Source organism: Streptomyces sp. VTCC 41912 (assembly GCF_045799175.1).
GTDB lineage: Bacteria > Actinomycetota > Actinomycetes > Streptomycetales > Streptomycetaceae > Streptomyces > Streptomyces albulus_C.
On the sequence record NZ_JBJMAB010000030.1, the window covers coordinates 1 to 104,179 of the forward strand.

Genomic DNA, 104,179 nt, shown 5'->3' on the forward strand with positions numbered 1-104,179 from the left:
GGGCCGGAGGGGGTGGTGTGCAGGACGTAAAGCGCAGCAGTCCTGCACACCACCCCCGCAGGCCCGTCACCGCACCCCACAAGCCCCGCGCAGCGGCCCCGCCCGCCGCAGGCGCAACGGCGAAACCCCCCACGGCGGGACGGCCGACCACGTGGGAAGAAGCCCCGCGCAGCGGCAACGCGCCGCAGGCGCAACGGCGAGACGACCCACGGCGGGAACGCCGACAACGTGGGAAGCCCCCCGCGCGCCAGCGCGTACCGTGAGGGAATGACCTTGCGGAGCACGACGCGGCGGGTGGTGTCACTGGTGCCGTCGTTGACGGAGGCGGTGGCGGTGAGCGCGCCCGGGGTGTTGGTGGGGGCGACCGACTGGTGCACGCATCCGGCCGGTCTGGACGTCTCGCGGATCGGTGGCACGAAGAATCCGGATATCGCCCGGATCGTGGATCTGGCGCCGGACCTGGTGCTCGCCAACGAGGAGGAGAACCGCCCGCAGGATCTCGACGCGCTGCGGGCGGCCGGGGTGGCCGTCATGGTCACCGAGGTCCGCACCCTGGAGCAGGCGTTCCGGGAGTTGGCCCGGGTGCTGGTGGAGGGTTGCGGGGTGGCCCGGCCCGGTTGGTTGGATGCCGCCGAGGACGTCTGGCGGGCGTTGCCGCCCCGGCCGCCGGGGCGGGCCGCGGTGGTGCCCATCTGGCGGCGGCCCTGGATGGTGCTGGGCCGCGACACCTTCGCCGGGGACGTGTTGGCGCGGCTCGGGGTGCGCAACGTCTACGCCGACCACGCCGACCGGTACCCGCGGATTCCGCTCGACGACCTCAACGCCGTCCCGGCCGACCTGGTCGTGCTGCCCGACGAGCCGTACTGCTTCACCGCGGCGGACGGGCCCGAGGCGTTCCCGCGGTTGCCCGCCGCGCTGGTCAGCGGACGCCATCTCACCTGGTACGGGCCCTCGTTGGTGGCGGCGCCGGAGGTGTTGGCCGCGGCCCTGGGCGCTCGCGGTCCGGGCCGCCGGCCCGGGCCGTGAGCCGCACGCCGGTGCGCCGCTACGCAGCGGCCGGGTGCCGGGCCGGGGCGGCGGGCTGCGGCGGCGGGGCCAGCAGGGTGCCGTTCAGCAGTCCGCGGGCGGTGCGGGTCCCGGCCACCGCGACCGCGGTCACCAGGCACGCGTAGAGGGCCACCGCGAGCCAGCCGAAGGCCGCCAGTGAGGTCTGTCGGGCCAGGCCCGCGGCGCCGGTGACGCATGTCCCGACGGGGAAGGTGAAGCCCCACCACGTCATCGCGAAGCCCATTCCGTGGCGGACCGCGCGCACCACCAGTGCCAGGGCCAGTGCCAGCCACAGCAGTGCGAAGCCCAGTACCGGCACCCCGTAGAGCATCGCGAAGGCGGCCATGGCGTGCGCGGCGGGCGGGGGGACGACGCCGGGGGCGGCGTCGGCGAGGTTGTGCACGGCGGTGGTGGACTGGCCCAGCGGGCCCAGGACGAGGAAGAGGGTGGGGGTGAGGGCGAGCGGTAGCGGCCCGTGGTGGAACAGTCGGCTGACCACCAGCGGCAGGACGAGCACGGTCATCAGCAGCGACATCCCGAACAGTGCGTAGCAGGACAGCAGCATCGCCTCCTGTGCCTGGCCGGGCGGCAGGTGGGGCACCAGCGCGGGGCCCAGTGCCGCGGACACCATGGGGGCGACCAGCGGCAGCAGCCACACCGGTGAGGCGCTGCCCTCGGTGATCCGGTGCCGCACCACCATCAGGTACGGGATGCCGGCCGCCGTGGCCAGGCCGACCAGCGTCCCGGCGCTCCACAGCACGGCGTCGACGGCCACCGCGGCGGGTGTGCCGAGCAGGTCCTTGCCGACCGCGAGGGTGCCGCCGCCGACGGCGAGCAGCGCCATCGCCAGGCATCCGTAGAACGGGGCGACGGTGGGGTCGAGCAGGTGGCGGCGGGCCTGGTCGCGGTGGCGGACCCAGTGCACGGTGCGCGCGGCCAGCAGGGCGAGCAGCATCAGCGCCGACAGCGCCCAGACCACCCGGCAGCCGGTGCGCAGGCCGGGGAAGGACGACGGCAGCGTCGCCCCGGCGTTGGCGACGATCGCGGTGCCCATGACGGCGGCGTACCAGTTCGGGCCGAGGTGGCGCACCGAGGGGCCGGTGTCGGGGGCGTCGTCGCGGAGGGCGACGGGGATCCTGGACGGGGTCTGGGCGAGCGTTGACATGACAGCAGCGTCTCCGCTGCGGGCGGCGCCCACCAGGGACGTCGTGTCTATGAGGGCATAAGCTGGGGTTATGAGTGTGGAGAATGCGGGACCGCGGCCGGAGCCCGCGGAAGAGGGCGCCGGGGTGCCGCTGCACCACCGGGTGCCGGACCTCGGGGCGCTGGAACTGCTGCTGGCCGTCGCGCGGCTGGGCAGCCTGGGCCGGGCCGCCCGGGCACAGGGCATCACCCAGCCCGCCGCGAGCAGCCGGATCCGGTCCATGGAACGGCAGTTGGGGGTGGCGCTGGTCGAGCGGTCGCCGCGCGGGTCCCGGCTGACCGAGGCCGGGGCCCTGGTCACCGACTGGGCGCGCCGGGTGGTGGAGGCGGCGGAGGCGTTCGACGTGGGCACTCAGGCGCTGCGCGGCCAACGCGACTCCCGGTTGCGCGTCGTGGCCAGCATGACCATCGCCGAGTACCTGCTGCCCGGGTGGCTGATCGCGCTGCGCACCCAGCGCCCGGGGACCGCGGTGTCGCTGTCGGCCGGGAACACCCGGGCGGTCGCCGACCGGCTGCTGGCCGGTGAGGCGGACCTCGGGTTCGTGGAGGGGCTGGACGTGCCGGCCGGACTGGACGGCGCGGTGATCGGGCACGACCGGCTGGTCGTGGTGGCCGCCCCGTCCCACCCCTGGACCAGGCGGCGCACCGAACTGACCGCCGCCGAACTCGCCGCGACCCCGCTCATCCTGCGGGAACGCGGTTCGGGCACCCGTCAGGTGCTGGACGCGGCGCTGGCCGGGGCCGGTGGGCTGGCCGCGCCGCTGCTGGAGCTCGCCTCGACCACCGCGGTGAAGTCCGCGGTGGTCAGTGAGGCGGCCCCGTCCGTGCTGAGCGAGCTGGCGGTCCGCGAGGAGTTGACGGCCCGCCGGCTGGTGGAGGTCCCGGTGCGCGGTCTGCGCCTGGGGCGGGAACTGCGCGCGGTGTGGCGGGTCGGCCAGCGCCCGGTGGGGCCGGCCCGCGACCTGCTCGGGCTGACCCGCGGCGCGCCGTGACCGGGCCGGCCCCCGGCGGGCCGACGGCCCCGGCCCGCTGCGGTCAGCCCGCCCCGGCCGGTGCCGCCCGGCCCGTCGCGTCCAGTCGGCGGAAGAGCGCCGAGAGCACCGCGGCGGTGAGCGCGGCGGCCGGCACCCCGCTGCCGAAGAGGGTGTGCGCCCAACCGGGCAGCGGCGCGTACAGCGTCGGGGCCAGCACCGGGAGCAGGCCGGCGAGGAGGGTCAGGGCGACGACGGTGGAGGCGGCGCGGTCGCCGAGGTCGGTGCGGCGCAGCATGTCGATCCCCATGGCGGCGATCACCGCGTAGATCACCAGGGCGGCGCCGCCGACCACCGGCACCGGGAGCGCGGCCAGCAGCCGGGTGACCGGGGCCAGCAGCCCGCCGAGCACCAGCAGCGCCCCGGCCGCCGCGGTCACGAACCGGCTGCGCACGCCGGTGAGTCGGACGATGCCGATGTTCTCCGCGCTGGTCACCATCGTCGGGCCGCCGAACAGCCCGGCGACGAGGGAGGCCACCGCGTCCGCGCGGGCGGTGCGCGGCACGTCGCGGGCCGGTTCCGGGGTCCGGCCCACCGCCTCGCTGTTGAGCACCGTCTGACCGGTCGCCTCGGCGAGCGAGGCGAGGGCGAAGACCAGCAGCGGCAGCGCGGCGAGCAGGTCGAAGTGCGGGACGCCGTAGGGCAGGAGGCGGGGCAGGGCGAGGACCGCGTCCCCGGGGACGGCGCGGAACGGGGTGCCGGCCAGCGCCGCCACCGCGGTGCCCACCGCCATGCCGAGCAGGACCGACAGCTGCCGCCAGACGCCGCGCAGCAGCAGGAAGCCCAGTGCGGTCGCGGCGACCGTGACCAGTGCCACCCCGCTGCCGGCGGCCGCCATCGGGGCCGCCACGGCGACCATGTTGACCCCGATGACCAGCACCGTCGTGCCCATCACCAGCGGCGGGAAGAACCGTACGATCCGTCCGTACAGCGGCAGCACGGCCAGCAGCAGGAGGGCCGCGAGCAGCACCGAGCCGGACGCGGTGGCCGCGCCGTGCTCACGGGCGATCTGCAGGAAGAGGGCGGCGGCCGCGCCGCCGGGGAGCATCACGAACGGCAGCCGGGCGCCGATCCGCAGCACCCCGAACGACTGGAGCAGCGACCCGACGCCGCACAGCACCAGGGTGGCGCTGAGCAGGCCGGCGGTGCGGTCGGGCGACAGGTGCAAGCCGCCGGCCAGCAGGAAGACGGTGGACACCGGGGCGGCGATCATCGCCAGGACGTGCTGGGCGGCGAGCGGCACCAGTCGGGACGGCGGGACCCGCGCGTCCACCGGTGCCGTGGCGGGCGCGGACCCGGGGGCGGTCATCGCTCACACCTGCCGCTTCAGCCAGGGCAGTTCGGCCGCGGCGTAGCGGTACGCGCGGAAGACCGCGTTGTTCTGGGTCGGGAACAGCTCGCCGACCTCGGGTTCGCGGTAGGCGCCGAACTCGGGGACGACGTACTCCCAGCACAGCCGGCCCTCGGTGGTGACCTCGAAGAGCCGGCCGCCGGGGGAGTCGGTGACCAGGGTGTTGCCGTTGGGCAGCCGCTGGGCGCTGCCCATGAAGGGCGCGAAGAACGCCTCGCGGGCCGGGTCGTGGTACTCCCAGACCACCGCGCCGGTCGCCCGGTCCACCTCGATGACACGGGAGTAGGGGACGTCGCAGTCGGGCCGGAAGACGCCGTTGTCGAAGATCAGGAAGTTGCCGTTGGGCAGCTCGGTGGGGTGGTGCTGCTGCGAGACCAGGCCCGGTGCGGTCCGCCAACGGACCTCGCCGGTGGCGCGGTTGACGACGATCACCGCGGAGGAGCTGCGCAGGCTGACCAGCACGTCTCCGTCGGCCAGCGGCAGCACGGAGTTGATCAGCGGCCAGTGTTCGCGGGAGTAGGCGGGGTGCAGGGCGTAGGCGTCCGGGTCGAGGTGGTCCGCGGCGTTCCAGGACCAGAGCAACCGCCCGTCGGCGTCGACCTCGCGCAGGGTGTCCGCGTAGACCGTGCCGGCCGGTTCGGAGCCCGCTACGCCGCCGCGGACCGCCGCGGCCCGGTCGCCGGTCAGCGGCTCCAGTGCGGAGTACAGGATCCGCCCGTCGCCGTAGTGATGGGCGTCGTGGTGCTGGAGCGGATCGGTGAAGGAGCGCAGCACCGTGCCGTCGGGAGCGATCTCCTGCATCAGCCCGCCGCGGTACTTGTGCCACATCGGGAAGAGCGCCTTCTGGTCGGGCAGGGTGGCGTTGTAGGCGAGGTTGCCGTTGGGCAGGATGCGGGCGTGGCGGCCGGGGCGGTGCGGCAGTTGCCACCGGTGGGCGACGTCGCCGTGCAGGTCGACCAGCAGGACCTGGCCGCCGCCGGTGAGCGGGGCGTAGAGCGTGTAGCCGTCGTACGCGGTGGTGGGGTCGAGCGCGATCAGGCCGGTGCCGCGGCGGCGGCGTGTGTTTTGATCGACTGCGGTCAGGCCGGGCTTCATGCCGAGAATCCCCTCGTCAAACTACGTCTTGTCAAACTTTGTTTGATGGGATCAAACAGCGTAGACGCTAGGACCGGTGTGTTGCAGGGCTGTGAACGCCTCAATAAGGAGCTCGACGAGGAGTGCGCGATGGTGCCGGTGAGGAGCGAGGGATGAGCGGGACCGAGGCCGCGACGGCGGTGCCGCGGGTGGGGGCGGCCGTCCGACGGCGGCGCCGGGCACGGGAGTTGACGCTGGCCGACCTCGCCCGCGCCACCGGACTCTCCGCGCCCTTCCTCAGCCAGGTGGAGAACGACCGGGCCCGCCCCAGCATGCGTTCGCTCCAACTGATCGCCGACGCCCTGGAGACCACCGCGGTCCGCCTGCTGGCCGCCGCCGACGGGCCGCGCACGGTCGACGTGGTGCGGGCCGACTCCGCCGCGGTCCCCGAGGACGGCGAGGCCGGCCGGGTGCGCCCGCTGGTCCGCGGCCACCAGCAGCTGCACGCCCTGGAGTTCACCGGCCGGCACGACTGGCAACGCACCTTCCGGCACCCGCACGACGAGGTCATGTACGTGATCGAGGGCGCGGTGGAGGCCGAGGCGGACGGGCAGCGCCACGAACTCGGCCCGGGCGACACCCTCTACTGCGCCGGCGGCGTCGCCCACCGCTGGCGCGCGCTGGCTCCGGACAGCCGGGTGCTGCTGGTGGGGGTGTCGGACGACTTCCGGGGGTGAGGCGCCGGCCGGCCGCCCGGAGGTCAGACGCCGGCCGGAGCGGTGCCACGGGCCGCGGCCACCAGCGCGTCCATCACCCGGGTGTCCTCGCCGGCCTCCGGATGCCACTGCACCGCCAGGGTGAGGGCCGGCGCGCCCGGCAGCTCCACGGCCTCGACGGTGCCGTCCTCCGCGTAGGCCGAGACCACCAGCCCGCTGCCGAGCCGGTCCACCGCCTGGTGGTGGTAGGTCGGCACGGCCACCGGCTCGGGCAGCGTCGCCGCCAGCAGGGTGCCGGGCACGGAGGTGACCTCGTGCCGGCCGAAGACCCCGGGCGGGCCGGCGTGACCGTCCAGATGCTGGACGAGGGTGCCGCCGAGCGCCACGTTCAGCAGTTGGAGCCCGCGGCAGATGCCCAGCAGCGGCACCCGGGCCGCCAACGCCGCCTCGATCAGGGCGAGTTCCCAGGCGTCCCGGTCCAGTGCGGGCGGCCCGGTGCGGGGGTGCGGCTGCGCGCCGTAGCGGGCCGGGGCGATGTCCGCGCCGCCCGCGATCACCAGTCCGTCCAGCCGTGCGACGGTCGCCGCGGCGGTCTCCGGGTCGCCGGGCGGCAGCAGCGCCGCCAGCCCGCCGGCGCGCCGCACCAGACGGGGGTAGCCGGCGGGCACGAGGGCGGCGGGCAGTGCCCAGGCGCCCCATCGGGCTTCTTCCTGGTAGGTGCTGATGCCGATGAGGGGCGGCTGCGGCTGGGACATCGGGCGGTTCCTCCGGTGCGGTGCGGTGGTGCGGTGGGCCGTGGTGCGGGGGTCAGTCGCGGGCGAGTTCGGCCTCGGCGGCGGCCAGCGCCGCGAACTCCTCCTCGGGCGCGGCGGCCACCAGCCGGTGGCGGGAGTAGAAGGCGAAGTAGGCCAGCGCGACCCCGTAGACGCCGAGCGCGATGAAGGCGGCCTCCTCGTCGACGAGGAACGTCGCCACCAGCGCCGAGCACGCCAGGACGAAGGCGACGCCGGAGGTCAGCATGCCGCCCGGGGTCCGGTACGGGCGCTCCAGGCCGGGCTCGCGGCGGCGCAGCACGAGGTGCGAAAGGGCCATCAGCGCGTAGGAGATGGTGGCGCCGAAGACCGCGACGTTGAGCATCCGGGCGCCGTCGCCGGTGGCCGCGGCGAGTGCGAAGCCCAGCGCGCCGGGGACCAGCAACCCCAGGTAGGGCGCCTTGCGGCGGCTGGTCAGGGAGAGGAAGCGGGGCAGGTAGCCGGCCCGGGAGAGCGCGAAGAGCTGCCGGGACCCGGCGAAGATCAGCGAGAAGAACGACGCCACCAGTCCGGCCAGCCCGGCGTAGTTGACGATCCGGCTGATCGTGGTCGGGGTGCCGTGCGGCTGGAGCGCCTGGACCAGCGGGTCGCCGACGGACTGGATCGCGGCCGAACCGCGCGCCCCGGTCGCCGCGGTGAAGGTGACCACGGCGAGGAGCAGCAGCACGCCCATCGCGGCCGCCATCGCCCGGGGCAGCACGCGCGCCGGGTCCTTGGTCTCCTCGGCGGCCAGCGGGACGCCCTCCACCCCCAGGAAGAACCACATCCCGAACGGGAACGCCGCCCAGATGCCCAGCACCCCGAACGGCAGCCACGAACTCGCCCCGAAGGCACCGGACTTCACCGGAATGTCGTTGAGGGTGTCCACGTGGAAGTTGCTGAACGCGGCCACCGCGAAGACCAGCAGCGCGGCGACCGCCACCGCCGTGACCACCAGGCTGAACCGCAGCGCCTCGCCCACGCCCCACAGGTGGATCCCGATGAAGAGCACGAAACAGGCGAGGTAGACGGGCCAGCCGGAGTGCAGGCCGAACAGGCCCAGCGATTCGACGTAGTCGCCGATGAACAGGGAGATCGCGGCCGGTGCCAGGACGTACTCGATGAGGATCGCGGTGCCGGTCAGGAAGCCGCCCCAGGTGCCCAGCGCGCGCCGGGCGAAGCCGTAGCCGCCGCCCGCGGTGGGCAGGATCGAGGCCAGCTCCGCCAGGGCGAAGACCAGGCAGGTGTACATCAGGCCCATCAGGACCGCGGCGATCGCCAGCCCGCCGAAACCGCCCTGCGCCAGCCCGTTGTTCCAGCCGGAGAAGTCGCCGGAGACGACGTAGGCCACCCCCAGGCCGGTCAGCAGCAGGGGGCCGGCGCTGCCGCGGCGCAGCGTCCGCCGCTCCAGGTAGGAGGCGCCCTCGCCCGGGGGCCCGCCGTCCGAGGAGGCGGCGGTCGCTGCGGTCTGCGCACGGGTGCTGTCGGCCATGAGCCGCTCCTGCCTTGCGGGGACAACCGAAGTAAAGGTTTAGCCGCATACCTTTGTCGTCCTGGGGGCTCAGCGCAAGACCCGTGCGGAAAAGACTGGCGGCATGGCCGAGAGGCGCGGGCGGGGCGCTCGCCTAGCGGGCCGGCGCCGCCAGGAAGCCGCGCAGCAGGGCCGCGGTGCCGCAGCAGTGCTCCCGCATCACCTCGCGGGCGCCGTCCGCGTCGCCCTCCAACACCGCCTCCACCAGCGCGGCGTGCTGCGTCTGCGAGTGCTCCAGATTCCGCACCAGCAGCGGGATGCAGTCCAACAGGTCGTTGACGCCGGCCCGGACCGCGGCGTACTGGGCGGCCAGCGACGGCGAGCCGGACAGCTCCGCCAAGGTCAGGTGGAGCAGCGTGTCGCGCCGCCGGTAGTCGGCCAGCGGGGCGTCCTCGGTCGCGGCCAGCGCCGCGCGCAGCTGCTCCGCCTGGTCGTCGGAGAGTCCGTGCGCCGCGCACAGCCCGGCCGCGCCGACCTCCAGCACCTCGCGAAAGCGGAGGATGTCCTCGACGTCGGTCTTGTCGATCCGGCGCCGCAGCTCCGCCTCGCCCGGGTTCTCGGTGCGCACCCGGACGAACGTGCCGCCGTAGCGGCCGCGCCGACTCTCCACCAGACCCTCGTCCTGGAGCACCTTGAGCACCTCGCGCAGGGTGACCCGACTGATCTGGAGCCGCTCCGCCAACTCCCGCTCGGCGGGCAGCCGTTCGCCCTGCGGGACCAGTCCGAGGCGGACGATCTGGAGTATCTGCTCCAGCGCCTCCTCGAAGCCGTTGCCCGCCCGGACCGGCCGCAGCACCGGCGCCAGCCGATCAGCCGCACCGTCCATCGGAACCCCTTCCCAAGCAATGGTTCGTGTGCCTACCTTATGACCTCCGGATGCAGCGACAGGAGGCACCACCGTGGCAGACCGCAGGCCCCCGCTCTCCGTCGAGGAGCTCAGCGTCCTCGTCGACAACGGGGAGATCGACACTGTCGTCCTCGCCTTCACCGACATGCAAGGCAGGCTCCAGGGCAAGCGGTTCGCCGCCCGCTACTTCCTCGACACCGTCCTCGAACACGGCACGGAGGGCTGCAACTACCTCCTCGCGGTCGACGTCGACCTCAACACCGTCGACGGCTACGCGATGTCCTCCTGGGAGCGCGGCTACGGCGACTTCGCCATGCACGGCGACGCGGCGACCCTCCGCCGCACCCCCTGGAACCCCGGCACCGCCCTGATCACCGCCGACCTGGCCTGGCACGACGGCTCACCGGTCGTCGCCTCCCCCCGCCAGATCCTCCGCCACCAGCTCGACCGGCTGGCCGAGCGCGGCTGGCGCGCGTACGCCGGCACCGAGCTGGAGTTCATGGTCTTCAAGGACACCTACGAGGACGCCTGGTCCCGCGGCTACCGGGGGATGACCCCGGCCAACCAGTGGAACGGCGACTACTCCGTCCTCGGCACCGGCCGGGTCGAGCCGGTACTGCGCCGGATCCGCAACGAGATGGGCGCGGCCGGCATGACCGTGGAGTCCGCCAAGGGCGAGTGCAACCTCGGCCAGCACGAGATCGTGTTCGTCTACGACGAGGCGCTCATCACCTGCGACCAGCACAGCATCTACAAGACCGGCGCCAAGGAGATCGCCGCCCAGGAGGGCATGGCGCTCACCTTCATGGCCAAGTACGACGAGCGCGAGGGCAATTCCTGCCACATCCACCTCTCGCTCCAGGACGAGCAGGGCCGCCCGGTGCTGGCCGACGAGACCGGCCCGCACGGCATGTCCCAGACCATGCGGCACTTCCTCGCCGGCCAACTCGCCGCGATGCGCGACTTCACACTGCTCTACGCCCCCAACATCAACTCCTACAAGCGGTTCCGCCCCGGCTCGTTCGCGCCCACCGCCGTCGCCTGGGGCCCGGACAACCGCACCTGCGCCCTGCGGGTGGTCGGCCACGGCCGCTCCCACCGCCTGGAGAACCGCCTGCCCGGCGGCGACGTGAACCCCTACCTCGCGGTCGCCGGCATGGTCGCGGCCGGCCTGTACGGCATAGAGCACGCGCTCGAACTCCCCGACGCCACCACCGGCAACGCCTACAACGGCGACGCCGCGCACGTCCCCACCACCCTGCGCGAGGCCGCCGAGCTGTGGGAGCGCAGCCCGATCGCCCGCGCCGCCTTCGGCGACGAGGTCGTCGACCACTACCGCCACATGGCCCGCGTCGAACAGGACGCCTACGACGCCGCCGTCACGGACTGGGAGCGCTTCCGCTCCTTCGAGCGCATGTAAGGAACGCCCGTGCTGCAAGAGCTGACCATCCTCAACCCGGCGACCGAGGAGGTGGTGGCCACCGTCCCCACCACCTCGCCCGTCGAGGTCGACGCGGCCGTCCGCCGGGCCGCCGCCGCCCAGGCGGCGTGGGCCGAGGTGGCCCCCGGCGACCGGGCCCGGCTGCTGCGCCGGTTCGCCGACGCCGTCGACGCCCAGATCGAGCCGCTGGCCCAACTGGAGCTGCGCGAGGCCGGCCACCCCCTGGGCAACGCCCGCTGGGAGGCCGGCAACGTCCGTGACCTGCTGCACTACGCCGCCGGGGGAGTGGAGCGCCTGACCGGCACCCAGATCCCGGTGGCCGGCGGCCTGAACGTCACCTTCCAGGAACCGCTCGGCGTGGTCGCCGTCATCGCCCCCTGGAACTTCCCGATGCCGATCGCCGCCTGGGGCACCGCCCCCGCCCTCGCGGCCGGCAACGCGGTCCTCCTCAAGCCGGCCGAGACCACCCCGCTGACCGCGCTCCGGCTCGCCGAACTCGCCCTGGAGGCCGGGCTCCCGGAGGGCCTCTTCCAGGTGCTGCCCGGCGAGGGCCCGGTCACCGGCAGCGCGCTGGTCGACCACCCCGGCGTCGCCAAGGTCGTCTTCACCGGCTCCACCGCCACCGGCCGGCGGATCGCCGCCCAGTGCGCCGCGCAGACCAAGCGGCTCACCCTCGAACTCGGCGGCAAGAGCCCCAACATCGTCTTCGCCGACGCCGACGTCGAGGCCGCCGCGGCCGCCGCCCCCGGTTCCTTCCTCGACAACACCGGCCAGGACTGCTGCGCCCGCAGCCGCATCCTGGTCCAGCGCAGCGTCTACGACCGCTTCCTGGAGCTGCTGGAGCCCGCCGTCAAGGCGTTCACGGTCGGCGACCCGGCCGATCCGGCCACCCAGATGGGCCCGCTGATCTCCGCCGCCCAGCGCGACCGCGTACGGTCCTACGTCCCCGAGGACGCACCGGCCGCCATCCGCGGCGCGGCCCCGGCCGGCAAGGGCTTCTGGTACCCGGCGACCGTCCTGGAAGGCCGCCCCGAGGACCGCGCCGCCGTCGAGGAGGTCTTCGGCCCTGTCGCCGTCGTCCTCCCCTTCGAGGACGAGGCGGAGGCCGTCCGGCTCGCCAACGGCACCGAGTACGGCCTCTCCGGCTCGCTGTGGACCCGCGACGTCGGCCGGGCGCTGCGCGTCTCGCGCGCCGTCGCGGCCGGCAACCTCTCCGTCAACTCCCACAGCAGCGTGCGCTACTGGACGCCGTTCGGCGGCTTCAAGCAGTCCGGCATCGGCCGCGAGCTGGGCCCGGACGCGCTGGCCGCGTTCACCGAGACCAAGAACGTCTTCATCGCCACCGAGCCGGCCGGCTCGTGATCCGCACCGCAACCCGCACCGCCACCACCCGCGAGGAGAGCAAGTGACCGACCAGACCGCCGTGTGCCGCCGCCTCGTCGGCCGGACCGCCGTGATCACCGGGGCCGGCAGCGGCATCGGCCTGGCCACCGCCCGCCGCCTGGCCGCCGAGGGCGCCAACGTCGTCTGCGCCGACATCGACGAGACGGCCGGCAAGGCCGCCGCCGAAGAGGTCGGCGGCACCTTCGTCCAGGTCGACGTCACCGACGCCGAACAGGTCGAGGCGCTCTACAAGACCGCCTTCGACACCTACGGCTCGGTGGACGTCGCCTTCAACAACGCCGGCATCTCGCCGCCCGACGACGACTCCATCCTCACCACCGGCCTGGACGCCTGGAAGCGCGTCCAGGAGGTCAACCTCACCTCCGTCTACCTCTGCTGCAAGCACGCCCTGCCCTACATGCAGCGCCAGTTCGAGCAGACCGGGCGCGGCGGCTCCATCATCAACACCGCGTCCTTCGTGGCCGTGATGGGCGCCGCGACCTCGCAGATCAGCTACACCGCCTCCAAGGGCGGCGTGCTGGCCATGTCCCGCGAGCTGGGCGTCCAGTTCGCCCGCGAGGGCATCCGCGTCAACGCGCTCTGCCCGGGGCCGGTCAACACCCCGCTGCTCAAGGAGCTGTTCGCCAAGGACCCCGAGCGCGCCGCGCGCCGCCTGGTGCACGTCCCGGTCGGCCGGTTCGCCGAGCCCGAGGAGATCGCCGCCGCGGTCGCCTTCCTCGCCAGCGACGACTCCTCGTTCGTCAACGCCGCCGAGTTCCTCGTCGACGGCGGCATCGCCGGCGCCTACGTCACCCCCGTGTAGCCGCCCTGTAGTCTCCATGATCAACATCGGGACCGGCGCCTCCGCGTGCCGGTCCCGGCGTGCTTCCCCCCTTGACCACGGAGGACACATGACCGCCCCCACCCGGCGCCTGCTCGCCCTCGGCCTCGCCGGGGCCGCCGCCCTGACCGCCCTCACGGCCACGGTGCCGGCCACCGCCGCCACACCCGGCCCGGCCACCGCCCGCGCGCACTGCCCGCAGCTGTCCAAGGACGTCCCCTGGTACGGCGACAACCGCGCCAAACTCCAGAAGATGATCGACGAGCGCGGCACCTGTTCCGCCCACCCGTCGCCCGACCACCGCCCCGGCCGGATGCGCTCCGCGCAGCCCCTCTCGACCGGGCCCCGCCCGGTCGCCGCCTTCGACTGGGACAACACCGTCGTCAAGAACGACATCTCCGACGCCACGCTGGCCTGGATGGTCCGGCACGACAAGGTGCCCCGGCCCAAGAGCTGGCGGGACACCAGCCCCTGGCTGACCGCCGCCGCCGACCGGGCCCTGACCCGGGCCTGCGGCACCGGCACCCCCGGCCGCCCGCTGCGCACCTCCACCAACACCGCCTGCGCCGACGAGCTCATGGAGATCCGCGGCGAGGCCAAGACCATGAGCGGCGCCCCGGCCTTCGCCGGCGAGTGGAACCACCGCCGCACGGTCCCCGAATACGCCTGGGTCCCCCAGCTGTTCGCCGGCCTGAAGCCCGCCACCCTCACCGCGTACGCCAAGCGGGCCCGCGCCGAGAACCTCGCCGCGCCGATCGGCGCCGTGCAGACCGTCGGCACCCACAAGCTGGCCGGCTACATCCGCTACTACGACCAGCAGAAGGACCTGATCCGCACGCTGAAGGCGGCCGGCTTCGACGTCTACATCGTCTCCGCCTCGTCGGAGACCGTCGCCGAGGCGTGGTCCGGCGGCGTCGGGGTGGACGCCCGGCACACCATCGGCATACGCAACCGCGTCCGCCACGGCCGGCTCACCACCACCATCGCCGGCTGCGGCGGCGTCAAGGACGGCCCCGGCGAGGCGATCCCGTACGTCGACGGCAAGCGCTGCTGGATCAACCAGGAGATCTACGGGATCAGGGGCGCCGAGGCGTGGCGGAAGCAGGACCCCGCGCACCGCATCGCCCTGGGCGGCGGCGACGCCAACACCGACGTCACCTTCGTCGACGACGCCACCGGCGCCCACCTGGCCATCAACCGCAACAAGGACGAGCTGATGTGCCGCGGCTACGACGACGCGGACGGCCGCTGGGTGGTCAACCCGATGTTCATCGACCCGCTGCCCCGCAAGTCCGGCGCCTACCCGTGCGCCACCAAGGGCTACACCAACACCGACGGTTCCCTCGGACCGGTCCGTCGCCCCGACGGCACCGTCGTCGCCGACCAGCAGGACCGCATCCACGGCTGACCCGGCCCGCCGGCCGACCGCGCGAGGGCCGCACCGCCGGCCTGTGACACCGTTACAGGAAGGTGTGGCCCTCGCCCCGGTACGTCGGCACCGTCCCCACCACCCGGTCCCCCTCGACCAGGTGCAGTTCCGCGAACCGCTCGCACAGCTCGCCCGCCTTGGCGTGCCGGAACCACACCTTGTCGCCGACCGCCAGCCCGTCCGCCGCCGCCCCCAGCAGCGGCGTCTGCACCTCGCCCGGCCCCTCCTGCGGGTCGTAGCGCAGCCCGGCCGGCAGGTACGGCTCCGGCAGCCGGTCCGCCCCGGCCACGCCCGACGCCGGATAGCCGCCGCCCAGCGCCGTGACGACACCGGGCCCCGGCCGCCGCACCACCGGCTGCGCGAAGAGCGCCGCCGGCCGGCCCCGGAACGAGCGGAAGTTGTCGAACAACCGCGGCACGTACAGCCCCGAACCGGCCGCTATCTCGGTCACCGCCGCCTCCGCCGCGGTGTGCTGCACGCTCCCGGTCCCGCCGCCGTTGACGAATTCCAGCCGCGGCACCACCGCCCGCACCGCCCGCACCGCCGCCCAGCGCCGCTGCGCCAGTTCCTTGCGGGCCGCCGCCTGCATCAGCCGTATCGTCCGCGAGCGCACCGGCTTCCCGGCGACCTCGTCGCCCACCCCCGCCACGTGCCCCTCGTAGGCCATCAGCCCCACCACCCGGAAGCCGGGGCGCCGGACGACGGTCCGGGCCAGCGCGGCGAGCGCCCGCGGGTCGCGCAGCGGTGACCGCCGCGCGCCGATCCGGACCCGCCCGCCGGCCAGCCGGAAGGAGGTGTCCAGTTCCAGACAGACCCGGATCTCGGCGCCGCTGCCCGGGCCGGCCGGGCGCGCGGCGTCGATCAGGTCCAGGTGCGCCGGGTCGTCGACCATCACGGTCACCGCCGCGGCGAGCCCCGGGTCCGCGGCCAACGCAGCGAAGCCGGCCCGGTCCGCCGACGGGTACGCCAGCAGCACGTCCTCGAACCCCGACCGCGCCAGCCACAGCGACTCGGCCAGCGTGAAGCTCATGATCCCCGCGAAGCCGTCCCGCGCCAGCACCCGCTCCAGCAGCGCCCGGCAGCGCACCGACTTGCTGGCCACCCGGATCGGCTTGCCCATCGAACGGCGCACCAGATCGTCGGCGTTGGCGTCGAAGGCCGCCAGGTCGACGACGGCCAGCGGCGCGTCGAGGTGGGCGGTGGCCCGGTCGACCGGGCTCCGGCCGGCTCCGGCGGAGTCGAGGGCCCGGGGAGCGGCGGTGGCGGCGTACGCGTCGGCGGAGTGCTGCGGCATGGCCCGCAGCCTGCCAGACGCCGCTACCGCTGGGTAGGGGGACGAACCCCACCGGAAGCGACGCCCCGGTGCGCGGGGGTTGGAGCAGTGACCGGGGCAGCCCTTACAGTGGCTCGACACCGCAACCAGCAGGTCAGCGGCGTGTTGTCCGGATACGAACCACCCTGCCCCGATTGCTTGTCGGGTCCGGGGCACACCGTGCGAGGGGGAGCGCTGGTGAGCGCCGACGCCGATTACGCCGATGCTCCGCGCATCCCGCCCATACCCCCGCGCCCGCCGCGCCGCCCCGCCGAGCCGCCCGCCGACGAGGATCCCAAGACCACCGTCCTGCGCCCGGTCCCCGCGAAACCCGCCGATCCCGCCGCGCCCCCGGCCGCCCGGCAGCCGCTCCCCGCCGAGGCCGCCCCGGCCTCCGCACCCCCGGCGGCCCCCGCGCCCCCCACGGCCCCCGCCGCCCCGCCGGCCCCCGCCGCACCACCCCGCCCGTCGGCCCCGCCGACCGCCCCGCCGCGCCCGCGCGCCGAACCGCCCGCCGCGCCGCCGCCGCCCACCGACGCCCCGCGCTCGTTCCGCGACACCGCGGCCTTCCACCTCGCCAACAGCGCGTCCCTGTGGGACGAGCCGGCCGCCCGCACCAGCCCGGCCCCGGCCCAGCCGCCGCCCCCCACCGCCCCGGCCCAGCCGCCGCCCCCCACCGCCCCGGCCCCCGCGCCGACCCCACCCCCACCGACCCCGACGCCGACCCCACCGGCCCCGGCTGCCCCGCCCTGGCCGGCAACTCCCGCCGGCCCCGCGGGAGTCGAGCCCGTCCCGCGCCGCTCGTGGGCCGAACGACTGCCGAGCACCCGGATCGTCGCCGCGGCCGTCAGCCTGGTCCTCGGCATCGGCCTCATGGGCGGTGCGGCAGCCGGCAGTTGGCTCACCGAGTCCCCCGCCAAGGGCACCCCGACGCCCGAGGCCGCCTTCGCCAAGGGCCAGGACGCCTGGCGCAACACCCCCGTCGACACCCTCTTCCCGCGCACCGTCGAGGGCCTGGCCGCCGGCCCGGGCGGCGCCGACCGCACCTGGATCCGGATCGCCGTCGCCCCCGACGCCGACTGCACCGCCGCCGCCGAGGGCCCGCTCGCCAAGGAACTCGCCCCGGCCGGCTGCGCCCGCCTGCTGCGCGCCACCTACGTCGACGCCACCCGCACCGACGTCATCACCGTCGGCGCCCAGACCACCAAGGCGGACCGGTCCGGAATGATGGACCTCAACGCCCGCTTCAGCACCCACAACCTGGCCACCCGCGCGGCCCTGATGCCGCTGCCGCTGGCGGCCCGGGGCACCCCGGCCGAGGGCTTCGGCCCGGCCCAGCGCGCCAGTTGGACGGTGCGGATACTCACCGACATCCCGGTCGTGGTCTACGCCGTCTCCGGCTTCGCCGACGGCCGCGAGGTCACCGACCCGCAGCCCGCCGACGCCGCGGTCCAGCCCGGCACCGCCACCGCCCCCGCCGAGTCCGGACTCGGCCACGACGCCAAGGGCCTGGCGGACAAGGTCACCGCGACCTTCCGCGCGGCGTCCGGCATCCCCGCGTCGCCCACGGAGGAAGCGCCATGATCAAGTCCGCGCTGCGGGCCGCGACCGTCGCCCTGGCCTCCGCCGCCCTGGCCGTCCTGCCCGCACTGCCCGCCCGTGCGGACGCCATCCGCGCCCAGCAGTGGGGCCTGGCGGCGGTGCACGCCCAGGACGCCTGGCGGACCACCAAGGGCGCCGGCACCACCGTCGCCGTCCTCGACACCGGCGTCGACGCCGACCACCCCGACCTCAAGGGCCAGGTGCTGCCCGAGAAGGACCTGATCGGCTTCGGCGCCCGTCCCGGCGACGCCACCTGGGCCCAGCACGGCACCGGCATGGCCAGCGTCATCGCCGGCCACGGCCACGGCGCCGGCCGCTCCGACGGCATCCTCGGCATCGCCCCCGAGGCCAAGATCCTGCCGATCCGGGTGATCCTGGAGGACCGCGACCCGGACCGCCGGCGGGCCCGCGACGAGAAGCCCGGCGCCCTCGCCGACGGCATCCGCTGGGCCGCCGACCACGGCGCCGACGTGATCAACATGTCCCTCGGCGACGACAGCGAGACCGCCCACCCCGACCCCCGCGAGGACGCCGCGATCCAATACGCCCTGGGCAAGGGCATCCCGGTGGTGGCCTCCGCCGGCAACGGCGGCGAGAAGGGCAACCACGTCTCGTACCCCGCCGCCTACCCGGGCGTCATCGCCGTGACCGCCGTCACCCACCTGGACGCCCGCGCCTCCTTCTCCACCAGCCACTGGTACGCGACGGTCTGCGCCCCCGGCAACGACATCCTCATGGCCGACCACGGCACCGACTACGTCTCCGGCCAGGGCACCAGCCCCGCCGCCGCCTTCGTCTCCGGCGCCATCGCCCTGATCCGCTCCGCCCACCGCGACCTCAGCCCCGCCCAGATCCGCACCCTGCTCACCAGCACCGCCCAGCACCGCCCCGACGGCGGCCGCAACGACGACTTCGGCGCCGGCCTCATCGACCCCGCCGCCGCCCTCAAGGCCGCCGCGAACCTCGCCCCCACCCCCCAGAAACCGGCCCCCGCCGCCTTCCCGCACCGCTACTTCGGCCCCGGCCCGGTCGCGGACCCCACCGACGACACCCCCGTCAACTGGCTCCCCTGGACCCTCGCCGCCACCGGCCTGGCCCTCACCACGGCCGCCGTCCTCATCTGGCGGCGGTCCTCCGCGGTGGGTTGACCTCCCCGGTCGCCGGCCGTCCCGCCGGTCCGCCGCGCGGGCCGTTCGGCCGCCGTGCCGGGTGAGGGTGGAGGCATGGGGGCGGGCGTGGTTCGGGGCACCGGGCGTGGATAGTCTCGCGGGGTGCAGAAGAACATCCCCAACCCCGGTTTCGCCGACGACGACGGCTCCGCGGACCCCGCGCTCGCCGCGGCGCTCGCGGCGTACGCGGCGGACCCCGGCACCGAACCCGCCCTCCTGACGGCCCTGGCCGACGCCCGCCTCCTGGTCCCCGTCGTGGCGGTCCTCGGCGAGGTCGAGACCGGCCCCGACGGGCTGCGCCGGGAGAAGACCAGCGACATGGCGGTGCCCACGCTGACCGCCCCCGACGGGCGTCGCGCCCTGCCGGCCTTCACCTCCATGGAGACGCTCCAGCGCTGGCGCCCGGACGCCCGCCCGGTCGCCGTGCCGCTGCGGCAGGCCCTGTTGGCCGCCGCGCACGAGCAGGCCGACACGGTCGTCATCGACCTGGCCGGTCCCGCCACGTACCAGCTGACCGGCGCCGCCCTGCGGGCCCTCGCCGAGGGCCGGACCACCGCCGATCCGCTCGCCGACCCGGCCGTGACCGAGGCGCTGCGGGCCGTCCTCGCCGCCGAGCCCGCGGTCGTCCTGGCGCACCTGACGCCGTCCGCCGAGACCGACGGCACCCTCGCCCTCGGCCTCGCCCCGGGTGCGGCCGCGGCCGAGGCGGCCCAGCGGCTGGCGCAGGCGCTGTCCACGGACGAGACCCTCCGCGGCCGACTGGTCCGCGGCCTGGACCTGGCCCTCCTCCCGCCGGGCGCCGAAGCCTCCGGGGAGCCCCTCTACCAGCGCTGATCCGCCGGATCACGCTCGTGCGCCGCCCGTGCCCAACGGGCGGCTTCGTCCTCCGGGCCGCACAATGCGAGGAGAGCTCAAGATCCACGCGAGGAGAGCCCATGGAGACCACGGAGACCCGCACGGTCGTATCCGAATTCCTCGGCACGCTGCTCCTGGTGTTCTTCGCCGTCGGCGCGGCAGTGCTGGCCGGCGAATACATCGGCACCTTCGGCATCGCCCTGGCCTTCGGATTCGTCATGCTCGCGCTTGCCTACGCCCTCGGCCCGATCTCGGGCTGCCACATCAACCCCGCGGTGACGCTCGGCATGCTGCTGGCCCGGCGCATCACGGTCCGAACGGCCGTCGAGTACTGGATCGCGCAGATCCTCGGCGGCATCGTCGGTGCGGCCCTGCTCTTCCTGGTCGCCAAGCAGGTGCCGGGGCTCCAGACCCACGCCGCGTTCGGCACGAACGGCTGGGGCGACCGCTCGGCGGTGCACATCAACCTCGGCGGCGCGTTCGTCGCCGAGATCGTGATGACGTTCCTGTTCGTCTTCGTGGTGCTCGGCGTCACGCACAAGGTGGCGGTGCTGGGCTTCGGCGGCCTGGCGATCGGTCTGGCCCTGGGCACCGTCCACCTCATCGGCATCCCGCTGGACGGCACCTCGGTGAACCCGGCGCGGAGCCTCGGCCCGGCGATCTTCGCGGGCGGTGCGGCCATCACCCAGGTGTGGCTCTTCATCGTCGCGCCCCTGATCGGCGGGGCACTGGCGGCGGTGGTGCACCAGATCACCCACCCGCCGCAGGAGCCGGTGGTGGTCGCCGACCGGGCCGCCCGCGGCGAGCCGAGCAAGCCGGACGAACCGGCTCCCGGCGGTCGCGTCTGAGGCGCCCGCGGTGGCCTGCGACGGCGACGAGCCCCGGCCGATCCGGCCGGGGCTCGTCGCCGCGTGCGGGTCCGCCCGCCGGGGTCAGCCGTAGACCGGCCCGGTGAACTTCTCACCGGGGCCCTGGCCCGGCTCGTCCGGCACCACGGACGCCTCGCGGAAGGCGAGCTGGAGCGACTTCAGGCCGTCCCGCAGCGGTGCCGCGTGGTACGAGCCGATCTCGGTGGCGCTGGCGGTGACCAGCCCGGCCAGTGCGTGGATGAGCTTGCGGGCCTCGTCGAGGTCCTTGTGGTCCTCGCCGCCCTCGGCGAGCCCGAGGTTGACCGCCGCCGAGCTCATCAGGTGCACCGCGACCGTGGTGATGACCTCGACGGCCGGGACCTCCGAGATGTCCCGGGTCATGGTCTCGAAGTCGGGCCGCGCCGCGCCGGCGGTCTCCGGGGTGGCCGGCTGCTGGGGGGTCTGCTCGCTCATGGGCTGGGGCTTCACTTCCTGCTGGAGGGGGTCGCCCCCAGCCTATGGCCCTCGCCCGGCGGTCCCGCGCCCGGGCGCCGTCGTCCCCCGGGACGGCAGGTGTCCTCTCGTCCGGCGAGCGTCATCCGTCCGCACGAGAGTGCGGCTCCCCTCTTGACTCGTGTATTCTGGTTGCTGCGACCGGCCGGACACATAGGTGACCGGCCCACAAGTGGAGGCTCCGATCTCCCACCCGACCGATCCCAGGTTGGCGGGTCAACGGTCCGGCTGCGCCCCGCGGATGTTTCGCGGCGGTGCTCCTGATCCACGTGGAGCCCCGCCTGTGTCCCGTCGGGGCATTTTTCATGTACCGGCGCGGTTGGTCACACCGAAACAGACGTTACGCGGCAGTCCGCCAGGCCGTCGCGTGGTGCTACCGAGGAGGATCCATCAGCGCCGAGCCCCGCATCAACGACCGGATTCGCGTCCCCGAGGTGCGACTCGTCGGTCCCAGTGGCGAGCAGGTCGGCATTGTGCCGCTTGCCAAGGCCCTGGAGCTTGCGCAGGAGTACGACCTCGACCTGGTCGAGGTGGCGGCGAACGCCCGTCCGCCGGTCTGCAAGCTCATGGACTACGGAAAGTTCAAGTACGAGTCGGCTATGAAGGCCCGTGAGGCGCGCAAGAACCAGGCGCACACGGTCATCAAGGAGATGAAGCTCCGGCCGAAGATCGACCCGCACGACTACGACACCAAAAAGGGTCACGTCGTTCGGTTCCTCAAGCAGGGTGACAAGGTCAAGATCACGATCATGTTCCGTGGTCGCGAGCAGTCCCGCCCCGAGTTGGGCTTCCGACTGCTCCAGCGGCTCGCGGAGGACGTCCAGGACCTCGGCTTCATCGAGTCGAACCCGAAGCAGGACGGCCGGAACATGATCATGGTCCTCGGTCCGCACAAGAAGAAGACCGAGGCGATGGCCGAGGCCCGCGAGGCGCAGGCCGCCCGCAAGGCAGAGCGCCAGGGTGGTGCTCCCGCGGAGGCTGCCGAGGCGCCCGCCGAGGAGCCCGCCGAGGCGTGACCTCTTGGGTGAGTTGCCCCGGATTCACGCCGGGGCACCCGCCCCGGAACAACCGACACATCTGACGCTCCCGCATGCCGGTCCCCGCCGGTGGGAGCGCCACTGACGAGGAGAGAACGGCGCATGCCGAAGAACAAGACGCACAGCGGTGCCAGCAAGCGCTTCAAGGTCACCGGCTCCGGCAAGGTGCTGCGCGAGCGCGCCGGCAAGCGCCACCTGCTCGAGCACAAGTCGTCCCGCGTGACGCGTCGCCTCACCGGCAACGCCGAGATGGCCCCGGGCGACGCCGCGAAGATCAAGAAGCTTCTCGGCAAGTGAGCCGGGGCGCTCCGCCACACGGGCGGGGTGCACCGACCGAACCGGGACCCACGTCGAATCGGGTCGTGTGACGAACCACCACGACCCCGCTACAAGGAGTTAACAAGTGGCACGCGTCAAGCGGGCAGTCAACGCTCACAAGAAGCGCCGGGCGATCCTGGAGCAGGCCAGCGGTTACCGCGGCCAGCGCTCCCGCCTGTACCGCAAGGCCAAGGAGCAGGTGACCCACTCCTTCGTCTACAACTACAACGACCGCAAGAAGCGCAAGGGCGACTTCCGTCAGCTGTGGATCCAGCGCATCAACGCCGCTGCCCGCGCCAACGGCATGACCTACAACCGCTTCATCCAGGGTCTGAAGGCCGCCAACATCGAGGTGGACCGCAAGATCCTCGCCGACCTGGCCGTGACCGACGCCAACGCGTTCGCCGCGCTGGTCGAGGCCGCCCAGAAGGCGCTGCCGAGCGACGTGAACGCTCCGAAGGCCGCCGCCTGAGGCGCAGCCTGACAGCGTGGTGACGTCGTGACGACGTCACGAGTGCGGACCCGCGGGCCCCGGCCTGCGGGTCCGCCGCGTTTCCGGACCCTCCCCCGAACTCCCGGCCCCTCCCCGGGGGAGACCCCCTGCGCCCGTCTCGGGCGCCCGCACCGAACGAAAGAAGCGAGCCGCCGCCGATGGGCACCCCCGAGCTGATCTCCCCGCGTTCCCCGCGCGTCGCCGCCGCCCGGCGACTGGCCCGCCGCCACTTCCGGGGCAAGGAACGCCGGTTCATCGCCGAGGGCCCGCAGGCCGTCCGCGAGGCCGTCGCGCACCGGGTCGGTGGAGCGCCCACCCTCATCGAGCTGTTCGCCACCGTCGAGGCCGCCGAGCGGCACGTCGAGATCGTCGAGGCGGCCCGGGCGGCCGGGGTGCCGGTGCACTTCGCCGACGACAGGACCGTCGCGGACGTCTCGCAGACCGTCACCCCGCAGGGGCTGGTGGGCGTCTGCCGCTTCCTGGACTCGCCGTTCGAGGAGGTCCTCGCCGCCCGCCCGCAACTGGTCGCGGTGCTGGCCAACGTCCGCGACCCCGGCAACGCCGGTACGGTGCTGCGCTGCGCGGACGCCGCGGGCGCCGACGCGGTGGTGCTGACCGACGCCTCCGTGGACCTCTACAACCCCAAGTCGGTGCGGGCGTCGGTGGGTTCGCTCTTCCACCTGCCGGTCGCGGTGGGCGTGCCGGTCGAGCAGGTCGTCACCGGGCTGCAGGGCGTCGGGGTGCGGATCGTCGCCGCCGACGGGGCCGGCGACCGCGATCTGGACGCGGAGTTGGACGCCGGTGCGATGGGCGGGCCGACCGCCTGGGTGTTCGGCAACGAGGCGTGGGGGCTGCCCGAGGAGACCCGGGCGCTGGCGGACGCCGTCGTGCGCGTCCCGATCCACGGCAAGGCCGAGAGCCTCAACCTGGCGACCGCCGCCGCGGTGTGCCTGTACGCCTCCGCGCGCGCCCAGCGCACCACCGGAGGTTGCCGCGCGACGTCACCCGCCGGAGGGGCGTAGCCGCGATCCCGCCGGTCGGGCCGGGCCGAGCTAGTAGTCTTGCCAGCTCCGGCCCGGAAGGGGGTAACACGGCGATGACGGCGAGGACTTCGGCCAGCACTGCCGCCGCTGACGACTGCCCGCCCGAGGCGGCCGGCACGGTCCTCGGCCTGGCCCCCGACGACCTTCCCGACGGCCTCGTCGTCGCCGACGAGCACGGTCGGGTGATCTGCTTCAACGCCGCCGCCGCCCGGATCACCGGCATCGAGCCGCCGGCCGCGCTGGGGCGGCCGGTCGGGGACGCGCTGCCGTTGCAGGACCTGGAGGGCCGGCGCTGGTGGCAGCTGACCGACCCGTACGGGGGGCTCGCCATCCGGCGCGGCCAGCCGGAGCGGAACCTGCTGCTCGGGGGCCGCGAGGTGCTGGTGTCCGCCCGCTACGTCCGCACCCGGCCCACCGGCCCGGTGCGGCGCCTGGTGATCGCGCTGCGCGGCACTGAGGCGCGCCGGCGCACCGAGCTGAGCCACGCCGAGCTGATCGCCACCGTCGCCCACGAGCTGCGGTCGCCGCTCACCTCCGTCAAGGGCTTCACCGCCACCCTCCTCCAGAAGTGGGAACGCTTCACCGACGACCAGAAGCGGCTGATGCTGGAGACGGTGGACGCCGACGCCAACCGCGTCACCCGGTTGATCGCCGAGCTGCTGGACATCTCCCGGATCGACTCCGGGCGGCTGGAGGTCCGCCGCCAACGGGTCGACATGATCGCCGCGGTCCGGCGGCACGTGCAGGCGCAGACCACCGCGGGCCAGCTGCCGGACCGTTTCCTGATCCGGTTGCGGGAACCGCTGCCCGATCTGTGGGCGGATCCGGACAAGGTGGACCAGGTGCTGGGCAACCTCCTGGAAAACGCGGTGCGCCACGGCGAGGGAACCGTCACCATCGAGGTCGGACCGGCGAAGGACACCAGTGGTGGAGAGGGGACGAGCGTCACCGTGAGCGACGAGGGTCCCGGCATTCCCGAGGAGTCGATGAGCCGCGTGTTCACCCGTTTCTGGCGGGGCAGCAAGCGCGGCGGCACCGGGCTGGGCCTCTACATCGTCAAGGGCATCGTCGAGGCCCACGGCGGCACGATCACGGTCGGCCGGGCCCCGGCCGGCGGCGCCCAGTTCCGATTCAGCCTGCCCGTCGCGGCCCCGGCCTTCCTGGCCTGAGGCGCGCGGCGGGCGCCCCGCGACGGCCCGGACAGGGCCGACGGCGGGTCCGGGAGGGCCCGCCCCTTAGACTTGACCTTTGGCACCTTTGGCGCACAGGCATCGCGGACACGCGGGCGCAGAGCCGAGGCGAAGCGAGCCGCGCCAAGCCACACCACCGGAAGCACGGGAAGAGATGTCCGCACCCAATAAGTCGTACGACCCTGTCGAGGTCGAAGCCCTGAAACCGGAAGAGATCGCCCGACGGGTCGATGAGGCGCTGGCCGCCATCGCCGCCGCGGGTGACCTCGACGCGCTCGCCCAGGCGAAGATCGCGCACGCCGGTGGCACGTCGCCGCTCGCCCTCGCCAACCGTGAGATCGGCGCCCTCCCCCCGCACGCCAAGGCGGACGCCGGCAAGCGCGTCGGCCAGGCCCGCGGCCGGGTCAACCAGGCGCTCAAGGTCCGCCAGGAAGAGCTGGAGGCGGAGCGCGACGCGCGCGTCCTGGTCGAGGAGGCGGTGGACGTCACGCTGCCGTACGACCGGGTTCCGGCCGGCGCCCGGCACCCGCTGACCACCTTCATGGAGCGGGTCGCCGACGTCTTCGTGGCCATGGGCTACGAGGTCGCCGAGGGCCCCGAGGTCGAGGCGGAGTGGTTCAACTTCGACGCCCTGAACTTCGTGCCGGACCACCCGGCGCGCCAGATGCAGGACACCTTCTTCGTCCGGGGCAACGGCACCGAGGGCGACGAGTCCGGCGTGGTGCTGCGCACCCACACCTCGCCGGTGCAGGCCCGCACGCTGGTCGACCGCGAGCCGCCGGTGTACGTCGTCTGCCCGGGGCGCGTCTACCGCACCGACGAGCTGGACGCCACGCACTCGCCGGTCTTCCACCAGATCGAGCTGCTCGCCGTCGACGAGGGCCTGACCATGGCGGACCTCAAGGGCACCCTGGACCACATGGTCCAGGCGCTGTTCGGTCCGGACATGAAGACCCGGCTGCGGCCGAACTACTTCCCGTTCACCGAGCCGTCCGCCGAAATGGACATGGTCTGCTACGTCTGCCGCGGCGCGTCCGTGGGCGACCCGGACCGGCCCTGCCGCACCTGCTCCAGCGAGGGCTGGATCGAGCTGGGCGGCTGCGGGATGGTCAACCCCAAGGTGCTGATCGCCTGCGGCGTCGACCCGGAGAAGTACAGCGGCTTCGCCTTCGGGTTCGGAATCGACCGGATGCTGATGTTCCGGCACAACGTGGAAGACATGCGCGACATGTTCGAGGGCGACGTCCGGTTCACCCGGCCGTTCGGGATGGAGATCTGATGCGGGTCCCGCTTTCTTGGCTGCGGGAGTACGTCGACCTGCCGGCGACGACGACCGGCCGCGACCTGCAGGAGAAGCTGATCGGGGTCGGCCTGGAGGTCGAGACCGTCGAGCGGCTCGGCGAGGGCCTCACGGGCCCGCTGGTCGTCGGCCAGGTGCTCACCATCGAGGAGCTGGACGGCTTCAAGAAGCCGATCCGCTTCTGCACGGTGGACGTCGGCCAGGCCAACGGCACCGGTGAGCCGCAGGAGATCGTCTGCGGTGCGCGCAACTTCGCGGTCGGCGACAAGGTCGTCGTGGTGCTGCCCGGCGCCGTGCTGCCCGGCGACTTCAAGATCGCCGCCCGCAAGACGTACGGCAAGAAGTCGCACGGCATGATCTGCTCCGGCGACGAGCTGGGCATGGGCGACGACGGGTCCGGCGGCATCATCGTGCTGCCCCCGGAGACCGAGGTGGGCACCGACGCGATCGAGCTGCTGGAGCTCCGCGACGAGGTGCTGGACATCGCCGTCACCCCGGACCGCGGCTACTGCCTGTCGCTGCGCGGTGTGGCCCGTGAGGCGGCCATCGCCTTCGGGCTGCCGCTGCGCGACCCGGCGCTGCTGGACGTGCCGCCGCCGAACGCCGGCGGCTACCAGGTCCAGGTCGGCGACCCGATCGGCTGCGACCGCTTCACCGCGCGCACGGTGACCGGCCTGGAGCCGGAGGCCCGCAGCCCGCTCTGGCTCCAGCGCCGGCTGCAGAAGGCCGGGATGCGGCCGGTCTCGCTCGCCGTGGACGTCACCAACTACGTGATGTTGGAGCTGGGCCAGCCGCTGCACGCCTACGACCGTTCGACCGTGGACGGCCCGATCGGCGTCCGCCGCGCCACGCCCGGCGAGGAACTGGTCACCCTGGACGGCACCAAGCGGGTGCTGGACGGCGAGGACCTGGTCATCACCGACAACCGCGGCCCGATCGGCCTGGCCGGTGTGATGGGCGGCGCCAACACCGAGATCGCCGCGCCGGTCGTCGACCCGGAGACCGGGCGGCTGAGCGGCACCACCGACGTGGTGATCGAGGCCGCGCACTTCGACGCGATCTCCATCGCCCGCACCGCCCGCCGCCACAAGCTCTCGTCGGAGGCCGCCAAGCGCTTCGAGCGCGGGGTGGACCCGGAGGCGGCGTCCGCGGCCGCGCAGCGGACCGTGGACCTGCTGGTGCTGCTCGCCGGCGGCACCGCCGAGGAGGGCGTCACCGAGGTCGTCTCGCCGCGCGGGCCGCGGACGATCACCATCCCGGCGCACCACCCGGACAAGGTCGCCGGCGTGACGTACGGCCGGGAGACGGTCGTCCGCCGCCTCCAGCAGGTGGGCTGCGACGTCTACGGGCAGGACGAGCTGGTGGTCACCGTGCCGTCCTGGCGCCCCGACCTCAGCGAGCCGAACGACCTGGCCGAGGAAGTCATCCGGCTGGAGGGCTACGAGAACCTCCCGTCCACGCTGCCGCTGCCGCCCGCCGGCCGTGGGCTGACGGAGCGTCAGCGCCTGCACCGCCGGGTCGGCCGGGCACTGGCCGGCGCCGGCTACGTCGAGGCGCTGAACTACCCGTTCACCGGCCAGGCGGTGCTGGACCAGCTCGGCATCGAGCCGGACGACCCGCGGCGGGACGCGGTCACCCTGGTGAACCCGCTGTCCGACGAGGAGCCGGACCTGCGCACCACCCTGATCCCCGGGCTGCTGGGCGCGCTGCGCCGCAACTACGGGCGGGGCAACCACGACGTGGCCCTCTTCGAGACCGGCCCGGTGTTCCGGGCGACCGGTCAGGAGCGTCCGGCGCGCCGCCTGGTGGTGGACCGCCGGCCGACCGACGACGAGATCGCGTCGCTGGACGCCTCGCTGCCGCAGCAGCCGCGCCGGGCCGCCGTGGTCCTGGCCGGCGCCCGCGAGCAGGCCGGCTGGTGGGGCTCCGGCTACCCGGCCGGGTGGGCCGACACCATCGAGGCGGGCCGGCGGGTCGCCCGCGAGGCCGGCGTCGAGCTGATCGTCCGTCAGGACCAGCACGCCCCGTGGCACCCGGGCCGGTGCGCGGCGCTGCTCGCCCTGGTCGACGGCGAGGAGGTGCTCGTCGGCAACGCCGGTGAGCTGCACCCGCGCGTCGTCAAGACGCTGGGCCTGCCGGAGCGCACCAGCGCGATGGAGATCGACCTGGACCGCCTGGAGCGGGCCGCGGCCGGTGCGCTGAAGGCGCCGCGGATCTCCACGTTCCCGGTCGCCACGCAGGACGTCGCGCTGATCGTCGACTCCTCGGTGGCGGCGGCGGACGTCGAGGCCGCCCTCCGCGACGGTGCCGGCGAACTGCTGGAGTCGGTGCGGCTGTTCGACGTCTTCACCGGTGAGCAGGTGGGTGCCGGCAAGAAGTCGCTGGCCTACGCGCTGCGGTTCCGGGCGGACGACCGCACGCTGACCGCCGAGGAGGCCACCACCGCCCGGGACGCGGCGGTCGCCGTCGCGGTCGAGCGGGTGGGCGCGGTCCTGCGCGGCTGACGCCCCGGCCCCGTGCCCCGTACGGGCCCCCGTCCACGCTGGTGGGCGGGGGCCCGTACGCGTGCCGCGGGCAGCCGTCACCTGCGTGTCGCCCGATCGCCCCCGTTCCGGCCCCGTTCGTCCGCGGCCGGTTCACACGGGGTGCGAACTCCCCCTGATTACGCTGGACTTACGGAGTCCGTACGTCCCTGGGGGCGAGGCATGGAGCCCAACACGCTGCTCGACGCGATCCTGGACGAGGCCGGCATCTCCCACGCCGGGCTCGCGGCGCGGGTCAACCACCTCGGGCGGCAGCGCGGGCTGGCGCTGCGCTACGAGCACACCGCGGTCGCGCGGTGGCTCAAGGGGCAGCGGCCGCGCGGGCAGGTCCCGGACCTGATCTGCGAGATCCTCGGCGAGCGGCTGCACCGGCCGGTGGGGCTGGCCGACATCGGGTTCAGCGGGCCGGGCACGCGCCAGGCCCCGGGCACTCCGCTGTCGGGGTTCGTCGAGCGGGCCACCGCGCTGTGGCGGTCCGACGAGCAGCAGCGGCCGCACGTGGTCGCGGCGCCCGCGCTCACCGGGACGTCGGCGATCATCCCCGTGTGGGAGTGGGAGAACCCGCCGGAGGACTTCGACGTCTCGCGCGACGGGGTGGCCCGGGTCGGGATGGCCGACATCGAGATGCTCCGGGCCGCGCGGGCCCACTACGAGCAGATGTACCGGAAGGCGGGTGGTATCGCTACCAGAGCACGCATCGTCGGATTCCTCAACACCGAGGCGGCGCCGCTGCTGCGGGGCAGCTACAGCGATGCGACGGGGCGTCAGCTGCACCGGGCGACCGGTGGACTGGTGGCCGTCGCGGGCATCTGCGCGTACGACTCGGACGCTCTCGGGCTGGCCCAGCGCTACTTCCATCAGGCGCTGCGGCTGGCGAAGGCCAGCGGGGACCGCGGGCTCGGCGCGTACATCATCGCGCTGTTGGTCAACCAGTCCCTCTTCGTACGGGAACACCGCCAGGCCGTCGCCTTCGCGGAGGCGGCCCTGCGCACCGCGGGCGGACAGCTCACCCCGGCGCTCTCGGCCGACCTGCACGCCATGCAGGCCAAGGCGTACGCGCGGCTGGGCGACGGCGCCGGCGCACTGGACTGCATCCGGCGGGCCGAGGCGGCGGCGGAGCGGATCCGCCCCGGGATGGAGCCCGCCGAGACGGGCTACGTGCAACCGGGCCTGGTGAACGTACAAGTGGCGGAGGCGCTGCTCAGCCTCGGGGACCTGCGGGCCGCCCGGGAGCAGGCGGACGCCGCCGTGGACACCCCCGCACACGACCGCGGCCGGGTGCACCGGCTGGCCATGCTCACCCACATCGAGCTGCGCCAAGGGGACGCGGACCGGGCCGTGGCCAACGCCGCGGAGATGACGGAGCAGGCTCGGGGCATGGAGTCGCAGCGCCTGCGGGATCGGCTGCGAGCAGTGCGCGAGCATCTGGCGGAGACCGGGAGCTCCGCGACGGACGAGGCTGCCGATCTCATCGACGAGGTGCTGCGCGTTCCGCTGTGACCGGGCTCGTGTCACCTTGCCGGCCCAACAGCGGAAGGTGGCAGTTACGTGCGTTGGAACAACCTCAGCGAAAAGCCCGTCTACGCGAATCCCTGGTTCCGGGTCAACCTGGCCGACGTGGCGCTGCCCGACGGCCGTCACCTGGATCACTTCCTGATCCGGATGCGGCCGGTCGCGGTGGCCACCACGGTCAACGAGGCCAATGAGGTGCTGCTGCTGTGGCGGCACCGGTTCATCACCGACAGCTGGGGCTGGGAGCTGGCCGCCGGCGTCGTGGAGGACGGGGAGGATCCGGCCGCCGCGGCCGCGCGCGAGATGGAGGAGGAGACCGGGTGGCGCCCCGGGCCGCTCCACCACCTCCTCACGGTGGAGCCGTCCAACGGCCTCACCGACGCGCGGCACCACATCTACTGGTCCGACCGTGCCGAGTACCTCGGCGCCCCGGAGGACGACTTCGAGTCGGACCGGCGCGAGTGGGTCGACCTCAAGCTGGTGCCCGACATGGTGCTCAGGGGGGAGGTGCCGGCCGCCAACATGGCCGCGGCGCTGCTGATGCTGCACCACATCCGACTCGGCTGAGGCCGCTCGGAGTCAGCGTCCGGAGAGCTGCCACACGGTGGCCGCCAGCGCGGCGAGCCCGGTGAGTGCGACGAGCGAGGGCAGTGGCCAGCGGCGGCTCTCCAACCGCGTGACGCGGGCTTGCAGTTCGTCCGCGTCACGCGTGTTCTGCTCGCAGCGCTCGGCCTGCAACCTGAGCTGACCGTCGACGGTCGCGGTGCGCACGTCGAGTAGGCGTCTGAGCTCCGCTAAGTCGGCGGTGATCGGATCGGTGTCCCGGTGGGCGGTCACGTTCCGCTCCTCTTTCCTTCTCCTGGTGGCGGTCGGGGGATTACCGGCACCAGTCAACTGTGCTGCGGAGGAAGGCGGGAGCGTGTGCGGAGGGCGGATGCGGGTCAGCGGTTCACACCCCGTGCGAAGTGACGCACGGTGAGCATTTCGCACGGGGTGCGAAGCGGGCGCACGGAGATGGCGCATTCACACACTGTCATCAACGGCCGGAAGGAGGTTCACTCTTAGGCACGGGGGCCGAAGCCGGCGGTCGGGCGCCCGCCGGCCGGATCCGCCCGCCGAACCATCCCCCGAGCGGCGGGCGGACGGCCCCCGTACCTCCGTCCGCGGAGCGGCAGATCGCGTCGGCCTGGTGCAGGAGGTCGACGGCGGCTCGGGCGTCCCCGTCGTCCGCCGTGGAGCGGGCCAGAGGGCCTGGCGCAATGGCCGAATTCCTATGTCAGGGTCTCCGTCCCGCACCTGATGGGTAGTTACCCTCCGGTCAATGTGCGACCGGCCATCCATTCGTGATCGATCTGCGAGCGAGGCGATCCACTTTTTGATGCAGATGTGATCGATGGTGGGGGTCGGTGGAACAGGGGGGCGGATGGGGCGGGACGGGAACGTGGTCGGCGGGGAGGCGCGGCTCAACGGCCCCGTCATCCAGGCGGGAGAGGTGACCGGCGGCATCCACCTTCATGGCGCCGGGCCACAGTCGACCCTCCCGGTGCCACGCCAACTCCCGCCCCTCACGGCCCACTTCATGGGCCGCTCCGACGACCTGGCGGCCCTGGACGACCTGCGCTCCCGGCACGGCGGACACTCGGCGCCGCTGATAGTGGTCAGCGGTCCTGCCGGCGTCGGGAAGACCGCGTTGGTGACACGGTGGCTGCGCGACACCGACGAGGCGTATCCGGACGGCCATCTTTACGCCGACCTGCGCGGGCACTCCCCCGAGGGGCCCGCCGAGCCCGGTGAGATCCTCGGCCAGTTCTTACGGGCCCTCGGAGTGGGCCCGGTCCCGGCCGGGCTGGCCGAACAAGCCGCGCTCTGGCGCTCGGTCACGGCGAACCTCCGGATCGGCATAGTGATCGACAACGTTCTGTCCGCGGCCCAGGTCCGGCCCCTCCTGCCCGGCGGAAGATCCGGCCTCACCGTCGTGACCAGCAGAAACCGGCTGACCGGACTGGGCGTGGACGGCGCTCGGGTGTACCACCTGGGAGTCTTGGACCCGGCGGCGGCCGAGGAACTCCTGTCGCGTGGAGTGGGTCGGGAACGGGTGCAGAACGAGGCCGCGGCGGCTCGCGAGGTGGTTCTGCTGTGCGCCGGCCTCCCGCTGGCCGTATGCCTGGCCTCCGCGCGTCTCGCAGCGCGGCCCAAGCAGCCGCTGCGCGCCCTGGTGGACGCGCTCGCCGAGGACCGCGATCGCCTGGAGGAGCTGACAGTGGAAGGGGAGAAGGCGGTACGCAGCGGACTGGACGGCTCGTACGCGGTCCTGTCGGAGGACGCCGCGCGGCTGTACCGGCGCTGGGGCCTGCTGCCGGTGCGGGCATTCGAAGTACGCAGCGCGGCGGCGGTCTGCGGGGTGCCCATGCGGGTGGCCGAGCGGTTGATCGACGCGCTGCTCGAAGCCAATCTGATCGAGGAGTCCGGGCCCGACGCCTATCGCTTCCATGATCTGGTGCGGCTCCATGCGCGTGAGCGCGGTCTCCTGGACGAGACGGACGACGGCCGCAGCGAGACCCTGCGCCGGGCGTGCGACTGGTACCTGGCGACCGCCACCGAGGCGCAACGGCTGCTGACGCCCATTCAGCTCACCCTGCGGCGGGACTTCGCCTTCCGCCCCGACGGTCTCCCGCTCCCGTTCGACGACGAGACCGGGGCGCTGGAGTGGTTGGCCGTGCACCGGCTGGACCTGCTGGAAGCCGTCCGCACCGCCACCGGGCAGGGCTGGTACGACACGGGCTGGCAGATCGTCGACGCGATGTGGCCGCTGTTTCTGCGGTTGAGGCACTACGGCCTGTGGATCGAGGCCCACGAACTGGGGCTCGCCGCCGCGGAACGCGCCGGTGACCGGGCAGCGGAGCGCCAGATGCTCAACTCCGGCGCCATCGGCTTCACCAGCGCGCATCGCATCGACGACGCCATCGACTGGTACCGCCGGTCCCTGACCGCCGCGCGCGAGGCCGGCGATGTGCGCGACGAAGGACAGGCGCTGCACGGTCTGGGCACCTGCCATCGCGAGGCGGGCCGCACCGGGCAGGCCGTCTCGTACCTCTCCCAGGCCATCACGGCGTGGGAGGGCTGCGGCTATCGGCGCGGTGCCGCGCTGTCCCGCATCATCGTCGGCGAGATCGCCTTGGCGGGTGACGACATCGACCGCGCCGTCGACTGCTTCTCCCAGGCGCACACCGTGCTGACCGAGGTACGGGACCCGTACGACGCGGCGCGGGCGCTGGCCTTCCTCGGCTACGCGCACACACTGGCCGCAAGCCCGGGGAAGGGCGCCGCAGACCCCGGGGCCGACGGCTACGCGCGCGGCATCGGCGAACTCCGTGAGGCGCTGGCCGTATTCGAGGCGTCGGGAGCGACTCACTGGCGGGCCAGGGCCTTGGAACTGCTCGGCCGGAGCGCCCAGCACCATGGTGAGCGGGATACCGCCCGGGAGTTCTACGAGCGTTCCCGGGCGGCTCATCTGCCGCACAGTCCTGATGAGGCGGCGCGGCTGGCCGGGCGGCTGGGCGAACTGGGCGAACTGGGCGGGTGAAGTCGCTGGGGGCGGACCCTTCCCAGGGACGCTCGAACGGAACCCGTAGGGGGTACGAGCACCCCCTGCGGGTCCACAACGCGGCGGGCGGCGGCGGTCTTCCCGTTGCCCGGCGCCTGATCGACTCGATGGTGCCCGGTATGTGGCGGACCCTCAGACCGCGGACGTGGCGCGCGTCAGGACGACCATCGACGCCAGCCTGCCCCATGGTTGCCCCGCCGCCGCCCAGCCGTACAGGCAAGAGGCGAGCAACGCTCGGTCCGCGGCCGTGGGCGGACTTCCGCACCAGGACGGTGCGGACACCAGGGACGGTCGCACCTGACCTCGGCTGCCCCGGCGTTCCGCCACCGCCCAGCCCCCGTCATCCAGGGGCAGCGTGGCGAGCCGGCAGCCGACCCGGTCGGCGAGAACGTCGGCCACCCAGTGCAGGGCGTGGTCACGTGGCCGGGGGACACTGCCGTGCAGCAGGTCGGCGCACCCGAGCCAGCGTTCCTCGGCGCAGAGGTCGATATCGACCGCGAAGTGGTCGTGCAGGCCGTGCAGTCGGCCCGCGTCGACGCGTTCATCGGCGAGCTCGGCTGCCCCCTCGCCCTGCGCATGGACGACCCACCCGCCGTCCCGCACGGCCTCCACCACATACGCGCCCCCCGGCGTGCCGAGGACCATCCGTAGCGTCGGCGCCCCGGTGCCGGGCAGGGCCCACCGGTCGCCCGCTGCCACGGCCGGCTCGACGCTCACCAGCCGGCCGCCGCGCCGCAGCCATCGGGGCGCATCGGACGTGACCGCCGTCATGCCGGCACCTCCGACTCTCCCGCGTGCCAGGTGTCCCCGTCGTCCCGCGCCACCCAGGTCCGCAGCGGCGACGGAAGCGGCAGGCGCCGGGTGAGGGCGGGAAACGCGGGCTGGCCGAGGCCCAGGACGCGGTACAGCAGTCGCCGCATGTTCCGGCTGAACCGGCCGGGTTCGGAGGTGATGCGCGCAGCAATGGCGGCGTAGTCCTGCCGTCGGTATTCGGCCGCGGCGTAGTCCAGCTGCTCCAGCAGCCCATGGCCGGGCGACAGCGTTGGTGCGGTCAGGGCGAGCGCGGCGGCCGGCGAGGCGGGGTTGATCTCCCGTTCCGGTGACGCCGCCAGCAGGATCGGTGCGTGGGTGACCGTGCCGTAGAGAGTGACCGAGCCGTGGTCCCCGATGATGCCGTCGGCCGCGATCAGGACCGCACGCCAGTCCGCCTCGGGCGGCACCACCGCGATGCCCCGCGTCCGGCACTGCGCCAGCCAGGCGCGTACCTGCCAGGCACCGTGCCCGGACCACACATTGGGGTGGACGAGGATGGCCACCCGTACCGAGTCGTGGTCCAGCTCGGTCAGGAGCCGGGGCAGCAGCGTCTCGAACGAGCCGAAGGACGAATGCGGACCCCAGGTGGAGACCACGCCGATCAGCCGCTCCCGGGCGCCGATGCCGAGCGCCCTGCGGTAGGCGTCGCGCTCCGGCAGGCTGATCGCCATCCGGTCGTGCGCCGGGTCGCCGGCCACGACCGCCACGGGAAGGGCCGCTGGGCAGTGGCGTGCCAGTTCGCCCGCATCGTCCTCGTGGGGCAGTACGACGGCGGCGGGCAGCGCCCTGCCGTCCGGGACGATGTCTCGCCGGGACAGTCCCGCCACCCACTGCTTGCCCGAAGGACCCACCCGCTTGAGGTAGTTGGCGCCATGAGGCAGCGTGATCAGCGGGCCCCGGATCTCCTCCACGCCGCGCGGACCGGCGGCCAGTACGAGATCGAACTCCATCCGCACCGCCTCCTGCCAGGCGAGCTGCACAGTGCCCAGCCGGCGCAGCAACTGCGCCACCCCGTCGCCGAACTCATGCGGTGGCGCGGTGAACATCACCTGCACGCGGAAGTCCGACTCCAGCAGCGAGAACACCTCCTGGAGCCGCTTCCCGTAGGGCACGGTGTGCACGATGACCAGGACGCGTTTGCGGCCGACCAGCGTCAGCCACTCGCGTTCGTACTCCGGTTTCCGGCTCTCCCGTCCCAGCCCGTAGGACGTGGTGATTGCCGACATGACATCCCCCAATGTCTGCTGTCCGCCGCCGTCGTCGTGACGGCCGCCTCCCGTTGCCCCTGCCGATCCGCGGGGGTATGGAGGAGGTGCCCGGGTGGGTGTGCGAAAGGCTTGCCGGGTGGTTGCAGAAAGCTTGCAGCGCGGGAGAAGCCGACAGGTCCTGGAGCGTCTGCGCCGGTCAGGACGCGTTGTTGGCGAAGGTGGCCAGCCAGCGGAGCGGTCCGTCAGCGCTGCCCCGTCACCGGCCCGCATCATTTTTCAGGGGGCAAGGCCGACCGTCACTCCGCCGATGGAAGGGGCGGCGGAGCCACTCGCCCGCCGCACCGCCACTGGCGCTGTTCCGGGTGAACTTCCCCTGGAACAGCGCCACTTGACGGTGACGTCAAACGTCTCAGTACGAGTAGAACCCCGACCCGCTCTTGCGGCCGAGCCGCCCCGCGTCCACCATCCGTTGGAGCAGCGGGGGAGCGGCGTACAGCGGCTCCTTGTACTCCTCGTACATGGAGGCGGCGACCGAGGCGACGGTGTCCAGGCCGATCAGGTCGGAGAGCTTGAGCGGGCCCATCGGGTGGGCGCAGCCCAGTTCCATGCCGTTGTCGATGTCCTCGCGGCTGGCCATGCCGGACTCGAACATCCGGATCGCGGAGAGCAGGTACGGGATGAGCAGGGCGTTGACCACGAAGCCCGAGCGGTCCTGGGCGCGGATGGCGTGCTTGCCGAGGACGTTCTGGACAAGGGCCTCGGCGCGCTTGAGGGTCTCCTCGCCGGTGGTGAGGGCCGGGATCAGCTCGACGAGCTTCTGCACCGGTGCCGGGTTGAAGAAGTGGATGCCGATGACGTGGTCGGGCCGGGAGGTCGCGACCGCCAGCTTCACCAGGGGGATGGACGAGGTGTTGGAGGCCAGGATCGCGTCCGGGCGCACCACCACCTGGTCGAGCACCTGGAAGATCTCGGTCTTGACCTGTTCGTTCTCCACCACGGCCTCGATGACGAGGTCACGGTCGGCGAACTCGCCGAGGTCGGTGGTGAAGCTGAGCCGACCGAGGGTCGCATCCCGCTCGGCCACGGTCATCTTGCCGCGTTCGGCGGCCTTGCCGAGCGAGTTGGTCAGGCGGGTGCGCCCCAGCTCCAATGCCTCGCCGGTGGTCTCCGCGACCTTGACGTCCAGCCCGGCGCGGGCGCACACCTCGGCGATGCCAGCGCCCATCTGGCCGCAGCCGACCACTCCGACGCGTGCAATGTCGGCGAATGAGTCCGTCACCTCGTGCCTTTCGCTGATCTTCAGGACCGGCGGTACGCCGTAAGGGTCCGACGCCCGCCTCGCCCCCGACGTTACTCCGCGAGGTGCTGGGAGGACGGCGTCGGGGCGGGCATTCTGAGGCTGCCACACGGGACATAACGGACAAGATGGGGGCTTTTCATGCGAGGTATCACACGCCGCGGGTTCGGCGCGGCGGCACTGGGTGCCGGCTCGTTGCTGCTGGGCGCGGGTGCCCGGGCGGGCGCCGGCACCCCGGCCGGGCGCGAGCTGCGCGGGATGTGGCTGGCGACGGTGGCCCACCTGGACTGGCCGTCCCGGCCCGGCCCGGACCACGCCGCCCAGCAGCGGGAACTGGCCGCGCTCTTCGACACGGCGGTCGAGCGGCGGTTGAACGCGGTGTTCTTCCAGGTGCGGCCGACGGCCGACGCGCTGTGGCCGTCGCCGTACGAGCCCTGGGCGGAGTGCCTGACCGGCGTCCAGGGCCGCGATCCGGGCTGGGACCCGCTGGAGTTCGCGGTGCGCGAGGCCCACCGGCGCGGCCTGGAGCTGCACGCGTGGTTCAACCCGTACCGGGTCGCCAACCACACCGACCCGGGCCGGCTGTCGCCCGAGCACCCGGCCCGCCGCCACCCGGGCTGGGTCCTGCCCTACGGCGGCAAGCTCTACTACAACCCCGGGCTGCCCGAGGTCCGCCGCTTCGTCCGGGACGCGATGCTCGACGCGGTGCGCCGCTACCCCGTCGACGGGGTGCACTTCGACGACTACTTCTACCCGTACCCCGTCGCCGGCCAGGCGTTCCACGACGACGCGGCCTACGAGGCGTACGGCGCGGATTTCGCCAACCGGGGCGACTGGCGGCGGGACAACATCAACCTGCTGATCCGGGAGATGCGGGAGGGGATCGCGCGCACCGGCCGCCGGGTGCGGTTCGGCGTCAGCCCGTTCGCGGTCTGGCGCAACGCCGCCACCGATCCGCACGGCTCGCGGACCCAGGCCGGGGTGCAGACCTACGACGACCTCTACGCCGACACCCGGCGCTGGGTGCGGGAGGGCTGGCTCGACTACATCGTGCCGCAGGTGTACTGGCCGCTGGGGTTCGCCGCCGCCGACTACGCGGAGCTGGTGCCGTGGTGGGCCCGGACCGTGGCGGGCACCCGGGTGGACCTCTACATCGGCGAGGCGCTGTACAAGGCCGGCCGCACCGCGCAGCCCGAAGCCTGGCGGGATCCGGCCGAACTCTCCCGCCACGTCGCCTTCGCCCGGCGGTACCCGCAGGTCGGCGGGCACGTCTACTTCTCGACCAAGGACGTGGTCAGGGACCCGCTGGGGGCGCTGGCCCGGGTCGTGGAGGACCACTACGGGGGTGCCGCGGCCCGGCCGTGACGGTCCCGCCGCGCGCTCCGCGGCGGTGGCGGGCCGCCACACGGGCGCTCCGCCACCGCCGTGGGGTCGTCAGCGGATGGTGTGGGGTTCCTTGGACCTGGGGTGCTGGACGACGCAGTCCGGGCCGGGCCACATGATCGTCTCGTGGCCGTCCTCGGCGCGGATGCGGTAGGGCGGTTCGCCGTTGGTCCCCAGCACCTCCACGATCTCGACCATGTGGTCGCTGTGACCGACGGTTCTGCCGTGCACCAGCAGCCGGTCGCCCTTGCTCGCGTGCATCTGGGCTCCTCCCGCCTCGGGCGGCCGCCTACCGGGGCGGCCGACGCGCGCGACGGCCGGGCGGTGGGACGGCCAACGGATTGCGGGCCCGGGAACGGCCCGGACGGCACTACTGCCATCGCCGCCAGTTTATGTCCGCGGGCCCGGGGCGCACCCGGGGAGCCGGACCGCCGCGGGCCCGGACCGCCGTCCGGGCCCGCGGCCGTCACGCCCGGGCCCGCTGGGTGACCACGATGCACGCCAGGACCGCCAGCGCCGACACGGGCGCGGCCGGCGGCAGGCGCTCGCCGAGCAGCACCACCGACCAGACCAGGGTCAACAGCGGCTGGGCGAGCTGGAGTTGGCTGGCCCTGGAGACGCCGATGGCGGCCATCCCGCGGTACCAGACCACCATCCCGAGGAAGGTGGAGCCGACCGCCAGCCACAGCACGCCGGCCACCGCGTGGCCGGTCAGGTGCAGCGGCTCGGTCGCCAGCGCCCAGGCGGCGCCCGGCACCGTCACCGGCAGTGCCAGCACCAGCGCCCAGCCGATCACCTGCCACCCCGGCAGATGGCGGGCCAGTCGGCCGCCCTCGGCGTAGCCGGCCGCGCACACCAGCAGCGCCGCGAACAGGAACAGGTCACCGGTGTCCAGGGCGCCGCCACTCTGCTGCACCGCGAAGGCGAGGACGGCCGCCGCGCCGACCAGTGCGGCGCCCCAGAAGGTGCGCGAGGGCCGGGCTCCGGTGCGCACGGCGGAGAACGCCGCGGTGGCCAGCGGCAACAGTCCGATGACCACGGCGGCGTGCGAGGTGGTGGAGGTCTGGAGCGCGAGGGTGGTCAGCAGCGGGAAGCCCAGGACGACGCCGCCCGCCACCACCGCGATCCCGGCCCAGTGGCGGCGCTCGGGCACCCGGACCCGGCAGGCCGCCAGGCAGGCGCCGGCCAGTGCGGCGGCCAGCACGCTGCGCAGCATCACCACCGTCCAGGGGCCCATGCCCTCCAAGGCCCAGGCCGTCGCGGGGAAGGTCAGGGAGAAGGCGGCGACGCCGAGCGCGGCGAGCAGGGCGCCGGAGCCGGACGCGCCGACCGGTCGCGCCGGGCGGGGCGCGGCGGGGGCGGGGGCCGGGGTGGTGACCGCTATCGGCGCGGCGGCGATAGCGCTATCGTTTGCTCTCATGCACGAGCGTAGCAGTGGGGCCGAATTGGCCGCGACCCTGCGAGAAGAGCTGAAGCGCTACTCGTCAGGTGAGAAGTTGCCGTCAAGCCGCGCCCTGATCGAACGGCACCGGGTCAGCCCGGTGACGGTCTCCCGGGCGCTGGCCGAACTGGTCGCCGAAGGACTGGTCGTCACCCGCCCCGGCGCCGGGGCGTTCCGCGCCGAGCCGCGCCCTGCGGCACCGCGTCCGGCGGACACCTCCTGGCAGGAGATCGCACTGAGCGCCGAACCGGCCGGCGACCAGGTGCCGCGCAGCGTCGACGCCACCGGCGTGCTGGCCACCCTCGCCACCCCGGCACCCGGTGTCATCGAGCTCAACGGCGGCTATCTGCACCCCACCCTCCAGCCCGAGCGCGCCCTGGCCGCCGCGCTGGCCCGGGCCGGCCGGCGGCCGGGCGCCTGGAGCCGCCCGCCGGTGGGCGGCGTGTCGGAGCTGCGGGCCTGGTTCGCCCGGGAGATCGGCGGCCCCGGCGGTTCGCTCGCCGCCAGCGACGTCCTGATCACCGCGGGCGGCCAGAGCGCCCTGACCGCCGCCGTGCGCGCCCTCGCCGCGCCCGGCGCCCCGGTCCTCGTCGAGTCGCCGACCTATCCCGGGATGCTGGCCGTCGCCCGCGCCTCCGGGCTGCGCCCGGTCCCGGTCCCGGTGGACGCCGACGGGGTCCGCACCGACCTGCTCGCCGACGCCTTCCGGGCCAGCGGCGCCCGGCTGTTCGTCTGCCAGCCGCTGTTCCAGAACCCCTCCGGCACGGTGCTGGCCGCCGAGCGCCGCCGGGAGGTGCTGCGGGTGGCCCGTGCCGCCGGTGCCTTCGTGGTCGAGGACGACTTCGCCCGGCTGCTGGGCCACGCCGACGCGCCCCCGCTGCCGCCGACCCTGATCGCCGACGACCCCGACGGCACCGTGGTCCACGTCCGCTCGCTGACCAAGGCCACCTCGCCGAGCCTGCGGGTGGGCGCCCTGGCGGCCCGCGGCCCGGTGCTCGACCGGCTGCACGCCATCCAGGTCGTCGACAGCTTCTTCGTCCCCGGACCCCTCCAGGAAGCCGCGCTCGAACTCGTCGGGTCGCCCGCCTGGACCCGCCACCTGCGGCTGATAGCGGGGGAGTTGGCGGTGCGCCGGCAGGCCCTGCGGACCGCGCTGCAACGCGAGCTGCCGGCGCTGGACGCCGCGGGGCCCGAGCGGCGCACGCCCCTCGGCGGCTACCACCTGTGGCTGCGGTTGCCGGCCGGCACCGACGAGGCGGCGCTGACCGGCGCCGCGCTGCGGGCCGGCGTCGCGGTGGCGGCCGGCCGCCCCTACTTCCCGGCCGAGCCGCCGGCCGCCCACCTCCGACTGAGCTTCGCCTCGGCCGCCGGCGCCGGCGAGTTGGCCGAGGGGGCCCGCCGCCTCCGGGTCGCCTGCGACGAACTGGGCGTCCCGGTGGCCTGATCCGGGCGGGCCGGGCCGGCCCGGCAACCCGTTCGACTCGGGCCCGCCCCGTCTGCCAGGCTCCCGGCATGACTGCCCGCGCCCTCGACGGCTACGAGGTCTCCACCGACCCGGACCGGCTCGACTCCGACCTGGTCCACCACTGGCTCGCCACCGACTCCTACTGGGCGCTCGGCCGCACCCGCGCACACCACGACCGCGCCCTCGCCGGCTCGCTCAACTTCGGCCTGTACGAGTCCGGTTCGGGGCGCCAGGCGGCCTACGCCCGGATCGTCACCGACTACGTCACCTTCGCCTGGCTCTGCGACGTCTACGTCTGCCGCGACGACCGCGGCAAGGGGTTGGGCACCGCCCTGGTGGAGGCGGTCGCCGCACACCTGGCCCCGCACGGCCTGGCCCGGATCACCCTCGCCACCAAGGACGCGCACGGCGTCTACGCCAAGGTCGGCTTCCGGCCGCTGACCTCCCCGGACCAGTGGATGACGCTGGGGCTGCTCGATCCGGGCCCGGTCGGCCCCTGACGCCGGGGGCCGGGCTGCGACTGGGCAGCCCGCAGCGCCGCCGACCGCCACCGGGGCGGCCCGGACGCCGGCCCCCTGGCCGCCGACGCGCGTGCCCATGCGCCCCGCCGGACGGCTCAGGCCGGGGCGTGGGGGCCGCGTTCCGGGGGCCCGGCCTCCCGGCGCAGCCAGGCGTTGGCCGCGGCGACCCGGCCGGCCACCCGCAGCTTGGCGTAGGCGTGTTCCAGGTGCTTGTCGACGGTCCGCGGGCTGATCGCGAGCCGGTGTGCGATCTGTTGGTTCGTCAGGCCGTCGGCGAGCAGTCCCAGCACGGCCGATTCGCGGTCGGTGACCAGTTCCCTGGCCGGGGCCGGCGCGGGCGGGGCGAGGCGGCCCAGGACCCGGCTGAGGCGGGTGCGCAGCAGACCGGCCGCGGCCAGGTCGGCGTCGCTGAACTCGCTGCCGTGCCGGTCGCGGCTGACCACCACCGCGACCCGCCGCGGCACGCCGGCGACGTACCCCGCGGGGAACGACATCGCCAGCTGCCGTTCGGCGCCGAACGACCGGTAGACGTCGGCGTAGAAGGGCAGCGCGTGGAACTCGCCGGTGCTCTGCAGGGCCGAGCGCAGCAGGGGGGTGCCGCTGCCGATCCGGGTGTGCCGGACGAAGGAGTCGCACCGCCACCCGCGGTCGAAGGCGTCCAGCACGTCCTGGCTCAGCAGGTCGTCCGGGAGGGTGCGCAGCGGATGGGCCGGGTCCGGCCGGGGCGACCAGATGACGCTGTCGCCGGGCAGCGCGCCGAGCAGCAGCGGGAGCAGCGCCGGAACCAGGGTGTCCTCGTCCACGGCGTCGATCAGGAGGTCCACGACGGAGAGGATGCGCCGCAGGCCGACCTCCGCGGCCGCGCTCATACGTCCAGCGTGCCGAGCCGCCCGACCCCGGTCAAGGCCGTGCGGACGGCTCCCGGGGCGTGCGGGAGCCGTCCGGAGCGGGGCCGCCCGGCCGGCCGGGGGAAGACCGGCCGGGGGCGTCGGGCGCGGTTAGCGCCCGACGGCATAGACGCGGTTGACCGGGCTCTGCGTCGCCAGCCGCCAGTGGTGCAACCCGGCCGCGTCGGCGAGGTCCCGCAGGGCCCCTTCACCCGCGTGGTTCCCCAGTGCCTGCGGACCGTGCTGGGCCAGCGCGGAGGGCAGGCACACGGCCACCGAGGCGGCGGTCAGCACCCGCCCCACCGGGGTGGCGTTCTCCTCGTCGCGCGCGGAGGCGTTCGGCTCGACGATCATGCAGGTGCCGCCCTCGGCCAGGGCGTGCGCGGCGTGCCGCAGCGCGGCCCCCGGGTCGCCGATGTCGTGCAGGCAGTCGAAGTACGTGATCAGGTCGAAGTCCGCGCCGGGGAAGTCGTCGGCGGCCGCCACCTCGAAGGACACCCGGTCGGCCACGCCCTGTTCGGCCGCGACGCCGCGGGCCGCCTCGACCGACGGGCGGTGGAAGTCGTAGCCGGTGAAGCGAGAGTTGGGGAACGCCCGCGCCATCAGGGCCGTCGAGTAGCCGTAGCCGCACCCGACGTCCGCCACCGTGCCGCCGCGCTCCAGCTTCTCCACCACGCCGTCCAGCGCGGCCAACCACTCCGGCACCAGCGCCGCCGTGTAGCCGGGGCGGAAGAACTTCGCGGTGCCTTCGAACAGCGCCGGCCCGTGCTCCTCCCAACCGATGCCCGCACCGGTGCGGAACGCCTCCATCAGGCTGTCCTCGGTGGCGTACACCGACTGGAGCACGGTGAAGAAGCCGGCCGCGTAGCTGGCGAGCGCGGGGTCCGCGAGGACCGCGGCGTGCGCGTCCGGCAGCAGGTAGGTGCCGCGCTCCGGCGCGTACGTCACGTACTCGCCGGCCACCTGGGCCGCCAGCCACTCCCGGACGTACCGCTCGACCAGTCCGGTGCGGGCGGCGAGCTGCGCGGCGGTCAGCGGGCCGGCGCCGGCCATCGCCCGGTACAGCCCGAGCCGGTCGCCGAGGGAGGTGCACAGGCCGGCGACCGCGGCCCCGCCGTCGGCGATGACCCGTTCCAGGAACGCGTCCACCCGGTCCTCCCGGGTGGTTCCGCCGTTCCCGGCGGCGCCCGGTGCGGCCGGGGCGGACACCGCCATGGCCGTCACCTCCTCGCCACACTGCCGCGTGTCTCCACTCCACCAGCCCGCCCGGTCGGTGCGCCATACGTGGTTCCCCGTACGCGCGGCGCCGGGCGGGCGGGGGCGGCCGACACTGAAGAGGAGGAGGTGGTGGGCGATGCGCAAGATGATCGACTGCCGGGACCACCCGAGCGAGACGAGGTGCAGCCTCGTCCTCATCGGCGAGGAGGACGAGGTGCTCCGCGCCGCCACCGCGCACGCGATCTCCGTGCACGGCCACACGGACAGCCCCGAACTGCGCGAACAACTCCGCAAGTCCCTCAAGAACGAGATGCCGCAGCCCGCGTGAGCCGCCCGCCGAGCGGCGGGCCGAGCGGCGGGCCGAGCCCGGCCGCCCCCGGGGACGGCCGGACTTCCGCGTCCGGGGCCGGTACCCGCGTCCGGGGCCGGTACCCGCGTTCGGGCCCGCTGCGGTCGTCGCGCCGCGCCGCCGGGCGCAGGATCGTCCTGGGGCGGCACACCGACCGGCCGCCGCCCCGCGGTGGCGCCCCGCGGCGTCCGGCCACCCGAGGGTGCGCCCGCGCCCGCGGCCACCGGGACGACCGGGAACGCGACGACGGGAGCGGGCCGATGGCGGACGGCGCGGCGCACGACGCGGGGCAGCGGCCCCCGCCGGACCGGTCGGCCACCGGCCTGGACCGCCGGCACTTCCTCGGCGCCGCCACCGGGCTCGCGGCCCTCGCCACCGGCCTGGCCGGCTGCGACTCCCCGGGTGGCGCCCCCGGTGGCCACCGGCCCGCCGACCCGCTCGCCGCCGAGCGCACGCACCCCGGCAATCCGGACTGGCGGCTGACCGCCACCGGCCCCCCGGACGCGATCGAGGGCTATGCGGACCGGGTGAGCGTGGCGCCCGGTGAGGAGTTCGGCCTGCACGTCTCCACCACCGCACCCGGCTTCCGCGTCCGCGCGTACCGGGTCGGCTGGTACGGCGGCGCCCAGGCCCGGCTGGTGTGGCGTTCGGACCGGCTCGCCGGCCGGCGCGGCCCCGCCCCGCGACTGGTCGCCGACACCCGGACCGTGGAGGCCGGTTGGCCGCGCACCGCCACCGTCCGCACCACCGGCTGGCCGCCCGGCGCCTACCTGCTGCGCCTCGACGCCGACCACGGCCACCAGCGCTACGTCCCGCTGGTCGTCCGCTCGACCGGCGCCGCGGGGCGCACCGTCCTGATGCACGCGGTGACGACCTGGCAGGCGTACAACACCTGGGGCGGCCACAGCCTCTACGAGGGCCGGGACGGCGCCTACGCCACCCGCTCCCTCGCGGTCAGCTTCGACCGCCCCTACGGCGCGACCGGCGCCGAGAAGTTCCTGGTCTACGAGCGGGCCCTGGTGGTGCTGGCCGAGCGCCTGGGCCTGCCGCTGGCCTACACCACCTCGGTGGACGTCCACGCCGACCCGGGCGCGCTGCGCGGCGCCACCGCCGTGCTCTCCCTCGGCCACGACGAGTACTGGACGCCGCAGCAGCGCGACCACGTCACCCGGGCCCGCGACGGCGGGACCAACCTCGCCTTCCTCGGCGCCAACGCGTGCTTCCGGCGGGTCCGCCTGGACGCCGGTCCGGCCGGTCCGTTGCGCACCGTGACCTGCTACAAGACCGCCTACCGGGACGATCCCGGGTTCGCCGTCCGCCGCGACCCGCCCACCCACGACTTCCGCGCGCCGCCCGCCGCCGACCCGGAGTCGTCCCTGACCGGCGTCTTCTACGAGGGCTATCCCACGGACGCGCCCTACGTCGTGCACGGCGCCGACCACTGGCTCTTCGAGGGCACCGGTGTCCGGGCCGGCGACGCCTTCCCGCACCTGGTCGGCGTGGAGTACGACCGGGTGACGCCGGCGGCCCCCACGCCCGCCGCCCTCCAGATCGTCGCGCACTCCCCGCTGGTCTGCCGGGGCCGCGCCAGCCACGCCGACTCCGCCTACTACACCGTCCCGGGCGGCGCCGGGGTCTTCGCGACCGGCACCATGCGCTGGGTCGAGGCCCTCATGGCGGGCACCCGGGACAACGGCCGCAACCACGGCCTGGACCGTCGCACCGGAGCCTTCGTCACCCGCACCACGGAGAACCTGCTCCGGGCCTTCGCCGCGGGTCCGGCGGCGCACCACCGCCCGGCGCCGGAACCCAACACCGCCCGGGTGTACGGGAGTTGACCTGCCGTGGGCGGCCGACCGGGCCGCCCCGCACCGGGGTGCCGGGTCATTCCTCCAGGGCCGCCGCCAGGCGTTCGAGGTCGGTGAGGAGTGCGGGCAGGCGCTGCGGCGGGATCGCGTCGACCATCCGCTGCTCGACGGCGTAGACGGCCTCCTGGACCGCGGCCAGGCGCCGGTGGCCCTCCTCCGTGAGGTGGGTGGGGCGGGCACGGCCGTGGTCGGCGGTGGCGGGGCGGGTGATCAGGCCCGCGTCCTGGAGGCCGCGCAGGACGACGTTCCCGGACTGCCGGGTGACGAAGGTCGCGCGGGCGAGGTCGGCGTTGGACAGGCCGGGGCGCAGGGCCAGGAGTTCGAGGGTGGAGTACTGGGGCACGGTGAGCCCGTGTGCGCGCAGGACCTTGTCCATGGCGGCGCGCAGGGCGGCCTGGGCCCGTTTGATCAGGTACCCGACGTGGTGGGTGACGTCGTCCGCGGGGTGCGGCGGCCCGGTGGGCGTCCTCTCGTTCATGTCAGTATTTTGACATGCCGCCCGGGGTTTCCTAACCTCTCTCATGTCAAAGTTTTGACATTCAAAGGGAGGAAGTACCCGTGTCTGTTGCCATCGACGGCCCCGATTTCGTCGCCCTACAGGTCCGTGACGTGGACGCCGCCGCCGCCTTCTGCGAGCAGCACCTGGGCCTGCGCAGGGCCGCGGTCTCGCCGCCGCACGCGGTCGTCTTCGACACCCGGCCGACCCCGTTCGCCGTCCGCGCGCTCCTGCCGGGCGTCGACCTCGCCGACGCCGCACGCCCCGGCCTCGGCGTGGTGCTCTGGTTCCGGACCCCCGACGCCCACCGGCTCCACGACCAACTCGTCGCCGCCGGCGTCACGATCCTCACCCCGATGGCCAGCAGCCCGTTCGGGCCGATGTTCTCCTTCGAGGGCCCGGAGGGCTACACCCTCACCGCGCACGGCGGCTGACCGGGCGTCAGTGGTTCGCCCGGCGCCGCCCGGCGCCGCCCGGCGCCGCCCGGGGCGTGCCGGGTCAGGGTGCGCGGCGCAGGAAGTCGCGGGCGCCGCGCAGCGTGGTGCGCAGGGTGGCCTGCGTCCGCGTGCTGTCCAGGCGGACGTCCAACGCCCCCGGGGCGCCGGTGCCCGCGCGGCGCCCCGGCGTCAGCCTGGCGGCGTCCAGGGCGTCGCGGCCGGCGACCAGGACGCCGAGCTCGTGGCGGCTCACGGCGTCCGCGCCCGCGAGGTGGCACACGCCCGCGCGGGCGGAGCCGGCCAGTTCGAGGAGGGCCCGGGCGAGGTCGGCGACGTGCACCGGGCACCGGACGTCGTCCGTGAACAGCACGCCCTCCCGCCGCCCGGTGGCCAGGTCGCGGATGAACCTCTCGTGCACCGAGTCGCCGTCGCCGATGATCAGCGAGGTGCGGGCGACGGCGGCGGTCGGGGCGAGAAGCCGGATCGCCGTCTCGGCCGCCGCCTTCGCGGCCCCGTACGGGGTGACCGGATCCGGCGCGGCGGATTCGTCGTAGTGGACGTCGGCGCCGGAGAAGACGGCGTCACTGGAGACGTGCACCAGCCGGCCCCCGTACTGGCCGGCGGCCAGCGCGAGGCGGACCGCGCCGTCGGCGGTGGTGGCCCAGTCGGCCTTGCGGTAGGCGGCGTTGACCACGACGTCCGGCCGGGCCGCCCCGAGCAACGGCGCGAACTCCTCGCCGCGCCGCAGGTCCAGGGGCAGCCAGCGGATCCCGGGGACGCCACCGGCGCGGGTGGCGAAGGTCGCCGTCACGGTGTGCCCGGCCGCCGCCGCCTGCCGTGCCAACTCGCGCCCCAGGAAGCCGCTGCCGCCGACGATCAGGATGTCCATGGCCCGCCACGTTAGGCCCGCCGCCGCGCCCCCGTCTGCCGACTAACGCGCCAACTCCCTTGATGGGCAGCGAGGTTACCGGTAGCCCCGTTGGCGGCGGCGCGCCGCACGGGCGACGGCCCGACATGCCCTCGGGCAGGAGTGGCCCGCCGTTTCGTACGGCAGAAACGCTACGTTGCCTTCATGGGAAGGGCAACGAAATCTCCCTGGGGGATCGCGGTCATCGCAGATAGAATCCGCAGAAACGTTGCGGCAGCCTTCGAGGTTCGTGCGGCAGACACCTCCAGGTCGTTGCAATGGGCTGTGGGCGAACGCTCCGCCCGAGACGCCGCAGACCGCGAAGGGGGCCGCCATGCCGGGAGGCAGACTCACCCAGCAGGAACGCCGGCAGATCGCGCGGGGGTTGGCCGACGACCTCGCCTACGCCGAGATCGCCAGGCGCCTGGGGCGCCCGACCTCGACCGTCACGCGCGAGGTGATGCGCAACGGCGGCCCCACCGACTACCGCGCCGACCTGGCCCACCGCGCCACCGAACACCGCGCCCACCGGCGCCGGCAGCCCGCGCCGCGCGCCCCCGGGACGCCCGCGCGGGTCCCCGGGCGGGACGGCGAGGCGGTGCGCGCCTACGAGGAGGCGTTCACCGCCGTCCTCGTGCGGGCGGGCCTGCCCAGGATGGTGTCCCGGGTGCTGGTCTGCCTCTACACCACCGACGCCGGCAGCCTGGCCGCGTCCGAACTGGCCCGGCACCTCCAGGTCAGCCCGGCGTCCATCTCCAAGGCGATCGCGTTCCTCGAAGGGCAGGGCCTGGTCCGCCGGGAGCGCGACGACCGCCGCCGCGAGCGCTACGTCGTCGACGACGACGTCTGGTACCAGGCGATGAGGGCCAACGCCCGTGCCAACGCCCGGCTCGCCGCAGCCGCACGACGCGGCGTCGACGTCCTCGGCCCCGGCACCCCGGCCGCCGCCCGCTTCGAGGGCATCGCCCGCTTCGTCGACGTCGTCGGCGCCGCCATGGCCCGCGCCGCGGAGCAGGCCCGCGACGTCCTCCACGGCGAGCCCGGGGCGGCCTCGGGCGGATCACCCGTAGCGGGCCGCCCCGACCGCACGGGAGGTCCGTTCAGGGGCGGGGTGCCGGGGCGGCCGTGAGCGCCGTGTCGGCGGCGTCGAGGATCGCGCCGAAGACGTGGGCGACGATCGGCTTGGCGAGTCGCCGGGTGAGGGCGGCGCCGACGAGGGGGAGGGGGATCCGGAAGGCGGTGGTCCAGGCGACGAGGGTGCCGCCGGGTACCTCGGTGAAGGTCATCCGGCCGCGTTCGTGGCGCGCCGGCGGGACGCTGCGTTCGACGGCGTAGTCGAAGTCGTACGGCGGGTGGTAGGCGGTGATCCGCTCGCGGAACCAGCCGATCGCCCAGGTGTGCACCCGGACGGCGCCCGTTCCGTAGGGCGCGTCCCGCCCCGGCCGGGCCAACCGCGCCCTGAGGACGAACGGCGAGCGGGTGTAGTTGGTGGTGGTGGCGCACCAGTCGAAGACGTCGGCGATCGGCGCCGCGACGACCCGTTGCACGGTCAAGGTTTCCATGGCCCGTCCCTTCTCGTGGCCGGCGGGCGCGGAGCGGCGGCCGTGTCGAGGCCGCCGGGATCGCCCTGCCGTTCCCCAGGAGGACCCCGTAGGGCCCGCAACTGTGACGCCTCCTGGCGTGACGCGCGTCACCCCGGGTGCCCCGTTGTGACCGAGTCGCCGCGGCCACGCTCCGAGCATTGCATAAAACTGCATTCATCCGTATAGTCATGCCATCGATAAGGAGGGTCCAGGGGCATGACGGTACGAGCAGCAGTCGCCGGTGCGAGCGGATACGCGGGAGGTGAGCTCCTGCGCCTGCTCCTGGGGCATCCGGAGGTCGAGATCGGGGCGGTGACCGGGCACTCCAACGCGGGGCAGCGCCTGGGCGCCCTCCAGCCGCACCTCGGCCCGCTGGCCGACCGGGAGCTGGCGCCGACCACGCCCGAGGCGCTGGCCGGCCACGACGTGGTGTTCCTCGCGCTGCCGCACGGCCAGTCCGCCGCGGTCGCCGAGGGGCTCGGCCCCGACGTCCTCGTCGTGGACTGCGGCGCCGACTTCCGCCTGAAGGACGCCGCCGACTGGACGGCGTTCTACGGGTCGCCGCACGCCGGCACCTGGCCGTACGGCCTCCCCGAACTGCCCGGCGGCCGTGCCGCGCTGGCCGGGACCAAGCGGATCGCGGTCCCCGGTTGCTACCCCACCGCCGTCTCGCTCGCGCTCTTCCCGGCCTACGCGGCCGGCCTCGCCGAGCCGGAGGCCGTGATCGTCGCGGCGTCCGGCACCTCCGGCGCGGGCAAGGCGCTCAAGCCGCACCTCCTCGGCTCCGAGGTGATCGGTTCGATGAGCCCCTACGGCGTCGGCGGCGGGCACCGGCACACCCCGGAGATGATCCAGAACCTCAGCGCGGCGGCCGGCGAGCGGGTCGGGGTGTCCTTCACCCCCACCCTGGCGCCGATGTCCCGCGGCATCCTCGCCACCTGCTCGGCCAAGGCGCGGTCCGGCGTGGACGCCGCCGCGGTCCGCGGCGCGTACGAGAAGGCGCTGGCCGGCGAGCCGTTCGTCCGACTGCTGCCCGAGGGGCAGTGGCCCGCCACCGCCGCCGTACAGGGCTCCAACGCGGTGCAGATCCAGGTGGCCCTCGACGAGGCGGCCGGCCGGATCATCGCGATCAGCGCCATCGACAACCTGACCAAGGGGACCGCCGGAGGCGCGGTCCAGAGCATGAACATCGCCCTCGGCCTCCCCGAGGAACTGGGCCTTTCCACGATTGGAGTCGCGCCGTGAGTGTGACGGCAGCGCAGGGATTCCTCGCGGCGGGCATCGCCGCCGGCATCAAGGAGAACGGGAACCCCGACCTCGCCCTGGTGGTCAACAGCGGACCGCGCCTGGCCGCCGCCGGCGTCTTCACCTCGAACCGCGTCAAGGCCGCCCCGGTCGTCTGGTCCGAGCAGGTCCTCAAGGGCGGCCGGGTCTCCGCGGTGATCCTCAACTCCGGCGGCGCCAACGCCTGCACCGGCCCGCTGGGCTTCCAGGACACCCACGCGACCGCGGAGAAGGTCGCCGAGGTGCTGGACGGGCACAGCGCCGGCGAGGTCGCGGTGGCCTCCACCGGCCTGATCGGCGTGCGGCTGCCCATGGACAAGCTGCTGCCCGGGGTCGAGAAGGCCGCCGCCGAACTCACCGGCCACGGCGGCGAGAAGGCCGCCATCGCGATCAAGACCACCGACAGCGTCCACAAGACCGCCCAGGTGACCCGCGGCGGCACCGCCGGGGCCGAAGGCGGCGGCTGGACCGTCGGCGGGATGGCCAAGGGCGCCGGCATGCTCGCGCCCGGCCTGGCCACCATGCTCGCCGTGCTGACCACCGACGCCGACGTGCCGGCCGAGCAACTGGACGCCGCACTGCGCGCCGCCACCCGCACCACCTTCGACCGGGTCGACTCCGACGGCTGCACCTCCACCAACGACACGGTGCTGCTGCTGGCCTCCGGCGCCTCCGGCATCGTGCCGGAGGCGGACGCCTTCGTCGAGGCGGTCCGCGAGGTCTGCGGCGACCTCGCCCGGCAGCTGATCGGCGACGCCGAGGGCGCCAGCAAGGACATCCGCATCGACGTGGTCAACGCCGCCACCGAGGACGACGCGGTCGAGGTCGGCCGCTCCATCGCCCGCAACAACCTCCTCAAGTGCGCCCTCCACGGCGAGGACCCCAACTGGGGCCGGGTGCTCTCCGCCATCGGCACCACCTCCGCCACCTTCGACCCGGACCGCCTCAACGTCGCCATCAACGACGTCTGGGTCTGCAAGAACGGCTCGGTGGGCGAGGACCGGGAACTGGTCGACATGCGCTACCGCGAGGTGCGGATCACCGCCGACCTGGCCGCCGGCACGGAGTCCGCGGTGATCTGGTCCAACGACCTCACCGCCGACTACGTCCACGAGAACAGCGCGTACTCCTCATGACCGGACCCGCCGCGCACCCGTGCGCACCGGTCGGACACCCCACCCAGCGGAACGAGGCCGCATGACCACCCGCAAGCACAACGCGCTGCCCAAGGCCCGCACGCTCATCGAGGCGCTGCCCTGGCTGACCCGGCACCACGGCAAGACCGTGGTGATCAAGTTCGGCGGCAACGCCATGGTGGACGAGGCGCTCAAGCGCGCCTTCGCCCAGGACGTGGTCTTCCTGCGGCACGCCGGACTGCGCCCGGTCGTCGTCCACGGCGGCGGCCCGCAGATCAGCGCCCAGCTCGAACTCCTCGGACTGGAATCGGAGTTCAAGGGCGGCCTGCGGGTCACCTCGTCCGAGGCGATGAACGTCGTCCGGATGGTGCTGGCCGGCCAGGTCCAGCGCGAGCTGGTCGGCCTGCTCAACGAGCACGGCCCGCTCGCCGTCGGCATGACCGGCGAGGACGCCCGGCTGATGTCCGCCACCAAGCACTACGCGCAGGTCGACGGCGCGCCGGTCGACATCGGCCGGGTCGGCGAGATCACCGCGATCGACTCCGGCGCGGTGCAGGCGCTGCTGGACGACGGCCGGATTCCGGTGATCTCCTCCATCGCCCGCAGCAGCGACGAGGACGACGCCTCTGGGGTCTTCAACGTCAACGCCGACACCGCCGCCTCCGCCCTGGCCGCGGCGCTCGGCGCGGAGACCCTGATGGTGCTCACCGACGTCGAGGGGCTCTACGAGGACTGGCCGCACAGCGACGAGGTGATCTCCCGACTCACCGCGACCCAGCTGGAGAAGCTGCTGCCCGACCTCGCCAGCGGCATGGTCCCGAAGATGCAGGGCTGCCTGTACGCGGTGCGCAACGGGGTGCGCAACGCCCGGGTGATCGACGGGCGGGTCCAGCACTCGATCCTGCTGGAGATCTTCACCGACGAGGGCATCGGCACGATGGTGGTCCCGGACCCCGAACCGCCCACCGCACCGCACGAAGGCATCGCACACCACACCACGCAGGGGGCGGCATGAACACGACGGCGGGGAACCCGACCACCCGGGACGCGGCGGCCGGGCACGGCCCGGTCGGCAACGAGGCCCTGACCCGGCGCTGGCAGGGCGCCATGATGGACAACTTCGGCACCCCCCGGGTCCCGCTCGTACGGGGCGAGGGCGTCACCGTCTGGGACGCGGACGGCACGGCGTACCTCGACTTCCTCGGCGGGATCGCGGTCAACGCGCTCGGCCACGCGCACCCCGCGGTGGTCCGCGCGGTCACCGACCAGATCGCCACCCTCGGCCATGTCTCGAACCTCTTCGTCAGCGAGCCCACCGTGGCCCTCGCCGAGCGGCTGCTGACGCTCGCCGGCCGGCCCGGCCGCGTCTACTTCTCCAACTCCGGCGCCGAGGCCAACGAGGCCGCCTTCAAGATCGGCCGGCTGACCGGCCGCACCCACATGGTGTCCACCGGGGGCGGCTTCCACGGCCGCACCATGGGCGCCCTGGCCCTCACCGGCCAGCCCGGCAAGCAGGACCCGTTCCGTCCGCTCCCCGGCGACGTGGACCACGTCCCGTACGGCGACGTGGCCGCGCTCCGGGCCGCCGTGACCACCGACACCGCCTTCGTCATCCTGGAGCCGGTCCAGGGCGAGAACGGCGTGATCGTCCCGCCGCCCGGCTACCTCGCCGCCGCCCGCGAGATCACCGCCGCGACCGGCACCCTGCTGGTCCTCGACGAGATCCAGACCGGCATCGGCCGCACCGGGCACTGGCTGGAGTCCCTCGCCCAGGGCGTCGAGGCCGACGTCATCACCCTCGCCAAGGGCCTCGGCGGCGGCCTCCCGATCGGCGCCACCCTCGCCTTCGGCCCGGCCGCCGAGCTGCTCACCCCCGGCACGCACGGCTCGACGTTCAGCGGCAACCCGGTGGTCTGCGCCGGCGCCCTCGCGGTGCTGGACACCATCGAGGCGGACGGTCTGCTCGACCACGTCAAGCGGGTCGGCGAGCGGCTGCGCGCCGGGATCGAGGCCCTGGAGCACCCATTGGTCGGCCAGGTCCGCGGCGCCGGGCTGCTCCTCGGTATCGTCTTGACGGGGCCCCTCGCACCACAGGTGCAACAGGCGGCCCAGGACGCGGGACTTCTGATCAACGCGGTCGCGCCGGACGTCATCCGGCTCGCCCCGCCGCTGATCGTCTCCGACGAGCAGGTGGAGACCTTCCTCCAGAAGCTCCCGGGCGTCCTTGAGACGGCCGCGCAATCGGCCAACGGGGAACGATGATCCGGAGACTGACGCAACGATGACCGAGCCGCAGGACACCGAGCCGCAGACCAACGGCCCGGCGGTACCGCAGACCCGCACCGCCCGCCACCGCCGGATCGTGGACATCCTCAACCGACAGCCGGTCCGCTCCCAGAGCCAGCTCGCCAAGCTGCTCGCCGACGACGGGCTCTCCGTCACCCAGGCGACGCTCTCCCGCGACCTCGACGAACTGGGGGCGGTGAAGATCCGCAACACCGGCGGTGAGCTGATCTACGCGGTACCGAGCGAGGGCGGCGACCGCAAGCCGCGGGCACCGCTGGGGGAGTCCGCCAAGGAGGAGCGGATGCGCCGCCTCTCCGGCGAACTCCTCATCTCCGCCGAGGCGTCCGCCAACCTCGTCGTCCTGCGCACCCCGCCGGGCGCCGCCCAGTTCCTCGCCTCCGCCATCGACCAGGCGGAGCTCCACGACATCCTCGGCACCATCGCCGGCGACGACACCCTGCTCCTGATCAGCCGCGACCCGGCGGGCGGCCAACAGCTCGCCGACCACCTGCTGCAACTGGCGGAGGGGGCGCGGTAGGGCCGGACGGGGCCGGTGGCCGCCCGGCCGCCGCCCCGCACGCCGTCGTACGGAAAAACGCCGAGGCCGCCTTCGCATTCCTGCGAAGGCGGCCTCGGCGTTTCTGCACCGTCGGGACGACAGGATTTGAACCTGCGACCCCTTGACCCCCAGTCAAGTGCGCTACCAAGCTGCGCCACGTCCCGGTGCTCGTACCGACCGGGAGTCCCGGTCGGGGCGTGCAGAAAGAAAAATACCCTGTCCCGGCCGATGAATCCAAAGCGGGGTCCGTCCGGAGCGTTCCCGTGGCCCCGGGCGGGGGCGGGGCGGCCGTGCTTCGATGGGAATATGTCCGCAAAAACGCCCAAAGCGAAGAAGGTGCAGGCGGCGCGCGGGGTCGGGGTGCGCCGGGTGTACGACCCGCCGGAGCCGGCGGACGGGGTGCGGGTCCTGGTGGACCGGCTGTGGCCACGGGGGATGGCGAAGGGGGACGAGCGGGTCGCCGACGCCGAGTGGTGCAAGGACGTGGCGCCGTCGTCGGAGCTGCGCAGGTGGTACGGGCACGACGAGGAGCGGTTCGGGGAGTTCGCCGAACGCTACCGGGCCGAGCTGGCCCAGGGGGCGCCGCGGGACGCGCTGGCCCATCTGCGGGAGCTCGCGACGGACGGTCCGCTCGTCCTGCTGACGGCGACGAAAGAGGTGCCGCTCAGCCATGCGGAGGTGCTCCGCGAGGTGCTCGGGGAGCGCTGAAGGCGTCGGGGGTGCCGGTGGAGGAGCTCGCGGGCGTCGTTCCGCGCCGGTCTCGCCTCCGTGGGGCGCCTCTGACCTGGGGCCTCCCCGTTCATTGACGAAACATACGGTGCAGTGCATACTTATGCCTACGAGCGTATGCGCCACCGTAAGGAGAAGCCCGTGACTGAGCGCGTCATACTCGCCTACTCGGGCGGTTTGGACACCTCCGTCTGCATCGGCTGGATCGCCGAGGAGACGGGCGCCGAGGTCGTGGCCGTGGCGGTGGACGTCGGTCAGGGCGGCGAGGACCTCGACGTCATCCGCAAGCGGGCGCTCGCCTGCGGTGCGGTGGAGGCCGAGGTCGCCGACGCCAAGGACGAGTTCGCCGACGAGTACTGCCTCCCGGCGATCAAGGCCAACGCCCTCTACATGGACCGCTACCCGCTGGTCTCCGCGCTGTCGCGGCCGGTCATCGTCAAGCACCTGGTCGCCGCCGCGCGCAAGCACGGGGCGAGCACGGTGGCGCACGGCTGCACCGGCAAGGGCAACGACCAGGTGCGGTTCGAGGCCGGCATCTCCTCCCTCGCCCCCGACCTGCGGTGCATCGCCCCGGTCCGGGACTACGCGATGACCCGGGACAAGGCGATCGCCTTCGCCGAGAAGGCCGGACTGCCCATCGCCACCACCAGGAAGTCGCCGTTCTCCATCGACCAGAACGCCTTCGGCCGCGCCGTGGAGACGGGCTTCCTGGAGGACCTCTGGAACGCGCCGACCGAGGACGTCTACGCGTACACCGAGGACCCGGCCGCCGCCCGCGCGGCCGACGAGGTCGTCATCAGCTTCCGGGAGGGCGCGCCGGTCGCCCTCGACGGCCGGCCGGTCACCGTCCTCCAGGCCATCCAGCAGCTCAACGCCCGCGCCGGCGCGCAGGGCGTGGGCCGGATCGACATGGTCGAGGACCGGCTGGTGGGCATCAAGTCCCGCGAGGTGTACGAGGCGCCGGGCGCGCTCGCGCTGATCACCGCGCACCAGGAGCTGGAGAACGTCACCGTCGAGCGCGAACTGGCCCGCTACAAGCGGCAGGTCGAGCAGCGCTGGGGCGAGCTGGTCTACGACGGCCTGTGGTTCTCGCCGCTCAAGCGGGCCCTGGACGGCTTCGTCGACGAGGCCAACCAGGCCGTCTCCGGCGACGTCCGGATGACCCTGCACGGCGGCCGCGCGGTGGTCACCGGCCGGCGGTCCGCGCAGTCGCTCTACGACTTCAACCTCGCCACCTACGACACCGGCGACACGTTCGACCAGTCGCTCTCCAAGGGCTTCATCGAGCTGTTCGGCATGTCGAGCAAGATCGCAGCCAAGCGGGACCTGGCAGGCTGACCTTTCCCGGGCCCGGCGCACGGGGTGCCCCGTCCGCCGTCCGAGCGCCGAGCGGGCTGATCGCCAGTCCGTCCGGCGCTCGCCGTGAATTCCACCATCCACGAGGAGCACAGCTAGTGAGCAGCAACAACGGCGACGTCCGGCTCTGGGGCGGTCGTTTCGCCGACGGGCCGGCCGAGGCGCTCGCCAAACTCTCCGCCTCCGTCCACTTCGACTGGCGACTGGCCCCTTACGACATCGCCGGCTCCCGTGCGCACGCCCGCGTGCTCCACAAGGCCCAGCTGCTCACCGCCGACGAGCTGACCCGCATGCTCGACGGGCTGGACCGGCTCGAACGCGACGTCGCCGACGGCTCGTTCACCGGCACCATCGCGGACGAGGACGTGCACACGGCCCTGGAGCGGGGGCTGTTGGAGCGGCTCGGCCCGGACCTCGGCGGCAAGCTGCGCGCCGGCCGGTCCCGCAACGACCAGGTCGCCACGCTCTTCCGGATGTACCTGCGCGACCACGCCCGGATCGTCGGCGGGCTGCTGGCCGACCTCCAGGAGGCCCTGATCGGCCTCGCCGAGGCGCACCCGGACGTCGCGATGCCGGGCCGGACCCACCTCCAGCACGCCCAGCCGGTGCTCTTCGCCCACCACGTGCTCGCGCACGTCCAGGCGCTGTCCCGGGACGCGGAGCGGCTGCGGCAGTGGGACGAGCGCACCGCGGTCTCGCCGTACGGGTCGGGCGCGCTGGCCGGCAGCAGCCTGGGCCTCGACCCGGAGGCGGTCGCCGCCGACCTCGGCTTCGAGCGCGGCTCGGTGGGCAACTCCATCGACGGCACGGCCTCGCGGGACTTCGTCGCGGAGTTCGCCTTCATCACCGCGATGATCGGTGTCAACCTGTCCCGGATCGCCGAGGAGGTGATCGTCTGGAACACCAAGGAGTTCTCCTTCGTGACCCTGCACGACGCCTTCTCCACCGGCTCCTCGATCATGCCGCAGAAGAAGAACCCGGACATCGCCGAGCTGGCGCGGGGCAAGTCGGGCCGGCTGATCGGCAACCTGACGGGCCTGTTGGCGACGCTGAAGGCGCTGCCGCTGGCCTACAACCGTGACCTGCAGGAGGACAAGGAGCCGGTCTTCGACTCCTGCGACCAACTGGAGGTGCTGCTCCCGGCGTTCACCGGGATGATGGCCACCTTGACCGTCAACCGGGAGCGGATGGAGGAGCTGGCGCCGGCCGGCTTCTCGCTGGCCACCGACATCGCGGAGTGGCTGGTCAAGCAGGGCGTGCCGTTCCGGGTGGCGCACGAGGTGGCCGGCGAGTGCGTCAAGGAGTGCGAGGCGCAGGGCATCGAGCTCGACCAGCTCACCGACGAGCAGTTCGCCAAGATCTCGCCGCACCTGACGCCCGACGTCCGCGGCGTCCTCAACGTCCCCGGCGCGCTCGCGTCCCGCGACGGCCGCGGCGGCACCGCGCCGTCGGCGGTGGCGGTGCAGCTCGCCGAGGTGCGGGCGGACCTGGTCCAGCAGCAGGAGTGGGCCGCGGCCAAGAAGTGACGAGGGCGCGGCGGGCGCCGCGCGAGCCGACTGATGAGAGGGCGGCCCCCACCCGCGGGTGGGGGCCGCCCTCATCGTCGTGGCCGCCGGTGGCGGGTGGGGGCGGGCTCCGGCGTGAGGGTGGATGAGGCGCCGGATGAGGCGCGGCTTTATTAAATGAGACACTCACGTCTCATTCGGGTACCCTGTGTCTCATGGCTGTGGATCGAGAACGGGTACTCACCGAGGCCGCCGCGCTGCTCGCCCGCCGCGCGACGACGTCGATGGACGAGATCGCCCGCGCCGCGGGCATCAGCCGGGCGACCCTGCACCGGCACTTCGCCGGCCGGGACGCGCTGATCCGGGCCCTGGAGGAGCACGGCATCGAGCGGTTCGCGCAGGCCATGGACGCCGCCCGGCTCGACGACGGGGACGCCGCCGCCGCGCTGCGCCGCCTGGTCCGCGAGGCCGAACCGGTCGCCGGCGTGCTGGCCTTCCTCTTCACCGAGAACGAACTCTTCGAGAGCGGGCCGGTCAACGCCGGCTGGGCCCGCCTCGACGCCCGGCTCGCCGCACTGTTCCGCCGCGGCCAGGAGGAGGGCGACTTCCGGGTCGACCTCAGCACGGCCTGGCTGACCGAGGCGTTCTACGGCCTCCTCGGCGCCGGCGCCTGGGCGGCACACGAGGGCCGCGTCGCGCGGAACGACCTCAACCACTCGATCGCCGAGCTGCTGCTCGGCGGCATCCGACGGAGCATGGAGAAATGAGCGATCCCATAGCCGCAGGGCGGCCCGGTGCGGCCTCGGGACGGGCCGGTGCGGCCCACCTGGACGAGCAGCCCCGGCCGGGCCGCTGGCTCGCGCTCTCGGTCCTGGTCCTGGCGGTCCTGCTGGTCGGCGTCGACGCCACCGTGCTCGGCCTCGCCACCCCCTTCCTCAGCGAGGACCTGCGGCCGTCCGGCACCCAGTTGCTGTGGATCGGCGACGTCTACTCCTTCGTCATCGCCGGTCTGCTGGTCTCCATGGGCAGCCTCGGTGACCGGGTCGGCCGCAAGAAGCTGCTGCTGATCGGCTCGGTGGCGTTCGGCGCGCTGTCGGTGTTCGCCGCCTACGCCACCAGCCCGTCGATGATGATCGTCGCCCGGGCCCTCCAGGGTGTGGCCGGTGCGACGCTGATGCCCTCCACCCTGGCCCTGATCCGCAACCTCTTCCACGACCCGAAGGAACGCAGCCTGGCGATCGGCATCTGGGGCGCGATGGCCTCGGCCGGCACCGCGGTCGGGCCGGTCCTCGGCGGCTTCCTGCTGGGCCACTTCTGGTGGGGCTCGGTCTTCCTGATCAACCTTCCGGTGATGGCGCTGCTGGTCGTCGTCGGCGCCAAGGTGATCCCGGAGTCCCGCAACCCCGCACCGGGCCCGTGGGACGTCCCCAGCGTCCTGCTGTCCCTGGTGGGCATGGTCGGCGTCGTCTACGCCGTCAAGGAAGCGGCGGTGCACGGCCTGCGGTGGGACATCGGGCCGGCCGCGGTCATCGGCCTGCTCGCCCTGCTGCTGTTCGTCCGCCGCCAGCTCACCCTCGACGCGCCGCTGCTGAACATGAAGCTCTTCCAGCACCGGGGCTTCTCCGGCGCGGTCCTGGCTGACCTGCTGACCATCCTCGGCATGTCCGGACTGGTCTTCTTCCTCTCGCAGTTCCTCCAGATGGTGCAGATGCGCTCGCCGCTCAACGCCGGGCTGGTCGAACTCCCGGCCGCGATCGGGGCGGTGGGGGCCGGTCTGGCCGCGGGCTGGGTGGCCCGACGGCTGTCGGTGCGCCTGGTGGTGGCCGGCGGCCTCGCTGTGGTCGGCCTCTCGCTCGCCGGCTGCATGGCCCTGCACGCCGACACCGGCACCTTCGCGCTGTGCACCCTGCTGTTCGTCGTGGGCATCGGCGCCGGCTTCGCCTTCACGGTCACCGCCGACGTCATCCTCTCCAGCGTGCCCAAGGAGGAGGCCGGCGCCGCCTCCGCGGTCTCCGAGACCGCGTACGAACTGGGTGCCGCGCTCGGCATCGCCCTGCTCGGCTCCATCGTCACCAGCATCTACCAGGGCTTCGCCACCCCCGCCGGCGTGCCCGAACCCGCCGCCGGCGCCGCCCGCTCCTCGCTCGGCGGGGCCGTGGAAACCGTCGGCCACCTGCCCGCCGACCAGGGCGCGACGCTGCTGAAGGCCGCTCAGGACTCGTTCGTCAGCGGCGTGGACACCGCGGCCGGAATCGGCGCGGTGGTGCTGTTGGGCGCCGCGGTGGCCGCGTGGTTCCTGCTCCGCGGCCAGTCGCTGGCGGACAGCGCGGAGCCGGAGCCCGCGGCGGACCCCGAGGCCGCACCGATGGCCGGCTCCGGGACCACCCGGCACCCGTAAGGCCCCACCCGGCGGGCGAACGAGGGACTCCGCCCCGCCCCCTGCCCCCACGCAGGCGTGTCCCGTGGATCGCGACCGTACGTACCGGCCATGATCCACAGGACACGCCCCTGGGGGCGACTGTCCCCTGCCGTTCACGCCCGGTACGCGTCTTGGTGGCCGGTTGTCCCGCACGGCTCGCTTGACTCTCCCGTCGTCCCCCCAACGGTCGGACCCGCTCAGGAGAGTGACGCAGTGCGCGACATCGGACGACGGTCCTTCGTAACCGCCGCGGGGGCGATGGCCACCGCGAGCGCGATCGGCACCAACGCCTACGCCACCGGCCACGCCCGCGACGCCGCCACGGCCGACGAGTACGTCGACGTCCAACTGCTCAACATCACCGATCTGCACGGCTATCTGCAGGGCGCCCCGGGCGCCAATTCCGTCATCACCGGCGCCGGCGGCAAGCGCTACACCGTCGGCGGCGTCGCCTACATGGCCGCCCACCTGGAGCGGCTGCGCGCCGGACGGCGCAACTCCCTCTTCTTCGCCCCCGGCGACCTCTTCTCCGGTTGGGAGTTCGACGCCGCCTCCTTCGCCGACGAACCCACCATCGAGGCCCTCAACGCCCTCCAGTTGGACTTCGCCTCGGCCGGCAACCACGAGTTCGACAAGTCGACGGTCTTCCTGAAGGAACACATGGAACGCGGCCGGGCGTTCCCCGTCGTCGGCCGCGACGTCTCCTTCACCGACTCCACCGGCCACCGCTTCCGCGGCGCGAACTTCCCCTACTACAGCGCCAACATGGTGTGGCACGACACCGGCCAGCGGGTGCTGCCGCCGTACAACATCGTGCACGTGGACGCCGGCCGGGGCCGCCGGCTGCCGATCGGCTTCATCCACCTGACCGCCATCGGCACCGAGTCCTTCCCCGGCTCCTACCAGCCCGGCCTGCGCACCCTGGACGAACTGGAGACCGCCAACCGCTGCGCGGCGGCCCTGAAGAGCCGGGGCGTCAACGCGATCGTCCTCAGCATGCACGACGGCGCGGTCGCCGGCAGCAACTTCGAGAGCGGCACCAACCCCTCCGGCCCGGCCTACGAACTGGCCCTGCGGGTCTCCCCGCTCATCGACGCCATCGTCACCGGCCACTGGCACTGCGCCTTCACGATGATGCTGCCCGACCCCAAGGGCGTGCCCCGCCCGTTCGTCGAGGCCGGCTGCTACGGCCAGATCATCAACGAGATCAACCTGCGGCTGGACCCGGTGAGCGGGAAGGTGATCCGGGAGCTGACCACCTCCGTCAACCACCCCAACACCCGCGACGTGACGCCGGATCCGGAGCTGAAGTCGATCGCCGACTACTGGGCGGGCTACGGCGCCCGCCGCGCCCGCACCCGGATCGGCACCCAGACCGCCTCCTTCACCCGACGCCGCAACGCGGTGGGGGAGTCCACCATGGGCAACCTCGTCGCCGACTGGGCGCTGTGGGCGGGCGGCCAGCCGCACGGCCCGCTGGACGACCACGGCGGCCACCGCAACGTCCCCGCCGAACTCGCCGTCATCGCCCTGGCCCCGCGGGTCGGTGCCGCGATCATCGGCGGCGACCTGGTGCGCGACGAGGCGTCGGACGGCGTGGTCACCTTCGGGCAGGCGTGGAACGCGGTCGGCTTCGGCGACCCGATCATGACCGTCACGGTCACCGGCCGGCAGCTCCACGACGCCCTGGAACAGCAGTGGGCGTCCACCGCCGGCGAGGGCCTGTCCTTCTCCCCGCTCGCCGTCTCCGGGAACGTCCGCTACACCTTCGACGCCGCCGGCCGGGCCGGGCACCGGATCGACCCCGCGGACGTCCGCATCGACGGCAAGCCGCTGGACCTCACCCGCCGCTACCGCCTTGCCGCCCCCTCGTACACCCTCATCAACCAGGACGGCTTCAGCGCCTTCACCGGCTTCACCGATCCGGTCCGGCACACCCGGGACTTCGAGAGCTTCATCGCCTACGTCCGCTCCCGGCGCCGGCTCTCCCCGTCCGAGCTGAACCGCATCACGGTCAAGAACGCCCACCTCGCCGGCGCCCGGGTCGGTTCCGTCGCCGAGCACCAGCAGCTCCTCCAGGCCGACGGGGACCGCATCCCGCGCCCCGAGGAGGCGCTGCGCAAGGCGCTCGCCGGCGACGCCGAGGGCCAGCGCGCGCCCGGCGGCTTCCGGGTCCCCTGCTGACCGCCCGGTAGCGGCCGGAGAACGCCGAGGGCCCCGTCCCAAAGGACGGGGCCCTCCGTGGCGTTCGCAGCGGGATCAGGCGGCGGAGCGGGCCTTCGTGGCGTACACGTCGACGTACTCCTGGCCGGACAGCTCCATGACGTCGCTCATCACCTCGTCGGTGACCGCCCGCAGCACGTACCGGTCCCGGTCCATGCCGTCGTAGCGGGAGAAGTCCAGCGGCTCGCCGAAGCGCACGGTCACCGGGGCGAGGTGCGGGCGGCCCTTGCCGCCGGGCTGGACCTTGTCCGTGCCCACCATGGCGAACGGGACGACCGGGGCGCCGGTCATCAGCGCGAGCCGGGCGACGCCGGTGCGCCCGCGGTACAGCCGGCCGTCGGGGGAGCGGGTGCCCTCCGGGTAGATGCCGAACGCCTGGCCCTGCTCCAGGATCCGCCGTCCGGTCATCAGCGCGGCCACGCCGCCGCGCGCGCCGTCGCGGTCCACGGGGACCATCCCGGCGGTGGTGAAGAACCAGGCCATCAGCCGGCCCTTGATCCCCTTGCCGGTGACGTACTCGTCCTTGCCGATGAAGTACACCGGGCGCTTGACCACCAGGCTCAGGAAGAGCGAGTCGATGAACGTGACGTGGTTCCCGGCCATGATCACCGGACCCGTCTCCGGGATCCGCTCCATGCCCTCGACCTTCGGGCGGAACAGGACACGCATCATCAGTCCGAGGATCGCCTTCAGCACAATGCGGGACAACGGGCCCTCCGGGTCGTGGTGGTCAGGTCAAGGCGGCACAGCGCTCTGCAGCCCAGGACCATACTCGCGGGTCACTCCCGCGCGCACATCGGGTTCACCGGGTCGATACGCAGAGTTGACGTGCGTCACGTCCATGTTGCCCACAGTCCTCGCGGGCGTCTCCCCGGCATCACCCGTCCGTGCTTACGATCAAGGAGCCTCCGGGAGGGTCCACCGACGCCTTCCGGACCGTGGACACACCGGAAACCCCCGGTACGTCCGGAATGCCACCGGTCGCACCGGGACACGACGCAGAACGAGGAGCGCGGGCATGGAGAAGCGGCACGAGCCGGGACGGCGGACGGTACTGGGCGCCGCGGCCCTGGGAGCGGGGGCGGCCGTACTGGCCGGCGCGGGACAGGCGAACGCCGCGGGGCGCGCGGAGCAGGCCGGTGCCCCGGCCAACCGGCCGGCGCCCGCCGGCCGGCCCGCCAAGCTGCCGGTCCCGCTGGTCGTCGGCCACCGGGGCGCGAGCGGCTACCGCCCCGAGCACACCCTGGGCTCCTACCAACTCGCCCTCGACATGGGCGCGGACGTCATCGAGGCCGGTGACCTCGTCCCCACCAAGGACGGGCACCTGATCCTGCGCCACGAGCCCGACATCAGCGCCACGTCCGACGTCGCGCGGCACCCGGAGTTCGCCGGCCGCCGGACGACCAAGACCATCGACGGCAAGAAGATCACCGGCTGGTTCACCGAGGACTTCACGCTCGCCGAGATCAAGACGCTGCGCGCCAAGGAGCGCATACCGGACGTCCGCCAGCACAACACCCTCTACGACGGCGTCTGGCCGATCCTCACCTTCGAAGAGGCCCTGCAGTGGGCCGAGAAGAAGGGGCGCGAGCGCGGCCGTCCGGTCTGGCTGCACATCGAGACCAAGCACCCCACCTACTTCCGCAAGCTGGGCCTGGGCCTGGAGGAGCGCCTCGCCCACCTGCTGCGCCGCTACGGCCGGCACACCGCGCACGCCCCGAACTTCCTGCAGTCCTTCGAGCCCAGCAGCCTGCGCCGGCTCGGTGAGCTGGGCGTGAAGTGCCCGAAGGTGGTCCTGCTCGACGAGCCGTCCGTGCGGCCCTGGGACTTCGTCGAGTCCGGTGACCCGCGCACCACCGCCGACCTGCTCAAGCCCGAGGGGCTGAGGTGGATCGCCGGCTTCGCCCAGGGCATCGGCCCCTGGCTGCCGCAGATCGTCGCCCAGGACGACAAGGGCAAGCTGGGCAAGCCCACCGCCCTGGTCCGTGACGCGCACGCCGCCGGACTGGTCGTCCACCCGTACACCGTGCGCAACGAGAACAGCTTCCTGCCGCTGGACTTCCAGGTCGGCAAGGACCCGGCCGCCTACGGCAACTCGCTCGCGTACTTCAAGGCGCTCTTCGCGACCGGCATCGACGGCCTGTTCTCCGACAATCCGGACACCGCGCTGCTCGCCGCCGAGGCGTTCCGCCGGCACTGACCTCGCGCGGCGCGCCCGGACCGGCGCCCGGCTCCACCCGGTGGCGCACTCATCTGAGTTGGCAATGTCACAGGGGAGCTTGGCGCCGGTCCGTTCCGCTTGTCCCGTATGCCCGCGCAGAATGCCTGCGGCGGCGATTGCCGCGGCCGAATGCCGGGGAGTCCGGAAGCGGACAGCGAACCGAAAAGGGGAGGCAGACGCGCATGGGCACGAGCGTGACCATCTCGACGGCGACCGACGACGACGCCGAGCAGATCCTCAAACTCCAGTACCTCTGTTACCAGCCCGAGGCCGAGCTCTACGACGACTACGGGATCGAGCCGCTGACCCAGACGCTGGACTCCCTGCGCGCCGAACTCGCCGACGGCTGCGTCATGGTGGCCAGACTCGGCCGGGAGGTCGTCGGCTCGGTGCGCGGCACGGTCGACGCCGACGGCACCGCCAGGATCGGCAAACTGATCGTGCACCCCCGGCTCCAGCGGCACGGGCTCGGCGGCCGGCTGCTGGCCGCCGTCGAACGGCGGCTGGCCGAGGACCGCTCCGCCAAGCGCTACCGCCTCTTCGCCGGCCACCGCAGCGAGGCCCACCTCCGGCTCTACCGCAGTCACGGCTACGCCCCGGTCGGCACCGAGCAACTGAGCCAGCGGCTGAGCCTGGTCACGCTGGAGAAGGAGCCGGCCGCGGTGGTGTGACGCCGGTCCGGGCCCGCGGCGCGGGCCCGGACGCCGCACCCGCTACGCGGTCGCCGTACGGGCCCGGCGCAGCCACATCAGCCCGGTGATCGGCAGGGCGACCGGAATGAAGAGGTAGTCCATGCCGTAGTACGACCAGACCGTGGAGTCCGCGAACGCCGCCGGGTCCACCAGCGTCCAGGTGCCGATGCCGACCACCCCGAGCAGCTCCAGCGCGCAGCAGACGATCGCCGCCCGGCGGGCGCCCTCGCCGCCGCGCACCAGCGAGAAGGTGATGAAGCCGTAGACCAGCGCGGAGCCCGCCGACAGCAGGTACGCCAGCGGGGCGCGGTCGTACTGGGCGATCAGCTGGTAGATCGAGCGGGACGCGGCGGCCACGGTGAACACGCCGTACAGGGTGACCAGCAGCCGCCCCGGGCCCGCGCCCAGCCTCGTGGCCGGATCCCGGACCGTGGATTCCTGTGCGGCACCGGCCGCCGTGGTCTTCGGCGCAGTCTCAGACACTGCCGCCTCCCCAAATGTCGAAGAGCCGTACTTCCAGAACGGCGAGCACCACGGAACCCGCGGCGACGGTGGCCGAACCCCACCGGGTCCGCTCGGACAGCGACATGAACCCGGTCGCCGGCACGCACGCGACGGCCCCGAGCAGGTACGCCAGGAAGAGCGCGGTGCCCTTGTCGGGGGTGTGTCCGCCGGTCAACTGCACTATGGCGACGATGAGTTGGACGGCGCACAGCAGCGACACCACGGCCATGCCGATGAAGTGCCAGTCCTTGGTGGGTTCGTTGCGGTACGCGGCGAAGCCGCACCAGGCGGCCAGCGCGCAAGCGGTCACGCCGACCGCGATCGTCAGCGCGTCGATCACCGGGGCCTCCGGTCGAGGCGGCCGCGCGCCGTGGGGTTGTGGGGCATGGGCCCGATGCTAATCGGCGCTCTGCGGATCACCGCGTCCGGCCCCGCCGTGGCCCGCCGGGCCGGCGCCGCGGTGCGCGGGCGCCCCGACGGTCGTGGCGTTGACCACAGCCCGGCCGGCACCGGACGGTCGGCCCGCCGCCGGGGCTCCGTCCCACCGCCGGCATCCGTGCAGGCCACGGCCGACCGACCAAGATCGTCCAGGTGGGAAGGGGTGCCGTCCACGGGTCGGGCACCGGTGTCCGATATACGGACGGGGTTGATCGGGCCGTACCGCTGTCTGGTTTACTGACCGCCATGACCACGACGAGCCGCCGCACCCCCGCGACCGAGGCGTACCCCACGCCCGGTGCTCGTTGCATGTGTCGAATGTGTGACCGCTGAGGGCCCCCGCCTGAGCCTCGCGCCCCGAAGCGAGACCTGCCGCCATGAGCCGACCGCCGCACCCCCGCGCCCTCGGTCGCCCCGCGTCACCGGAACCCGGAGCCGGGCCCCGCGCCCGCCGCCGCTCCCCGTTTCCCCCTGCCGCACTCGCCAAGAATGCCCCGTGCCCGGCGGGCCAGCCGCCGAGCACTCGACAGTGACGGAATTCCCTGTGATCACCACAACGGGCCTGACCAAGGTCTACCGCTCGGGAGGCCGTGAGGTCACCGCCCTGGACGGCGTCGACCTGCACGTCCGAGAGGGCGAGGTGTACGGCGTCATCGGCCAGAGCGGCGCCGGCAAGTCCACTCTCATCCGCTGCCTCAACCTCCTGGAGCGCCCCACCTCCGGCACGGTCACGGTGGCCGGCCAGGACCTCACCGCCCTCGGCGGCAGCGGCCAGCGCGCCAACGCGGCCCTGCGCGCCGCCCGCAGCCACATCGGCATGGTCTTCCAGCACTTCAACCTGCTGTCCTCGCGGACCGTCCAGGACAACGTCGAACTGCCGCTGGAGATCCTCAAGGTCCCCCGCCGCGACCGCGCCCGCAAGGCCCTGGAGCTGCTCGACCTGGTCGGCCTCGCGGACAAGGCCCAGGCGTACCCCGGCCAGCTCTCCGGCGGCCAGAAGCAGCGCGTCGGCATCGCCCGCGCCCTGGCCGGCGACCCCAAGGTGCTGCTCTCCGACGAGGCCACCAGCGCCCTGGACCCGGAGACCACCCGCTCCATCCTGACGCTGCTGCGCGACCTCAACCAGCAGCTCGGCCTCACCGTCGTCCTCATCACGCACGAGATGGACGTCGTCAAGACCATCTGCGACTCCGCCGCGCTGATGAAGGGCGGCCGGATCGTCGAGCAGGGCACCGTCGCGGAGCTCCTCGCCACCCCCGGCTCCGAGCTGGCCCGCGAGCTGTTCCCGGTCGGCGGCGAGTCGTCCGCCGAGGGCCGCACGGTCGTCGACGTCACCTTCCACGGCGCGGCCGCCACCCGGCCGGTGATCTCCGAGCTGGCCCGCACCTACAACGTCGACGTCTCCATCCTCGGCGCCGCCATGGACACCCTCGGCGGCAAGCAGGTCGGCCGGATGCGCATCGAACTGCCCGGCCGCTTCGAGGAGAACGTCGTGCCCATCGGCTTCCTGCGCGAGCAGGGTCTCCAGGTCGACGTCGTCGAGGGTGCCACCGCCGACGACGCCCCGACGACCACCCCGCTCCAGAAGGAAGGTGCCCAGTGAGCTGGAACGACATGCAGCCGCTGCTGTCCGACTCCACCCTCGACACCCTCTTCATGGTGTGGTGGTCCACGTTCTACGCGGTCCTCATCGGCGTCCCCGTCGGCATCCTGCTGCACCTGAGCGCCCGCGGGGCCATGCTCCAGAACGCCGTGGTGAACAAGGTCCTCGGCGCGATCGCGAACATCGGGCGGTCCTTCCCGTTCCTGATCCTGCTCGTGGTGCTGATGCCCTTCACCCGGATCCTCGTCGGCACCTCCATCGGCCCGACCGGCATGGTGGTCCCGCTCACCATCGCCGCCGTCCCGTTCGTCGCCCGCCTCGTGGAGGCCGCGCTGCGCGAGGTCGACCACGGGCTGGTCGAGGCGGCGCAGGCGATGGGCGGCGGCACCTGGACCGTCATCTTCAAGGTGCTGCTCCCGCAGGCCCTGCCGGCCCTGGTCGCCGCGGTCACCACCACCGTCATCACACTGATCGGCTACTCGGCGATCGCCGGCGCGGTCGGCGGCGGCGGCCTGGGCAACCTCGCCTACACCTACGGCTACCTGCGGTACGACACCCCGCTCATGGTCGTCACGGTCGTCGAGCTGGTCGTCATCGTCACCGCGGTCCAGGTGGTCGGCGACCTGATCGTCCGCCGGCTCGCCGGCCGCGGCACCCGCGCCTCCTCCCTGCGGGTCGGCCTGCGCCGGGTCCGCACCGAGGAGCCGGCACCGGTCACCGAGGCCGCCTGACCCCCCGCACCACCAGCGCCACCCGCATCCCGTAGGCCCGGACCCTTTGCCGGGCGCAGCTCACACGGACTTCCGTGTGCACAAGAAAGAGGCACTCTTCGTGCGTAACATCCTCAAGATCACCGTGGCCGTGGCCGCCGCGTCCGCCGTCGCCCTCGGCGCGAGCGCCTGCAGCGCCCCCTCCGACGTCACCGCGAGCAGCGACAAGAACGACACGAACGCCCCGCTGGTCGTCGCCGCCAGCCCCACCCCGCACGCCACGATCCTCGACTACGTCAAGGAGAAGCTGGCGCCCCAGGTGGGCCTGAAGCTGGACGTCAAGGTCTTCAACGACTACAAGCTGCCCAACAAGGTCACCGACGACGGCCAGGTCGACGCCAACTTCTTCCAGCACAAGCCCTTCCTGGACAGCTACAACAAGGAGAACGGGACCGACATCGTCCCGGTCGTCAACGTCGAGATCGAGCCGCTGGGCGTCTACTCCAAGAAGATCCACAAGCTCTCCGACCTCAAGCCCGGCTCCACCGTCTCGGTCCCCAACGACCCGTCCAACGAGGGCCGCGCGCTCAAGCTGCTCGCCGAGAACGGCGTGATCACCCTGAAGCCCGGCGTCGGCTCCGACGCCACGCTGACCGACGTCAAGGACAACAAGGGCATAAAGATCACCGAGCTGGAGGCCGCCCAGACCGCGCCGCGCCTGGCCGACGTCGACGCCGCCGTCGTCAACGGCAACTTCGCGGTCGGCGCCAAGCTCAAGCCCGCCACCGACGCGCTGGCCCTGGAGAAGGCGCAGGGCAACCCCTACGCCAACTTCCTCGCCGTCAAGAAGGGCCGCGAGAACGACCCGCGGGTCAAGAAGCTCGCCAAGCTCCTCAACTCCGACGAGGTCAAGAAGTTCATCGAGAACACCTACAAGGACGGCTCGGTCATCCCGGCCTTCGGTCCGGTCAAGGGCTGACCAGCAGCTCCCGTAGGGCTCTTCCCCGCCGCCCACCCCCTCCCGGGGGTGGGCGGGCCTGGTTGGCGGGCCCGTCCGCGCCGGCCCGCACGCCCGGGGCGCGGGCGCGTGGCACGTCCGCCGGCCGATGCTGCATGCTGGTGCATTCAAGACGGTCGGGACGGCCCGGGCCGCACGGCGCGCACGGCCCGTGGCGTCCCGGAGCACACCTCAGTCAACGGCGTTGGAGCATCGGCATGACATCCACCTTTCCGGACATCTCCCTCAGCACGGACCGGTTGGTGCTGCGCCCGCTCGACGAGGACGACGTCCCCGCGCTGGCCGCGATGATGAACGACGAACTGGTCGCCTCCTGGACCGCGGTTCCCCAGCCCTACACCGAGGACGCCGCGCGCACCTGGATCACCGCGTACGCGCCCACCGAACGGATCGCGGGACGCGGCCTCGACCTCGCGGTCACCGAGTTCCTCACCCAGCGCCTGGTCGGCGTCGTCCAACTCGGCAACACCAACTGGCGGGTGCGCTCCACCGAGCTCTCGTACATCGTCGCCTCCTGGGCGCGCGGCGAGGGCTACGCGTCCGAGGCGGCCCTCGCCACCGCCCGCTGGCTCTTCCAGGACCAGAAGTTCGAACGCCTGGAGCTGCGCACCGCCGCCGGCAACACCGCCTCCCAGCAGGTCGCCCAGAAGATCGGCTGCATCAGCGAGGGCGTGCTGCGCAACGCCTGCATAGCCCGGACCCGGGTGGACGACGGCGACTGGACCGACATCCGCACGGACCAGATCGTCTGGAGCCTGCTCCCCGAGGACCTCGACGGACTCCCCGCCCGGACGACCGACGCGAACGGCTTCGCCTACCCCGAGTGGAACTGACCCCGAACCACCTCCCGCCCGCACCCGCCGGGGTACCCTCGGCCTGCCGGACGGCGGCCGCGCCCGCCCCGACCAGCACGGACCGGCACCCCCGCACCCCCGGAAGCGACCGCCCCCTCGCCCGCCCGGGACGCCCCCACCAGCACCCAGGAGACTGACGAGCATGGCCGACCGGGTCACGGTGATCGGATGGGACGGCTCTCCGCTGACCGCCGCCGCCCGCTCCGCCCTCGGCGCCGCGACCCTGGTCGCCGGTGCCGCCCACCACCTCGCGCTGCCCGAAGTCCCGGCGGCCGCCGAACGGATCCGGCTCGGCAGCGTCACCCTGGCCGCCCGCCGCATCGCCCAGCACCGCGGCACGGCCGTCGTCCTCGCCGACGGCGACCCCGGCTTCTTCGGCGTGGTCCGCACGCTGCGGGCCCCCGAGTACGGCCTGGAGGTCGAGGTCGTACCGGCCGTCTCCTCGGTCGCCGCGGCCTTCGCCCGGGCCGGCATGCCCTGGGACGACGCCCAGGTCGTCGTTGCCCACAGCCGCGACCTGCGCCGCGCCGTCAACGTCTGCCGCGCCCACCCCAAGGTCGCGGTGCTCACCTCGCCCGGCGCCGGCCCCGCCGAACTCGCCCTCCTCCTGGACGGCGTGCACCGCACCTTCGTCATCTGCGAGGACCTGGGCACCACTCGGGAACGGGTGACGGTCCTCACATCGGACAAGGTCGCCGACCACATGTGGCGCGACCCCAACGTCGTCATCGTCGTGGGCGGTTCGCCGGCCGGCGCAGCCGCCCAGGGCACCGGATGGATCGCCGGATCCCCTGGCAACCAGGTCGGCCACCCGACCGGCCCGCGCGGCTGGGGACTTCCGGATCGCGCCTACGGCGGGGCGCTGGGCGAGGGCGAGTCCGTCCAACTGCGCACCGCCCAACTCGCCCGCCTCGGCCCCCGGGTGGGCGACCTGGTCTGGGACATCGGCTCCGGCAGCGGGGCGGCCGCCGTCGAGGCCGCGCGGTTCGGCGCCGCGGTCATCGCGGTCGACGCCGATCCGGACGCCTGCGACCGCGCGCTCGCCCTCGCCCGCCGGCACGGCGTCCAGCTCCAGGCCGTCGCGGGCCGGGCGCCGCAGGTCCTGGAGGAGCTCCCGGAGCCCGACGTGGTGCGGATCGGTGCCGGGGGAGCGGAGGTGGTCACGGCCTGTGCCGCCCGCCGTCCCGAACGGATCGTCACCCACGCCTCGACGCGCGACCAGGCCGAGGCGCTCGGTCGGGCCCTCGCCGACGGCGGCTACGAAGTCGAGTGCGCGCTCCTGCAGTCCGTGGAACTGGACACTTCCGTTTGGGTCGAACGTGAACGCTCTGTGGTGTTTTTGCTGAGCGGCTATCGCGTTCCTCACCCGTGACCAGGAAGACCACCCGCGCGAGGTAGGCTGGCGGATCGTTGCGCCGCCGTTCCCCTTTCAGCTTCGTACGCCAATATCCGGAAATTGCCGTGGTTTTGGACGAAAATGAAGCACTTGAGGGCGGACGTGCCGGGAGGCGCGCTCGCTCGTTCTCGCTATCGGGGCGTCGGTGCGCACCGGTCGGCGCGTCGCACGAGCGGTTGGAAGGAGCACTAGCAGTGGGCGAGGGGTACGCATGACCGACACCGGCCAGGTCCCGGGCCAGGGACAGCCGGAGAACGCAGGCGGACATCACGGGCAGCCCCAGGCCGTTCCCTCCCCTGTCGACCCCGGCACCGCCCAGCACCCGGGCGAATACGCCTACCTCGGCCCGGCCGAGGGCTCCGTCGAGGACGACGACCTGCTGATGCCGGGCGCCCAGGGCGCCTGGAGCGAGCACGGCGTCCCACAGGTGCCGACGCTCGCCCCTCCGCAGCCGCAGGCCGTGCCGGCGCAGCAGACCGCTCCGTTCGAGCCGCCGATCGTGCCGGAGCAGGTGCCCGCCGCGGTCGGTGACCACGAGAGCGGCGGCCGGGACTCCGGTTCCGTCGACCTCGGCGCGGTCCGCGTCCCGCAACCCACCGCCCCCCAGCAGCCCCACACGCCGGCCGCAGCCGCCGGAGAGCAGACCGCCGCGCCCCGCCGCCCGCTCCACATGGGCCCGCCGGTCCCGGACGCGACCGGTGGCGTGGTCCGTTCGCTCGCCGACCGCGGGCCCGCCGGCGCGCCCCAGCCGGCCGCCCGACAGGCCGCCCGCCCGGCCGCCGGCCCCGAACACCTCGACGCCCCGGTGGAGGCCGCCCAGGCCGCGCCGCTGCCCGTGCCGGAGCAGCCCGCCCAGCCGCAGCCCGCCGCCGGGCCGCAGCCCGACGACGCTGCGGCCGCCGCGCAGCCCCAGGCGGTGCCCGACCAGCCGTTCCCGGAGCAGCCGGCCGCGGCCGCCGCGTACCCGGAGCAGCAGGCCGCCGCCCTGCCGACGTACGGCCAGCAGCCCTACGAGGGCCAGTTGTTCGCCGAGCAGTCCTACGGGGCCGCCGGCCAGGGACCGTTGCCGGGCCCGCAGCTGGGCGAGATCCCGTCGCACGCGCCGGCCGAGGTGCAGCCGTGGGGCGAGGCGTCCGCGCAGGCCGCGGCGACGCCCGTGGCCGAGCCGACGGCCGTTCCGGGCGAACCGGCCGGTGCGGAAACGGTCGTGCCCGAGGCCCAGCTCCCCGTCCAGGACGGCGCGTTGCCGGCCGAGCAGGTGCCCGCCGAGCAGGCTCCGGTCGAGCCCGCCCAGGCCGTGCCCGCGCCCGTCGAGCAGGTGCAGGAACAGCCGGTGCCGGTGCCCGCCGAGGACGCGCCGCCCGCCGCGGACGCCGCCGCGCCGGTCGTCGAGGCGGCGCCCGAAGCCGCCCAGGAGGCCCCGGCCGAAGCCCCGGTGGAGCCGGCGGAGCCCGGTGCCGAGCAGCCGCAGGCCGCCGAGGCCCAGGTCGAGCCGGCCGCCGCGGACGCCGTCCCGCAGCACGCCCCCGATGCCGAGCTCCCGCAGCCGCCCGTCGACGCCGCGGTGCCCCAGGAGGCCGCGGAGGTCGCGGAGGCCGCGGAGTCCGAGGCCCGGCCGCCCGCCGCGGAAGAGCCCGTTGCCGAGCAGCCGGTCGTGGCCCCGGACGCGGCGGCGCAGCCCGAGACCACCGGTGAGCCGCAGGCCGCCGAGCCCGCACCGGCGCCCGCCGAGCCGGCCCAAGCCCAGCAGGGCGCGAACCCGCCCGCGGATCCGCAGCCGGTGGCCGAAGCCCCCGAGGAGGCCGTCGCGGTCGCGGCACCGCCGACCGCGGACGCCGCGGCACCGCAGCCCGTCGCCGAAGAGGCGCAGGCCGCCCCGACCGAGGCTCCGGCCCCCGCCGAGCAGCCCGAGCCCGCCGCGCAGGCCGCCGAACCGCAGGCCCCGGAGGACGCTCCCGTCGCCGAGGCGGAGCCGGCCCCGGCCGACGCGGAGACCGCCCCCCAGGCCGCCGACGCCCCCGAGGCCGCGCCGGCTCCGGAGGAAGCCGCCGAACAGCCCGGCATAGAGGCGACCCGGAACGGACCCCAGGACGCCGCAGCGCCGCAGCCCGCCGCCCCCGAGGTCGTCGAGGCCGCCGAGGGACAGCAGCCGGCCGGCGCCGACGCGACGCCGCAGCCCGCGGCCGAGGGCGAGCAGCCCGTCGACGCCCCGGAGCCGGTCTCCGATCAGGTCGAGGCCCCCGCCCAGCCGGCGGCCGAAGCGCCCACCGCGCCGGAGCCGCAGCCCGCCATCGTGGAGTTCCCGGCCCAGGCCCCCGCCGAGCCGGCCCCCGCCGACGCCGCGCAGCAGCCCGCCGCCGACCAGGCCCCGCAGGCCGCAGCGCCCGCCGACGCCGTCCCGGCCCAGACCGACCCGGCCGACGCCGCGGGCACCGCCGAGCCGGCAGCGGAGGCGACGGCGGACGCGGACGGTGCCGCCGAGGCCCGCCCGCACGCGCAGGACGACGCCCAGTTCGTCGAGCACGCCGAGGACGACGCCGCACACCCGGCCGACGCGCCCGCCGCCGAGCCGGTGCCCACGACGCCCCCCGCGCCCGGGTACGACGACTCCGAGCGCGCCGCCGTGCACCGCGTCATCCGCGAGCGCCGCGACATCCGCAACGGCTTCCGCTCCGACCCGATCCCCAACGAGGTCCTGCTGCGCGTCCTGGAGGCGGCCCACACCGCCCCCAGCGTCGGCCACTCGCAGCCCTGGGACTTCGTCGTCATCCGGTCCGACGACACCCGCGCCAAGATGCACGAGCTCGCCATGCGGCAGCGCGACGCGTACGCCAAGTCGCTGCCCAAGGCCCGCGCCAAGCAGTTCCGCGAGCTGAAGATCGAGGCCATCCTCGAAACGCCGGTGAACATCGTCGTCACCGCCGACCCCACCCGCGGCGGCCGGCACACCCTCGGCCGGCACACCCAGCCGCAGATGGCGCCGTACTCCTCCGCGCTCGCCGTCGAGAACCTCTGGCTCGCCGCCCGCGCCGAGGGCCTCGGCGTCGGCTGGGTCAGCTTCTTCGACGAGCGGGAGATGGTCCGCGAACTGGGCCTGCCCGAACACCTCGAAGTCGTCGCCTACCTCTGCGTCGGCTACGTCGACGAGTTCCCGGACGAGCCCGAACTCCTCCAGGCCGGCTGGTCCAAGCGCCGCCCGCTCTCCTGGGTCGTCCACGAGGAGACCTACGGCCGCCGCGCCCTGCCCGGCGCGGACCCGCACGACCTCCTCCAGGAGACGCTCGCCGGCATCCGCCCGCTGGACGCCAAGGCGCTCGGCGAGGCGTGGGAGCGGCAGAAGCGGATGACCAAGCCGGCCGGCGCGCTCGGCATGCTGGAGATCATCTCCGCCCAGCTCAGCGGCCTGTCCCGCCAGTGCCCGCCGCCCATCCCGGAGCCGGCCGCGGTGGCCATCTTCGCCGGTGACCACGGCGTGCACGCCCAGGGCGTGACCCCCTGGCCCCAGGAGGTCACGGGCCAGATGGTCGCCAACTTCCTGGGCGGCGGGGCGGTCTGCAACGCCTTCGCCAACCAGGTCGGCGCCGAGGTCTGCGTGGTCGACGTCGGCGTGGCCGGCGACCTGCCCGCCACCCCCGGGCTGCTGCCCCGCAAGGTCCGCCCCGGCACCGCCGACTTCACCCAGGGCCCGGCGATGACCCAGGAGGACGTCCTCAAGGCCATCGAGGTGGGCATCGAGACCGCCCGGGACCTCGTCGCCGCCGGGAACAAGGCGCTGCTCACCGGTGAGATGGGCATCGCCAACACCACCGCCTCCGCCGCGCTGATCGCCGTCTACACCGGCGTCGACCCGGCCGAGGTCACCGGCCGCGGCACGGGCATCAACGACGAGACGCACGTCCGCAAGGTCGACGTGGTCCGCCGCGCCCTGGCACTCCACCAGCCCGATCCGGCCGACCCGATCGGCGTCCTCGCCGCCCTCGGCGGCCTGGAGCACGCGGCCATGATCGGTCTGATCCTCGGCGGCGCCTCGTTGCGCACGCCGGTGATCCTGGACGGCGTCAGCGCCGGCGCCGCCGCCCTGGTGGCCCGGGCCATCGCCCCCGAGGCGCTGGCCGCCTGCATCGCCGGCCACCGCAGCGCCGAGCCGGGCCACGTCGCGGCGCTCAACAAGCTGGGCCTGCGCCCGCTGGTCGACCTCGACCTGCGGCTGGGCGAGGGCACCGGCGCCCTGCTGGCGCTGCCCGTGGTGCAGAGCGCCGCCCGCGCCATGCACGAGGTCGCCACCTTCGACGCCGCCGGAGTCACCGAGAAGGGCTGACACCGGGGCGCCCGGCCCCCGCATGACCCCCGGCCCGCAGCCCCATAGGCTGTGGGCCGGGGCCGTACGTTCCCCAGCCCGTTCCACCCCTCAGCCGCTCCGGCGTCGCAGCGACTGAACCGGGCGTCGAACTCGCACCACCGCACGAGGAGCCCACACCACCATGGCCGAGCCCGTCGCCGAACACTCCGCCTACCCCGTCGGACTGCGGCTGTCCGGCCGCCGCGTGGTAGTCCTGGGCGCCGGCCAGGTCGCCCAGCGCCGGCTGCCCGCCCTCCTGGCCGCCGGCGCCGACGTCCTGCTGGTCTCGCCGTCCGCCACCCCCTCCGTCGAGGCGATGGCCGACACCGGCGAACTCCGCTGGGAGCGCCGCCGCTACCGCCCCGGCGACCTCGACGGTGCCTGGTACGCGCTGATCTCCACCGACGACCCCGAGGCCAACGCCGCCGCCTCCCAGGAGGCCGAGGAACGCCGCGTCTGGGCCGTCCGCGCCGACGACGCCGAGGCCGCCACCGCCTGGACCCCGGCCACCGGACGCAGCGAGGGCGTCACCGTGGCGGTCCTCACCGGCCGCGATCCGCGCCGCTCGGCGGCCATCCGCGACGCCGTCGTCGAGGGCCTGCGCGACGGCAGCATCGCCGCCCCGCACCACCGCCGCCCGCACACCCCCACCGTGGCGCTGGTCGGCGGCGGTCCCGGCGACCCCGACCTGATCACCGTCCGCGGCCGTCGCCTGCTGGCCGAGGCGGACGTGGTCATCGCCGACCGGCTCGGCCCCCGCGACCTGCTCGCCGAACTCCCGCCGCACGTCGAGGTCATCGACGCCGCCAAGATCCCCTACGGGCGGTTCATGGCGCAGGAGGCGATCAACAACGCCCTGATCGAGCACGCCAAGGCCGGCAAGGCCGTGGTCCGTCTCAAGGGCGGCGACCCGTTCGTCTTCGGCCGGGGCATGGAGGAGGCCCAGGCGCTCGCCGACGCCGGCATCCCGTGCACCGTCGTCCCCGGCATCTCCTCCACCATCTCCGTCCCCGGCGCCGCCGGCATCCCGGTCACCCACCGCGGGGTCGCCCACGAGTTCACCGTGGTCAGCGGCCACGTCGCCCCCGAGGACGAGCGGTCGCTGGTGGACTGGGCCGCGCTCGCCAAGCTGCGCGGCACCCTCGTCGTGCTGATGGGCGTCGAGAACAGCGGTGCCATCGCGGCCAAGCTCATAGCGTGCGGCCGGCCCGCGGACACCCCGGCCGCCGTCGTCCAGGAGGGCACCACCGCCGCCCAGCGCCGGGTGGACGCCACCCTCGCCACCCTCGGCGCGACGGTACGGGCCGAAGGCGTCCGCCCGCCGGCCGTCATCGTCATCGGCGACGTGGTCGCCCTCGCCCCCGCCACCCCCGCCCCGTAGCCGATCCGCTCCCCGGCACCCGCTCCTCGACACCGACAAGGCACTCTCTTCCCGTGGCAGAAATCATCACCGTCGATGACCCGGACGACCCGCGGCTGCGCGACTACACCGGCCTCACCGACGTCGAGCTGCGGCGCCGGCGCGAACCGGCCGAAGGACTCTTCATCGCCGAGGGCGAGAAGGTCATCCGCCGCGCCCGGCACGCCGGGTACGAGATGCGCTCGATGCTGCTCTCGGCCAAGTGGGTCGACGTCATGCGCGACGTCATCGACGAGGTCCCGGCCCCCGTCTACGCGGTCAGCCCGGACCTCGCCGAGCGGGTGACGGGCTACCACGTGCACCGCGGCGCGCTCGCCTCCATGCAGCGCAAGCCGCTGCCCCCGGCCGCCGAACTCCTCGCCGGCGCCCGTCGGATCGCGGTCATGGAGGCGGTCAACGACCACACCAACATCGGCGCCATCTTCCGCAGCGCCGCGGCCCTGGGCATGGACGCGGTCCTGCTCTCCCCGGACTGCGCCGACCCGCTCTACCGCCGTTCGGTGAAGGTCTCCATGGGCGCGGTGTTCTCGGTCCCGTACGCCCGCCTGGAGAGCTGGCCGCGCGATCTGGCCGTCGTGCGGGAGGCGGGCTTCAAACTGCTTGCCCTGACCCCGGCGGAGGGGGCGGTGGCCCTCGACGAGGCCGTCCCGCAGGACCTCGAACGCGTTGCGCTGATGCTCGGTGCCGAGGGCGGCGGCCTGACGCCCGGTGCGCTGCGCGCCGCCGACGAATGGGTCCGCATCCCGATGGCCCACGGCGTGGACTCCCTCAACGTCGGTGCCGCGGCGGCAGTCGCCTTCTACGCGGTCACCACGTCCCGCCCGGAGTAGCCCCCGGCGCCCGCCCGATGGCGGCCGTCCGGCCGTCCGGCCTCAGTGCGGCCGGGCGTCCCCGCCGGCCGCGCCACCGCCGTGGTACGACGCGACGCTCACCGGCCGTTCCCCACCGAGCCCGCGGGTCGGCCCCTGACATCCCTGGGCCGCCGCGATGCCCAGCGCCACCAGCAGCGTCACCACGACGAACACCACCACCCGCTGCCGCAGCAACCGCCGGTCCGGGCCCGGCCGCCGGCCGCCCGAACCGGTGCGCACCGCGGGACGCGAACCGTTTCGCCCCGTGGGGCGGGAGGCCGGGCCCCGCCCCGCGTCCCGCCCACCGGTCCGCGGACCGGTGCCCGACGCCGGCCCCTGCGCCCGGGCAGACGCATCGCGGGGCGCCGCGTCCCGGGAGGCCGCCGGCCGGGCCGGTCGGGGCCGCGGCGCCGACGCGCCGCCGGTCCGCCGCTCGGTCCGCTGGCGGGCGTACTCCTCGGCCCGCTGGCCGGACGGACGCTCCGCCGGCCGCCGTTCGGCGCGCCCCCAGTCCTCCTCGCCGCCGGAACCGTGGTCCCAGTTCCCGCCCGACAGCCCGTGCGCCTCACGGGCCGCGATCTCCTTCAGCCGCAGCGACAGCGACAGGGTGCTGGGCCGGTCCGCCGGATCCTTCGCCAGGCACGCCGCGAGCAGCGGCGCCAGCGCGTCCGGCACCCCGGCCAGGTGCGCCTCCTCGTGGACCACGCGGTAGAGCATGACCTCCGAACTGCCCTGCCCGAACGGCGAATCCGCGGTGCAGGTGTACGCCAGGGTGGCGCCCAGCGAGAAGATGTCGGTCGCCGGCGTGACCGCCGCGCCGCGCACCTGCTCCGGCGCCAGGAAGCCCGGCGAGCCGACGGCCGTCCCGACGTGCGTCAGGGTGCTGGCACCGGTCGCCCAGGCGATCCCGAAGTCGATGATCCGCGGCCCCTTGGGCGACAGCAGGATGTTGGACGGCTTCAGGTCCCGGTGCACCACGCCCGCGTCGTGGACGGCCAGCAGCCCCTCGGACAGCGCCGCACCGATGGCGGCGACCTGCGCCGGGGAGAGCGGCCCCTCCTCGTTCACCTTGTCGTGCAGCGAGGGGCCGGGGACGTACTGCGTCGCGAACCACGGGCGGTCGGCGTCCAGATCGGCCGCCACCAGCCGCGCCGTGCAACCGCCGCGGATCCGCCGGGCGGCCGACACCTCGCGGGCGAACCGCGACCGGAACTCCTGATCCTCCGCCAGATCCGGCCGGATCACCTTCAGGGCCACCCGCTGCCCGCGTTTGTCCGAGCCGAGGTAGACCACGCCCATCCCGCCCGCGCCGAGCCGGCGGTGCAGCCGGAACGATCCGACGACACGCGGGTCCTCGCGTCGGAGCCGCATCATCGCCATGTCCGTCCCCTGCCTGCGGTGGGGAGGCCCCACTCCGCTCAACCGTCTGACGTGGCACAGCTTACGGATTGACGGCTCGCTGTGCTGAGAGGCCGCGCATGCGTCGGCAACCGGATTGCCCGCGGCCGTTCCGATCCCCGCCGCACGGCGGGAAATCCGCCCGGCCCCCGGCTCCGCTACCCGCACCGCCCCCCAAAGATCCCTTTCCCAGCGGACTTTGACGGTGTGAAAGGTGCACGGGCGGCACCGGCCCGGGGGCGCGCGGACCCTGCGTCACGAGCGCGGGGACGCCGCGCGGCGCAGCACACCGAGTGATCGAAGTCACCGTTTCATCACGCTCGCGCACGATCGGCGCTCCCGGCCCCCGCACCGGGCAGCGCCCCCTCGCGTCCTTCTCAGGGATGTCCCGGGGCCGCCGCGCTTCCTCTCCACCCAGGGGAGTACGCCGGGCCCCCTCCCGTCATCCTCCTGGAGGCCGGTCAAGCGGTACGACGGCATGACGCCCGGCCCCGCCCGCGCGCCTAGGCTTGAGGTCAAGCGGCGGGTGCAGCACTCGTCCCCCGAGGTCAGACGCCCGCCGCTCCGGATCATGACGGGAGCAGGGCGATGGCGGACACGACGGGGCGGACGGCCCTCCGGGCGCGGGGCCACCGGGCCACCAACGCGCTCGGCGGCAGCCGACCCACCGGTACCCGCCATCCCCTCATAGCGGTCGCCATGGTGCTGCCGCTGGCGTTCCTCCTGGCCGTGGTCTTCGGCGGCTGGGAGGCCGTCGTCACACAGGCGTCGTCCGTGGTCGGAATGCTGGGGCGCTGAGCGGGCGCCCCGGTCCTGGGAGAGCGGCCCGGGACGGGGACCTCCGACCGAAACCCCGTGGGGACGGGGGTGCGGCGGACGGCACGATTGGCCGGGCATCTGGGGAGATGCCCGGCCATCGGGTTTTTCGGGAACGACCGGCGGGCCCGGGGGAGTTGCCCCCGTCGACCCGGTGCGACCGGCGACAACGACCGAGGGCCGGAGCATCAGCTCCGGCCCTCGACCTGCGGTGTGGACGATACTGGGATTGAACCAGTGACCTCTTCCGTGTCAGGGAAGCGCTCTCCCGCTGAGCTAATCGTCCTCGGGACCGCGGATCTCGAAGATCACCGCGGGCACTGCGTGCGCGATACTGGGATTGAACCAGTGACCTCTTCCGTGTCAGGGAAGCGCTCTCCCGCTGAGCTAATCGCGCGGGGATCCGGCGATACCGGATCAGTGGACGATACTGGGATTGAACCAGTGACCTCTTCCGTGTCAGGGAAGCGCTCTCCCGCTGAGCTAATCGTCCTTGGAGGTGGAGACGGGATTTGAACCCGTGTAGACGGCTTTGCAGGCCGTTGCCTCGCCTCTCGGCCACTCCACCAGGAGTGTGCAGGGGGTTCGGGATGATCCCCCACATCGAGCGGACGACGAGACTCGAACTCGCGACATCCACCTTGGCAAGGTGGTGCTCTACCAACTGAGCTACGTCCGCGGGTGGCTCTCCCTGACTAGGTCGGGAAGCTACCTGGCCTCCGGGGCGCTTTCGTGTCCCGGCGACGTGTTGAACTCTAGCGGATTCCTGGGCCAGTACAAAAACGCGTTTGTGCAGCGTGCTGCGCTGCTCGCTCGGCCCGGGCGATCGACGGTGCCCGGCCATAGACTCACTGACGTGCACGATTTCGCTCCGATGGCCCGCTTCGGCGGCCTGATAGCCACCGACCTGCGCGATGTGACCAGCGATCCCGCGGCACTGGATTCCGCGGGCTGGTGGGCGGTGACCGCCGACTTCGAGGGGGGCGTGGTCTGCGCCCGCTTCGGCGACGTCCGCCCGGCCACGGCCGCGGACGCCCCCGCGCCCGACGCCTGGCGGGGCCCCGCCCCGGCCGACTGGCGCAGTTCCATGGACCGCACCGCCTACACGGACGGCGTCCGGCGCATCCGGGACCACATCGCGGCCGGCACGGTCTACCAAGTGAACCTCTGCCGGGTGTTGACCGCGCCGCTGCCCGACCCCGACCGCGCCGACGTGGACGCGCTCTCCGCCGTCCTCGCCCGGGGCAACCCCGCGCCGTACGCCGGAACGGTGCGGCTGCCCGCGCACGGCGTCGAGATCGCGACCGCCTCCCCTGAGCTCTTCCTGCGTCGGGACGACCGCACCGTGGAGTCCGGCCCCATCAAGGGCACCGGTCGCACCGCCGCGGACCTCTCCGCGAAGGACCGCGCGGAGAACGTGATGATCGTGGACCTGGTCCGCAACGACCTTGGCCGGGTGTGCGCCACCGGTTCGGTCACCGTTCCCGCCCTGTGCGCGGTGGAGGAGCACCCCGGTCTGGTGCACCTCGTCTCCACCGTGCGCGGTGAACTGGCCGAGACCCACGAGAAGACGGCGTGGGCCGATCTCCTCGGTGCCACCTTCCCGCCCGGCTCGGTCACCGGAGCCCCCAAGTCCAGTGCCCTGCGGATCATCGACGAGCTGGAGACCGCCCCGCGCGGCCCCTACTGCGGCGGCATCGGCTGGGTGGACGCCGACCGGCGCACCGGCTGGCTCAACGTCGGCATCCGCACGTTCTGGATCGACCGCGCCGCCCCCGCCGGCCCGGCGCTCAGGTTCGGCGCCGGGGCCGGGATCATCTGGGACTCGGATCCGGACCGGGAGTGGGCGGAGACCGAGTTGAAGGCGCGCCGACTGCTCGCGGTAGCGTCCGGTGAGCACGAAGTGAGCGGAGGACTGAAGCGATGAAGATCTGGCTCGACGGCGAACTGCAGGACGCCGGGGAGGCCCGCGTCTCGGTCTTCGACCACGGCCTGACGGTCGGCGACGGGGTCTTCGAGACGGTCAAGGCGGAGCGGGGGCGGGCCTTCGCCCTCACCCGCCACCTGGAGCGGCTGGCCACCTCCGCGCGCGGTCTCGGCCTGCCCGCCCCCGACCTCGACGAGGTGCGACGCGGCTGCACGGCCGTCCTGGACGCCAACCCGATGGCGCTGGGGCGGCTGCGGATCACCTACACCGGGGGCCTCTCCCCACTCGGTTCGGACCGCGGCGAGGCCGGCCCGACCCTGGTCGTCGCGGCCTCCGAGGCCGCCCGGCGCCCCGACACCACCGCCGCGGTCACCGTCCCCTGGACGCGCAACGAGCGCGGTGCCCTCGCCGGCCTGAAGACCACCTCGTACGGGGAGAACGTCGTCGCCCTCGCCCGCGCCCGCGAACGGGGCGCCTCCGAGGCGCTGTTCGCCAACACCGTCGGGGCGCTCTGCGAGGGCACCGGCTCCAACGTCTTCGTCGTCCTCGACGGCGAACTGCACACTCCGCCGCTGGCCTCCGGCTGCCTGGCCGGTATCACCCGGGCGCTGACCGTGGCCTGGGCCGGCGCCAAGGAGACGGACCTGCCGTGGGACGTCCTGGAGAGCGCCGAGGAGATCTTCCTGACCTCCACGCTGCGCGACGTCCAGGCCGTGACGCGGATCGACGACCGCCAACTCGCCGACGTGCCGGGCCCGGTGACCGCCGAGGCGATGCGGATCTTCGACCGGGAGGCAGCCGCGGACTTCGACCCCCGCTGAGGGTGACGGGCCCGCGGGCGGGCGAGTAGAAAGTCCTCGTGACCACTACGCTGCGCCCCGCGGGCCCCGAAGTACGACACGACGACGGCCGCCGGTCCCGCCCCTACGACATCTGCGTCAACAGCCGCCGGGTCGGCGGGATCCAGCTGGCCACCGACGCCCGGTTCGGGCCCACCGCCGGCCGGATCGAGGCCCTGGGGGTCGATGCGCCCGACCGGCACCGCGGCCGGGCCACGGTCGCCGCGCTGGCCGCCGAGGAAGTGCTGCGCGGCTGGGGGTGCCGGCAGATCGAAGTCACCGTGCCCGCGGACGCCGAGGCCGCGGTGCGCCTCTCGGCGGCGCTGGGCTACACCGAGCGCAGCCGCACCATGGCACGGGCCCTGACCCGGCCCGGCGGGCTCCCGGACGGCAGCGTCGACCGGCCGATGTCCGAGACCGAGTACCCGTCTTGGTGGGACGCCGTGGTCGCCGAGCGCATCCGGTCGGAGACCGCCCAGGGAGTGCCCCTCGCACACGCCGAACGGACCACGGCCGCCGAACGCGACGCGCTGTTCCCCGAGGGCGCGGCCACCCCTGGTCAGGTCCTCCGGGTCCTCGCCCACGAGGGCAGGGACGTCGGCACCCTCTGGCTCGCCCTGCGGCTGCCCGGGCAGCCCGGCGGCTACGTGCGGGACGTCCGGGTGGCGCCGGAGCACCGCGGCGAGGGCCACGGCCGCAGCCTGATGCTCGTCGCCGAGCGCGAGACCCTGTCCGCGGGCCGCGGCTCCCTGGCGCTCAACGTCGCCGCCGACAACGTCCCGGCCCTCGGCCTCTACCGGTCGTTGGGCTACCGGACCACCGCCTACCGCATGTGGAAGCCGATCCTCTGAGCAGCAGCCCGCGGGGCCGGCCCGAGCCGGCCCGGCACGGCCGGCTCTTCAAGGTGCGTCAGCCGGCCGCGGCGTCCTGCTCGGCCAGCAGCCGCTCGACGATCTCCTCGATCCGCACGCGCAGTCCGTCCTGGCTCTTGCCGCCGTCCAGCCGTTCGCCGCCGATCTCGTAGGTCGGGGTGCCGGTCACGCGGATCGCCTTGCCCTCGGCCTGGTCGGCGTCCACGACCAGCAGGTGCCGTCCGTCGACGAGCGCGGTGTCGACCTCCTCGGCGTCCAGCCCCAGCTCCGCGGCGATGTCCACCAGCGCCTGCTCGCCGCGCTTGCCGAGTTCGTCGGTCCGTGCCAGCACCGCCTCGACATAGGCCCAGCCCTGGCCCTGCTCGGCGGCCTCCTCGGCGGCCTGGGCGGCCGCGTAGGCGTGCTTGTGCTTCGCCAGCGGGAAGTGGCGCAGCCGGATCTCCAGCCGGTCCTCGAAGCGCTCGCGCAACGCCCGCACGTCCGTCAGGGCGGTGGCACAGTCCGGGCACTGCAGATCGCACCACATGTCGAGGACGGGGCGGACGGGGCGGACGGGACTGACGGGGTTGCTGGGGCCGGAGGCGGCGGCGTCGTTCATGCGGCCAGTCTTCCAGCCCGTCGACCCGGGGAGGAACCCGGACCTGCGGAGGAGGGCGACCCGGAGATCTCCCTGAGGTCCTGGTCGGAACGTGGCCTGGGCGGTGTCCGAGAGGGCAGGATGGAAGAGCGCGCGGAACGCCCGCTCGCCCCTTCGACCGGCAGGAGGACCGGATGCTGACCTCGACAGTCTGTGCCGCGGTGTCGGCAGCGGGCTTGGGCATCGCCGCGCTGACCGCTTACCGCAAGCGTTTCCTGGCCGCGACCCGGATCGCCGCCTTCGCCCTCATCCCGATCGGCCTGGTCATGACGGGCGTCGTCGACTGGGTCACCAGCATCGTCTTCAAGCCCACGGTCTGGGCCGGGTTCGGGGTGCTCGCGGTCTCCGCGGCACTGTTCGCGCTCACCAGGCTGGTGGAGCGGCGCCGCGGGGTGGCGGGCCGCAAGGAGCGCCGGGCCGCCGCGGGTTCCGAAGCGGCGGCGGTGGCCCCGGCCGCCTCCGCGCCGTCCCTCGGCCCCGGTCGGAAGGCCCCCAGCCGCGCCGCGGCCTCGAGCGCCGGAAGCGCCCCCAAGGATGACTTCTCGGACATCGAAGCGATCCTGAAAAAGCACGGGATCTGATGAACTCCCCCTGCTGAGGGGCCCATTGCGGGATCCGGGACGATCATCTGCGCGATGATGCGCGCGAGATGAACGATGAGTGCGCCCTCGCCCAAGACGACGCCCCGTCCGCCGAACCGCGCGGTTGCCTGTTCGCGCTGTCCCAGCCGCCGCTGATGCTTTTCCTAGCCGTGATCGGCCTGCTGCTCCTCCTAGGAGCGGTGCACGACCTCTACATCCTCTGACCCCCGGCGCCGTCCGATGTGACGGCTCCGCCCGGGGGCGGGTCGCGGCTCCTCGCCGGTCAGCCCGCCGCCTCCCGCCGCCGTGCCCGGTACGCCGCGACGTGCAGCCGGTTCCCGCAGGTCCGGCTGTCGCAGTAGCGCCGCGAGCGGTTGCGGGAGAGGTCCACGAAGGCGTGCCGGCAGTCCGGTGCCTCGCAGCGCCGCAGCCGCTCGCGCTCCCCGGCGACGAGGATGAACGCCAGCGCCATCCCGCCGTCCGCGGCCAGGTGGTCGGCGACCGTGGCGCCCGGCGCGAAGTAGTGGACGTGCCAGTCGTAGCCGTCGTGGTCGGTCAGCTGCGGCGTGGTGCCCGCGGAGGCGACCAGCGCGTTCAACCGCGCGGCCGCGGTGTGGTCGTCGCCGGCCGCGAAGATCTCCGCGAACCGTGCCCGCACGGCCCGCACGGCGGCCAGGTCGTCCGGACCGAGCGATCCCACCCCGCTGACCTCGTTGCGCCGGACGAACTCGGTGAGGGCCGGGAGGTCGGTGAGGCTGTCCGGGGCACCGGGGGAGTCGCCCTCGGGAGCGGTGTTCAACAGGTCGACGACCGCGTCCAGCGCGCACCGGGTGTCATGGGTGATCAGCACGGTTCCGCTCCCTGCCCGGGTGGGGTCGGCCGGTGCCGCCCCGGTGTCGTTGGCGAATGGTCGCCGACTCTAGCGCCTGGGACAAGCCTCGGCGCCGTCCCCGCGGTGGGTCCGCGGTGACGGCGCCGAAGTGTGCCGTGTGAACTTGTCGGTCCTGCGCCGTCTCCCCGAGTCGGACGGTCGCAAGTGTGAGCGGGTGGATGCGGTGGGTTGCGTGCTGCGTCTCAGCTCTCCGCCAGGATGTGGGAGAGCTCCGTGTCGAGATCGAAATGGCGATGCTCCGTACCGGGCGGTACGGCGGCATCCGTTCGCTTCAGGAACGATTCCAGCGCCCGCGCCGGGGCTTCCAGCAGGGCTTCCCCTTCCGGGGAGCTCAGGGCGATGCAGACGACGCCCTGACCGTGGCTCCGGGACGGCCAGACGCGGACGTCGCCGGTGCCCGTGGGCCGGTGGAGGCCCTCGGCGAGGAGGTCGCGGGCGAAGACCCACTCAACCGTTTCCTCGGCTCCGGTGTGGAAGGTGGCGTGCACGGCATAGGGATCGGCCGTGTCATACCGCAGGCCCGCGGGTACAGGCAGTGAGGACTCGCTCGACACAACGAGGCGCAGGTGCAGCTCGCAGCTGACCGTGGTGTTCATAAGCGCCAGGGCCTTTCGCTCAGTGTGCGCTCGGGGATTCGCACGTCGGCGAAATCGACATGCCACCTACGGTGCCGTTGTAAACCCCTCTGACGGTTTTGGGTGGCTTCAGGTACCTCTTACGGCGGATTGCGTGAGCGTCCCCGGCGGTAATTTCGCCAGGCGATCCCGTCCGTTGCGCAGGCGTGACGAATACGCAGAGTAACGGAGCGGGGAGTGCTTTGCGATGATCTCCGTCGGTTCGGCGTGCCGGGCGCGGCGGTCGCGCCGACGAACGGGCGGGGGTGGCGTCCGCTCCGGGTGTGCGGAGCTCGGCGGTGCCGCCGTGGTCGGGAGCGCCTCCGACGTGCGGTAATGTTGGCGATGCGCCCGGGCGATTAGCTCAGTGGGAGAGCGCTTCGTTCACACCGAAGAGGTCACTGGTTCGAACCCAGTATCGCCCACCCCGGACGACGGCCCGGAGACTCAAGTCTCCGGGCCGTTGCGGTTGTTGAGGGGTTTCCCGGGTGCCGGGGCGCACACTGGGATCATGTTCGCCCCCTCCGGTCCGCCCGGCCGGCTCCACCGCTACCACTTCCGTAGCGTGTGGCAGCTGAGCGCCCAGCCCACCGTCGTCTATGCGGTCCTGGAGCGGGGCGAGGCGTATCCCCGCTGGTGGCCGCAGGTGCGCGAGGTCGTTCCGCTCGACGATCGCAGCGCCAGTGCGCGGTTTCGGTCCTCCCTGCCGTACGAGCTGGCCGTGGTGGCGACCGAGGTCCGGCGGGATCCGGGGGACGGGGTGCTGGAGGTCGAGATGGGCGGGGACCTGGTCGGTCGGGCGCGTTGGACGGTCGCGCCCGGGGCCGGCGGCACCCGGGTCGTCTTCGAGCAGGACGTGGAGCTTCGCAAGCCGGCGTTGCGGCGGTGGGCGCTGGTCGGGCGGCCGCTGTTCCGGATCAACCACGCGCTGATGATGCGGGCCGGACGGCGCGGGTTGGCGGCCTGGCTGGCCCGCGGATGAGCGGCTCGGCGGAGGAATTTGATGGAAGGGCGTGACGACCTGTATCGTTCAGGTCGTTCGCGGGGGAAACCCCGCCGGAACCCGGGCGATTAGCTCAGTGGGAGAGCGCTTCGTTCACACCGAAGAGGTCACTGGTTCGAACCCAGTATCGCCCACCGGGATCATGAACCGGGCCGCCAAGAGGCGGTCCGGTTCTTTTCATTGGACCGGTGCGCACTTCGTCTTCGGAACGGTGATTCCGTTCCCTTCCCGGTGGTCTCCGTGGGAATTCCCGACGGAATTCTGATGGGTAATCAGGCGGCGGTGGGGAGTTCCGGCCGCAACGGCCAATGCGGGTCGACCGACTCCGGGGAGCCGCTGCGGGCGAACCACGCCTGGAGGCCGCGCGCCTGGGCGGCGAACCAGACCGCCTGACGGGTGTGCAACTCGGCGGGTTGCAGCCCGTCCAGCCGGTCGGCGAAGCGCAGGCCCACCTCCCGGACCACGCGCAGTGCGGCCAGTGCGTCCGCGGCCGCCTCGTGGGCGTCGGCCAGTTCGACCTCGTAGTGCGCGCAGAGGTCGGTGAGGGTGCGACGGCCCTTGCGGTAGCGGTCCAGGTGCTTGTCCAGGACTCGGGGGTCGAGGACGTGCAGGGGGTGCGCCCCCAGGTAGGCGTCGAGCGAGCTGGCGCGGTGGCGCTTCAACTCCCGTTCCAGGAGCGTGAGATCGAACGGGGCGTTCATCACCACCAACGGCCGGCCGGCCACCGCCTGGGCGGCCAGCGCCCGGGCCACCTCCTCCAGCACCGGCGCCGGCCAGCGGCCGTGCCGGGCGAGGTGGTCGGCCGTCAGTCCGTGCACCGCCGTCGCGGCCTCGGGTATCTCCACGCCCGGATTGACCAGCCAGCGGGTGACGCGCGGGGCGGCGCGCGGGGTTTCCTGGATCACCAGGGCGGCGGAGACGATGCGATCGCGCTCGACGTCGATGCCCGTCGTCTCGGTGTCGAAGGCGGCAAGTGGACCGTCATACCAGCGCGGCATCATCCAACTCCTCGCGGTCGTACGGGGGATGGCGGTGCGACGTCATCCGTGCTGGTGATACCCGAGTTGCAGTCGGCTCGAACCGCCCTTGTTTGCGGCCCGCTTGACGCGGAGACAACGACAGTGACGGGCCGGCGCACCGTGCGCGGTCCGGCGGCTCCCGTGCGCCGGACCCCGTCCCGCCACCCGGAAGCAGACGATTCGGCACGGCCCGGAAGGCATCCGCGATGACCCTCGCGCAGCCCGAACCGGGCGGGCTGTCCCCCGCAAGCGGGCGGTACCCCCGGCCCTCTCCCACACCGCAGCGCGGTGGCCTGGCCACCACGGCCTGCATGGAAACCCTCCAGGTGGGCTACCTGCACGCGGTCGCCGCCGCGGCCGGTTGCTCGCTGGCGCAGCCCTTCCCGGACAACGGCATCGACTGGCACGTCAGCCATGCCGCGCCCGGTCACACCGTCGACGACGAAGTCACCATCAAGGTGCAGCTCAAGTGCACCTACCAGACCGCCCCGCGCCCACCGGGGCCGACGTTCGCCTTCACGCTCGACAACGACCACCTGGTGAAGCTGGCCCGCTCGCCGGTGGCGGTGCACAAGATCCTCGTCGTGATGCTCGTCCCGCGGGACCCGGACGACTGGCTGCGGGCCGGACACGACCACCTGGAACTGCGGCACTGCTGCTACTGGACCAACCTCGCCGGCCATCCGGTGACCGGCCGGCGCCGGACCACTGTGCGGATCCCGACCACGCGGATCTTCGACGACCGCGCGCTCCGCGAGATCATGACGCGGGTCGGGGCGGGAGGGAGACCCTGATGGCGCGGTCCACCGACGACTACGGCGCGGCACCACCGGATCCGGCGCGGCTCGACCCGACGGTGCTCACGGCCCTGTTGGCCCGGCACGGTTGGCGGCGCCGCAGCGGCGCGGTCGGCCACTACGCCCGTTGGACCCCGCCCGACGGGGCCGGCGGGACCAGTCTGCTGGTGCCCCAGGACCGGCGTTTTCCGGACAGCGCCGAGCTGTTGGCGGAGGCGTTGGCCGCGCTGGAGCGGAGCGCCGCACCGTCGGCCCGCGAGGTGCTGGTCGGGCTCGCGGTGCCCAGCGACGAGGTCCGTTGGGAGCGCGAGGTCCCGGACGGCGGGCCGGGCACCGCACACTGGGTGGCGCAGGAGCAGCTGCGCGCCGCGGCCCGCGCCCTGTTGACCGCCGGCGCGCTGGGCAGCTACGCCCGGGCCGGCTATTACGGCGCCCGGCACCAACGGCGGGCCGAGGCGTTCCTCGGCCAGGTGTTGGTCGGCCCGGGCCCGGCCGGTCGGCACCTGGCCGCGTTCGTGCCCGTACCGGCCGGACGGGGCGTGGTCACCGGTCTCCAGCGGGCCCTGCACGCGGCCCGGGACGCCACCGACTACCAGCGGGCCGCCGGCGGCATGGAGGCGTTCGACGCGGCGGTCGGACTGGGCGTCTGCCACGAGCTGGTGAAGGCGTTGATCGCGTTGGTGCGGGGCGCGGAGGGCGTCCGGATCACCCTGTGCTGGTCGCCGGCGGCCGGCGCCCCGGCGGGGTTCGCGGCCCGCCCCGAACCGGTGGAGTTCTCGCCCGGCGACCTGCCCGCGCTCCAGCGGGCCGCCCGGCGCTACGTCCGTGCCGAGCCGTCGCTGCCGGTGCGGGTGACCGGTTCCGTCGTCCGGCTGCGCCGGGAGCGACCGGACGGTCCGGGGTCGGTGCGGCTGCGGGTGATCAGCGGGGCCGACGTGGGGCAGGTGCGGGCGGCGCTGGAGGAGGAGGACTACCGGATCGCCGGCCACGCCCACCTGGCCGGGCTGCCGATCCGGGTCAGCGGCCGGCTGGAGAGCCGGGGCGGCTTCCGGCGGATCACCGGCGGTCGGGACGTCACCCCCGTCCAGGTCGATCCGGCCGATCGGGACCGGCTGATGAAGGCGCTGGCACAGGCCCCGCCGGAAGGCGGCGACGACGGATTCGACGACGCCGAGGAGGCGTGCGACGGGCCGCCGGCGGACGGCTGAGCGGGCGGCCGGCACCGTTTCGCGGTGTGGTCCTGCGGCTCGGTACGATTCGGGGGCGCAGCAAACGCTGACGCGCGAAAGACATGAGTCAGGAGAGACCGGTGTCAGACGTCCGTGTGACCGTCCAACGCGATTCCGAGCGGGAAGAACGCGTGGTGACCACGGGGACTACGGCCGCCGACCTCTTCCAGGGCGAGCGCAGCGTCGTGGCCGCACGGGTGGCCGGCGAGCTGAAGGACCTGGCCCACGAGCTGGCCGACGGCGACGAGGTCGAGCCCGTCGAGATCACCTCCGAGGACGGTCTGAACATCCTGCGGCACTCCGCCGCGCACGTGATGGCCCAGGCCGTTCAGGAGCTCTTCCCGGAGGCCAAGCTCGGCATCGGCCCGCCGATCAAGGACGGCTTCTACTACGACTTCGACGTCGAGAAGCCCTTCCACCCGGACGACCTCAAGCGCATCGAGAAGAAGATGCAGGAGATCCAGAAGCGCGGGCAGAAGTTCTCCCGCCGCGTGGTCTCCGACGAGGAGGCCCGCGCGGAGCTGGCCGACGAGCCGTACAAGCTGGAGCTGATCGGCCTCAAGGGCTCCGCCGCGGACGCCGCCGAGGGCGCCTCCGCCGAGGTCGGCGCGGGCGAGCTGAGCATCTACGACAACCTCGACGCCAAGACCGGCGAGCTGTGCTGGAAGGACCTGTGCCGCGGCCCGCACCTGCCGAGCACCCGCGCCATCCCGGTCTTCAAGCTGATGCGGTCGGCCGCCGCCTACTGGCGCGGCAGCGAGAAGAACCCGCAGCTCCAGCGTATCTACGGCACCGCCTGGCCGACCAAGGACGAGCTCAAGGGCTACCTGGACTTCCTCGCCGAGGCCGAGAAGCGCGACCACCGCAAGCTCGGTGCCGAGCTGGACCTGTTCTCCGTCCCGGAGCAGATCGGCTCCGGCCTGGCCGTCTTCCACCCCAAGGGCGGCATCGTCCGGCGCGTGATGGAGGACTACTCGCGGCGCCGCCACGAGGAAGAGGGCTACGAGTTCGTCTACACCCCGCACGCGACGAAGGGGAAGCTCTTCGAGACCTCGGGCCACCTGGACTGGTACGCCGACGGCATGTACCCGCCCATGCAGCTCGACGAGGGCGTGGACTACTACCTCAAGCCCATGAACTGCCCGATGCACAACCTGATCTTCGATGCGCGCGGCCGCTCGTACCGTGAACTGCCGCTGCGCCTCTTCGAGTTCGGGACGGTGTACCGCTACGAGAAGTCCGGCGTCGTGCACGGCCTGACCCGGGCCCGCGGCTTCACGCAGGACGACGCGCACATCTACTGCACCCGCGAGCAGATGGCCGACGAGCTGGACCGGACGCTCACCTTCGTGCTGAACCTGCTCCGCGACTACGGCCTGGACGACTTCTACCTGGAGCTGTCCACCAAGGACCCGGAGAAGTTCGTCGGCTCGGACGAGGTCTGGGAGGAGGCCACCGAGACCCTCCGCCAGGTCGCGGACAAGCAGGGCCTCCCGCTGGTCCCGGACCCGGGCGGCGCCGCCTTCTACGGCCCGAAGATCTCCGTCCAGACCAAGGACGCGATCGGCCGCACCTGGCAGATGTCGACGATCCAGCTCGACTTCAACCTGCCGGAGCGCTTCGACCTCGAATACACCTCGGCGGACGGCACCAAGCAGCGGCCGGTCATGATCCACCGCGCGCTGTTCGGGTCGATCGAGCGGTTCTTCGCGGTGCTGCTGGAGCACTACGCCGGCGCCTTCCCGGCCTGGCTGGCCCCGGTGCAGGCCACCTGCATCCCGATCGGCGACGCGCACGTCCCGTACCTGGCGGAGTTCGCCGCCGAGGCGAAGGCCCGGGGGCTGCGGCTGGAGGTCGACTCCTCCTCGGACCGGATGCAGAAGAAGATCCGGAACGCGCAGAAGGCCAAGGTGCCGTTCATGATCCTCGCCGGTGACGAGGACCTGGCCGCCGGCGCGGTGTCGTTCCGCTACCGCGACGGTTCGCAGGAGAACGGCATTCCGAAGGAAGCGGCGCTGGCCAAGCTGCTGGACGCGGTGGAGCGTCGCGTCCAGGTGTGACGCGACGGTCTGCGCGAGGGGCGGTCCCGATCGGGATCGCCCCTCGCCGCTTCCCCCGCCGGCCCGGGAGAATATGCTTCGCAACATGACGAGTGAGCCGGAACAGCAGATCGGAGTCGGGACGCAGGACGCCTTCCAGCGCCTGTGGACGCCCCACCGGATGGCGTACATCCAGGGGGAGAACAAGCCGAGCGGCCCGGGTGCCGACGACGGCTGTCCGTTCTGCACCATTCCCGCGAAGTCGGACGAGGACGGTCTGGTCGTCGCCCGCGGTGAGCGGGTGTACGCGGTGCTGAACCTCTACCCGTACAACGGCGGGCACCTCATGGTCGTCCCGTTCCGCCACGTCGCCGACTACACCGACCTCGACGAGGCGGAGACGGCGGAGCTGGCCGACTTCACCAAGCGGGCGATGACGGCACTGCGCACCGCCTCCGGGGCGCACGGGTTCAACATCGGGATGAACCAGGGCAGCGTGGCCGGCGCCGGGATCGCCGCCCACCTCCACCAGCACGTCGTCCCCCGCTGGGGCGGCGACACCAACTTCATGCCGGTGGTCGGCCACACCAAGGTCCTGCCCCAACTCCTCGCCGACACCAGGGCGATGCTGGCCGCGGCCTGGCCGGTGTAGCAGGGGTGCGCGTCGGGTGAACGCGGCGACACGCACCCGAATGAATCGTACATATCGCACCGATTGGGAATTTTTGCGCCTCTAATGGGGTGGTGACTTCCCTAGATCGTCGCTTCGTGCTGCGCGCGGCCGCCTCGGCCGCGGCCGCCGGTGCGCTCGCGGCGGGCTGTGATCCGAAGCGGTCGGCGGACGACTCCGCCTCCCGACCGGCCAGCGGCGGCCCGACCCCCCAGGGGACGGGCCGGTCCGCCCCCGCCCGGCAGCCCGCCGCCCGGCCGCCGACCCGCGCCCCCGGCCTGCCCGCGGAGATCGAACACGGACCGCGCGACGGCCACGCGGTGGCCCTGACGTTCCACGGCAGGGGCGACCCCAAGCTGGCCGGGGCGCTGCTCGGCGAGGCCGAACGGGCCGGTGCCCGGGTCACCGTCCTGGCCGTGGGCGAGTGGCTCGACGAGCAGCCCGCGATGGCCCGCCGCGTCCTGGACGGCGGCCACGAACTCGGCAACCACACCATGCACCACCGCAATATCTGCGCGCTGCCGGCCGCCGCCGCGCTCGCCGAGATCAGTCAGTGCGCCGACCGGCTGCGCAGGCTCACCGGCAGCATCGGCAGCTGGTTCCGCCCCTCGCAGACCCAACGGGCGACCCCCCAGGTGATCCGGCTGGCCCGTCAGGTCGGCTACCCGCACGTCCTGTCGTACGACGTGGACTCCCTCGACGCGAACGACCCCGGCGCCGCGGCCGTCCAGCGCACGGTCCTGGACGGCATCCGGCCGGGGTCGGTCGTCAGTCTCCACCTCGGGCACGCCGGCACGGTGGCCGCGCTGCCCCCGATCCTCGACGGCCTCCGCCGGCGCGGTCTGCGCGCGGTGACGACAACGGAGCTAGTGACCTGATGGCTGACCGGAACCGTACCCACCCCCGCCCGCCCGGCTCCCGGCCCACCCGGCGGGCCGCGCTGCTCGTCGCGGCCTGCGCCCTGGTGGCGGCGGGCTGCGCCGGCGGCGGGGAGCAGTCCGCCCCCGCGCGGTCCGCCGGGGCCTCGCCGCACAAGGCCGTCGTCCAGGGGCTGCCCGGGATGCCGCCCGTGCTGGACGCGCGTGACCTGTACGCCGCGGACCGGCCCAACCGGCTGGCGCCGCAGGTCAAGAACTTCCCGTCGCGGATCTACGTGCCCAACACCGGCTCCGACACGGTCACCGTCATCGACCCCAAGACCTACAAGGTGATCGAGACGATCCCGGTGGGCGTGCAGCCGCAACACGTGGTGCCGTCCTGGGACATGAAGACGCTGTGGGTCAACAACAACCGGGGGCACGACCTCACCCCGATCGACCCGGCCACCGGCAAGGCCGGCAAACCCGTCAAGGTCCACGACCCGTACAACCTCTACTTCACGCCGGACGGGAAGTACGCGGTCGTCATGGCGTCGATGGACCGCCAGCTGGTGTTCCGGGACCCGCACACGATGGCGATCCGCAAGACCCTCCCGGTCAGCTGCGCGGGCGTCAACCACGCCGACTTCTCGCCGGACGGGAAGTACTTCATCGTCTCCTGCGAGTTCTCCGGCGAACTGCTCAAGGTCGACACCGCGAAGATGACGGTGATCGCCCAGCAGAAGCTCCCGTTCGAGGGGGCGATGCCGCAGGACGTGAAGATCTCGCCGGACGGCAAGACCTGGTACGTCGCCGACATGATGGCCGACGGCGTCTGGGTCCTGAACGGCGACACCTTCGACCGGCCGAAGCTGCTGCCCACCGGCAAGGGCGCCCACGGCCTCTACGTCAGCCGCGACTCCCGGACCATGTACGTCTCCAACCGGGGCGAGGGGTCCATCTCGCTGCTGGACTTCACGACCGGGGAACTCGTCAACAAATGGCACATCCGCGGCGGCGGCAGCCCGGACATGGGCGGCGTCTCGGCGGACGGCAACGTGCTGTGGCTGTCCGGGCGGTACAACTCCGAGGTCTACGCGCTCGACACGCACACCGGGAAGACCCTGGCGAAGATCCGGGTGGGCGTCGGGCCGCACGGGCTCGCGGTCTACCCGCAGCCGGGACGGTACTCGCTGGGGCACACCGGGATCTTCCGCTAGGACGTGCCCGCCGGATCCGACCGGCGGCGGAACGGAAACGGGCGCGCGCCCGGCGGGAAGCCGGGCGCGCGCCCGTGTGCGCACGGAGCGCGGGGTCGTGCCCTACGCGTTGTACTCGTCGGCCTTCTTCGGCTCGGCGCTCTGGACCATCCCGCTGAGCACCAGGGAGCGGTTGTCGAACCGCTCGACGTCGACGCCGTTCTCCTTCAGGACGCTCATCGCGGCGGCGTGCACGGCCCGCAGGACCGGGGTCGCGGCGCGCAGCGCGTCATCGGCCATGAAGCGGTGGCGCCAGGGCTTGTCGGCCCAGACGTGGCGCAGTCCGAACGGCTCGGGCAGGGCGAGCTTGCCACCGAGGAAGTCCAGCACCGGCGGGAACCACGTCAGCGGGGCGCGGGCGGCCAGCCGGACCACCTCGGACGGCTCGATCAGCGGCAGCGTCTGGGTCTTGGTCTCCCAGAACCGTACGACCTTGGCCACTTCCTTGGTCTTGGGCGACGGCTTGCCGGTGAACAGGGAGTTGACCGGGCCGAGGGCGTGGCCGCTGACCTCGATGCGCAGCGTCTCGTGCAGGACGGTGACGGTGATCATCAGCGTGAGCACCAACTGGCCGTCCCACAGGACGAACTGGACGCCGAGGTAGTGGCGGTCGCCGCTGCCGAACTGCTGCTCGTTGCAGATCCGCGCTATCTCGTGGTCGCGGACCTCGTACCCGTCGACGTGCGTGCCCTCCGGGCGGGAGACGGCCTTGGCCTTCTCGCCCACGGGGGAGACGATCCAGTGGCGCACGGACGGCGGCTGCTGGAAACCGCCGGTGTGCAGCGGGCTGCGCTCCAGCAGGCGCAGCCGGTCGTGGATCGCGCGGATGACGTCCCAGCTGCGGAACGGGTGGATGTCGGTGCCCTCTTGGGCCGGCCGGAGCTCCTCGGCGAGCTGCCAGGTGCCCCACCGGGTGCCCATGCCGAGTATGCCCTTGGGGCCGGCGTAGAAGACGACGTTGCTGCGCTGCTCGGCGGAGACCTTGGCGAGGTTCTGGCGCAGGGTCTCGGCGGAGGTGTGGTTCGGGTCCTGCGGCACCGCCTCGGGGATCTTCGCGGCGACGCCGCCGCCCTCCAGCAGCCCCTTCCACGCCTCCCGCAGCGTCACCGCCGTCCGCTCGCAGATCTGCTTGGCCAGCCACCAGCCGACCACCGGGGCGATGAGCATGCCCCGGGCGTACAGCGGCCAGAAGCCGTTGAGCGGCAGCTTGATCATGAAGAACAGGCCGACCGCGGCCAGCAGCGCCAGCAGTACGCCGCCCAGCGGCGAGATGCCGTTGCCCTCGCCGTCCTTGGAGAACATCTTGCGGAGTTGGAAGGCGCCCAGCCACAGCAGCACGCCGGGCAGGAAGAGCAGCCCGCACACCACCATCAGGACCGTCAGCTGGGCGTCGCGCTGCTTGCGGATGCGGGTGGCGGACAGGCAGTGCTCGACGACCGTCTGCGGTTCGGTGCCGAAGGACTGGATCAACGGACCGCGGCCGCCGCCGAGCATCCGCACCTGGACGGCGCGGGCGAACGCCTCGCCGAGGTTGGGCGCGAACAGCGACAGCTTGGGCTTCTTGATCTCGGACGTGCCGGAGTCGGAGTCGGCCTTGGAGATGTCGGCCAGCGGGCTGTCCCGGTAGGCGGCCGAGGCCAACGCCTGGGTCGCCGCCGTCTGTCCGGCGCCCCCCGAGATGGGGACCTGCGCCCCCGGACTGAAGTCAAAGCCGTCTGCCACTACCGCCCCCATCACGCGCGTATCCGCTGATGCGCTCTACCCGACTACGCTTTGGCGCACACCTGCTGGGCCGGTGTGCTCGCAGGTTGGCCCGGAACGCGCGGCGCAGCGGCTCAAGGCCCCAGCGTACAGCCGCCGGCCCGACCCAAGTGGGCTGTCCGGGACGGCGGCTGACCGGCCGTTACCTACGCCGTGACCGTCTCCTCGGCCCGCATCCGCGCGGCGAGCTGGCCGGGCATCGGCTCGTGCCGCAGGTACCCGCGGCCGAAGCGTCCGGTGCCGTGCGAGAGCGAGCGCAGGTCGACGGCGTAGCGCCCGATCTCGATCTCCGGCACTTCGGCGCGGACCAGGGTGCGGCCGAATCCGGACTGTTCGGTGCCGACGACCCGGCCACGGCGGCCGGAGAGGTCGCTGAGCACCGGCCCGACGTACTCGTCCGGTACGAGGACGCGCACCTCGGCGACCGGTTCCAGCAGGTCGATCGTGGTCTGCGCGGCGGCCTCCCGCAGGGCCAGGGCACCCGCCGTCTGGAACGCCGCGTCCGAGGAGTCGACCGAGTGGGACTTGCCGTCGAGCAGGGTGACCCGGACGTCCACGAGCGGATGCCCGGTGGCGATCCCGCGGGCGGCCTGGGCGCGGACGCCCTTCTCCACCGACGGGATGAACTGCCGGGGCACCGCACCGCCCACGACCTTGTCGACGAACTCGATGCCGGAGCCGCCCGGCAGCGGTTCGACCTGGATCTCGCAGATCGCGAACTGGCCGTGCCCGCCGGACTGCTTGACGTGCCGGCCGCGGCCCGCCGCGGGCCCGCCGAACGTCTCCCGCAGCGCGACCCGGTGGTCGACGGTGTCGACCTGGACGCCGTAACGGGAGCGCAGCCGCTCCAGGGCCACGTCGGCGTGCGCCTCGCCCATGCACCACAGGACCACCTGGCGGGTGTCCTGATTGTGCTCCAGGCACATCGTGGGGTCCTCGGCGACCAACCGGGCCAGGCCCTGCGAGAGCTTGTCCTCGTCGGCCTTGCTGTGCGCCCGGATGGCGACCGGAAGCAGCGGGTCCGGCATCGCCCACGGCTCCATCAGCAGCGGCGCGTCCTTGCCGGACAAGGTGTCGCCGGTCTCGGCGCGGGTCAGCTTGGCGACACAGGCCAGATCGCCGGCGATGGCCCGGGTGAGCGGACGCTGCTGCTTGCCGAACGGCGCGGACAGCGCGCTGACCCGCTCGTCGACGTCGTGGTCCTCGTGCCCGCGGTCCTCCAGGCCGTGACCGGAGACGTGCACCGTGTCGTCGGGGCGCAGCGTGCCGGAGAAGACCCGGACGAGGGAGAGCCGGCCGACATACGGGTCGGAGGAGGTCTTGACGACCTCGGCGGCGAGCGGGCCCTCCGGGTCGCAGCCCAGCCCCGGCCGCGGGGCGCCGTCGGGACTGGTCACGGCGGGCGCCTCGCGCTCCGCTGGGGTGGGGAAGCCGCCGGTGATCAGCTCCAGCAGTTCGACGGTGCCCAGCCCCTGCCTGGCCCCCTCCACGGCCGGGGCGGCGGCCAGCACGGGGTGGAAGGAGCCACGGGCGACCGCGGTCTCCAGGTCGCCGACGAGCGTCTTGAGCTCGATCTCCTCACCGGCGAGGTACCGGTCCATGAGCGACTCGTCCTCGCTCTCGGCGATGATCCCCTCGATCAGGCGGTTCCGGGCCGCCTCGATCAGCGGGAGTTCCTCGTCGGTGGGGGCGCGCTCGGTCCGCTCCCCGGAGGAGTAGTCGAAGACGCGCTGCGACAGCAGGCCGATCAGGCCGTTGACGGGGGCGTGGCCGTCCGCGCCCGCGGGGCCGTACAGCGGCAGGTAGAGCGGCAGGACGGCGTCCAGGTCGTCGCCGCCGAAGGTCACCGCGCACCGCCGGGTCATCTCGTCGAAGTCGGCGCGCGCGGCCTCCAGGTGCGTGACGACCAGGGCGCGCGGCATCCCGACGGCCGCGCACTCGTCCCACACCATCCGGGTCGCACCGGCCACGCCGTCGGCCGCCGAGACGACGAAGAGGGCCGCGTCCGCCGCGCGCAGACCGGCCCTGAGCTCCCCGACGAAATCCGCGTACCCGGGGGTGTCCAACAGATTGATCTTTATCCCGCCCCAGTCCACGGGGACCAGGGAGAGCTGCACCGAGCGTTGCTGCCGGTGCTCGATCTCGTCGTAGTCGGAGAGGCAGCCGCCGTCCTCGACGCGGCCCGCGCGGTTGACCGCGCCCGAAGCCAGCGCCAGCGCTTCGACCAGGGTGGTCTTTCCCGAGCCGCTGTGGCCGACCAGCACCACATTGCGCAGGGCAGCGGGCCGGTCGGCCGCTGGTGCCCTTCCGGCGGCTCCTGGGTTCGTACTCGACTTCTCGCTCATGTGTCTCGCCTCCAGGTCGACACTTTGCGGTGATTCGAGCTTTCCACCGGGTTCAGGATGCGTCCATACGTGGCACGTGCGGCCGGTGCCGACCGGCCACGCGGCGGGAACCACGGGCCGCCGGGCGGGCGCGCGGCGGGCGCCCCGAGCCGTGTGATGCACCCCGCGCCGCGATGCGTTCGTGGTGCCCCGTGGCCTCCTGGCTACGATGGGCCAGCCGGTGGCCCCTTGACCGCGCGGCCCGTATCGACTTTCCGGGAAGGTCATGCTGAACAAGTACGCGCGTGCGTTCTTCACGCGTGTTCTCACACCGTTCGCCGCCCTGCTCATCCGTCTCGGGGTCAGCCCGGACGCGGTCACCCTCGTCGGGACCGGCGGTGTGGTGGCCGGTGCCCTGATCTTCTATCCCCAGGGCGAGTTCTTTTGGGGCACGGTCGTGATCACGCTGTTCGTCTTCTCCGACCTCGTCGACGGCAACATGGCGCGCCAGTTGGGCCGCTCCAGCCGCTGGGGCGCCTTCTTGGACTCCACCCTCGACCGGGTCGCGGACTCGGCGATCTTCGGTGGACTGGCCCTCTGGTACGCCGGCCGCGGCGACAGCCTGGCGCTCTGCGCGATCGCCATCTTCTGCCTCGCCAGCGGCCAGGTCGTCTCGTACACCAAGGCACGGGGCGAGGCCATCGGGCTGCCGGTGAACGTCAACGGCCTGGTGGAGCGGGCCGAGCGGCTGGTCATCTCGCTGGTCGCCTGCGGCCTGTCCGGGCTGCACGCGTTCGGCGTGCCGGGCGTGCAGGTGCTGCTGCCGATCGCCCTGTGGGTGGTCGCCGTCGGCAGCGCCGTCACGCTCGGCCAGCGCGTGGTGACCGTACGACGGGAGTCGGCCGAGGCCGACGCCCTCGCCCAAGGGGGGAACGGCTGATGGGGGACCGGAAGCTGATCGACACCGAGAAGCTCGTGGACGGGCTGTACGGCCTGGGCTGGAGCACCGTCAAGCGGCTCCCCGAGGGCGTCGCGGTGCAGCTCGGCCGGCAACTCGCGGACGTCGCCTGGCGGCGCCGCGGCAAGGGCGTGCAACGGCTGGAGTCCAACCTCGCGCGGGTCGTCCCGGGCGCCTCCGCGCAGCGGCTGGCGGCGCTCTCCCGGGCCGGGATGCGTTCGTACATGCGGTACTGGATGGAGTCCTTCCGGCTGCCGGCGTGGAGCGAGCAGCGGATAAAAGGCGGTTTCGCCCCCGAGGACGTGCACCACCTGGAGGACGGCCTCAAGAGCGACCGCGGGGTGATCCTGGCCCTGCCCCACATGGGCAACTACGACCTCGCCGGCGTCTGGGTCACCACCAAGCTCAACACCCCGTTCACCACCGTCGCCGAGCGCCTCAAACCGGAGTCCCTCTACGACCGGTTCGTCGCCTACCGCGAGGGACTGGGCATGGAGGTCCTGCCGCACACCGGCGGCGCCGCCTTCGGCACGCTGGCCCGGCGGCTGCGCGCCGGTGGCCTGGTCTGCCTGGTCGCCGACCGCGACCTGTCCAGCTCCGGGATACCGGTGACGTTCTTCGGCGAGGAGACGAAGATGCCGGCCGGGCCCGCGATGCTCGCCCTCCAGACCGGCGCGATGCTGCTGCCCGTCACCCTCTGGTACGACGACACCCCCGTCATGCGCGGCCGCGTCCACCCGGAGATCGAGGTGCCCGAGGACGGCACCCGAACCGAGAAGGCCGCCCGCATGACCCAGGCACTCGCCGACGCCTTCGCCGGCGGCATCGCCGACCACCCCGAGGACTGGCACATGCTCCAGCGGCTGTGGCTCGCCGACCTGACGCCGCGCGACGGCACCCCCGGAACGGAGCCCGCGTGAAGATCGGCATCGTCTGCCCGTACTCCTGGGACGTCCCCGGCGGCGTGCAGTTCCACATCCGCGACCTGGCCGAGCACCTGATCGGCCTCGGCCACGAGGTCTCCGTGCTGGCCCCCGCGGACGACGAGACCCCGCTGCCCGCCTACGTCGTGCCGGCCGGCCGGGCCGTCCCCGTGCCGTACAACGGCTCCGTCGCCCGTCTCAACTTCGGGTTCCTCTCCGCCGCGCGGGTCCGCCGCTGGCTCCAGAACGGCGCCTTCGACGTCATCCACATCCACGAGCCCGCCTCGCCCTCCCTGGGCCTGCTCGCCTGCTGGGCGGCGCAAGGCCCGATCGTGGCGACCTTCCACACCTCCAACCCGCGCTCCCGGGCCATGATCGCCGCGTATCCGATCCTCCAACCCGCCCTGGAGAAGATCAGCGCCCGCATCGCCGTCAGCGAGTACGCCCGCCGCACCCTGGTCGAGCACCTCGGCGGCGACGCCGTCGTCATCCCCAACGGCGTCGACGTCGACTTCTTCGCCCGGGCCGAGCCGCGGCCCGAATGGCAGGGCCGCACCATCGGCTTCATCGGCCGGATCGACGAACCCCGCAAGGGCCTGCCGGTCCTCATGAAGGCCCTGCCCGCGATCCTCGCCGCGATCCCCGACGCCCGACTACTGGTCGCCGGCCGCGGCGACCAGGACGAAGCGGTCGCCGGCCTCCCCGCCGACCTGCGCCCCCGGGTCGAGTTCCTCGGCATGGTCTCCGACGAGGACAAGGCACGCCTGCTGCGCAGCGTCGACGTCTACGTCGCACCCAACACCGGCGGGGAGTCCTTCGGCATCATCCTCGTCGAAGCACTGTCCGCCGGCGCACCCGTACTGGCCAGCGACCTCGACGCGTTCGCCCAGGTCCTGGACCAGGGCGAAGCCGGCGAACTCTTCACCAACGAGGACGCCGAGGCGCTCGCCACCACCGCGATCCGCCTGTTGAACGCCCCCGACCGGCGCACCGAACTCAGCGAACGCGGCAGCAAACACGTCCGCCGCTTCGACTGGTCCACAGTCGGCGCGGACATCCTCGCCGTCTACGAGACGGTGGCGGCTGGCGCCTCAGCCGTGGCAACGGACGAACGGGTGGGGCGGCGGCGCTAACCGGGTCGCTGCGCTTGGCTGGCTTCCCACGTTTTTGGCTTTCCCGCTGTGGGGGTTGCCGTTTGCGCCTGGCGGCGCGGGCGTTGTCGGCGTTCCCGCCGTGGGGGTTGCTGTTTGCGCCTGCGGCGCGGGCGTTGTCCGCTGCGCGGGGCTGTTGGGTGCGGTGACGGGCCTGCGGGGGTGGTGTGCAG

The 104,179-nt window shown here is 73.5% G+C and carries 94 protein-coding genes and 8 tRNA genes; 67 read left to right on the forward strand and 35 right to left on the reverse strand.

Going from position 1 to position 104,179, the window contains the following annotated elements; translation table 11 throughout:
• Positions 1–267 precede the first annotated feature (267 nt).
• Positions 268–1,026, forward strand: coding sequence for a helical backbone metal receptor (locus ACJ6WD_RS30525; protein WP_407616969.1), 759 nt, complete (start codon positions 268–270; stop codon positions 1,024–1,026).
• A gap of 19 nt (positions 1,027–1,045) precedes the next feature.
• Here ACJ6WD_RS30525 and ACJ6WD_RS30530 read toward each other — a convergent pair whose 3' ends face one another.
• Entirely contained in the window at positions 1,046–2,212 is a 1,167-nt protein-coding gene (locus ACJ6WD_RS30530) for a TDT family transporter (protein WP_407616970.1), read from the reverse strand.
• Positions 2,213–2,282: 70 nt separating this feature from the next.
• On the opposite strand from ACJ6WD_RS30530, the gene ACJ6WD_RS30535 reads away from it, so the two are divergent.
• Complete coding sequence (locus ACJ6WD_RS30535; protein ID WP_376446903.1) at positions 2,283–3,242, forward strand: LysR family transcriptional regulator; 960 nt, start codon at positions 2,283–2,285, stop codon at positions 3,240–3,242.
• Between the two features lie 43 nt (positions 3,243–3,285).
• On the opposite strand, the gene ACJ6WD_RS30540 is transcribed toward ACJ6WD_RS30535, so the two are convergent.
• Positions 3,286–4,590 (reverse strand): uracil-xanthine permease family protein, encoded by a 1,305-nt coding sequence (locus ACJ6WD_RS30540; RefSeq protein WP_376446902.1) that lies wholly within the window; start codon positions 4,588–4,590, stop codon positions 3,286–3,288.
• Positions 4,591–4,593: 3 nt separating this feature from the next.
• Positions 4,594–5,727 carry an aryl-sulfate sulfotransferase gene (locus ACJ6WD_RS30545; RefSeq protein ID WP_331247627.1) on the reverse strand — a complete coding sequence of 378 codons (1,134 nt, stop codon included), beginning with the start codon at positions 5,725–5,727 and terminating at the stop codon, positions 4,594–4,596.
• Positions 5,728–5,879: 152 nt separating this feature from the next.
• Between ACJ6WD_RS30545 and ACJ6WD_RS30550 the strand changes: the two genes are divergently transcribed.
• Positions 5,880–6,443, forward strand: a complete 564-nt coding sequence (locus ACJ6WD_RS30550; RefSeq protein WP_407616971.1) for a helix-turn-helix domain-containing protein — start codon at positions 5,880–5,882, stop codon at positions 6,441–6,443.
• Positions 6,444–6,466: 23 nt separating this feature from the next.
• Here ACJ6WD_RS30550 and ACJ6WD_RS30555 read toward each other — a convergent pair whose 3' ends face one another.
• From ACJ6WD_RS30555 to ACJ6WD_RS30565, 3 genes are all read right to left on the reverse strand, one after another.
• Positions 6,467–7,177, reverse strand: a complete 711-nt coding sequence (locus ACJ6WD_RS30555) for a gamma-glutamyl-gamma-aminobutyrate hydrolase family protein (protein WP_331247628.1) — start codon at positions 7,175–7,177, stop codon at positions 6,467–6,469.
• A gap of 52 nt (positions 7,178–7,229) precedes the next feature.
• The gene (eat, locus tag ACJ6WD_RS30560; protein ID WP_016571535.1) at positions 7,230–8,705 is read right to left on the reverse strand and encodes an ethanolamine permease; all 1,476 of its coding nucleotides are present in this window, start codon (positions 8,703–8,705) and stop codon (positions 7,230–7,232) included.
• Between the two features lie 133 nt (positions 8,706–8,838).
• On the reverse strand, positions 8,839–9,570 hold the full coding sequence (locus ACJ6WD_RS30565; protein WP_016571534.1) for a FadR/GntR family transcriptional regulator: 732 nt from the start codon (positions 9,568–9,570) through the stop codon (positions 8,839–8,841).
• Between the two features lie 73 nt (positions 9,571–9,643).
• Here ACJ6WD_RS30565 and ACJ6WD_RS30570 point away from each other — a divergent pair, with 73 nt between their 5' ends.
• The 4 genes from ACJ6WD_RS30570 to ACJ6WD_RS30585 all read left to right on the forward strand — a co-directional run bounded on the left by ACJ6WD_RS30570 (position 9,644) and on the right by ACJ6WD_RS30585 (position 14,664).
• Positions 9,644–11,011, forward strand: coding sequence for a glutamine synthetase family protein (locus ACJ6WD_RS30570; protein ID WP_233658006.1), 1,368 nt, complete (start codon positions 9,644–9,646; stop codon positions 11,009–11,011).
• Positions 11,012–11,020: 9 nt separating this feature from the next.
• Positions 11,021–12,394, forward strand: a complete 1,374-nt coding sequence (locus ACJ6WD_RS30575) for an aldehyde dehydrogenase (RefSeq protein ID WP_233658005.1) — start codon at positions 11,021–11,023, stop codon at positions 12,392–12,394.
• Positions 12,395–12,437: 43 nt separating this feature from the next.
• Positions 12,438–13,238 (forward strand): 3-oxoacyl-ACP reductase, encoded by an 801-nt coding sequence (locus tag ACJ6WD_RS30580; protein WP_016571531.1) that lies wholly within the window; start codon positions 12,438–12,440, stop codon positions 13,236–13,238.
• A gap of 88 nt (positions 13,239–13,326) precedes the next feature.
• Positions 13,327–14,664, forward strand: coding sequence for a haloacid dehalogenase-like hydrolase (locus ACJ6WD_RS30585; protein ID WP_376446900.1), 1,338 nt, complete (start codon positions 13,327–13,329; stop codon positions 14,662–14,664).
• Between the two features lie 52 nt (positions 14,665–14,716).
• Here ACJ6WD_RS30585 and ACJ6WD_RS30590 read toward each other — a convergent pair whose 3' ends face one another.
• The gene (locus ACJ6WD_RS30590) at positions 14,717–15,979 is read right to left on the reverse strand and encodes an amino acid deaminase/aldolase (RefSeq protein WP_233658003.1); all 1,263 of its coding nucleotides are present in this window, start codon (positions 15,977–15,979) and stop codon (positions 14,717–14,719) included.
• A 216-nt stretch (positions 15,980–16,195) separates the two neighbouring features.
• Between ACJ6WD_RS30590 and ACJ6WD_RS30595 the strand changes: the two genes are divergently transcribed.
• The 4 genes from ACJ6WD_RS30595 to ACJ6WD_RS30610 all read left to right on the forward strand — a co-directional run bounded on the left by ACJ6WD_RS30595 (position 16,196) and on the right by ACJ6WD_RS30610 (position 20,471).
• Complete coding sequence (locus ACJ6WD_RS30595; protein ID WP_407616972.1) at positions 16,196–17,581, forward strand: hypothetical protein; 1,386 nt, start codon at positions 16,196–16,198, stop codon at positions 17,579–17,581.
• Positions 17,578–18,747 (forward strand): type VII secretion-associated serine protease mycosin, encoded by a 1,170-nt coding sequence (gene mycP / locus ACJ6WD_RS30600; RefSeq protein ID WP_376446897.1) that lies wholly within the window; start codon positions 17,578–17,580, stop codon positions 18,745–18,747. Before ACJ6WD_RS30595 ends, mycP begins: the two co-directional genes overlap by 4 nt.
• A 123-nt stretch (positions 18,748–18,870) precedes the next feature.
• Complete coding sequence (locus ACJ6WD_RS30605) at positions 18,871–19,602, forward strand: SseB family protein (protein ID WP_407616973.1); 732 nt, start codon at positions 18,871–18,873, stop codon at positions 19,600–19,602.
• A 101-nt stretch (positions 19,603–19,703) separates the two neighbouring features.
• On the forward strand, positions 19,704–20,471 hold the full coding sequence (locus ACJ6WD_RS30610) for an MIP family channel protein (RefSeq protein WP_037683204.1): 768 nt from the start codon (positions 19,704–19,706) through the stop codon (positions 20,469–20,471).
• A gap of 84 nt (positions 20,472–20,555) precedes the next feature.
• On the opposite strand, the gene ACJ6WD_RS30615 is transcribed toward ACJ6WD_RS30610, so the two are convergent.
• Positions 20,556–20,945: a DUF1844 domain-containing protein gene (locus tag ACJ6WD_RS30615; RefSeq protein ID WP_233658000.1), complete on the reverse strand. Its 390-nt coding sequence runs from the start codon at positions 20,943–20,945 to the stop codon at positions 20,556–20,558.
• A 344-nt stretch (positions 20,946–21,289) separates the two neighbouring features.
• Here ACJ6WD_RS30615 and infC point away from each other — a divergent pair, with 344 nt between their 5' ends.
• The 9 genes from infC (at position 21,290) to ACJ6WD_RS30660 (ending at position 30,987) form a co-directional block, all read left to right on the forward strand.
• Complete coding sequence (gene infC / locus ACJ6WD_RS30620; protein WP_174505020.1) at positions 21,290–22,000, forward strand: translation initiation factor IF-3; 711 nt, start codon at positions 21,290–21,292, stop codon at positions 21,998–22,000.
• A 123-nt stretch (positions 22,001–22,123) separates the two neighbouring features.
• Positions 22,124–22,318: a 50S ribosomal protein L35 gene (gene rpmI / locus ACJ6WD_RS30625; RefSeq protein ID WP_016576627.1), complete on the forward strand. Its 195-nt coding sequence runs from the start codon at positions 22,124–22,126 to the stop codon at positions 22,316–22,318.
• Positions 22,319–22,424: 106 nt separating this feature from the next.
• Positions 22,425–22,811 (forward strand): 50S ribosomal protein L20, encoded by a 387-nt coding sequence (gene rplT, locus ACJ6WD_RS30630; protein ID WP_016576626.1) that lies wholly within the window; start codon positions 22,425–22,427, stop codon positions 22,809–22,811.
• A 179-nt stretch (positions 22,812–22,990) separates the two neighbouring features.
• A complete protein-coding gene (locus tag ACJ6WD_RS30635; RefSeq protein ID WP_016576625.1) occupies positions 22,991–23,854 on the forward strand; it encodes an RNA methyltransferase in 864 nt (287 codons plus the stop codon).
• Between the two features lie 74 nt (positions 23,855–23,928).
• The gene (locus ACJ6WD_RS30640; RefSeq protein ID WP_233657999.1) at positions 23,929–25,044 is read left to right on the forward strand and encodes a sensor histidine kinase KdpD; all 1,116 of its coding nucleotides are present in this window, start codon (positions 23,929–23,931) and stop codon (positions 25,042–25,044) included.
• A 175-nt stretch (positions 25,045–25,219) separates the two neighbouring features.
• Positions 25,220–26,344, forward strand: a complete 1,125-nt coding sequence (gene pheS / locus ACJ6WD_RS30645; RefSeq protein WP_016576623.1) for a phenylalanine--tRNA ligase subunit alpha — start codon at positions 25,220–25,222, stop codon at positions 26,342–26,344.
• Positions 26,344–28,869, forward strand: a complete 2,526-nt coding sequence (gene pheT, locus ACJ6WD_RS30650) for a phenylalanine--tRNA ligase subunit beta (RefSeq protein ID WP_407616974.1) — start codon at positions 26,344–26,346, stop codon at positions 28,867–28,869. Before pheS ends, pheT begins: the two co-directional genes overlap by 1 nt.
• Positions 28,870–29,070: 201 nt before the next feature.
• On the forward strand, positions 29,071–30,408 hold the full coding sequence (locus tag ACJ6WD_RS30655) for a transcriptional regulator (protein ID WP_233657997.1): 1,338 nt from the start codon (positions 29,071–29,073) through the stop codon (positions 30,406–30,408).
• Positions 30,409–30,456: 48 nt separating this feature from the next.
• Entirely contained in the window at positions 30,457–30,987 is a 531-nt protein-coding gene (locus ACJ6WD_RS30660) for an NUDIX domain-containing protein (RefSeq protein ID WP_233657996.1), read from the forward strand.
• Positions 30,988–30,999: 12 nt separating this feature from the next.
• Here ACJ6WD_RS30660 and ACJ6WD_RS30665 read toward each other — a convergent pair whose 3' ends face one another.
• On the reverse strand, positions 31,000–31,257 hold the full coding sequence (locus ACJ6WD_RS30665) for a hypothetical protein (protein WP_016576619.1): 258 nt from the start codon (positions 31,255–31,257) through the stop codon (positions 31,000–31,002).
• A gap of 586 nt (positions 31,258–31,843) precedes the next feature.
• Here ACJ6WD_RS30665 and ACJ6WD_RS30670 point away from each other — a divergent pair.
• A complete protein-coding gene (locus ACJ6WD_RS30670) occupies positions 31,844–34,003 on the forward strand; it encodes a tetratricopeptide repeat protein (protein ID WP_407616975.1) in 2,160 nt (719 codons plus the stop codon).
• 153 nt (positions 34,004–34,156) lie between these two features.
• On the opposite strand, the gene ACJ6WD_RS30675 is transcribed toward ACJ6WD_RS30670, so the two are convergent.
• The 3 genes from ACJ6WD_RS30675 to ACJ6WD_RS30685 all read right to left on the reverse strand — a co-directional run bounded on the left by ACJ6WD_RS30675 (position 34,157) and on the right by ACJ6WD_RS30685 (position 37,324).
• On the reverse strand, positions 34,157–34,795 hold the full coding sequence (locus ACJ6WD_RS30675) for a hypothetical protein (RefSeq protein ID WP_407616976.1): 639 nt from the start codon (positions 34,793–34,795) through the stop codon (positions 34,157–34,159).
• Positions 34,792–36,063, reverse strand: a complete 1,272-nt coding sequence (locus ACJ6WD_RS30680; RefSeq protein WP_233657993.1) for a hypothetical protein — start codon at positions 36,061–36,063, stop codon at positions 34,792–34,794. Before ACJ6WD_RS30680 ends, ACJ6WD_RS30675 begins: the two co-directional genes overlap by 4 nt.
• Positions 36,064–36,454: 391 nt before the next feature.
• Positions 36,455–37,324, reverse strand: coding sequence for a 3-hydroxybutyryl-CoA dehydrogenase (locus tag ACJ6WD_RS30685; RefSeq protein ID WP_308401752.1), 870 nt, complete (start codon positions 37,322–37,324; stop codon positions 36,455–36,457).
• Positions 37,325–37,483: 159 nt separating this feature from the next.
• Between ACJ6WD_RS30685 and ACJ6WD_RS30690 the strand changes: the two genes are divergently transcribed.
• Positions 37,484–38,707 (forward strand): glycoside hydrolase family 10 protein, encoded by a 1,224-nt coding sequence (locus tag ACJ6WD_RS30690; RefSeq protein WP_407616977.1) that lies wholly within the window; start codon positions 37,484–37,486, stop codon positions 38,705–38,707.
• A gap of 69 nt (positions 38,708–38,776) precedes the next feature.
• Here the strand turns inward: ACJ6WD_RS30690 and ACJ6WD_RS30695 are convergent, their stop codons facing one another.
• Both ACJ6WD_RS30695 and ACJ6WD_RS30700 read right to left on the reverse strand, forming a co-directional pair.
• Complete coding sequence (locus ACJ6WD_RS30695; protein ID WP_233657990.1) at positions 38,777–38,986, reverse strand: DUF1918 domain-containing protein; 210 nt, start codon at positions 38,984–38,986, stop codon at positions 38,777–38,779.
• A gap of 205 nt (positions 38,987–39,191) precedes the next feature.
• Entirely contained in the window at positions 39,192–40,145 is a 954-nt protein-coding gene (locus tag ACJ6WD_RS30700; RefSeq protein ID WP_407616978.1) for a DMT family transporter, read from the reverse strand.
• Between ACJ6WD_RS30700 and ACJ6WD_RS30705 the strand changes: the two genes are divergently transcribed.
• Together ACJ6WD_RS30705 and ACJ6WD_RS30710 are read left to right on the forward strand one after the other, a co-directional pair.
• Positions 40,144–41,610: a PLP-dependent aminotransferase family protein gene (locus tag ACJ6WD_RS30705; RefSeq protein WP_233657988.1), complete on the forward strand. Its 1,467-nt coding sequence runs from the start codon at positions 40,144–40,146 to the stop codon at positions 41,608–41,610. The genes ACJ6WD_RS30700 and ACJ6WD_RS30705 overlap by 2 nt on opposite strands.
• 68 nt (positions 41,611–41,678) lie before the next feature.
• Positions 41,679–42,131, forward strand: coding sequence for a GNAT family N-acetyltransferase (locus tag ACJ6WD_RS30710; protein ID WP_053163740.1), 453 nt, complete (start codon positions 41,679–41,681; stop codon positions 42,129–42,131).
• Between the two features lie 116 nt (positions 42,132–42,247).
• Here ACJ6WD_RS30710 and ACJ6WD_RS30715 read toward each other — a convergent pair whose 3' ends face one another.
• Complete coding sequence (locus ACJ6WD_RS30715) at positions 42,248–43,021, reverse strand: LuxR C-terminal-related transcriptional regulator (RefSeq protein ID WP_331247854.1); 774 nt, start codon at positions 43,019–43,021, stop codon at positions 42,248–42,250.
• 129 nt (positions 43,022–43,150) lie between these two features.
• Positions 43,151–44,254, reverse strand: a complete 1,104-nt coding sequence (locus ACJ6WD_RS30720) for a class I SAM-dependent methyltransferase (RefSeq protein ID WP_233657985.1) — start codon at positions 44,252–44,254, stop codon at positions 43,151–43,153.
• A 139-nt stretch (positions 44,255–44,393) separates the two neighbouring features.
• On the opposite strand from ACJ6WD_RS30720, the gene ACJ6WD_RS30725 reads away from it, so the two are divergent.
• Together ACJ6WD_RS30725 and ACJ6WD_RS30730 are read left to right on the forward strand one after the other, a co-directional pair.
• Positions 44,394–44,585 carry a DUF1059 domain-containing protein gene (locus ACJ6WD_RS30725; RefSeq protein ID WP_233657984.1) on the forward strand — a complete coding sequence of 64 codons (192 nt, stop codon included), beginning with the start codon at positions 44,394–44,396 and terminating at the stop codon, positions 44,583–44,585.
• 281 nt (positions 44,586–44,866) lie between these two features.
• Complete coding sequence (locus ACJ6WD_RS30730) at positions 44,867–46,444, forward strand: N,N-dimethylformamidase beta subunit family domain-containing protein (RefSeq protein ID WP_407616979.1); 1,578 nt, start codon at positions 44,867–44,869, stop codon at positions 46,442–46,444.
• A gap of 46 nt (positions 46,445–46,490) precedes the next feature.
• On the opposite strand, the gene ACJ6WD_RS30735 is transcribed toward ACJ6WD_RS30730, so the two are convergent.
• The gene (locus tag ACJ6WD_RS30735) at positions 46,491–46,952 is read right to left on the reverse strand and encodes a MarR family winged helix-turn-helix transcriptional regulator (protein WP_233657982.1); all 462 of its coding nucleotides are present in this window, start codon (positions 46,950–46,952) and stop codon (positions 46,491–46,493) included.
• Positions 46,953–47,032: 80 nt separating this feature from the next.
• On the opposite strand from ACJ6WD_RS30735, the gene ACJ6WD_RS30740 reads away from it, so the two are divergent.
• Positions 47,033–47,404 carry a VOC family protein gene (locus tag ACJ6WD_RS30740; protein WP_016571467.1) on the forward strand — a complete coding sequence of 124 codons (372 nt, stop codon included), beginning with the start codon at positions 47,033–47,035 and terminating at the stop codon, positions 47,402–47,404.
• Between the two features lie 64 nt (positions 47,405–47,468).
• Here the strand turns inward: ACJ6WD_RS30740 and ACJ6WD_RS30745 are convergent, their stop codons facing one another.
• Entirely contained in the window at positions 47,469–48,296 is an 828-nt protein-coding gene (locus ACJ6WD_RS30745) for an SDR family oxidoreductase (RefSeq protein ID WP_407616980.1), read from the reverse strand.
• A 352-nt stretch (positions 48,297–48,648) separates the two neighbouring features.
• On the opposite strand from ACJ6WD_RS30745, the gene ACJ6WD_RS30750 reads away from it, so the two are divergent.
• Entirely contained in the window at positions 48,649–49,443 is a 795-nt protein-coding gene (locus tag ACJ6WD_RS30750) for a helix-turn-helix domain-containing protein (RefSeq protein WP_233657980.1), read from the forward strand.
• On the opposite strand, the gene ACJ6WD_RS30755 is transcribed toward ACJ6WD_RS30750, so the two are convergent.
• On the reverse strand, positions 49,415–49,876 hold the full coding sequence (locus ACJ6WD_RS30755) for an SRPBCC family protein (RefSeq protein ID WP_376447141.1): 462 nt from the start codon (positions 49,874–49,876) through the stop codon (positions 49,415–49,417). The genes ACJ6WD_RS30750 and ACJ6WD_RS30755 overlap by 29 nt on opposite strands.
• Positions 49,877–50,113: 237 nt before the next feature.
• On the opposite strand from ACJ6WD_RS30755, the gene argC reads away from it, so the two are divergent.
• The 5 genes from argC to ACJ6WD_RS30780 all read left to right on the forward strand — a co-directional run bounded on the left by argC (position 50,114) and on the right by ACJ6WD_RS30780 (position 55,141).
• Positions 50,114–51,142: an N-acetyl-gamma-glutamyl-phosphate reductase gene (gene argC, locus ACJ6WD_RS30760; RefSeq protein ID WP_376557137.1), complete on the forward strand. Its 1,029-nt coding sequence runs from the start codon at positions 50,114–50,116 to the stop codon at positions 51,140–51,142.
• On the forward strand, positions 51,139–52,317 hold the full coding sequence (gene argJ, locus ACJ6WD_RS30765; RefSeq protein WP_233657977.1) for a bifunctional glutamate N-acetyltransferase/amino-acid acetyltransferase ArgJ: 1,179 nt from the start codon (positions 51,139–51,141) through the stop codon (positions 52,315–52,317). Before argC ends, argJ begins: the two co-directional genes overlap by 4 nt.
• A 61-nt stretch (positions 52,318–52,378) precedes the next feature.
• Positions 52,379–53,332, forward strand: a complete 954-nt coding sequence (gene argB / locus ACJ6WD_RS30770; RefSeq protein WP_233657976.1) for an acetylglutamate kinase — start codon at positions 52,379–52,381, stop codon at positions 53,330–53,332.
• A complete protein-coding gene (locus tag ACJ6WD_RS30775; protein WP_233657975.1) occupies positions 53,329–54,579 on the forward strand; it encodes an acetylornithine transaminase in 1,251 nt (416 codons plus the stop codon). The genes argB and ACJ6WD_RS30775 overlap by 4 nt, the downstream gene beginning before the upstream one ends.
• A 19-nt stretch (positions 54,580–54,598) precedes the next feature.
• Entirely contained in the window at positions 54,599–55,141 is a 543-nt protein-coding gene (locus ACJ6WD_RS30780) for an arginine repressor (RefSeq protein WP_016571459.1), read from the forward strand.
• 111 nt (positions 55,142–55,252) lie between these two features.
• Here ACJ6WD_RS30780 and ACJ6WD_RS30785 read toward each other — a convergent pair.
• Positions 55,253–55,326: transfer RNA gene (locus ACJ6WD_RS30785), tRNA-Pro, on the reverse strand.
• 142 nt (positions 55,327–55,468) lie between these two features.
• On the opposite strand from ACJ6WD_RS30785, the gene ACJ6WD_RS30790 reads away from it, so the two are divergent.
• From ACJ6WD_RS30790 to ACJ6WD_RS30815, 6 genes are all read left to right on the forward strand, one after another.
• A complete protein-coding gene (locus ACJ6WD_RS30790) occupies positions 55,469–55,870 on the forward strand; it encodes a DUF488 domain-containing protein (protein ID WP_407616981.1) in 402 nt (133 codons plus the stop codon).
• 162 nt (positions 55,871–56,032) lie between these two features.
• Entirely contained in the window at positions 56,033–57,229 is a 1,197-nt protein-coding gene (locus ACJ6WD_RS30795) for an argininosuccinate synthase (RefSeq protein ID WP_407616982.1), read from the forward strand.
• Between the two features lie 116 nt (positions 57,230–57,345).
• Positions 57,346–58,773 (forward strand): argininosuccinate lyase, encoded by a 1,428-nt coding sequence (gene argH, locus ACJ6WD_RS30800; RefSeq protein ID WP_331247845.1) that lies wholly within the window; start codon positions 57,346–57,348, stop codon positions 58,771–58,773.
• Positions 58,774–58,967: 194 nt separating this feature from the next.
• Positions 58,968–59,519 (forward strand): TetR/AcrR family transcriptional regulator, encoded by a 552-nt coding sequence (locus ACJ6WD_RS30805; protein ID WP_016575303.1) that lies wholly within the window; start codon positions 58,968–58,970, stop codon positions 59,517–59,519.
• Positions 59,516–61,150: an MFS transporter gene (locus tag ACJ6WD_RS30810; RefSeq protein ID WP_407616983.1), complete on the forward strand. Its 1,635-nt coding sequence runs from the start codon at positions 59,516–59,518 to the stop codon at positions 61,148–61,150. The genes ACJ6WD_RS30805 and ACJ6WD_RS30810 overlap by 4 nt, the downstream gene beginning before the upstream one ends.
• 234 nt (positions 61,151–61,384) lie before the next feature.
• Entirely contained in the window at positions 61,385–63,355 is a 1,971-nt protein-coding gene (locus ACJ6WD_RS30815) for a bifunctional UDP-sugar hydrolase/5'-nucleotidase (RefSeq protein WP_233657970.1), read from the forward strand.
• Between the two features lie 75 nt (positions 63,356–63,430).
• Here the strand turns inward: ACJ6WD_RS30815 and ACJ6WD_RS30820 are convergent, their stop codons facing one another.
• Entirely contained in the window at positions 63,431–64,102 is a 672-nt protein-coding gene (locus tag ACJ6WD_RS30820; protein ID WP_037633195.1) for a 1-acyl-sn-glycerol-3-phosphate acyltransferase, read from the reverse strand.
• Between the two features lie 310 nt (positions 64,103–64,412).
• Here ACJ6WD_RS30820 and ACJ6WD_RS30825 point away from each other — a divergent pair, with 310 nt between their 5' ends.
• Both ACJ6WD_RS30825 and ACJ6WD_RS30830 read left to right on the forward strand, forming a co-directional pair.
• The gene (locus ACJ6WD_RS30825) at positions 64,413–65,594 is read left to right on the forward strand and encodes a glycerophosphodiester phosphodiesterase (protein ID WP_233657969.1); all 1,182 of its coding nucleotides are present in this window, start codon (positions 64,413–64,415) and stop codon (positions 65,592–65,594) included.
• Between the two features lie 203 nt (positions 65,595–65,797).
• The gene (locus ACJ6WD_RS30830; RefSeq protein ID WP_407616984.1) at positions 65,798–66,286 is read left to right on the forward strand and encodes a GNAT family N-acetyltransferase; all 489 of its coding nucleotides are present in this window, start codon (positions 65,798–65,800) and stop codon (positions 66,284–66,286) included.
• A gap of 42 nt (positions 66,287–66,328) precedes the next feature.
• Here the strand turns inward: ACJ6WD_RS30830 and ACJ6WD_RS30835 are convergent, their stop codons facing one another.
• Both ACJ6WD_RS30835 and ACJ6WD_RS30840 read right to left on the reverse strand, forming a co-directional pair.
• On the reverse strand, positions 66,329–66,790 hold the full coding sequence (locus ACJ6WD_RS30835; protein WP_016574583.1) for a hypothetical protein: 462 nt from the start codon (positions 66,788–66,790) through the stop codon (positions 66,329–66,331).
• Entirely contained in the window at positions 66,783–67,151 is a 369-nt protein-coding gene (locus ACJ6WD_RS30840; RefSeq protein WP_407616985.1) for a hypothetical protein, read from the reverse strand. Before ACJ6WD_RS30840 ends, ACJ6WD_RS30835 begins: the two co-directional genes overlap by 8 nt.
• 642 nt (positions 67,152–67,793) lie before the next feature.
• On the opposite strand from ACJ6WD_RS30840, the gene ACJ6WD_RS30845 reads away from it, so the two are divergent.
• From ACJ6WD_RS30845 to ACJ6WD_RS30880, 8 genes are all read left to right on the forward strand, one after another.
• Positions 67,794–68,852, forward strand: a complete 1,059-nt coding sequence (locus ACJ6WD_RS30845; RefSeq protein ID WP_016579076.1) for a methionine ABC transporter ATP-binding protein — start codon at positions 67,794–67,796, stop codon at positions 68,850–68,852.
• Positions 68,849–69,583 carry a methionine ABC transporter permease gene (locus tag ACJ6WD_RS30850; protein WP_016579077.1) on the forward strand — a complete coding sequence of 245 codons (735 nt, stop codon included), beginning with the start codon at positions 68,849–68,851 and terminating at the stop codon, positions 69,581–69,583. The genes ACJ6WD_RS30845 and ACJ6WD_RS30850 overlap by 4 nt, the downstream gene beginning before the upstream one ends.
• Before the next feature lie 100 nt (positions 69,584–69,683).
• Positions 69,684–70,541, forward strand: coding sequence for a MetQ/NlpA family ABC transporter substrate-binding protein (locus ACJ6WD_RS30855; protein ID WP_233657967.1), 858 nt, complete (start codon positions 69,684–69,686; stop codon positions 70,539–70,541).
• A gap of 236 nt (positions 70,542–70,777) precedes the next feature.
• Positions 70,778–71,413 (forward strand): GNAT family N-acetyltransferase, encoded by a 636-nt coding sequence (locus ACJ6WD_RS30860; protein WP_020929709.1) that lies wholly within the window; start codon positions 70,778–70,780, stop codon positions 71,411–71,413.
• Between the two features lie 163 nt (positions 71,414–71,576).
• A complete protein-coding gene (cbiE, locus tag ACJ6WD_RS30865; RefSeq protein ID WP_233657966.1) occupies positions 71,577–72,806 on the forward strand; it encodes a precorrin-6y C5,15-methyltransferase (decarboxylating) subunit CbiE in 1,230 nt (409 codons plus the stop codon).
• 235 nt (positions 72,807–73,041) lie between these two features.
• Entirely contained in the window at positions 73,042–77,148 is a 4,107-nt protein-coding gene (gene cobT, locus ACJ6WD_RS30870; protein WP_407616986.1) for a nicotinate-nucleotide--dimethylbenzimidazole phosphoribosyltransferase, read from the forward strand.
• A 163-nt stretch (positions 77,149–77,311) separates the two neighbouring features.
• Positions 77,312–78,550: a uroporphyrinogen-III C-methyltransferase gene (cobA, locus tag ACJ6WD_RS30875; RefSeq protein WP_233657964.1), complete on the forward strand. Its 1,239-nt coding sequence runs from the start codon at positions 77,312–77,314 to the stop codon at positions 78,548–78,550.
• Positions 78,551–78,603: 53 nt separating this feature from the next.
• Positions 78,604–79,419, forward strand: coding sequence for an RNA methyltransferase (locus tag ACJ6WD_RS30880; protein WP_016577096.1), 816 nt, complete (start codon positions 78,604–78,606; stop codon positions 79,417–79,419).
• A gap of 42 nt (positions 79,420–79,461) precedes the next feature.
• On the opposite strand, the gene ACJ6WD_RS30885 is transcribed toward ACJ6WD_RS30880, so the two are convergent.
• Positions 79,462–80,820 (reverse strand): serine/threonine-protein kinase, encoded by a 1,359-nt coding sequence (locus ACJ6WD_RS30885; RefSeq protein ID WP_233657963.1) that lies wholly within the window; start codon positions 80,818–80,820, stop codon positions 79,462–79,464.
• Between the two features lie 606 nt (positions 80,821–81,426).
• Here ACJ6WD_RS30885 and ACJ6WD_RS30890 point away from each other — a divergent pair.
• A complete protein-coding gene (locus tag ACJ6WD_RS30890; RefSeq protein WP_016577615.1) occupies positions 81,427–81,636 on the forward strand; it encodes a hypothetical protein in 210 nt (69 codons plus the stop codon).
• Between the two features lie 232 nt (positions 81,637–81,868).
• Here the strand turns inward: ACJ6WD_RS30890 and ACJ6WD_RS30895 are convergent.
• The 5 genes from ACJ6WD_RS30895 to ACJ6WD_RS30915 all read right to left on the reverse strand — a co-directional run bounded on the left by ACJ6WD_RS30895 (position 81,869) and on the right by ACJ6WD_RS30915 (position 82,333).
• Positions 81,869–81,940 (reverse strand) — tRNA-Val (locus ACJ6WD_RS30895).
• 39 nt (positions 81,941–81,979) lie between these two features.
• Positions 81,980–82,051 (reverse strand) — tRNA-Val (locus ACJ6WD_RS30900).
• Positions 82,052–82,075: 24 nt separating this feature from the next.
• A tRNA-Val gene (locus tag ACJ6WD_RS30905) sits at positions 82,076–82,147 on the reverse strand.
• A 1-nt stretch (position 82,148) separates the two neighbouring features.
• Positions 82,149–82,222, reverse strand: a tRNA-Cys gene (locus tag ACJ6WD_RS30910).
• A gap of 38 nt (positions 82,223–82,260) precedes the next feature.
• Positions 82,261–82,333: transfer RNA gene (locus tag ACJ6WD_RS30915), tRNA-Gly, on the reverse strand.
• A 177-nt stretch (positions 82,334–82,510) separates the two neighbouring features.
• Between ACJ6WD_RS30915 and ACJ6WD_RS30920 the strand changes: the two genes are divergently transcribed.
• From ACJ6WD_RS30920 to ACJ6WD_RS30930, 3 genes are read left to right on the forward strand one after another with little or no spacing between them, the layout of a single operon-like run.
• On the forward strand, positions 82,511–83,581 hold the full coding sequence (locus tag ACJ6WD_RS30920) for a chorismate-binding protein (protein ID WP_407616987.1): 1,071 nt from the start codon (positions 82,511–82,513) through the stop codon (positions 83,579–83,581).
• Positions 83,578–84,402, forward strand: a complete 825-nt coding sequence (locus ACJ6WD_RS30925; RefSeq protein WP_233657961.1) for an aminotransferase class IV — start codon at positions 83,578–83,580, stop codon at positions 84,400–84,402. The genes ACJ6WD_RS30920 and ACJ6WD_RS30925 overlap by 4 nt, the downstream gene beginning before the upstream one ends.
• Positions 84,403–84,440: 38 nt before the next feature.
• A complete protein-coding gene (locus ACJ6WD_RS30930; protein WP_331247837.1) occupies positions 84,441–85,271 on the forward strand; it encodes a GNAT family N-acetyltransferase in 831 nt (276 codons plus the stop codon).
• A gap of 58 nt (positions 85,272–85,329) precedes the next feature.
• On the opposite strand, the gene ACJ6WD_RS30935 is transcribed toward ACJ6WD_RS30930, so the two are convergent.
• Positions 85,330–85,890 (reverse strand): DsbA family protein, encoded by a 561-nt coding sequence (locus ACJ6WD_RS30935; RefSeq protein ID WP_407616988.1) that lies wholly within the window; start codon positions 85,888–85,890, stop codon positions 85,330–85,332.
• A gap of 173 nt (positions 85,891–86,063) precedes the next feature.
• Here ACJ6WD_RS30935 and ACJ6WD_RS30940 point away from each other — a divergent pair, with 173 nt between their 5' ends.
• Positions 86,064–86,510: a hypothetical protein gene (locus tag ACJ6WD_RS30940; protein ID WP_331247835.1), complete on the forward strand. Its 447-nt coding sequence runs from the start codon at positions 86,064–86,066 to the stop codon at positions 86,508–86,510.
• A gap of 68 nt (positions 86,511–86,578) precedes the next feature.
• Positions 86,579–86,734, forward strand: coding sequence for a hypothetical protein (locus ACJ6WD_RS30945; RefSeq protein WP_016575873.1), 156 nt, complete (start codon positions 86,579–86,581; stop codon positions 86,732–86,734).
• Positions 86,735–86,793: 59 nt separating this feature from the next.
• On the opposite strand, the gene ACJ6WD_RS30950 is transcribed toward ACJ6WD_RS30945, so the two are convergent.
• Both ACJ6WD_RS30950 and ACJ6WD_RS30955 read right to left on the reverse strand, forming a co-directional pair.
• Positions 86,794–87,360, reverse strand: coding sequence for a CGNR zinc finger domain-containing protein (locus ACJ6WD_RS30950; protein WP_038518300.1), 567 nt, complete (start codon positions 87,358–87,360; stop codon positions 86,794–86,796).
• Positions 87,361–87,584: 224 nt separating this feature from the next.
• Positions 87,585–87,998, reverse strand: a complete 414-nt coding sequence (locus ACJ6WD_RS30955; RefSeq protein WP_003959770.1) for an SsgA family sporulation/cell division regulator — start codon at positions 87,996–87,998, stop codon at positions 87,585–87,587.
• 371 nt (positions 87,999–88,369) lie between these two features.
• Between ACJ6WD_RS30955 and ACJ6WD_RS30960 the strand changes: the two genes are divergently transcribed.
• The 3 genes from ACJ6WD_RS30960 (at position 88,370) to ACJ6WD_RS30970 (ending at position 89,153) form a co-directional block, all read left to right on the forward strand.
• Positions 88,370–88,441, forward strand: a tRNA-Val gene (locus tag ACJ6WD_RS30960).
• Between the two features lie 86 nt (positions 88,442–88,527).
• Complete coding sequence (locus ACJ6WD_RS30965) at positions 88,528–88,998, forward strand: SRPBCC family protein (RefSeq protein WP_233657957.1); 471 nt, start codon at positions 88,528–88,530, stop codon at positions 88,996–88,998.
• 83 nt (positions 88,999–89,081) lie between these two features.
• Positions 89,082–89,153 (forward strand) — tRNA-Val (locus ACJ6WD_RS30970).
• A gap of 138 nt (positions 89,154–89,291) precedes the next feature.
• Here the strand turns inward: ACJ6WD_RS30970 and ACJ6WD_RS30975 are convergent.
• Positions 89,292–90,017, reverse strand: a complete 726-nt coding sequence (locus ACJ6WD_RS30975; protein WP_233657956.1) for an exonuclease domain-containing protein — start codon at positions 90,015–90,017, stop codon at positions 89,292–89,294.
• Between the two features lie 227 nt (positions 90,018–90,244).
• Between ACJ6WD_RS30975 and ACJ6WD_RS30980 the strand changes: the two genes are divergently transcribed.
• From ACJ6WD_RS30980 to ACJ6WD_RS31005, 6 genes are all read left to right on the forward strand, one after another.
• Positions 90,245–90,832 carry a DUF4365 domain-containing protein gene (locus ACJ6WD_RS30980; RefSeq protein WP_037633201.1) on the forward strand — a complete coding sequence of 196 codons (588 nt, stop codon included), beginning with the start codon at positions 90,245–90,247 and terminating at the stop codon, positions 90,830–90,832.
• Complete coding sequence (locus tag ACJ6WD_RS30985) at positions 90,832–92,043, forward strand: hypothetical protein (RefSeq protein ID WP_407616989.1); 1,212 nt, start codon at positions 90,832–90,834, stop codon at positions 92,041–92,043. Before ACJ6WD_RS30980 ends, ACJ6WD_RS30985 begins: the two co-directional genes overlap by 1 nt.
• Positions 92,044–92,144: 101 nt before the next feature.
• Positions 92,145–94,124 (forward strand): threonine--tRNA ligase, encoded by a 1,980-nt coding sequence (thrS, locus tag ACJ6WD_RS30990; RefSeq protein WP_016579181.1) that lies wholly within the window; start codon positions 92,145–92,147, stop codon positions 94,122–94,124.
• A 73-nt stretch (positions 94,125–94,197) separates the two neighbouring features.
• On the forward strand, positions 94,198–94,755 hold the full coding sequence (locus ACJ6WD_RS30995; RefSeq protein WP_016579182.1) for an HIT domain-containing protein: 558 nt from the start codon (positions 94,198–94,200) through the stop codon (positions 94,753–94,755).
• A gap of 92 nt (positions 94,756–94,847) precedes the next feature.
• Positions 94,848–95,651 (forward strand): polysaccharide deacetylase family protein, encoded by an 804-nt coding sequence (locus ACJ6WD_RS31000; protein WP_407616990.1) that lies wholly within the window; start codon positions 94,848–94,850, stop codon positions 95,649–95,651.
• Complete coding sequence (locus ACJ6WD_RS31005) at positions 95,651–96,850, forward strand: YncE family protein (protein ID WP_233657952.1); 1,200 nt, start codon at positions 95,651–95,653, stop codon at positions 96,848–96,850. Before ACJ6WD_RS31000 ends, ACJ6WD_RS31005 begins: the two co-directional genes overlap by 1 nt.
• Positions 96,851–96,952: 102 nt before the next feature.
• On the opposite strand, the gene ACJ6WD_RS31010 is transcribed toward ACJ6WD_RS31005, so the two are convergent.
• Together ACJ6WD_RS31010 and ACJ6WD_RS31015 are read right to left on the reverse strand one after the other, a co-directional pair.
• Entirely contained in the window at positions 96,953–98,611 is a 1,659-nt protein-coding gene (locus tag ACJ6WD_RS31010; RefSeq protein ID WP_233662074.1) for a hypothetical protein, read from the reverse strand.
• A gap of 185 nt (positions 98,612–98,796) precedes the next feature.
• Entirely contained in the window at positions 98,797–100,995 is a 2,199-nt protein-coding gene (locus ACJ6WD_RS31015; RefSeq protein WP_038518290.1) for an elongation factor G-like protein EF-G2, read from the reverse strand.
• 265 nt (positions 100,996–101,260) lie between these two features.
• Between ACJ6WD_RS31015 and pgsA the strand changes: the two genes are divergently transcribed.
• Genes pgsA through ACJ6WD_RS31030 form a run of 3 tightly spaced genes read left to right on the forward strand, consistent with a single transcriptional unit; the run spans position 101,261 to position 103,988 of the window.
• The gene (pgsA, locus tag ACJ6WD_RS31020) at positions 101,261–101,914 is read left to right on the forward strand and encodes a phosphatidylinositol phosphate synthase (protein ID WP_016574755.1); all 654 of its coding nucleotides are present in this window, start codon (positions 101,261–101,263) and stop codon (positions 101,912–101,914) included.
• Positions 101,914–102,852, forward strand: a complete 939-nt coding sequence (locus tag ACJ6WD_RS31025; protein WP_016574756.1) for a phosphatidylinositol mannoside acyltransferase — start codon at positions 101,914–101,916, stop codon at positions 102,850–102,852. The genes pgsA and ACJ6WD_RS31025 overlap by 1 nt, the downstream gene beginning before the upstream one ends.
• Entirely contained in the window at positions 102,849–103,988 is a 1,140-nt protein-coding gene (locus ACJ6WD_RS31030) for a glycosyltransferase family 4 protein (protein WP_233662071.1), read from the forward strand. The genes ACJ6WD_RS31025 and ACJ6WD_RS31030 overlap by 4 nt, the downstream gene beginning before the upstream one ends.
• Positions 103,989–104,179 lie beyond the last annotated feature (191 nt).

Excerpts from the sequence above, each read along its gene's own strand:
- ACJ6WD_RS30525 (WP_407616969.1), top strand. The coding sequence starts at position 268 with ATGACCTTGCGGAGCACGACGCGGCGGGTGGTGTCACTGGTGCCGTCG.
- ACJ6WD_RS30530 (WP_407616970.1), bottom strand. The coding sequence starts at position 2,212 with ATGTCAACGCTCGCCCAGACCCCGTCCAGGATCCCCGTCGCCCTCCGC.
- ACJ6WD_RS30535 (WP_376446903.1), top strand. The coding sequence starts at position 2,283 with ATGAGTGTGGAGAATGCGGGACCGCGGCCGGAGCCCGCGGAAGAGGGC.
- ACJ6WD_RS30540 (WP_376446902.1), bottom strand. The coding sequence starts at position 4,590 with ATGACCGCCCCCGGGTCCGCGCCCGCCACGGCACCGGTGGACGCGCGG.
- ACJ6WD_RS30545 (WP_331247627.1), bottom strand. The coding sequence starts at position 5,727 with ATGAAGCCCGGCCTGACCGCAGTCGATCAAAACACACGCCGCCGCCGC.
- ACJ6WD_RS30550 (WP_407616971.1), top strand. The coding sequence starts at position 5,880 with ATGAGCGGGACCGAGGCCGCGACGGCGGTGCCGCGGGTGGGGGCGGCC.
- ACJ6WD_RS30555 (WP_331247628.1), bottom strand. The coding sequence starts at position 7,177 with ATGTCCCAGCCGCAGCCGCCCCTCATCGGCATCAGCACCTACCAGGAA.
- eat (WP_016571535.1), bottom strand. The coding sequence starts at position 8,705 with ATGGCCGACAGCACCCGTGCGCAGACCGCAGCGACCGCCGCCTCCTCG.
- ACJ6WD_RS30565 (WP_016571534.1), bottom strand. The coding sequence starts at position 9,570 with ATGGACGGTGCGGCTGATCGGCTGGCGCCGGTGCTGCGGCCGGTCCGG.
- ACJ6WD_RS30585 (WP_376446900.1), top strand. The coding sequence starts at position 13,327 with ATGACCGCCCCCACCCGGCGCCTGCTCGCCCTCGGCCTCGCCGGGGCC.
- ACJ6WD_RS30590 (WP_233658003.1), bottom strand. The coding sequence starts at position 15,979 with ATGCCGCAGCACTCCGCCGACGCGTACGCCGCCACCGCCGCTCCCCGG.
- mycP (WP_376446897.1), top strand. The coding sequence starts at position 17,578 with ATGATCAAGTCCGCGCTGCGGGCCGCGACCGTCGCCCTGGCCTCCGCC.
- ACJ6WD_RS30610 (WP_037683204.1), top strand. The coding sequence starts at position 19,704 with ATGGAGACCACGGAGACCCGCACGGTCGTATCCGAATTCCTCGGCACG.
- ACJ6WD_RS30615 (WP_233658000.1), bottom strand. The coding sequence starts at position 20,945 with ATGAGCGAGCAGACCCCCCAGCAGCCGGCCACCCCGGAGACCGCCGGC.
- infC (WP_174505020.1), top strand. The coding sequence starts at position 21,290 with ATGTACCGGCGCGGTTGGTCACACCGAAACAGACGTTACGCGGCAGTC.
- rpmI (WP_016576627.1), top strand. The coding sequence starts at position 22,124 with ATGCCGAAGAACAAGACGCACAGCGGTGCCAGCAAGCGCTTCAAGGTC.
- ACJ6WD_RS30635 (WP_016576625.1), top strand. The coding sequence starts at position 22,991 with ATGGGCACCCCCGAGCTGATCTCCCCGCGTTCCCCGCGCGTCGCCGCC.
- ACJ6WD_RS30640 (WP_233657999.1), top strand. The coding sequence starts at position 23,929 with ATGACGGCGAGGACTTCGGCCAGCACTGCCGCCGCTGACGACTGCCCG.
- pheS (WP_016576623.1), top strand. The coding sequence starts at position 25,220 with ATGTCCGCACCCAATAAGTCGTACGACCCTGTCGAGGTCGAAGCCCTG.
- pheT (WP_407616974.1), top strand. The coding sequence starts at position 26,344 with ATGCGGGTCCCGCTTTCTTGGCTGCGGGAGTACGTCGACCTGCCGGCG.
- ACJ6WD_RS30655 (WP_233657997.1), top strand. The coding sequence starts at position 29,071 with ATGGAGCCCAACACGCTGCTCGACGCGATCCTGGACGAGGCCGGCATC.
- ACJ6WD_RS30670 (WP_407616975.1), top strand. The coding sequence starts at position 31,844 with ATGGGGCGGGACGGGAACGTGGTCGGCGGGGAGGCGCGGCTCAACGGC.
- ACJ6WD_RS30675 (WP_407616976.1), bottom strand. The coding sequence starts at position 34,795 with ATGACGGCGGTCACGTCCGATGCGCCCCGATGGCTGCGGCGCGGCGGC.
- ACJ6WD_RS30680 (WP_233657993.1), bottom strand. The coding sequence starts at position 36,063 with ATGTCGGCAATCACCACGTCCTACGGGCTGGGACGGGAGAGCCGGAAA.
- ACJ6WD_RS30690 (WP_407616977.1), top strand. The coding sequence starts at position 37,484 with ATGCGAGGTATCACACGCCGCGGGTTCGGCGCGGCGGCACTGGGTGCC.
- ACJ6WD_RS30695 (WP_233657990.1), bottom strand. The coding sequence starts at position 38,986 with ATGCACGCGAGCAAGGGCGACCGGCTGCTGGTGCACGGCAGAACCGTC.
- ACJ6WD_RS30705 (WP_233657988.1), top strand. The coding sequence starts at position 40,144 with ATGCACGAGCGTAGCAGTGGGGCCGAATTGGCCGCGACCCTGCGAGAA.
- ACJ6WD_RS30700 (WP_407616978.1), bottom strand. The coding sequence starts at position 40,145 with ATGAGAGCAAACGATAGCGCTATCGCCGCCGCGCCGATAGCGGTCACC.
- ACJ6WD_RS30710 (WP_053163740.1), top strand. The coding sequence starts at position 41,679 with ATGACTGCCCGCGCCCTCGACGGCTACGAGGTCTCCACCGACCCGGAC.
- ACJ6WD_RS30715 (WP_331247854.1), bottom strand. The coding sequence starts at position 43,021 with ATGAGCGCGGCCGCGGAGGTCGGCCTGCGGCGCATCCTCTCCGTCGTG.
- ACJ6WD_RS30720 (WP_233657985.1), bottom strand. The coding sequence starts at position 44,254 with ATGGCGGTGTCCGCCCCGGCCGCACCGGGCGCCGCCGGGAACGGCGGA.
- ACJ6WD_RS30725 (WP_233657984.1), top strand. The coding sequence starts at position 44,394 with ATGCGCAAGATGATCGACTGCCGGGACCACCCGAGCGAGACGAGGTGC.
- ACJ6WD_RS30730 (WP_407616979.1), top strand. The coding sequence starts at position 44,867 with ATGGCGGACGGCGCGGCGCACGACGCGGGGCAGCGGCCCCCGCCGGAC.
- ACJ6WD_RS30735 (WP_233657982.1), bottom strand. The coding sequence starts at position 46,952 with ATGAACGAGAGGACGCCCACCGGGCCGCCGCACCCCGCGGACGACGTC.
- ACJ6WD_RS30745 (WP_407616980.1), bottom strand. The coding sequence starts at position 48,296 with ATGGACATCCTGATCGTCGGCGGCAGCGGCTTCCTGGGGCGCGAGTTG.
- ACJ6WD_RS30750 (WP_233657980.1), top strand. The coding sequence starts at position 48,649 with ATGCCGGGAGGCAGACTCACCCAGCAGGAACGCCGGCAGATCGCGCGG.
- ACJ6WD_RS30755 (WP_376447141.1), bottom strand. The coding sequence starts at position 49,876 with ATGGAAACCTTGACCGTGCAACGGGTCGTCGCGGCGCCGATCGCCGAC.
- argC (WP_376557137.1), top strand. The coding sequence starts at position 50,114 with ATGACGGTACGAGCAGCAGTCGCCGGTGCGAGCGGATACGCGGGAGGT.
- argB (WP_233657976.1), top strand. The coding sequence starts at position 52,379 with ATGACCACCCGCAAGCACAACGCGCTGCCCAAGGCCCGCACGCTCATC.
- ACJ6WD_RS30775 (WP_233657975.1), top strand. The coding sequence starts at position 53,329 with ATGAACACGACGGCGGGGAACCCGACCACCCGGGACGCGGCGGCCGGG.
- ACJ6WD_RS30780 (WP_016571459.1), top strand. The coding sequence starts at position 54,599 with ATGACCGAGCCGCAGGACACCGAGCCGCAGACCAACGGCCCGGCGGTA.
- ACJ6WD_RS30790 (WP_407616981.1), top strand. The coding sequence starts at position 55,469 with ATGTCCGCAAAAACGCCCAAAGCGAAGAAGGTGCAGGCGGCGCGCGGG.
- ACJ6WD_RS30805 (WP_016575303.1), top strand. The coding sequence starts at position 58,968 with ATGGCTGTGGATCGAGAACGGGTACTCACCGAGGCCGCCGCGCTGCTC.
- ACJ6WD_RS30810 (WP_407616983.1), top strand. The coding sequence starts at position 59,516 with ATGAGCGATCCCATAGCCGCAGGGCGGCCCGGTGCGGCCTCGGGACGG.
- ACJ6WD_RS30825 (WP_233657969.1), top strand. The coding sequence starts at position 64,413 with ATGGAGAAGCGGCACGAGCCGGGACGGCGGACGGTACTGGGCGCCGCG.
- ACJ6WD_RS30830 (WP_407616984.1), top strand. The coding sequence starts at position 65,798 with ATGGGCACGAGCGTGACCATCTCGACGGCGACCGACGACGACGCCGAG.
- ACJ6WD_RS30860 (WP_020929709.1), top strand. The coding sequence starts at position 70,778 with ATGACATCCACCTTTCCGGACATCTCCCTCAGCACGGACCGGTTGGTG.
- cbiE (WP_233657966.1), top strand. The coding sequence starts at position 71,577 with ATGGCCGACCGGGTCACGGTGATCGGATGGGACGGCTCTCCGCTGACC.
- cobT (WP_407616986.1), top strand. The coding sequence starts at position 73,042 with ATGACCGACACCGGCCAGGTCCCGGGCCAGGGACAGCCGGAGAACGCA.
- cobA (WP_233657964.1), top strand. The coding sequence starts at position 77,312 with ATGGCCGAGCCCGTCGCCGAACACTCCGCCTACCCCGTCGGACTGCGG.
- ACJ6WD_RS30885 (WP_233657963.1), bottom strand. The coding sequence starts at position 80,820 with ATGGCGATGATGCGGCTCCGACGCGAGGACCCGCGTGTCGTCGGATCG.
- ACJ6WD_RS30890 (WP_016577615.1), top strand. The coding sequence starts at position 81,427 with ATGGCGGACACGACGGGGCGGACGGCCCTCCGGGCGCGGGGCCACCGG.
- ACJ6WD_RS30925 (WP_233657961.1), top strand. The coding sequence starts at position 83,578 with ATGAAGATCTGGCTCGACGGCGAACTGCAGGACGCCGGGGAGGCCCGC.
- ACJ6WD_RS30935 (WP_407616988.1), bottom strand. The coding sequence starts at position 85,890 with ATGAACGACGCCGCCGCCTCCGGCCCCAGCAACCCCGTCAGTCCCGTC.
- ACJ6WD_RS30940 (WP_331247835.1), top strand. The coding sequence starts at position 86,064 with ATGCTGACCTCGACAGTCTGTGCCGCGGTGTCGGCAGCGGGCTTGGGC.
- ACJ6WD_RS30945 (WP_016575873.1), top strand. The coding sequence starts at position 86,579 with ATGAACGATGAGTGCGCCCTCGCCCAAGACGACGCCCCGTCCGCCGAA.
- ACJ6WD_RS30955 (WP_003959770.1), bottom strand. The coding sequence starts at position 87,998 with ATGAACACCACGGTCAGCTGCGAGCTGCACCTGCGCCTCGTTGTGTCG.
- ACJ6WD_RS30965 (WP_233657957.1), top strand. The coding sequence starts at position 88,528 with ATGTTCGCCCCCTCCGGTCCGCCCGGCCGGCTCCACCGCTACCACTTC.
- ACJ6WD_RS30975 (WP_233657956.1), bottom strand. The coding sequence starts at position 90,017 with ATGCCGCGCTGGTATGACGGTCCACTTGCCGCCTTCGACACCGAGACG.
- ACJ6WD_RS30980 (WP_037633201.1), top strand. The coding sequence starts at position 90,245 with ATGACCCTCGCGCAGCCCGAACCGGGCGGGCTGTCCCCCGCAAGCGGG.
- ACJ6WD_RS30985 (WP_407616989.1), top strand. The coding sequence starts at position 90,832 with ATGGCGCGGTCCACCGACGACTACGGCGCGGCACCACCGGATCCGGCG.
- ACJ6WD_RS30995 (WP_016579182.1), top strand. The coding sequence starts at position 94,198 with ATGCTTCGCAACATGACGAGTGAGCCGGAACAGCAGATCGGAGTCGGG.
- ACJ6WD_RS31005 (WP_233657952.1), top strand. The coding sequence starts at position 95,651 with ATGGCTGACCGGAACCGTACCCACCCCCGCCCGCCCGGCTCCCGGCCC.
- ACJ6WD_RS31015 (WP_038518290.1), bottom strand. The coding sequence starts at position 100,995 with ATGAGCGAGAAGTCGAGTACGAACCCAGGAGCCGCCGGAAGGGCACCA.
- pgsA (WP_016574755.1), top strand. The coding sequence starts at position 101,261 with ATGCTGAACAAGTACGCGCGTGCGTTCTTCACGCGTGTTCTCACACCG.
- ACJ6WD_RS31025 (WP_016574756.1), top strand. The coding sequence starts at position 101,914 with ATGGGGGACCGGAAGCTGATCGACACCGAGAAGCTCGTGGACGGGCTG.